The organism is Streptomyces sp. NPDC019224, from assembly GCF_040632605.1.
GTDB lineage: Bacteria > Actinomycetota > Actinomycetes > Streptomycetales > Streptomycetaceae > Streptomyces.
This window is the reverse complement of sequence record NZ_JBEYCF010000011.1, coordinates 1-112,164: the sequence shown is the minus strand read 5'-3', so window position 1 is coordinate 112,164 and position 112,164 is coordinate 1. Positions and strand designations below refer to the sequence as shown.

Genomic DNA, 112,164 nt, shown 5'->3' with positions numbered 1-112,164 from the left:
CAGTTCGTGGGTGACGACGCGGTACGCGGCCCGGCGCACGGTCGCCGTCCAGTAGCCGCCCCGGTCACCGGCCGGGGCGGTGGCCTCGCGGTAGTGGCCCAGCAGCTCGGCGGCGCCCTGCGGGTCGGTGAAGAGACCGTCGATCCGGTACAGCGCGTCGTATCCGGTCGTCCCTGCCACGGCCCAGCCGGCCGGCAGCTGCTCGGAGCCGGTGAGGATCTTCTCCACCACCGTCCACACCCCGCCGCTCGCCTCGGCGAGCCGTTCCAGATAGCCGGCCGGGTCGGCGAGGCCGTCCGGGTGGTCGATCCGCAGACCGTCCACGACGCCGTCCCGGACCAGTTCGAGGATCTTGCCGTGGGTGGCGGCGAACACCTCCGGGTCCTCCACCCGCACCCCGATCAGGTCCGAGATGGTGAAGAACCGCCGGTAGTTCAGTTCGGTGCGGGCCAGCCGCCACCAGCCGAGCCGGTAGTGCTGGGCGTCCAGCAGCTCCGGCAGTGGCAGGTGGGCGGTGCCGTCCCGGAGCGGGAACTCCTGCTCGCCGTAGCGCAGCACCTCCCCGTCGACCCGCATCCGTGCCGTCTCGTCGCCGATCCGGCCGGCCAGCACGGGCAGCAGCATCCGTCCGTCGCCCGCCGCCCAGTCGATGTCGAACCAGCGGGCGTACGGGGATCCGGGCCCTTCGCGCAGCACCTCGCGCAGGGCGTGGTTGTGCCGGGGGGCGGCCGCCATGTGGTTGGGCACGATGTCCACGACCAGGCCGAGCCCGTGCTCCCGCGCGGTGCGCGCCAGCCGCCGCAGCCCCTCCTCGCCGCCCAGCTCGTCACGGACCCGGCTGTGGTCGGTGACGTCGTAGCCGTGCCGGGAGCCCGGCACGGCCTCCAGGACAGGTGACAGATGCAGATGGGAGACGCCGAGCGAGGCGAGATACGGCACGGCGTCCTCGGCGGCCCGGAACGGGAACTCCGGCTGGATCTGCAGCCGGTACGTGGCGGTAGGCGTCATGGGAATCTTCGTACCCACATCCGGGCCGCCTGTGTCACCCCGCCCGGCACAAGACCACGACGGGGTGACACGGTCGGTGCCGCCGGACAGGCCCCCCGTCAGGCGGGCCGTTGCAGCACCACCATGCTCCGCCCCACCAGCGTCACCCGATCGCCCGCCGCCACCTTCGGCCCCGCCCCGGTCAGCACCCCGGCCGGGCGCGCGGTGTCCACCACGGCGTGCCACTGCCGGCCGTGGTTGACGGGCACGGCGAACTCCAGGGTCTCGGCGCTCGCGTTGAACATCAGCAGGAACGAGTCGTCGGAGATCCGCTCCCCGCGCGGGCCGGGTTCCGAGATGGCGTGCCCGTTCAGGAAGACCGTCAGGGCCTTGGCGTGCGCGGCCTGCCAGTCCCGCTGGGTCATCTCCTGGCCCTCGGGGGTGAACCAGGCGATGTCGGACAGCTCGTCGTGCGTACCCTCCACCGGGCGGCCGTGGAAGAACCTGCGGCGGCGGAAGACCGGGTGGTCGCGGCGCAGCCACACCATCGCCCGGGTGAACTCCAGCAGGCTCATGTCCTGCGTCTCACCGTCCGGCTCCCCGTCCTCCTCGTCCTCGCCGTCGGCGCCCACCGCGGCGGCGGGCTCGGGCCAGTGCACCCAGGACAGCTCGTTGTCCTGGCAGTAGGCGTTGTTGTTGCCCTGCTGGGTACGGCCGAACTCGTCGCCGTGACTGAGCATGGGCACGCCCTGCGACAGCATCAGCGTGGCGATGAAGTTGCGCATCTGACGCTCGCGCAGCTCCAGCACCTCGGTCCGGTCCGTCTCGCCCTCGGCGCCGCAGTTCCAGGACCGGTTGTGGCTCTCGCCGTCCCGGTTGCCCTCGCCGTTGGCCTCGTTGTGCTTGTCGTTGTACGAGACCAGGTCGTGCAGGGTGAAGCCGTCGTGGCAGGTGGTGAAGTTGATCGAGGCCAGCGGGCGCCGCCCGTCGTCCTGGTACAGGTCCGACGAGCCGGTCAGCCGCCCGGCGAACTCGGCCAGGGTCCGGGGCTCGCCCCGCCACAGGTCGCGGACCGTGTCCCGGTACTTGCCGTTCCACTCGGTCCACAGCGGCGGGAAGTTCCCCACCTGGTAGCCGCCCTCGCCCACGTCCCACGGCTCGGCGATCAGCTTCACCTGGCTGACCACCGGGTCCTGCTGCACCAGGTCGAAGAACGACGACAGCCGGTCCACCTCGTGGAACTGGCGGGCCAGCGTGGCCGCCAGGTCGAAGCGGAAGCCGTCCACGTGCATCTCGGTCACCCAGTACCGCAGCGAGTCCATGATCATCTGGAGTACGTGCGGCGAGCGCATGAGCAGGGAGTTCCCGGTCCCCGTGGTGTCCATGTAGTAGCGCTGGTCGTCGGTCAGGCGGTAGTACGAGGCGTTGTCCAGCCCCCGGAAGGACAGCGTGGGCCCCAGGTGGTTGCCCTCGGCGGTGTGGTTGTAGACCACGTCGAGGATCACCTCGATGCCCGCCTGGTGCAGGGCGCGCACGGCCTGTTTGAACTCCAGCACCTGCTCGCCCCGGTCGCCCCAGGACGCGTAGGCGTTGTGCGGGGCGAAGAACCCGATCGTGTTGTAACCCCAGTAGTTGGCGAGCCCCGCGTCCGCCAGCCGGTGGTCCTGGACGAACTGGTGCACCGGCATTAATTCGATGGCCGTGACGCCCAGCTCCGTCAGATGGGCGATGATCTCCGGATGCGCCAGACCGGCGTACGTGCCGCGCAGCTCCTTCGGCAGCCCCGGATGGAGCATCGTCAGGCCCTTCACATGGGCCTCGTAGATCACCGTGCGGTGGTAGTCCGTACGGGGGCGCCGGTCGTCGCCCCAGTCGAAGTAGGGATTGACCACGACCGAGGTCATGGTGTGCGGGGCGGAGTCGAGGTCGTTGCGCGCGTCCGGCTTCCCGAAGGGGTAGCCGTACACTTCCTCCCCCCACTTGATCTGCCCGGACACCGCCCGCGCGTACGGGTCGAGGAGCAGCTTGGCGGAGTTGCACCGGATGCCCCGCTGGGGTTCGTACGGGCCGTGCACCCGGAATCCGTAGCGCTGCCCGGGCATCACCCCGGGCAGATACGCGTGACGGACAAAGGCATCGGTCTCTCTCAGTTCCACCGCCGTCTCGGAACCGTCGTCGTGCAGCAGGCACAACTCGATTCGGTGGGCGGCCTCCGAGAAGACCGCGAAGTTGGTCCCGGCACCGTCGTACGTGGCACCGAGCGGGTACGCCTGTCCCGGCCACACCTGCATGGATTCGACTCTTCCAGTTCTGCCGCGGTCGCCTGGGGAATGCGGCCACCTGGGCCAGATCTTCCCCGAAAGAGCGTCCCTTACCTAGGACGTCGGCCGGTCGGTCAACATCGCGCCTCTCCGTGTCGCCCGGAACCGGCCTTTGTCCGGCCCCTCGCCGGTTCTGTCCGGTTCGCGGTCCTTACTGGGGTGTTTAATCACTATGAATCCGCTCACTCCCGTCGAACTCGCCGACCGGAACAGGTTTGATTCCATGGGGAGTTGGTAAAGGAGCCTGCGCATCCGGCTGCACCGGCTCCCGCTCCCGGAGTACTCTTCCTTGATCGTTGGTGGGGGAGTGGAAGGCGGTGCGTGGGTGAGCTCGGGAGGGTTCGAGCTGCCCCCGGGTGACGCGGGTCACGAGGGGGATGTGGCCGAGGTCCCGCCCGGGGCGGTCTCGCTGGCGCAGCCGCTGGAGATCGGCGCGGAACTGGACTGGGGCGCCGACGCCTGGAGCGAGGTGCGCACCCGCGCCCAGCGGGCCGGGCGCGCCTACATCTGGCTGAATCTCGTCGAACAGCGGCTGCGGGCCGTGGTCGCGGCGGTGCTCCGGCCGATCTACGAACCCGTCCACGGCGAGGACTGGGTGGTGGCCGCCGCCGGGCCCGCCGGGCAGGAGTGGGTGCAGCGCGCCGTCGCCGTGCGCGAGGTCTCCCGCCGCAAGGGCTATCTGCTCGACCCGGCCGACGACAACGTTCTGAGCTTCCTCACGCTGCCCCAGCTGCGCGAGCTGATGGTCCAGCACTGGCCCTGCTTCGAGCCGTACTTCGACGACCGCCGCGACGTCGAACTGGCACTCGACGAGCTGGAGGTCGCCCGCAACGTCGTCTCCCGCAACCGCGCGCTCAACGAGGCGGTGCTCGCCCAGGCGGAGAGGGCCTCCGCCCGGCTCCTGGAGATGCTGGGCAGCGGCGCGGCCGTGCCCTCCGCCGACCGGCTGCCGGTCGACGCCGTCGAGGAACTGGTCGGCGACCGGTACGCGGACGTGGTCTCCGTCCACTCCGACCGGGTGCGCCTCCAGCGCCAGCTGCCCGCCGAGGACCTGTTCGGCGGTGCGCGCCGGCTGGACGCGATCGGGATAGGGCTCAACCTGCTGGTGCAGAACTTCTCCGGGCGCCGGCTCATCCGGCTCGCCGAGTCGGGCTGCCGGATCCGGCTGCTCTTCATCAACCCGGCCAGCAGCGCGGTCAAGCGCCGGGAGCGGGAGCTCGGCCTCAAGAAGGGCGAGCTGAGCCGGTCCGTGGAGATGAACATCCTGCACATGCGGCGGGTGCGCGCCAAGCTCCGCGACCCGGGCGCCTTCGAGATCCACGTCTTCGACGAGACCCCGCGCTTCACGGCCTACCTGGTGGACGGCGACGGGGCCGACGCGGTGGGCGTCGTGCAGACCTATCTGCGCCGGGCGCGCGGCATGGAGGCGCCGGTCCTGGTGCTGCGCGGCGGCGGGCGTGCCGTGGTGCGGGCGGGGCAGGGGTACGAGCACGGGCTGTTCGAGACCTATCGCGAGGAATTCGAGTCGGTGTGGACGGACTCCCGGCCGGTCTCCTGAGCGGCGTTGTCAGTGGCCCGTGCGAGGGTGGTCGTCATCCGGGGGAGCACCACGAAGGAGGTACGGGATGAGCTGGCACCGGCACGGGCTGGTCGGCTTCGATCTGGAGACGACGGGGACGGACCCGCTGGAGGCCCGGATCGTGACGGCCGCGGTGATCGCCGTGGACGACCGGGACGGCGAGCCGGCGGCCCGCCACGGCTGGCTGGCCGACCCGGGCATCCGCATCCCCGCCCAGGCCTCCGCGATCCACGGCATCAGCAGCGAGCGGGCGGCGGCGGAGGGCCGGCCGGCCCGCGAGGTGGCCGACGAGATCGCCGACACGCTGGCCGGCTACTGGCGCCGGGGCGTCCCCGTCGTGGCGTACAACGCCGCCTTCGACCTGACGCTGCTCACGGCCGAGTTGCACCGCCACGGGCTGCCCTCGCTCGGTGACCGGCTCGACGGTGCCCCCCTCGGCCCCGTCATCGACCCGTACACCATCGACCGGGCCGTCGACCGCTACCGCAAGGGCAAGCGCAACCTGGAGGCGGTCTGCGTCGAGTACGGCGTGGTCCACGGCGGAGCGCACGACGCGGCGGCGGACGCGCTGGCCGCGGTCCGGGTGGCGTACGCGATAGCCGACCGCCACCGCGCGGTGGCCGAACTGCCGGCGGAGCAACTGCACGAGCGCCAGATCGCGTGGTACGCGGAGTGGGCCGCGGACTTCCAGCAGTTCCTGCGCCGCAAGGGCACGGCGGACGCGGTGGTGGACGGCCGGTGGCCGGTGAGAGAGCCGGTGCGTACGACCGCCTGAAAGTGGGCGTCACGCCCGTCGGTGTGTGTCCTCATCGCCGGACGGGCTTGATTTTGCCGCCGGCCGTGTTCTCCCCGCAGTCGGGATCGGGGCGGAAATTCAAGCCCGGCCCATTCAAGCCCGTCCGGCGATTGAGGACGAACGCTGGACCGGCGCGCCGGTCCACCTCGCCGACTCAGAACGGATACCAACGCACTGAGGGATCACCATCCCGCAGCGACGCCACCCGGCGCCGGAACTCCGCAAGAGCCCGCCCGTTCACGGGCGCGTGCTGCGCCACCCACGCACAGCTCGCCGTCTCCCGCGCCCCGCGCAGCACCCCGCACCCGTCCCACTCGCGCACGTCCCAGCCGTACGCCTCGGTGAACGCGTCATAGGCGCCGGCCGCCAGGCCGTACCGGTCGCGGGACAGGGCGAGGACCACCAGATCGTGCTCCCGCAGGTCCGAGGAGAAGGTCTCCAGGTCGACCAGGACCGGCCCGTCCGGGCCGACATGGACGTTGCGGGCCAGGGCGTCGCCGTGGATCGGACCCGGGGGCAGCTGCGGGACCAGCGCCGCCGCCACCGCGAAGCCGTCGCGGCGCTCGCGCAGATAAGCGGCGTCGGCGGGGTCGATCGCGTCGCCCGCCAGGCGCAGCCACCGCTCGACGCCGCCCAGCAGCTCCCGGCGCGGCAGCGCGAAGCCCTCCGGCGCGGGCAGCGCGTGCACGGCGGTCAGCAGCGGGGCCAGATCGCGCGGCTCGGCGGGGCGCACCGCGTCGGGCAGCCGGTGCCACACGGTCACCGGATGACCCTCGACCAGCCGGGCCCCGTCCTCGGCCGCCCGCACGGCGGGGACACCGGCCGCGGCGAGCCACCGGGCGACGGCCACCTCGCGTCCGGCCCGCTCCAGCAGCTCCGGGTGGCGCACGGCGTCCCGGCCGACCTTGACCACGAGGCCGTCGGCCGTGAACACCGCGTTCTCGCCGAGCGCGAGCAGCTCCGCGTCCCCGGGGAACCCGGCGGCGGTCAGCACCTCGCGCGCTTCCATCTCGTTCATGGGCCGATTTTCGCATCCGTGCAGGCTGCCTTGACGAACCAGTGGCCCGTCAGCACGATGACGGAGGCCACCTGAGCGGCCAGAACGGCAAGGAGCCTGCCGAAAGGCGCAAAGGGGGCCTACCTATGACATTGGCGAATGCAACCGTGCGGTCCGGGCGGCACGGGCCGCCCGGACCGTCCCGCACCGGCGGACGGCCCGACCGGGGCGCCGGCACCTGGTTCCTGGTGCTGCCCGCCCTCATCCCGATCCTGGTCCTGAGCGTCGGCCCGCTGCTCTACGGCATCGCGCTGGCCTTCACCGACGCCCAGTCCGGCCGCACCCGCGCCACCCAGTGGATCGGCACGCTGAACTTCCAGGACCTGCTGCACGACGGACTGTTCTGGGAGTCGTTCCGGATCGGCCTGGTGTGGGCGGTCGGCGTCACCGTCCCGCAGTTCGTGCTGGCGCTCGGCCTGGCGCTGCTGCTCAACGAGAACCTGCGGATGCGCTGGCTGGCCCGGGCCCTGGCGATCATCCCGTGGGCGATGCCCGAGGTCGTCGTCGGCATCATGTGGCGGCTCGTCTACAACCCGGACGCCGGCATCCTCAACGAGACCATCCGCGACCTGGGGCTCGGGGACGGCCGGGACTGGCTGACCGGGCTCGCCACCGCGCTGCCCGCGGTGATCGTCGTCGGCGTCTGGTCCGGGATGCCGCAGACCACGGTCGCCCTGCTGGCCGGCCTGCAGAACACCCCGCACGAACTCCACGAGGCCGCCGCCCTGGACGGCGCCGGGGCCTGGCGCCGGTTCAGGACGGTGACCTGGCCCGCCATCAGACCGGTCGCCCTGTCCATCACCGCGCTCAACTTCATCTGGAACTTCAACTCCTTCGCGCTGGTCTACGTCCTGACCAGCGGCGGCCCCGGCGGCCGCACCCGGCTGCCGATGCTCTTCGCGTACGAGGAGGCCTTCCGCTACGGCCAGTTCGGCTACGCGGCCGCGATGGGCTGTGCGATGGTCGCGGTGATCTCCGTGCTCCTCGCCGTGTATCTCGCCGGGCGGCTCAGGGGAGGCGAGGACCGATGAGCATGCGCACCAGAAGGTCCGTGCGTGCCGGGCAGTACGTGGCGCTGCTGTGCTACCTGGTCTTCCTGGCGTTCCCGTTCCTGTGGCTGATCTCCACCGCGTTCAAGCCCGCGCCCGAGCTGGGTTCCCTGCACCCGACCTGGATTCCCCAGCATCCGACGCTGGACAACTTCCGGCAGGCGTTCGACGAGCAGCCGCTGCTGCGGGCCACCGCCAACTCGCTGATCGCGGCGCTCTCGGCCGGTGCCGTCGCCGTCCTGATCGCGACCCCGATGGCCTATGTGATGGCCCGCCACCGCACCCGGCTCGCCACCGCCGCGACCGGCTGGGTCGTGGTCAGCCAGGCGTTCCCCTTCGTGCTGCTGATCATTCCGCTCTTCCTGGTTCTGAAGAACCTGCACCTGATCAACACCCTCTGGGGGCTGATCCTGGTCTACGTGGTGTGGGCGCTGCCCTTCGCGCTGTGGATGCTCGTCGGCTACGTACGGGCCGTGCCGCGCGAGCTGGAGGAAGCGGCGGCGGTCGACGGCGCGGGCCGGCTGCGGACGCTGGTCTCGGTCACGGCGCCGTTGCTGGCCCCGGGGATCGTCGCCACGGCCCTCTTCGCGTTCATCACCGCGTGGAACGAGTTCTTCTTCGCCCTCGTCCTCCTCAAGACCCCGGAGAAGCAGACCTTGCCGGTCGTACTGACGCATTTCCTCGGCGCGGAGGGCGCCAGCGACCTCGGGCCGCTCGCCGCCGCCGCGTTCCTCGCCACCCTCCCCTCGCTCGTCCTGTTCACCGTGATCCAGCGGCGGATCACCGGCGGCATGCTGGCCGGGGCGGTGAAGAGCTGATGCGCGCCCTGGTACGCACGGCGGCCGCGGCGGCCACCGCACTGGCCCTGCTGCTCACCGGCTGCGGCGGGGGCGGCGACGGCGGGACGGATGGGAGGATCACGCTCCGCTTCCAGTCGCTGGCCTGGCAGAAGGAGTCCGTCGACATCAACAAGCAACTGGTGAAGGAGTGGAACGAGGCCCACCCCGACATCCGGGTCGAATACGTCCAGGGCAGCTGGGACAGCGTCCACGACCAGCTGCTCACCTCCTTCGAGGGCGGCGAGGCGCCCGACATCATCCACGACGCCTCCGACGACCTCGCCGACTTCGCGTACGGGGGCTACCTCGCCGACCTGCGCACCCTCCTCCCGGACCGGCTGACCGCCGGCATCCCCGACAACAGCTGGGAGACGGCCACCTTCGACGGCGGCGTCTACGGCGTGCCCTTCCTCCAGGAGCCCCGGGTCCTGATCGCCAACACCAAGATCCTCAAGGAGTCCGGGGTCCGCATCCCGACCCCCGAGAAGCCCTGGAGCTGGGCGGAGTTCCGGGAGGTGACCAAGGAGCTGACCGGCGAGGGCCGCTACGGGATCGCCTGGCCGCTCAAGGAGCCGGTCTCCGTCACCCTCAACCTCGGCCTCTCGGCGGGCGGCGCGCTCTTCCATCGGGGCGCCGACGGCAAGGTGACCGTCGCGATGGGGGAGGGCGACCAGGTCGTCCCGGGCACCATCCACGACCAGGTCAACACCGACCACAGCGCTGCCCGCACCGCGCTCGGCATGGGCGGCGGCGACACCCTGCCCGGCTTCTTCGGCGGCAAGTACGCGATGGTGCCGCTCGGGTTCTCGTACCGCCAGCAGGTCGTCGAGCAGGCCCCGAAGGGGTTCGAGTGGACGGTGCTGCCCGCCCCGGCGGGCCGGGACGGGCTGGCCCAGGGGGTGAGCCCGCAGACCCTGTCCGTCGCCGAGGACAGCCCGCACAAGAAGGAGGCCGTCCGGTTCATCGACTTCCTGCTGCGGCCCGCCAACATGGTGCGCCTGGCCAAGGGGGACTGGATGCTGCCCACCGGCACCGAGGCGCTGGCCGACCCCTCGCTCCACACCGCGGACCGGGGCTGGGCGACCGGCGCCGCGCTCGCCGGGGCGCTGCGTTCCGCCCCGGCCCAGTCCGTGCGCGGCTACCCCGAGTGGAAGGACAAGGTGGCGACGCCCGCGCTCCAGGAGTACTACAGCGGGGCGATCGACGCGGCCGAGCTGAGGAAGCGGCTGGTGACCGACGGAAACCGGGTCCTGGCCCGCTACCAGCGCTGAACACGTACGCGCTCCTCCCGGCTCTCCGGGAGGAGCGCGTACGTACGGCAGGGATCGGACGCCGACCCGCTCCGCCGCCTCGCCGCCGTACACCTGGCCGGGCACCGGACCCCATCGGCGACCAAGCCGCTGAAGACCGTCGAGCACCAGCGCCGGCCACCGCGCCCTCCCCACGGGGCGCGGCGGCCGGCGGTGCGCCAAGCCCGTCCTGGAGGTCAGGGACGGGGTGTCCGCCGGGCGCGGGCCGTCCACCGGCCGTCCGTCCGGCTGATGTGCACGGGGTGCCCGAAGCACTCGCTGACCAGGCCGGTGGTCAGCACCTCATCGGCCTCGCCCGAGGCCAGGCACCGCCCGCCGCGCAGCAGCATCGCGTGCGTGGTGGAGGCGGGCAGCTCCTCCAGATGATGGGTGACCAGCACCGTCGCCAGCTCCGGATGCTCCTCGCGCAACGCGTCCAGGCTGTCCAGCAGCTGCTCCCGGGCGGCCAGGTCGAGCCCGGTCGCCGGCTCGTCGAGCAGCAGCAGCCGGGGCTGCGGCATCAGGGCGCGGGCGATCAGCGTACGGCCGCGCTCACCCTGCGACAGGGCCGGCCAGCGCGAGCCCGCCTTGCCGCCCATCCCCAGCATCGTCAGCAGCCGCTCCGCCCGCTCCCGCTGCCCCGGTCCGGGCGACCAGCGCGGTACCGGCTCGACCGAGTTCGTCAACCCGGTCAGCACCACCTGGCCCACCGTCAGCGGGGAGCGCAGCGGATGGCGCGGATCGACATGGCCCAGCAGCGTCCGCAGCTCCCGCAGATCCACCCGCCCCAGCGTGCGGCCCAGCACCTCGACCGAACCCCGCGTGGGATGGGTGACCGCGCCGAGCAGCCCGAGCAGCGTGCTCTTGCCCGCCCCGTTGGCCCCGAGCAGCGCCCAGTGCTCCCCGCCCCGCACGGTGAGCGAGACCGCGTCGAGCAGGACGTTCCCGTCGCGTACGAGGGAGACCTCGTCGGCGCGGATCACCGGCACCGGGGCCATGGCGACGGTGGGGGACAGGGGTGCGGTGGTGGTCACGTGCGGCTGCTCCTTCGTACGGGCGCGAGCGCCTTCCTGCGCCCGGAAAGCCTATCCATGCCCCATACACCTTCCTCGTCCGCCTCCTGCGTCCCGGCCGACGTGGAGAGGACCGCAGCGGTCCACCGCCCGTACGAGGGCCTCACCGACGAGGTGGAAGCCCCGGGGCCACCGGATTCACCCGATCCCTGACCCCGAGCGGGCGCGACCCGCAGGGGAGCGCCGGCTGAGAACGGTCCGGGCGGGCGGATGCCGAAGGCCAGGGGGAGTGCGCCACCGGCCGGCCGGGCCCGCCCTCATGACCACCCACCGCTCAGGCGCTCACCGCGACCGGTCGCGCCGCCCGCGCGCGGGCCTCGTCGTAACGTTCCAGCAGCAGCCGGGCCAGCTCCGGGGCCGGTCCCAGCACCCCGGCCAGCACCTCCGCGCCGGCCGCGGCCGCCCCCGCCGCGATGCGGTCCGGGAGGCGGCCGGGCGCGATCACATACGGGGCGACCGCCACCCGGCGCACACCGTCGGCCCGCAGGGCCCGTACCGCGTCCTCGGTACGGGGTCGAGATGCGGAGGCGAACGCAGGCCGCACGGAACACCAACCGGTGTGCCGCAGCTCCCGCGCGATTTCAGCGATCACTGCGATCGCCTCCGGGTCTGTGGAGCCCGCCGAGGCCAGGACGAGCCCGGTCGAGCTTCGGTCGCCGGGGCGGACCCCGGCCTCGTACAGCCGCCGTTCCAGCGCGGCGTTCAGCAGCGGTGACGGACCGAGCACCGCGGCCTGCCGCACCCGCAGCCGGGGCAGCGCCGCACGGGCCTCGCGCAGCACCGCCGGGATGTCCGACTTGGCGTGGAACGCCCGGGTGAGCAGCAGCGGCAGCGCCACCACCTCGTCCGCCCCCTCGGCCGCCAGCCGTTCCAGGACCCGCGGTACCGAGGGTGCGTTGAAGTCCAGGAACCCCGTCTCCACGCGCAGCCCCGGCCGCAGCGCCCGTACCCGCACGGTCAGCGCGTGCACGGTCGCGGCGTGCCGCGGGTCACGGCTGCCGTGGGCGATGACGAGGAGGACCGGAGAGGACATGGGAACTCAGTTCTTGACGAGGAGACCGCGGCTGCGCAGCACCCACCGCTCCAGCGGACTGAAGATGAGCAGGTCGATGGCGATACCGACGATCAGGATCAGGAAGATGGCGAGGAAGACCATGGACATGCTGCTGGTCTCCCGCCCCTGTTCGAGCAACTGCCCGAGACCCACGCCCAGGTCGGGTGAGGAGGCGATGATCTCGGCGGCCATCAGGGAGCGCCAGGAGAAGGCCCAGCCCTGCTTGAGACCCGCCAGGTAGCCGGGCAGCGAGGCGGGCAGCACGATGTGCCAGGTGCCGCGCAGCCCGGTCGCACCGAGCGTCTTGCCCGCCCGCAGATGCAGCGGCGGGATCTGGTCGACCCCGGCGACGAGACCGTTGGCGATCGAGGGCACGGCGCCCAGCAGGATCACCGCGTACATCATCCTGTCGTCCAGGCCCAGCCAGATGACCGCCGGCGGCACCCACGCCACCGAGGGCAGCGACTGGAGACCGGAGAGCACCGGACCGATCGCCGCGCGTACCACCTTCACCCGGGACACCAGCAGCCCCAGCGGGGTGCCGATGACCAGGGCGAGCAGGAAGCCGAGCAGACCGCGCGACACGCTGGTCCAGATGTAGCCGAGCAGGGTGCCCCGGGCCCAGGCGTCCGACGCCTCGTCCCACACCAGGGCCGGTGACGGCAGCTTGTAGTCGTCGGTCACCTTCGCCCAGATCAGGATCTGCCAGACGACGAGGACGAGGGCGACCGCCACGACCGGGGGCAGCACCTTCTGCACCAGCACCTGGCGGACCGGCGTCCGGCTCACCCGTACCGCGTCGAGCGCGTCGAGCCCCGCCTCCAGACCGGCCAGGTCCTGGGCGTCGTCCTTCGGCGCCCGGGCCCCGCCGGCATCCTCGGCGGTGGTCTCAGTGCTGGCCATGTCGGCGGATCTCCCCACGCAGTTGTTCGGTGATCTCGACGGACAGTTCCGCGACGGCGGTGTCCTCGATACGGCGCGGCTGCTCGATGTCGACCGTCCACTCACGGGCGATCCGGCCGGGACGGGACGAGAGCAGCACCACGCGTTCCGCGAGGCGCACCGCCTCGCGGACGTTGTGCGTGACGAAGAGGACCGAGACGTTCGTCTCGCGCCAGATCCGGGTCAGTTCGTCGTGCAGCACATCGCGGGTGATGGCGTCGAGAGCGGCGAACGGCTCGTCCATCAGCAGCAGTTGGCTGTCCTGGGCGAGTGCGCGGGCCATCGCCACGCGCTGCCGCATACCGCCCGAGAGCTCGTGCACCCGCTTGCCGTACGCCCCGCCCAGGCGTACCAGTTCGAGCAGCCGCTCCGCTTCGGCGCGGCGGTCCGCGCGGGGCACGCCGCGCAGCCGCAGGGCCAGTTCGATGTTCTTGCCCGCGGTCAGCCACGGGAAGAGGGCGTGCTCCTGGAACATCAGGGCCGGCCGTCCGCCCGGGGTCTCGATGGCCCCCGAGGACGGGCGGTCGAGCCCCGCCACCAGGTTCAGCAGCGTCGATTTGCCGCACCCGGAAGCTCCCAGGAGGGTGACGAACTCGCCCGGAGCGACATCGAGCGTGATGTCGTCCAGGACGAGCTGCCGCCCCTGCGGTCCGCCGAAGGACTTCGAGACGTGGTCGATCCGGGCGGCGTGCCCGACCGCCGTACGGTCCTCGGCCTTGGTGAGCGTGGTCGTCGCCATGGTCGTCACCTCCTGGGAGATCCTGGAACGGTCGGTGTTACTCGACGCCGAGGCCGGCGTCGTCGACCTCGGGCTTGCCCGCGGCCTTGAGGACCTTGTTGAGCGGCCTCAGGTCGTAGATGCCGCTCAGGTCGGTCTCGTCCAGCAGGCCCGCCTTCACGGCGTGCTTGGCCTCCGTGTCGAGCGTGGATGCCAGCGGGTCGTCGATGAACTCGATCGACTCCCACGCCGGGTCGATGACCTCGGCCGGAAGCTCCTTGCCGGACAGCTTCTTGAGCGCCGCGTTCGCGGACGCCTTCGCCTTGTCCGGGTTGGCCTTGATCCAGGCGTTGGTGTTGACCGAACCCCGGAGCACGGCCTCGACCACATCCGGGTGCTCGGCGAGGAACTTCTGCGAAACGATGATGTTCGTGATCACGAACTTCTCGTCCGGCCACAGCTTCCGCTCGTCGAGGAGCACCTTGGCCCCCTGCGCGACCAGCTTGGACGCGGTCGGCTCGGGCGCCCAGGCACCGTCGATGGAACCGGACCGGTAGGCGTCCGGGGTCACCTTGTTGTCCGTGCGGACGACGGAGACGTCGCCCTTGCCGCTCTGCGCGTCGACCTTCCAGCCCTTCTCGGAGACCCAGTTGAGGAACGCCACGTCCTGGGTGTTGCCGAGCTGCGGGGTGGCGATCTTCTTGCCCTTGAGGTCGTCCAGGGTCTTGATCTTCTTCGGGTCGACGACCAGCTTCACCCCGCCGGACGCCGCGCCGCCGATGATGCGCAGGCTCTTGCCCTTGGACTTAGAGAAGCCGTTGATGGAGGGGGAGGGGCCGATGAAGCCGATGTCGATCGAGCCCGCGTTGAGCGCCTCGATCTCGGACGGGCCGGCGTTGAACGTCGAGGACTTGACCGTCGTGCCCCCGAGTTCCTTGGCGATGATGCCTTCCTGGATGCCGACCACGGCCGTGGCGTGCGTGAGGTTGGGGAAGTATCCGATCTTCACGGTCTCCGCCGAGAGCTTCTTCCCGCCGGAGGACGTGTTCGCCGTCTTGGCTTCGTCGTCCTCCGCCTCGGAGCCGTAGCCGCAGGCGGTCAGGGCCACGGCCAGCAGGGGCAGGGCGGCGACGGCGGCGAGGGAGCGGCGCAGCGTGGTACGGGGGGCAGGCACGGGAGGTCTTCCTCTCGGAGGCCCGGTGCTCACGCCCCTCGTGCGTGCGGGGGCGCGGCCGGGAAGTCGGCAGGTCTTCGTCTGAACAGGCGGTGCGTGCGGTGCTGTTGGTGCTGCCGGGCGCGCAGGCGGTGCGCGTACGTCATCGCGCACATCGCCCGACACCGCCCTGCCCACTGCCCAGCGCGCCGCTGCCGACGCGGCCGCCCTCCTTCGCGAAGGTCGAGAAGAAGTCGGTGTGCATCAGAAGTCCCACCCCGCGTCGTCGTCCGCGGCCGGCTCCTCCGCGGCGGCGAACGAGGCGCCCGCCATGCCCGCCGACAGCGTGGTGCCGTCCGCCGGGTCGATCAGCAGGAAGGAACCGGTGCGGCGCGAGTCGGCGTACGCGTCGAGCGCGAGCGGTTCGGCGGTACGGACGACGACCCGGCCGATGTCGTTGGCGACGAGCTGTCCCGGGGCCGGGTGCTGCGAGAGGTCGTCCAGGGTCAGCCGCGAGGGGATGTCCTTGACGATCGCCTTGACCGTGCGGGTGGTGTGCTTGAGCAGCACCCGCCGGCCCACGGTCAGCGGTTCGTCCGCGACGTGGCAGACGGTCGCCTCGACGTCCTGGGTGACGGCCGGGGCGTCGCCCGCCGGGGCGATGAGGTCGCCGCGCGAGACGTCGAGGTCGTCCGTCAGGCGCAGGGTCACCGACTGGGGCGCCCAGGCGATGTCCACGGCGTCCCCGAGCAGGTCGATGCCCGCGATCGTGGAGGTGCGGCCCGAGGGCAGTACGGTGACGGGCTCGCCGACCCGGAACACGCCGGCGGCGATCTGACCCGCGTACCCCCGGTAGTCGGGGTGCTCGGCGGTCTGCGGCCGGATCACGTACTGGACGGGGAAGCGGGCGTGGCAGCCGGTCAGGTCGTGGCTGACCGGGACCGTCTCCAGGTGCTCCAGAACGGTCGGGCCGCCGTACCAGTCCATGTGCGCGGACGGTTCCACGACGTTGTCGCCGGCCAGCGCGGAGATCGGGATCGCGGTGATCTCGGGCACGCCCAGGGAGGCGGCGTAGGCGGTGAACTCCTCGGCTATCGCGGCGAACACCGGCTCCGCGTACTCCACCAGGTCCATCTTGTTGACGGCCAGCACCACGTGCGGCACGCGCAGCAGGGCGGCGACCGCGGCGTGCCGGCGGGTCTGCTCGACGACCCCGTTGCGGGCGTCGACCAGGACCACGGCCAGCTCGGCGGTGGAGGCGCCGGTGACCATGTTGCGGGTGTACTGCACATGGCCCGGGGTGTCGGCGAGGATGAACCGGCGCCGGGCCGTGGCGAAGTAGCGGTAGGCGACGTCGATGGTGATGCCCTGCTCGCGCTCGGCGCGCAGCCCGTCGGTCAGCAGGGCCAGGTCCGGCGTCTCCTGGCCCCGGTTGCGCGAGGCGTGCTCGACGGCCTCCAGCTGGTCGGTGAGGACCGACTTGGAGTCGTGCAGCAGCCGTCCCACGAGGGTGGACTTGCCGTCGTCGACCGACCCCGCGGTGGCGAACCGCAGCAGGGTGGTGGCGGAGAGCAGCTCGGCCGACTGGGTGGACGTGGTCATGTTAGAAGTACCCCTCGCGCTTGCGGTCTTCCATCGCGGCCTCGGACATCTTGTCGTCGGCGCGGGTGGCACCCCGTTCGGTGAGCCGGGAGGCGGCGATCTCGGTGATCACCGCGTCCAGCGTGGTGGCGTCCGAGTCGACGGCACCGGTGCAGGACATGTCGCCGACCGTGCGGTAGCGCACCTGACGGGTCTCGGTCCTCTCGTGCTCCTTGGGCCCGCCCCAGTCGCCCGCGGTCAGCCACATGCCGGAGCGGTTGAAGACCTCGCGCTCGTGGGCGAAGTAGATCGACGGGAGCTCGATGCCCTCGCGCTGGATGTACTGCCAGACGTCGAGCTCGGTCCAGTTGGAGATCGGGAAGACCCGCACGTGCTCGCCGGGGGCGTGCCGGCCGTTGTACAGCTGCCACAGCTCGGGGCGCTGGCGGCGCGGGTCCCACTGGGAGAACTCGTCGCGCAGCGAGAAGACCCGTTCCTTGGCGCGCGCCTTCTCCTCGTCGCGCCGCCCGCCGCCGAACACGGCGTCGAAGCGGTGCTGCTGGATGGCCTCGGTCAGCGGCACGGTCTGCAGCGGGTTGCGGGTGCCGTCCGGCCGCTCGCGGAGCTTGCCGGCGTCGATGTACTCCTGCACGGAGGCCACGTGCAGCCGCAGCCCGTGCTCGGCGACCGTGCGGTCGCGGTACTCGAGGACCTCGGGGAAGTTGTGCCCGGTGTCCACGTGCAGCAGGGCGAACGGCACCGGCGCGGGCGCGAACGCCTTGAGCGCCAGGTGCAGCATCAGGATCGAGTCCTTGCCGCCGGAGAACAGGATCACCGGCCGCTCGAACTCGCCCGCCACCTCGCGGAAGATGTGCACCGCCTCGGACTCCAGCGAGTCCAGGTGGCTCAGCGCGTACGGATTGGCGGTGCCTTCTTGCACAGTCGCGACGGTCGTCACGCCGCACCCCTCTCGCTCAGCAGCGCGTACAGCTCCGCCGCGGACTCCTGCACGGTCTGGCGGTGCGACTCGATGCGCAGATCGGGCGCCTCGGGCGCCTCGTAGGGGTCGTCCACCCCGGTGAGCCCGCTGATCTCGCCCGCCGCCTGCTTGGCGTACAGCCCCTTCACGTCGCGCTCCGAGCACACCTCGACCGGAGTGGCGACGTGCACCTCCAGATACGCGGTGCCCTCGGCCCGGTGGCGCTTGCGGACGGCGTCCCTGCTGTCCGCGTACGGGGCGATGACCGGGACCAGTACCTTGACGCCGTTGGCCGCCAGCAGTTCGGCGACGAAGCCGATCCGCTGGACGTTGGTGTGCCGGTCCTCGCGGGAGAAGCCCAGGCCCGCCGAGAGGAACTCGCGGATCTCGTCACCGTCGAGCACCTCCACCCGGTGGCCCTCGGAGCGCAGCCGCCCGGCGAGTTCATAGGCGATGGTGGTCTTGCCGGCGCTCGGCAGACCGGTCAGCCAGACGGTGGCTCCCGTCTCCGTCACGCTCATCGAAGTCTCCTGATCAGTCGTCATCAGCCGTGCAGCCCGCACTCGGTCTTGCCGCGCCCGGCCCAGCGGCCGGCCCGGGCGTCCTCGCCCTCCAGCACCCGCCGGGTGCAGGGCGCGCAGCCCACGGAGGCGTAACCGTCCATCAGCAGCGGGTTGGTGAGCACCCCGTGCTCGGCGACGTAGGCGTCGACGTCGTCCTGGGTCCAGCGGGCGATCGGCGAGACCTTCACCTTCCGCCGCTTCTCGTCCCAGCCGACCACGGGGGTGTTCGCCCGGGTCGGGGACTCGTCGCGGCGCAGCCCGGTCGCCCAGGCGGCATACGCGGTCAGGCCCTCTTCCAGGGGCTTGACCTTGCGCAGCTTGCAGCAGAGGTCGGGGTCGCGGTCGTGCAGCTTCGGCCCGTACGCGGCGTCCTGCTCGGCGACCGTCTGGCGCGGGGTGAGCGTGATGACGTTGACGTCCATCACGGCGTCCACCGCGTCCCGGGTCCCGATGGTCTCCTCGAAGTGGTAGCCGGTGTCGAGGAACACCACGTCCACGCCGGGCATGGCCCGGGAGGCGAGGTGGGCGACGACCGCGTCCTCCATGGAGGAGGTGACGCAGAACCGGGGGCCGAAGGTCTCGGCGGCCCACCTGAGGATGTCGGGGGCGGAGGCGTCCTCCAGCTCGCGCCCGGCCTGCTCGGCGAGCTCCCTCAGGCCCTCGTCGGTGAGCGTCTCGATGTTCTGAGTGGCCGTCATATGCTGTTCCCTCCAACGTCGTTGGGCTTCAGTCCCCGGCTCAGCAGCCCCAGGAACTTCAGCTGGAACGCACGATTGCAGGAGGCGCATTCCCACGCTCCGTGCCCGGCCTCGTGCGGGCGCAGGTCCTCGTCGCCGCAGTAGGGGCAGTGGAACGGTGCGGCGCGCTCGCTCATGACAGCGACTCCGCACCGGCGCGGGCCGCCCAGGTCGCGAAGCGCTCGTCGTCCTCGCGCTCCTCCAGGTAGCGGCCGAGGACGCGCTCGACGTAGTCGGGCAGTTCGGCCGACGTGACCTTCAGGCCGCGCACCTTGCGGCCGAACCCGGCCTCCAGGCCGAGGGCGCCGCCCAGGTGGACCTGGTAGCCCTCCACCTGCTCGCCGTTCCCGTCCAGCACCAACTGGCCCTTGAGGCCGATGTCGGCGGTCTGGATGCGGGCGCAGGCGTTCGGGCAGCCGTTGATGTTGATGGTGAGCGGTTCGTCGAAGTCGGGGAGCCTGCGCTCCAGTTCCTCGATGAGCGAGGCGCCGCGCGCCTTCGTCTCGACGATCGCCAGCTTGCAGTACTCGATGCCGGTGCAGGCCATCGTGCCGCGCCGGAAGGTGGACGGCTTCACCTGGAAGCCGAGCGCCTCCAGGCCGGCGGACAGGGACTCGACCCGGTCCTGCTCGACGTCGAGGATGATCATCTTCTGCTCGACGGTGGTCCGGACCCGGCCGGAGCCGTGCTCCTCGGCCAGCTCGGCGATCTTGGCGAGGGTGGAGCCGTCGACCCGGCCCACCCGGGGGGCGAAGCCGACGTAGAAACGGCCGTCCTGCTGCTGGTGCACGCCGATGTGGTCGCGCCACCGGCTGCTGGGCTCCGCCGGGGCGGGCCCGTCCAGCAGCGGGCGCTTGAGGTACTCGTCCTCCAGCACCTGGCGGAACCTGGCGACGCCCCAGTCGGCGACCAGGAACTTCAGCCGGGCCCGGTTGCGCAGCCGACGGTAGCCGTAGTCCCGGAAGATGCCCACCACGCCGGCCCAGACGTCCGCGACCTCGTCCAACGGCACCCAGGCGCCGAGGCGTTCGGCCAGCCGGGGATTGGTGGACAGGCCGCCGCCGACCCACAGGTCGAAGCCCGGTCCGTGCTCGGGGTGTTCGACGCCCACGAAGGCGATGTCGTTGATCTCGTGGACCACGTCCTGCACCGGCGAGCCGGAGATCGCGGTCTTGAACTTGCGGGGGAGGTTGGAGAATTCGGGGCTGCCGATGTACCGGGCGTGGATCTCCTCCAGCGCCGGGGTGCCGTCGATGATCTCGTCGGCGGCGATGCCCGCCACCGGGGAGCCGATCATCGTGCGGGGGCAGTCGCCGCACGCCTCGGTGGTGGAGAGCCCCACGGCCTCCAGCTTCTGCCAGATCGCCGGGACGTCCTCGATGCGGATCCAGTGCATCTGGACGTTCTGCCGGTCGGTGATGTCCGCGCTGCCGCGCGCGTACTCCTGCGAGATCTCACCGATGACGCGCAGCTGCCGGGTGGTCAGCCTCCCGCCGTCGATGCGCACCCGCATCATGAAGTACTTGTCCTCCAGCTCCTCGGGCTCCAGCACCGCGGTCTTGCCGCCGTCGATGCCGGCCTTGCGCTGGGTGTACAGCCCCCACCAACGCATGCGGCCCCGGAGGTCGTTGGGGTCGATCGAGTCGAAACCGCGCTTGGAGTAGATCGTCTCAATGCGTGTCCGCACGTTGAGACTGTCGTCGTCCTTCTTGAACTGCTCATTGCCGTTGAGTGGGGTGTAGTGCCCCAGGGCCCACTGCCCTTCGCCGCGGTGTCGTCCCGCCTTGCGGCGGGGCGCGGCGGGCGCAGGCTGTTCCGGGGTAGCGGCCATGACAGTACGTCCTTCGGGACTGCGGGAGGGCGGCTCTGAACTGCACACTCGCGTGAGGCGCGGCGGTGCGCGGGGTTTGCAGAGAAAAGGGGGATCGCGGCGGTGCTGGGACTCTCAGCCCGCCGGACAGATGGCGCTGGACATGCGGCCGAGGTCGACGTGACGTCGACTCACCAAGGCAACTCCAGTTCCGGACATGACGGAAGCGTGTCATGGGGATCTCGCGGCAGTCCACCACTATCCATGATGTGGACGGGACTGTCCCGCTAGGTGAGACGATGTGGCGCCCGTCACGCGGGTGACGGGCGCCGGGGTGGAGCGTAAAACCGGACAAGCGAGGGAATTTGCTACGGAAGCAGCTCCCGGCCGGAGCCCGGCCAGGGGCCGGGGGTCGTCACCGGCTCCTCCAGTTCCGTGCGGGTGTCGAACAGGCGGAAGCCGCGCCGCAGGTAGTTGTCCATCGCGTGCGGTCCGTCCTTGGAGCAGGTGTGCACCCACACCCGCTTCGTCGCCGGCCGCTTGGGCCACCGCTCGGCCAGGTCCCAGGCGCGGGCCGTGCCGTACGACAGCAGATGCCCGCCGATCCGGCGCCCCCGGAAGGCCGGGAGCAGCCCGAAGTACATGATCTCGACGACACCGTCGTCCTGCGGGTCCAGCTCGATGTAGCCGGCCGGGGTGCCGTTCGCGTACGCCACCCAGGTCTCCGCGCCCGGCCGGTCCAGGACCTCCTGCCACTGCGCGTACGTCATCCCCAGCCGGTCCGTCCACCGGACGTCACCACCGACCGCCGTGTACAGGAAACGGCTGAACTCGGGCAGCGGCACCTCGGACCGCACGATCCGGACGTCCCCGTCCGGTACGGCGGAGGGCCGCAGATCGTCGGGGGAGGTCTGCTCCAGGGACCAGACGGTCACCTCTTCGGGGGCCGGTGCTTCAGGACGTACGGGGTCGCTCATGACTGCCAGACAACCATGCGCCGCGCTTCCGGCCCCACCCGCCCCTCGTCACGGCGGCTTCCGGCCCCCCGCCCCTCGTCACGGCGAACCCGGTGCCTCCTGCTCACGGGCCCCGCGCGCCGCCACCACCACCGGCGCCTCCGAACGCGGCAGCAGATCGCCCGGGTGCTCCGGGTGGACCACCTCCACCTCCACGCCCTCGCCGAAGCGGTACGGGCGGTGCGCCAGCACCTCGGCGAGATGGCGCCGCAGCCGCGATATCTCGGCCCGTACCGTCACCGTCCTGGTCGCGTCACCGAACAGGTCCTGCGCCAGCTCGGACGCCGTACGCCCCTCCCGGTGCAGCGCCAGCGCGTACAGCAGCTCGGCGTGGCGCGGGGAGAGCCGCTGGGCCGAGGTGCCCACCGGACCCACCACGTTCACCGCGAGCGCGTGCGACCGGCTCAGATCGAGCACCACCCGGCGCGGCGGACTGTCCAGCGGCCCGTCCGCCACCTGGACCAGCCAACCGCCCGGCAGCGGCTCCACCCGGCACATCCCCAGCGACGGCAGCCACACCCGGCCGGGCCCCAGCGACTTCGGCAGCGGCAGCCGGTCCACCGGGGGCATCCCCGTCACCGCCGCCGTCCAGCCGTGGCCGTCCACCGCCAGGGCCCGGCCGCCCAGCCGGCCCAGGACCGGCGCGGCCACCGCGCGCAGCCGGTCGACCGCCTCCAGATGCCGCACCCGGATCTCGCTCTCCGCCAGCCGGGCCACCGACCGCACCAGGGCCAGCGTCGTCGGATGGAACGTGGACGCGGGCCCGCTGATGTCGACGATCCCCATCAGCCGGCCGTCCCGGGGGTCGCGCACCGGCGCCGCCGCACACGTCCAGCCGTGCAGAGTGCGCAGGAAGTGCTCCGCCGAGTGCACCTGCACCGGGGCGCGCGAGGCCAGCGCCGTACCGATCGCGTTGGTGCCGGTGATCTCCTCGGACCACGCCGCGCCCTCCGCGAGACAGATGTCGTCGGCCCTGCGCAGCACCCCCGTGTTGCCCTCGCGCCACAGCACCCGGCCCTCGACGTCGGTGACCACCATGATCTGCTGCGAGGCGTCCGCGATGCTCGTCAGACCGTCGCTGAGCAGCGCCATCACTTCACCCAGCGCGGAGCTGCGGCGCCGGTGCTCGATCTCGTCCGCCTCCAGCAGCGTGCTGTGCGTCGTCTGTCCGGGATCGATGCCGCTGCGCAGCACCCGGTTCCAGGAGGCGCCGATCTCCGCCCGGGGCGCCGCCGGCATGCGGTCGCCCGCCATCCACGCCTCCCGGGCCCGGTGCACCAGGCGTCTGGCCTGCCCGGTCTCCTGGACGGCCGGCCGCATCACGTCGACCGGAGTCGTCTCCACGCAGGTTCCCCCTCACCCCAGTGCCCGGCCCGGTCCGCGGGCCGCGCCCCATCCTGCCGCCGCGAGGCCCCCGATACCGCAACTCCACACAATGGTTGCAACCCTCTGCAACTCTGGCGAGGGCCCCGGGCCCGTACAAGAGTGGCGGTACACCGCACCGCGGGGCCCCGGCCCTCACGTCCGGTGGGTACAGCATGGGGGGTGGTGCCGTGTCGGCGCAGCACCACCCCCCGTCGCTGCCGTCCCCCTGCCGCCTCGGGCGGAAGACCGCGTTCCACGGCTTCGCCGAGCCCTCGCTCCGCGCCGAGGACGCCACGCCCGGACAGGGCGGGACCCCGGTCGGACACGGTTCGGGTGGCGGCTGCCATGCCGATACGGTAAGGACGTGCAGGCAGCAAATGAAACACCCGAGCGGCCGCCGGGCCGGCTCCACCGGGCCCGAGTGCTCTACCGCAACGTCTCCAAGCGGCAGCTCGCCTGGCAGCTGCTCAAGGACACGGTCAACTCGTGCATGGAGTACCGCATCCTGGGACTCGCCGCCGAGGCGGCGTTCTTCACCCTGCTGTCCCTGCCCCCGCTGCTCCTCGGCCTGATCGGGCTGCTCGGTTACGTCGACGAGTGGACCAGCACCACCACGGTCGCCTCCATCGAGCGCAACATCCTCAGCGCGGCCCACACCGTGCTCTCCGAGCGCGGCGTCAACGAGTTCGCCAAACCGCTCCTGGCCGACGTCACGACCGGCGCCCGGCCCGACGTGATCTCCATCGGCTTCGCGATCGCCCTGTGGTCCGGCTCCCGCGCGGTCAACGTCTTCATCGACACGATCACCGTGATGTACGGGCTCGACGGCCAGCGCGGCATAGTCAGGACCCGGATACTCGCCTTCCTGCTGTACGTGGTGGCGCTGCTGCTCGGCGCGGTGGTGCTGCCGCTTCTCGTGGTGGGCCCGGACCGGGTCGTGGAGTTCATACCGTGGGGCACCGAGCTCCTGAGCGTCCTGTACTGGCCGCTCGTGATCGTGCTCTCGGTCGCCTTCCTGACCACCCTCTACCACGTGTCCGTGCCGGTCCGCTCGCCGTGGATCGAGGACATGCCGGGCGCCCTGGTGGCACTGGCGATGTGGGTACTGGGCAGCTTCCTGCTCCGGATCTACCTGACCAGTACGGTCGAGGGGCCCACGATCTACGGATCGCTGGCCGCCCCGATCGCGGTGCTGCTGTGGATCGGCATCTCCGCGTTCGCGGTGCTGGTGGGCGCCGCCGTCAACGCGGCCCTCGACCGGGTCTGGCCCTCGGTGGCCACGGCCGCCGCGCGGGCCGCCAACGACCGGGTGCGCGCCGCCCAGGCCGCCGAGTTCGTGGCCCGCACCCAGGCGGAGAGCTGGCACGGCGGCCCGGTGGACGACGAGGACGAGGACGACGACGAGGACGAGGGCGACGAGGGCGACAGCCCGTACATGCCCTCCGAGTTCCCCGAGCGCTGGTCGCGGTTCCTGCCCCCCGACGATGTGAAGTCCCGTCTCCAGCCCGGCCGCGAGAAGGACCCCGACCGGCCCCACCCGTACGACGAGTAGCTCAGCCGGCCGCGGGCGCGCCCGGGAGGCCGGTCCCGCGACCCCGGCCACCAGGACGGCTTCACCGGCGGATCGCCCTCCGGCGCGACCGGACGGGGCGAACCCGCGCTACCGGGCCCCGAGCACGTCCCCCGGCGACGTCCCCGGGTCCGTCAGCGCCAGGCCCAGCGCGGCGCGCTCCGTGACCCAGCGGGTCGGGCGGTGGCGCGGGTCGCCGGTCGTGGCGTGCAGCGCCCGGTGCAGCTCCAGCATGCGGGCCGCGCCGACCCGGTCTCCCCAGGCCAGCGGGCCCACCGGGTAGCCGAGCCCGGTCGTGACGGCCACGTCGATGTCGGCCGGGGCGGCGAGCGCGCGCTCCGCGATGGACGCGGCGACCGACACGATCGAGGCGAGCAGCCGCTGCGCGACCGAGCCCGCCGTGTCCCGGACCACCGAGACCGCGAACGGCCCCTCGCCCTCCGCCGCCCGGGCCAGCACCGCGCGGGCGTCCCGCGCCGCCGCCGGATCCGCCGCCGGCGTCACCGCGAGGACGCGCCGGCGGCCGGCCGCCGGCAGCGGGTCCACGCCGAAGGTGCGCCCGGCGGGCAGCCCGTGCGCGGCCACCGCCGACGCGACCGTCGTCCCCCACCCCGGGACCAGGACCACCGCGTCGCCCGACGGCCGCTCCCCGCTCCGCACGGCGGCGCCCGCCGAGGCCAGCGCCTCGCGGAGCACGGCCGCGTCGGCCTCCCGCGCGGGGTCCGGGGCGAAGACGTGCACCGGCCGGTCCGCGTCCCCGGTGACCGCGGGCTCCGGCGCGGGCCCCGCCGCCCCGGGGCCGTACGCGTACCAGCCGTGTCCGGTCTTGCGGCCGTGCAGCCCGGCCGCCACCCGGTTCGGGGTCAGGTAGGAGGGGCGGAGCCGGTCCTCGTAACGGAAGCCCTCCCAGATCGAGTCGATGACGGCGGCGGTCACATCGAGCCCGGTGAGGTCCATCAGCTCGAACGGGCCCATCCGCAGCCCCAGCACGTCCCGCGCGATCCGGTCGATGTCCGCGGGCTCGCCCACGCTCTCCTCCAGCAGCGCCAGCGCCTCCGTCACCAGGCCGCGCCCGGCGTGGTTGACCAGGAAGCCGGGGGTGTCCGCGACCGTCACCGCGCGGTGGCCGCAGCCCTCCACGAGCGAGGTCAGCAGCGGCGGGATCTCCGGCCGGGTCGCGGCGCCGGGCACCACCTCCACGATCCGCATCAGCGGCACCGGGTTGAAGAAGTGCAGCCCGGCCAGGCGCGCCGGGTCCTTCAGCGCGGCGGCGATCCGGGTCACCGACAGGGAGGAGGTGTTGGTGGCGAACACGGCGGAGGCGGGCAGCACCTGCTCCAGGCGGCCGAACACCTCGGTCTTGGTCGCCAGATCCTCGCGCACCGCCTCGATGACCAGGCCGACGTCCGGGCCCGCCGCCCACGGGTCGTCCAGCGGAACCAGCCGCTCCACCGCCGACTCCGCGTCCGCCGCGGACATCCGCCCCTTGGCCACGGCCCGCTCCAGCATGGAACGTACGAAGGCGACCGCGTCCGCCACCGCCTCGGCCCGTACGTCGCACAGCTCGACGGTGTGTCCGGCCGAGGCGGCCCACTGGGCGATGCCACGGCCCATGGCTCCGGCGCCGACGATCCTGATACGCATGCGGGTCACGGTCCTCTCGATGGGGGCGCGGGCCGGATGCCCGCGCTGCCGACGCTGTCAGCGGCCTTTGATCGCCGTCCAATACCGAATTAGGCTCAGACCGAGACGCCGGACGAATCAATGATGCGGGCGGACCCGGGGGAGGGGACGGCATGGAGCTGCGCCACCTCTCCGCGTTCCTCGCCGTGGCCGAGGAACTGCACTTCGGCCGCGCCGCCAGACGGCTCCAGATGGCACAGCCGCCCCTGAGCCAGCAGATCCGCCGCCTGGAGAAGGAACTCGGCGTCCAGCTCTTCGAACGCAACACCCGCTCGGTGCGGCTCACCAGCGCGGGGGAGTCCTTCCTCCAGCCGGTGCGGACCGTGCTCGACGACCTGGACACGGCGGTACGGGCCGCGCGGGCGGCCGGACAGGGCGCGTACGGGAGGGTCCGCATCGGCTTCGCGGGCGCCTCCAGCCACGAGACGCTGCCGCTGCTCACCCGGGCGGTGCGGGCCGCCCACCCGGGCATCGAACTGGTCATGACCGGCCAGACCTACGCCGACGTGGCGCTCGCCCGGGTCGCGGACGGCTCGCTCGACCTCGGGTTCGTCCGGCTGCCGGTGACGCAGCCGGGCGTGAGCTGCCGGGTGATCGACGAGGAGGAGCTGGTGTGCGCGCTCCCCCTCGACCACCCGCTCGCCGCGCGCCCGGAGATCCCGCTCGACACGCTGGCCGGGGAACCGTTCGTCGCCTTCCCCGCCAACACCGGGTCCACCGTGCGCGACGCGATGACCGAGGCGTGCGAGGCGGCCGGGTTCAGCCCGCGCGTGGTGCAGGAGGCGCCGGACTCGTATACCATCCTGGCGCTGGTCGCGGCGGGCGTCGGGGTCACGCTGACCGTCACCTCCGTCCAGCACATCCGGCTCAGCGGTCTCGTCTACCGCCCGCTCGCCGGGCCGCCGATCAGACGGCAGCCGGCGCTCGCCTGGCGGACGGACAATCCGTCGGCCGCCCTGCGCGCGGTGCTCGCCGTCGCGGAGACGGCGCTGCCCACCCCCGTCCCCCGAGTCACCCGCCCCGGCCCACCCCGAGGAAGGCGAGCAGACTGACCGGCGCCGGGCGCGCCTCGCCCGTGGCGGCCCGGTGCAGGTCCCGTACGGTCCGCACCACCGCCCGGGTCACCACGTCGACTCCGGCCTTGCGTTCGAACCAGTGCCAGTCGCCGTGGGCGTTCATCTCCAGGAACACCGGTTCACCCCCGGCCCACAGGAAGTCGAACGCCCCGTAGCCGGTACCGCTCTCCGCGGCGAGAGCGCGCGCCGCCGCGGCCACGGCGGCCGGGGGCCGCACCTGCCGCACCACCACCTCGTCGGGGCGGGCCCAGACGTCCTCCGGGTCCTCCTTGGCCACCTCGAAGGCGTGCAGCTCGTCCCCGGCGAGGTAGACCCGGTACTCGGCGTCGTGCTCCACGTACTCCTGGAGCATCACCGGCGTCCCGGGCGGCAGGCCCGGTACACCGGCGAGCCGGGCGCGGTCCAGCACCCTGGGCAGGAACCAGTCGAGCCGGCCCGGTTCCGGCTCCACGTAATGCCGGTCGAGGACCTTGAGCACGTACCGCTCGGCCGGAAGCAGCCCGGCCACGTACACCGGGTCGGTGGTGACCAGCCCACGCGGGACGCGCACACCGAGCGCCCGCGCCCGGTCCCGCTGCACCAGCTGCCCCGGGTCGTCGGCGCCGATGGCGGCCGGGGACGCGGCGGCCAGCTGCCGGGCCAGCGCGGTCCACGCGTCCCGGTACACCATCCGCCCGCCGGGCGTACCGGCCAGAGGCGCGGCGCGCGTCGAGAAGTGGCGCTGCCAGGTCACCGTGGGGGCGAACCGTTGCCCGTCCAGGGCCAGTACGCCGTCCGGGCCCAGGACGGCCCGGACGTGTGCCAGGCCGTCCGCGTCGAGCCGGTGCACGGGCACGCCGATCCGGCGCAGCAGGGCGGCTGCCCCGGTCGCCTCGCCGTCGCCCCGCCTGGTCAGGAGCAGGACGCACCGTTCAGCCATGGGACGGGGCCAGCAGCGATTCCGCCATCTCCAGGAGCCGGAGCGCCTTGTCGGACCGGTTGCCGGGATCGGCGGCGCGCAGCCGGGTGAGGAGTTCGAGGCCGATGGCGGCCTGGTCGGCCAGCAGCCCCAGGAGTTCGACGTCGGCCATCTCCCGTACGCCGTCGGTGCCCCGGTCCAGTACCTCCAGGACGCCGACGCACTCGTCGTCGCTGAACAGCGGGGCCGCCATGATGCTGTCGGGGACGTACCCGGTGGAGGCGGCGGCCTCGCCCGAGAAGTGCCGCGACTCGCGCAGGTCGTCCACGAGCATCGACTGCCCGGAGGCGGCGACCCAGCCCGCGATGCCGGTACCCGCCGGGAAGCGCGTGCCGACCAGTTGGCCGTCGCCCTCCCCTGCCACGGCCTCGAAGACCAGGTCGCCGGAGCCGGGATCGACGAGGAAGATCGAGGAGGCCGCCGCACCGAACACATGGCGCGCGACCTCCACGATGGACTGCAGCAGGCGGCGCTCCGTGGGCGTCGCGGTGTCAACGGGTTTCATCATGCGCACCTCCAAGTCGACCGGCGGTGTTCCCGGCGCAGAGGAACAGCACCGTCTTGAGCTGGAACGGTGTGAGCCAGGGGTGCTTGCCGAGGATCAGCGCGCACAGGCCCGCGATGTGCGGCGCGGCGAAACTGTTCCCGGTCGAGCGGATGGTGCCCCCGCCGGGCCACGCCACGGGAACGCGCACCCCGCGCGCGTGGAACTCCACGGGCGGTGCGGGGTTGTAGTAGTACGTCATCGGATCGTCCTCGTCGTGGCTCGCGACGGAGATCACCGAGGAGAACGACCAGGGGTAGCTGGGCACCGGCCGGTTGTGCGCGGAGACGACGAGCGCGCAGCGGCGGAAGTACGCCCGGTCGACGAGCTCGTGGAGCCGCGCGGTCAGGGCCGGCCGGGTCGTCGCCAGGCTCAGGTTGATGACGTCGAAGTCCTGCTCGACGGCCCAGGAAAGCCCCGCGATCAGGGCCGGTCCGCTGCCCGTCTTGCCGTCGGTCAGCACCTGGGCGGACGAGACCGAGACTCCTGGCGCGACGGACCGGATCACCCCGGCGCAGGCGGTGCCGTGCCCGGCGCGGTCGGTGGCCTCGCACGGCACCATGTCCACCCCGCCGTCCTCGTCCGGGACGGCCGTCACCGCCAGATCGACCGCCCCGACCATCGGGTGGCCGCCCTCCACCCCGCTGTCCACGACGCACACCCGGACCCCGGAACCGTCCGCCCCGCCCCACGCCCACTCCGGGCAGACCGACTCCATCGGGACGGCCGCGAACTCCTCGCGCGTCTGCTCCCGCGTCGCACCCCAGGCCGGCACACCCGGCGTGTAGGCCCGAGGAGGCCGTCTCCAGGGGGGATCGCTCATCGGTTCTCCTCCAGTCCGGTCAGCCACGCCCGTACGGTCCGGGCGGGGAGTACGGCCTCCTTCGCCGTCAGCGCGGCCAGCGCCCGGGCGGCCGCCTGCCGGGCGCGCCCCGGTTCTCCGGCGGCGTCCAGCACCCGAGCCGCCTCGAACCACACATCAGCGATGAGACAGGGGTCGTCGGTCCCCTCCAGGGTGGCGACGGCCCGCTCGGCGTCCCCGACCGCCTCCGCGTATGTGCCGGCCCGCGCCCGCACCCGCGCCCGCAACGCCAGCCGCACGGCCCGCGTACGGGTCTCCTCGGGCGGCCCGGCGGACGGCTCGGCGAGCACGGCCGTGTCCGGATCGGCCCCGGCGCACAGCCGCTCCCGCGCCGCGTACAGGCGCAGGGTGATCGCGGTTCGGCTCTGTTCCAGCCCGTCGAGCCCGTCCGCCGCCGCCGTGTAGTGGCCGGCCGCCGGCGGGTGCGCGCCGGCCAGCGACTCCACGAACCCCGCCGTCTGGTCGGCGGCCAGGGCGCCGAGGGCCAGTTGGAGGTCGTCGCAGTGCCTGCGGACCAGCGCGATGTCCTCGCGGGCCGCGTCCACCCGGTCCGACAGGGCCAGGTGCCGGGCCCGCGTCAGCAACACCGGCACGAGCAGGCTCCGGTCGCCGTCGAAGCGCCGGACCAGCTCCTCGCAGAGCGGAAGGGCCTGCGAGAGGGGCGTCGGCGACCACTGCGTCAGCTCGCAGATCGAGGCGAGGATGCGGTTGCCCTCATAGGTGTCGCCCAGCCCGTGCGCACGGGCCAGCGCGTCGCGCATGGCGCCCTCGGCGGCACCGATCCGGCCCTCGGCGAAGCTCCGCAGCGAGGACAGCTGGTGCAGCCGGCACCAGCTCAGATCGTCGGCGGGACCGGGCGCGGAAGGCCCGGCGCCCAGGGAGTACGGGGCGCCGGCCGGCTCGGGTCCGCCCGAGCGCAGTGCGATCAGCTGTCGCAGGATGGCGCAGGTGTCCCGCGTCGGGGCGTCCGCCGGGCTCCTGCGCTCCGCGTCGGCCACGGCCCGTCGGGCACTGTCCCAGCGGCCCAGCGCGGCGTACGCGTCGGTGATCCGGGCGGCCAGCACCCGGTGCTGCGGGTCGCCGTCCGGGGTGAGGTCGCGGCCCCGTTCCATCAGCGAGACGGCGGCCGGCAGATCGCGGCGGCGCAGGGCCAGGTACCCGGCGGCCACCAGCGCGCGGGCGGCGCGCCCGGTCAGCGCGGGCAGTCCGGGGTCCCCCGGGTCGGCCTCGGACAGCAGCCGGCACGCGGACTCCAGATGGGGGGCGAGGTCCCCCTCCGCCGCAGGACCCGGTACGGCGGCGCCCGGCGCCCGGCGCTCGATCCGGTCCGCGAGCACGGTATGCCAGGCCGCCCGCCGGGCCTTGGAGGTCATCTCGTACACGGTCTCCCGAGCCAGTGCGCGGGTGAACCGGTACGTGCCGGGCGGACCGTACGGATGGATCACCCCGGAGCGCAGCAGCCTGCCCAGCGCGTCGTCCAGGACCCCGCGGGCCGGCGTCGGTTCGTCCCCGGCGAGCGCGCGCACGTCCTCGGCGGTGAACGATCCGCCCGCCACCGCCGCGCGTTCCAGCACGGCCCGGTCGGTGGCCGGCAGCCGGTCCAGCCAGGCGGTCAGCAGGACCCGGATCGAGGTGGGGACGCCCCGGTCCACAGACCGGTGGCCGGCCAGGTCCTCCAGCAGCAGTTCGGCGAAGAGCGGATTGCCATCGCATTCCCGGACGACCCGGTCGAGCTCGCCGGCGGTGGCGACCGCCTCCTGCGCGGCGACCTCCGCCCGGTCCGCGAGGAGGGCCACCAGCCGCTCGGTCCCGGCGCGGGGCAGCGCGCCGAGCCGCAGCGCGCGGCCCGTGCCGGTCGGTGCCGCCGGCTCGGCGCGGGCCACGCACAGGACCAGCAGGGCGGTGTCGCGGGTGGCGTCGCCCAGGTCCGCGACCATGTCGGTGAGGGTCGGCTGCGCCCACTGGAAGTCCTCCAGGACCAGAACGACCGGGGCGCCCCGGACCTGGCCCAGGGCCTCCAGCAGCCGCCGGAACGCCCACCCGATCTCGTCCACGCTCACCGGGAGCCCGCTCTCGGTGCGCAGGCCCAGGGCCACGGCGAGCGCGGTGACGGCGCGGTCCGCGCTCGGGCGCAGCGTCTCCAGCGCACCCTTCGCCTCCTCCCAGCCGCCGGGCAGCGTCCAGACCGCCTCGGCCAGCGGGCGGTGGGCGAGCCCCGCACCGTACGCCTGGCAGGCGGCCCGCAGCACGACGGACCCTCCGTCCGCGCCGTGCCCGGCCAGGAACTCCCGCACCAGGCGGGACTTCCCGACGCCCGGTGCACCGCTGACCGTGACGACCCGGCTGCGCCGCTCCCGGCGCGCCGCCCGGAACTCGCTTCCCAGGGCGTCCAGTTCGGCGTCCCGCCCGACGAGCGGCACCAGGTCCTGACGGTTCGCGCCGTCGAGGACCGCGAGGACCCGCCGGGCAGGGACCGGGTCGCGCTTGCCCTTCACCCGCAGCGGTGCGAGGACCTCCATGCGGACACGGGCGCCGACCAGACGGGCCGTCTCGTCGCTGACCAGGATCTCGTGCGGCGCGGCGTGGGACTGGAGCCGGGCGGCGGTGTGCACGACATCGCCGACCACACGGGCCGCACCGCCGAGTGCCCCCGCCACCACGGCCTCGCCCGTGGCGATCCCGCAGTGGGTGTCCAGGCGCACCCCGGCGGATCCCGCGACCCCGGTACCGAGGGCCGTCACCGCCTCCCGCACGGCGCACGCCGCCCGGATCGCGTGCAGGGCGTCGTCCTCATGTGTGACGAACGCCCCGAAGACCGCCATCACCGCGTCGCCGATGAACTTCTCGACCACACCGCCGTGTTCGGCGACGGCCGTCGTGCACGCCGTGTAGTAGCGGTCCATCGTGCGCCGCAGTGCCTCGGGGTCCAGGGTCTCGGCGAGCACGGTGGAGCCGACGAGGTCGATGAAGACCGCAGTGACGATTCTGCGGCTGTCCGACGACGGCGTCCCGGCCACGAGCGGGGTGCCGCACTCCGGGCAGAACCGTGCTCCGGCCGGCACGGCGGCACGGCAGCCGCCGCACCGCGCGGTGCCGTTCACAGGAGCTTGAGGTCCTGTCCCTCCACCTCTCCGGAGACCGCTTCGAGCCGTTCCTTGACGGAGTTGAGTACCTGGACCTCGTGCTCGCTGAGCGCCGAGAGGACCGAGCGCTGCTCGACCGCCAGCAGATCCACCGGGTGGCCCGCCTCACGTAGGGCGTGCAGTGCGTCGAAGGTCATGACTACCGGTACCTCGTTCCCGTAGTGCGGCCAGTCGAGCGTGACGCCGGCCGGTCCGATCGAGCACTCCGCGACCGCTGCCGCCGCAAGGGCGCCGATGGTTTCGGGAGCCTCCTGCCCCTTCCGCTCGCCGGCGGGCAGTGGGGGCCAGATTCCCTGGACCAGAACGCCTTGTGCGTACAGTCGCGCAATCATTTCCGTACGGTTCGACGCGCCCGTTCTCCGCAGCATGTTGCATAAGTGAGCCGCCACCGTGTGCGGGCTGATGCAGAGCGCTTCAGCGATATCCCGGTTCGAGGAGCCGGCAGCCACCAGCGAAGCGATCAGAATCTCACGCCTGGTCAAACCCTTTACCCTCATTTCGGTGAATGGAGCGTGGGCCGGCGGAGGGAATTCCTCACTCCCGGAGGTCAGAGTAGCTGCGGGTCATGTTCCGGACAAGAACGCCCCGAGCGGGACCGGCCGGCCGCGGATCCATAGTCGATTGAGGGATGCGGAGAGGCCGGACGCCGGAGCAACCTTGCCGTTGCACCAGCCCGTGACCCTCTCCATGAAGGAGTGACCCATGTCGCAAGCACCCCTCGAGGCCCTGCGCAGCGCCGGCACCCCGGTCGACCTGCTGTCGGAGTCCGAGCGCGAGGTCTTCAACGGCCTGAGCCCGGACGAGGTCGCGGTCCTGGGATCGATCCAGACCCGGCTGAACGCCGTGTCGGCCGCGGTCGAGGGCCAGCAGGCGGACTCCAACACCAACGTCGTCTGCTGATTCCAGCCCCGGCGCACCCGGCCGGTCCGGCGGCTCCGGCCGCCGGACCGGCCGCGGAAACGCCCGCCGGACCGTCGTCTGCCCGGACACACAGTGGGAGCGTGGGGATGGACCAAGTCAGCAGATACCTGGTGATGAGCGACCGCGCGTACGCCGACGCCACGGGCGTACGGGTACGGCTCGCCTACAGCACCCGCACCGCGAGCACCGTGGCGGTCGACCTCGCCACCGCCCGGGCGCTGGAGGCCGGCGACCCTTCCGCCCTCACCCCGGCCTGGGCCGGCGCACTGCGCACGGCCGAGGTCCTCGTACCCTCCGGCGAGGACGAGCTGTCCGCCGTACTCGACCGCAACCGGCGCGCCTCGGCGGACCGTTCGGCCGTGCACATCGCCCTGCTGCCGACCTCGTACTGCAATATGGGCTGCGCCTACTGCGGACAGGAGCACACGCGCGGCGGCCTGTCCCACACCCACCGCAGCCGGGTCCACGACCGTGTCCTGCGCGCCGTGACCGCCCCGCAGACGCGCAGCGCCCGGATCGACTGGTTCGGGGCCGAGCCGATGATGGGCTACGCGGTCATCCGCGACCTGGCCCCCCGGTTCGTCCGCGCGGCGGCCGAGCACGGGGTCTCCTACTCCTCCGTGATCGTCACGAACGGCTCCCTGCTCACCCCCAAGAAAATCGACACCCTCATACGCTCGTGCGGCGTCACCCATTTCGAGATCACGATCGACGGGCCGCCGGAGATTCACAATGAACACCGGCCACTGAAAAGCGGTCGGGGATCTTTCTGGACCATCGTGCGCGCCGTGCGTTCGGTGCTCGACGAACCGAATCCGAGCGCAGCCCATTTCACGTTCCGCACGAACGTGGACGCCCACAACCAGGACGACGTTCCCCGCTATATCGAGCTGATGGCAGAGCTCGGTTTCAGTCACTCCCAGGTGTCCTTCTCGATTGTTCCGGTCCACTCGTGGGGAAACGACGTCTCCGCGATCGAGGTGTCCAAGCAGGAGTTCGCCGGACGGGAGGCGGGCTGGCTCCGGCTGCTGTCGGAGCACGGCCTGCACGCGCAGCTGCTGCCGAGCACCGCGAAGAAGGTCCTCTGCCCCGCCACGACCACCTCGTCGGAGATCATCAGCAGCACGGGCAACATCTTCTCGTGCAGCGAGTACCCCCTCGTCCCCGAGGCCGAGCGGACTCTCGCGCTGACGCACATCGACCGGGCGGGACCCGAGCCCGTACGGCCGACGGGCCCCTTCGACGGATGGAACGACGAGATGGAGAAGGGCACGACCTGGTGCAAGGGCTGCGTGTTCATGCCGACCTGCGGCGGGTCCTGCCCCAAGGCCTGGCAGGAGGGACATCCGCCCTGCCCCGGCTACAAGTTCAACGTCCAGGACCGGCTGGATCTCATCGCCTCCCAGTGCGGTCTGCGTGACGCCGCCGGTGAGCCCTCCGGGGTCCGGTGACGACCGGGGGCGCCGGGGACGGCACCCCGCGCCGCCTGCTCCTCGGCGTGTGCGGTTCGGGCAACGTGCTCGCGCTTCCCCAGTACCTCATGGCCCTGCGCACCGGCCTCGGCCCCGGCGTCGAGATCCGCATGGCCATGACGCGCTCCGCCGCCGCGCTCGTCCCGGCCGCGACCATGCGGCTGCTGTGCCCGGAGGTCCACTGCGACGGCGAGGACGAACTGACGACAGGTCATGTCGGCCCGGCCGTCTGGGCGGAGCGGTTCGTCGTCCTTCCCGCCACGGCGAACATGCTCGGCCAGGCGGCGAACGGGCTCGCCTCCGGGCTGCTCAGCTCGGCGCTGCTGGCCCATGAGCGCCCGGTTCTGTTCTTCCCCAGTATGAACAGCCTGATGTGGGAGCGGCCCGCGGTGCGCCGCAACGTGGACCGCCTGCGGGCGGACGGACACGCCGTCGTGGACCCGGTGCCGGCCCCCGCCTGGCAGGTCGCCGCGGCAGACGTACGCAAGAACCTCGGCCTGCCCCCGCCCGCGACCGTCACCGCGGTGATCGGCGAGTTCCTGGACATGCCCGTCGGCCCGCTCGGCGGCTGAGCGCCCGTACCAGCAGGAGGAGAAGACGTGGCACCAGCCGCACAGAGACTCCGTACGGCACTGGCGAGCGGACCGATGTCGGTGCGCGGCTTCCGACTGCTGCTCGCCGGGCAGCTCTCCTCGACGGTCGGCGACTACTGCTACGCCGTCGCGCTGCCGTGGCTGATCCTTTCCGGCGACGGCGGCCCGGTCCTGCTCGGCACGGTACTGGCCTGCTACGGCATCCCCCGCGTCGTCACCATTCCGCTGGGCGGGGTGGTGGCCGACCGGATCGGTGGCCGACGGGTCATGCTCGTGGCCGACCTGGTCCGTGCCGCGGCCGTCGGCATCCTCGCGGTGCTCGCCCTGGCCGGGACGCCGACGCCGGCCCAGCTCGCGCCCATAGCGGTCGTCCTGGGCGCCTGCTCCGGGGTCTTCATCCCCGCCTCGTACACCCTCCTGCCCGCCCTGCTGCCCAAGGAGGACCTGGGCCGGGGCAACGCGCTGTCCACCATGGTCAACCAGGTGGGCGGGCTCCTCGGGCCGACGGCGGGCGGCGCCCTGGTGGCCGCCTTCGGGGCGGGCCCGGCGCTCACGGTCGACGCCGTGTCCTTCCTCGTGTCGGCGGTGGTGCTCGCCCGGATCCGCAGCGGCTCGGACGCGGCGGCCACGGACGCGACGGAGCAGGACGGCCCCGGCGCCGACGAGACCCCGGCCCGCACGACGTCCTTCGTCGAACTGCTCCGCCATGGAAGGCTGTTGCACGTCGTCCTCGTGGTGGCCCTCGTCTGCAACCTCGCCTTCAACGGCACGATCGAGGTCGCGCTGCCCGAACTGGCCCACCAGGGCATGGGCGCCACCGGCTACGGCGTCCTGCTGACCTGTCTGAGCCTGGGCGGTCTGGCCGGCTCCCTGGCCGCCGCCCGCAGCCGGCCGGCGGACTCGCCCGCCTATCTCTTCGCGGCGCTCGCGGTGGTCATGGGAATCGCCCTGGGCGCCGTCCCCTACGCCGGTGGCCTGGCCGGCGCCGCGGTGTGCGTGTGCGTCTACGCGCTGGCCAGCGGCTGGCAGAACATCGTCGTCGTGACGATGCTCCAGGTCTGGGCCCCATCCGCGCTGATCGGCCGGGTCATGAGCCTGGTCATGCTGGCCGTGATGGGCACCTTCCCGATCTCCGTCGCGGTGGCCGGCTTCGGGGTGCGCCATATGGGGGCCGCGCCGTTCTTCCCGGTGGCGGGCGCGGCCATCGCCCTGTCCGTGCTGGGAGCGCTCACCCAGCGGGCGTTCCGCGACCACCGCGCGGGCACCGAGTACGCCCCACCGGCCCCCCTACCGGCCCGGTCCCCCGCGTCCGGTGTGCCGGCCGCCCGCTCCAAGCATCCACGGCAGGACAACAGTCAGGAGTCACAGCGATGAGCGTGTTCGTCCCGTTGGGCATGCCGCGGTTCGAGGGCGAACCCGACCCCGGCCCGCGGCCGGGCCGGGGCACCGACAACACCGCGTACCTGCTGATCAACCCGCCGGTGACCGACCCGACGACCGCCTACCACTCGATCCCGTACCTCGTGGGCGCCGCCAGGGCGGCCGGCCACACCGAGTACGCCTGCGTGGACGCCAATCTCGACGCCTTCACCTATCTCGCCGACCCCGTACGCTTCGGCGCGGCGCTCACGGCCGCCCGCAGCCTGCGCGCCGAGATCGAGGCCAGGTCCGGTGCCCCCCGCCGGCACGACGAGATCCGCTACCGGCAGGCGTTGGCCGCCGAGGGCCTGACCGCCACATCGGCGCGCGACGCGATCGGCGTGTTCCAGAACCCCGAGCACTTCTACCACCCCCCGACCTACGCCCAGGCGGTCGCGGTGATGAGCCGGTGGTGGGAGCTGATCGCCCTGGAGATGCCGCCCGGGACGGCGGACGGTTTCTCGATGCGGGTGAAGTCCGCCGTCAACCTGTGCAGCACGGCGGACCTGTCCGACCCCGAGGTCCCGGCGGCCGTGGCCCGCCCCTTCGAGGGCTACTTCGCCGACGAGTTCGTCCCGAAGCTGCGCGAACGCCCCTGGGCGGTGGTGGGTCTGTCCGTCAACTACACCAGCCAACTGCCCGTCGCGCTGCGGATGGCCCGCCTGATCCGGACCGTGATCCCGGACACGGTGATCGTCTTCGGCGGCACCGAGGTCGGCGACGTCGTCAAGTACGCCCCGGACCCGGCAGCCCCCTGGCGGGTCTTCCGGGACGCCGACCTGATCGTTCCCGGCGAGGGGGAGACGGCCCTCATCGGCATCCTCGACGCGGTCGGGAACGGCGCGGTCAGGGGCGGCGACGCCTTCGAGGGCATCGGCGGGGTGATGACCCGGTCCCGGCCGACTCCCGACATCGCGTACGGCAGCGTGGCGACGCTCGACTCCCCGGCGTACGACGTGTGGGACTGGGACCGGTACTGGGCACCCGAGCCGGTGCTCCTCTACAGCCCGACCCGGGGCTGCTACTGGAACAAGTGCACCTTCTGCGACTACGGCCTGAACACCGACCGGCCGACCTCGCCCTCGCGTGAACGTCCCGTCGCCGCCGTCCTCGAGGACCTGCGGGAGGCGAGCCGCTACGGCAGGACCCTCTACTTCGCGGTGGACGCCATGTCCCCCCGCTATCTGCGCGCCCTCGCCGCCGCCCTCGCCGAATCCTCCCTGGACCTGCGGTGGGCCGCCGAGCTGCGGCTGGAGCGGACCTTCCCCGAGCGTGCCGTCGGGGAACTCCTCGCGGCCTCCGGCTGCGTCGCGGTCTCCTTCGGCTACGAGTCCGGCACCCAGCGGGTCCTGGACCTGATCGACAAGGGCGTCAAGATCGACCTGGTGCCGGACGTCCTGGCGGAGCTGGCACGCAACGGCATCGCCGCCCAGATGATGGGCTTCACCGGCTTTCCCACCGAGACCCGGGCCGAGGCGCTGGCGACCTACGAGTTCCTGCAGAACCACGAGAAGCTGTGGACGACGTCGGGCATCGGGGTCTTCTCGCTGACACCCGGGTCCATCGTGGCCAAGGACCCCGGCAGGTTCGGCATCGAGGTGATGCCGCTGTCCGCGTCCGACGACATCCGGCGCTACCTGCCCTGGCGGGACCGGCAGTCGGGGCAGGTGCACTGGCCGGTGCCGGAGGACCCCCGCATTCCGCGCGAGTACATCACGAGCAACCGCCGGGTCAGCTTCGACCGGCCGTTCGTCGGCGGCATCGACTCCGCGCACAGCCTGCTGTACTACGCGCGCTTCGGCCGGGGGCTGCTGCCCGATACCCCTGCCGAGGGGACCCGGCGCGAGGAGGAGCCGCGGGTCCGGCTGGTCGGGGAGCCGGTGGTGAGCATCCCGTTCGCCTCGGTCGAGGAACTGACCGGCGTCGACGACCTGATGGCGGAGGTGGGCCGCAGGAGCCGGGCGCACCTGGACACCACGTCCGGTGCGTACGGGGACTGGCTGGACGGGGCGGGCGCGGCCCGCCCCGGTTCCTGCGGGGTGCTCGTCCTCGCTCACGGGGACCTCGTCGAGGTGCCCGCCGGGGTGGACTTCGGCGCGGACAACGCGATGACCCGCGCCCTGCGCCTGATGCTCGCGACCCAGGCCCGCGTATGACACCGTCCGGGGCGGCAGGGCCGGCCGATTGAGACGCCGCGCGTCTCGATTCCAGGAGAACCGGGTATTGGACCGGCCCGGTCACCGGGTGCGAGGGTCGTGTCAGACCCTTGTCCTCCGTCCCCGGAAGGTCCCGCCGTGCCCGACCCCCTCGATGTCGTGATCTGCGAACCCCTGCGCACCCCCATCGGCCGCTTCGGCGGGGTGTTCGCCGGGGAGAAGCCGGCCGCCCTCGCCGCCCGCGTCATCGCCGAGGTCGTCGCCCGGACCGGAATCGACCCGGACCGGGTCGACGAGGTGATCCTCGGTCACTCCTACCCCTCGGCCGAGGCCCCCGCCATCGGCCGGGTCGCCGCCCTGGACGCCGGACTCCCGCAATCGGTCACCGGCCTCCAGACCGACCGCCGCTGCGGCTCCGGGCTCCAGGCGGTCCTGGACGCGGCCATGCAGGTCCGGGCCGGGTTCAGCGAGGTCGTCATCGCGGGCGGCGTCGACGTGATGAGCGGCGCCCCGTACTACACGCACGACGGGCGCTGGGGCATCAAGGGCCCCGGCCTCCAGCTCCACGACGCGCTCGCCCGGGGCCGGGTCACCGCCGGCGGCCTCCACCACCCCGTCCCCGGCGGCATGATCGAGACCGCCGAGAACCTGCGCCGCGCGTACGGGATCAGCCGGGAGGACCAGGACGCGCTGGCCCTGCGCTCGCAGCGGCGGGCCGGCCGGGCGGCGGCCGAGGGCCGGTACGAGGCCGAGACCGTCCCCGTCACCGTCAAGGGACGCAAGGGCGAGACGGTCGTCACCGCCGACGAGCACCCCCGCCCCGGCACCACCGCCGAACAGCTCGCCGCGCTCCGCCCGGTCATGCTGAAGTCCGACCCGGAGGCCACCGTCACCGCGGGCAACGCCAGCGGCCAGAACGACGCGGCGGCCGCCTGCCTGGTGACGAGCGCCGCCACCGCCGAACGGCTCGGCCTCATCCCGCTGGTCCGGCTGGTCTCCTTCGCCCGGGCCGGGGTGCCCGCCGCCACCATGGGCCTCGGCCCCGTCCCCGCGACCCACGCCGCGCTCGGCCGCGCCGGGCTCACGCTCGACGACCTCGACCTGATCGAGCTGAACGAGGCGTTCGCCGCCCAGGTCCTGGCCTGCACCCGCGAACTGGGCCTCGGCGAGAAGGACCACGAGGAGCGGATCAACGTGAACGGCTCCGGTGTCTCGCTGGGCCACCCGGTCGGCGCCACCGGCGCCCGTATCCTCGCCACCCTCACCCGGGAGCTGCACCGCCGCGAGGCCCGCTACGGCCTGGAGACCATGTGCATCGGCGGCGGCCAGGGTCTCGCGGCGGTCTTCGAGCGCGTCGCGCCCTGACGGCCTGGTTCACCCGTCCCCGTCGAGCCCCTGCCAACCGTTTTCGAGAAGGGCGAAGGCGCGAGTGATCGCCGTGCGCGGATCGTCGTGACCGCGGGCCGTGCGGGGAGCCTCCAGGGCGAAATGCGCCAGGGCGGCGCAGGCGGGGTCATCGGCCGGCCGGCCGCTCTCCTCGGCGATCACGGCGGCCAAGGCGTCGGTGTGCCGCAGCCACATCGCGTGCGCGTAGTCACGCAGGGCCGGCGTGCTGTTCACCAGCTGGGAGAACGCGACGAAACGGGCATCGCCGCCGGGTGCGGTCATGCGGTGGCCCAGTGCGTGCTCCCGCAGTGCCGCCGGGATCGAGCGGCCGTCCGGGCGCTCGCGCACGGCCGCGAGCAGCCGGGCCTCCTGGTCCGTGTCCTCGTCGAAGACGAGCGCTTCCTTGACGGGGAAATGCTTGAAGAGCGTGGTGGTGGACACGTCGGCGGCGTCCGCGATCTCGCGGATGCCGACGGCCTCGTAACCGCGCTCGAGGAACAGGCGGAGTGCCGCGTCGGCGATGGCCCGGCGGGTGGCGGCCTTCTTGCGCTCGCGGCGTCCCATCGGCGCGGATCCGGTCTCGGTGTGGGTCATGCCCAGAGGGTACCGCTGGGTTGGTCGACTTCAAAAGGTTAGTCGTTGCACTTAATGAGTCGTTGTGCTTTTCTGGGGTGGTCCTCGGCGCTCTGCTCGCCGGAGCCGGAGCCGGAGCCGGACCCGTGCCCCTCTTCCCGCCCGGCCGCCGTCGACGGATGTCGTCGTCACCCCAGGACCTACGACCCGAACGGAACAACGCCATGAGCACGCATACCCCTCGTATCGCCGTCATCGGTGCCGGGCCCGGCGGGCTGACCTGCGCGCGCATCCTGCAGCGCTACGGCATCCCCGTCACCGTCCACGATCGCGAGAGCGGCCCCTGGTCCCGCGACCAGGGCGGCACCCTCGACCTGGACGAGGACAACGGCCAGAAGGCCCTGCGTGAAGCCGGTCTGCTCGACGACTTCTTCCGCCTCTCGAGACCCGAGGGGCAGGAGATGCGTCAGCTGGACACCTCCGGCAGGGTCCTCTTCCACCACGTCCCCGGTGCGGGGGAACGCTTCAAGCCCGAGATCGACCGGGGCACCCTGCGCCGCCTCCTGCTCGACTCACTGGAGCCCGGCACCGTGCGCTGGAGCCGCACCCTGCGCTCCGTCGAAGGACCTGCGGGCGGCCCCCGCCGACTGCGCTTCGCCGATGGCACCGTCGTGGAGGCCGACCTCGTCATCGGCGCCGACGGGGCCTGGTCCACGGTCCGCCGCGCCCTCTCCGACGCCACCCCCGAGTACACAGGGACCAGCTTCCTCGAAGCCTGGTTCCACGACGTGGAGAACGAGCACCCCGCCGTCGCCGCACTCGTCGGCCCGGGCAGCGCCGCCGCGGCCGACGGCGAGCGCGGGCTGTTCGCCCAGCGCAACAGCGACGACCACATCCGCGTGTACGTCATCCAGCGCGTCCCGGCGGACTGGATCACCGCGGCCGGTCTGGCCGTCGAGGACACCGCCGCCATCCGCTCCCTGCTGCTGGAGCGCTACCGCGACTGGGCACCGGACCTGCGCCGGCTGTTCACCGACAACGACGGCCGCTACGTGGACCGCCCCATCCACGCCCTCCCCGTCCCTCACACCTGGGATCACGACCCCGCGGTGACGCTGCTGGGTGACGCCGCCCACCTGATGCCGCCGCTCGGCGTCGGCGTCAACCTCGCCATGCTGGACGCCTTCGAACTCGCCCTCGCCCTCGCGCGGCACGACACCGTCGGTGAGGCCGTCCGTGCTTACGAGGGGACGATGCTGCCCCGTTCCGCCCGGATGCAGCACCTCCTCGATCACGGCGCCGAGGAACTGGTCTCCGACGAGCTGCCGGACTTCGCGCAGGAGGGTATGGCCGCGCGCTGAGAGGGAGAATCCGCGGCGCACCGGCGCTACCGCTTCCCGGGCACGACCGCGGCCGCCCCGGTCACCGGCGCCGCCCGTGCCGCACACAAAAGGTCCGGCCGGACAGCGACGGGCTGTCGGGCCGGACCTCTTCGTGCTCGGGGAGTGTCAGCTCACTTCTTCGCGGCGCGGGCGCGGCGCATCAGCAGGCCGCCACCGAGCACCAGCGCGGCGCTGGCCCCACCGGCGATGCCCAGGTTCTCGTTGGCACCGGTGTGCGCCATCTGCGGCGGCTTGTGGTGATTGGCGGGGGTGTGGTGCCAGGTGTGGGTCGGCGGGTTGTGCGTCTGCGGCTCGTGGTGCACGGGCGGGGTCTGCGGCTCGTGGTGCACGGGCGGGGCCGGCGGCTCGTGGTGGTGTCCCGGAGGGCAGTCGTCGTCGTGCGTCGGCGGCTTGTGCGTCGGCGGCTTGTGGTGGTGTCCCGGAGGGCAATCGTCGTCGTGCGTCGGGGGCTTGTGCGTCGGCGGCTTGTGGTGGTGTCCCGGAGGGCAGTCGCCGTCGTGCGGCGGGTGCTCCGTCGGCGGCTCCTCCGTGGGCGGTTCCTCCGTGGGCGGTTCCTCGGTCGGCGGCTCCTCCGTGGGCGGCTCCTCGGTCGGCGGGTTGCCCTCGCCGTCGCCGTTCTCGCACTCGTTGCCGGCGGCCGGGTTCAGCAGGCCGACCACGTTGATGGTGTTGCCGCAGACGTTCACCGGGACGTCGACCGGCGCCTGGATCAGGTTGCCCGAGAGTACGCCGGGGGAGCCGGCGGCCAGCCCGTCGGCGTCCGCGCCCTGCGCGTCACCGGCTTCCGCGTCGCCGCCCTCGTTCTCGCACTCGTTGCCGAAGGCGGGGTTCAGCGCGCCGATCACGTTGATCGTGTTGCCGCACAGATTGACGGGGACATGCACCGGGACCTGTACGGCGTTGCCCGAAGCGACGCCGGGCGAGCCGACGGCGGCGCCGTCGGCCGAGGCATCGGCGAAGGCATAGCCGCCGGAGGCGGTCAGGATGCCTGACGCCGCCGCCATGACGAGCATGCTTTTACTCAAGGCTTTTCGCATTGGTGCCCTTCCTTGGGACATTTCTTGCGGACGCGCGGACCGCAGTTCGTTCATCAGGCGGTGCAGCAGCCGTTGGGCCTTCCGGGGTGCGGGAGGGGCCTGCGGGCAGAGCGGCTTGACGACACCCATAACGACGCCTGCGTGCGCGAGAAACGTGAAGCCGGTGAATTTCTTGTGAGCGCGCTGCCAGGCCGTGAGGGAACGTTTCCTCTCTCGATTTCCGTCAGTATGTCTCGATCACTTTCGTACGGATGTCCGTGTCTTCCCAGCATTCGAGTGAATGGCGATAACCAAACGCCGGGCGGTGAGTTGGGCAGGGCGCTCCGCTTCGGGGCGTCCAGTACGAGAAGGGTTCATCGTGATCAAGAAGGTCCTGGCTACGGGTGCCGTAGCCGCCTCCATCCTCGGGGTCGGCGCCACGCAGGCGATGGCCATCGGCAACGACGGCGGCACGACCTCGGTCAACGGCAACGGGGCCTCGCAGTCGTTCGGCAACGCCGAGACGCGCGGCGACGGCAGCCCGCAGTTCGGCCTGGTCCAGGGCTCGCTGAACAAGCCCTGCGTGGGCCTGCCGCTCAAGGCGAACCTCGGTTCGCTCATCGGCCTCGTCCCGATTACGGTCCAGGACGTCAACGTCCTGTCCTCGCCGCAGAACCAGCAGTGCACCGAGAACTCCACCCAGGCCAAGGGCGACGAGCCGCTGTCGCACATCCTGGACGGCATCCCGGTCCTCTCGGGCAACGGCGCCGGCAACAGCTGATCCGGCCCCCTCGGGCCCGGACCGCCGGCGTTCCTCCTCCGAGCGGTCCGGGCCCTCTGTCGCCCTCCGTGCGCGCCTGCCCGGATCTCGCACGGTTCGGGATGAAACGCGGTCGGATGACCGGAAACTGCATCATTCGGGGGGTATTCGAGGAATCTGCTCACTGAGCAGTTTCGTCCACCGTCCGGAATCGTTACGAATGACAGCGGCGGAGTTACGAGCGATCAGGTCCGCGCTCGTGCGGCACGAAAGCCGTGGCCGCTCCGGACTCCGCCGAAGAAAGGGTTTGAAGTGAAGTACACCAAGATCGCCGCCGTCGCCGCCGGTACGCTCATGGCCGTGGGTGCCGCTACCCCCGCGTTCGCCGACGCGGGTGCCGAGGGTGCCTCCGCCCACTCGCCGGGCGTCATCTCCGGCAACACCATCCAGGTGCCGATTTCCATCCCGATCAACGTCTGCGGCAACAGCATCAGCGTCGTCGGCCTGCTGAACCCGGCCTTCGGGAACGTCTGCGTCAACGACTGATTCGGGCCTGCCGAATTCTCTCGGCTCGAAAGCCCCGGACCGCACTCCAAGCGGCCCGGGGCTTTTCCGTTGCCGCCCGTCGTTCCCGGCGGCGGGAATCCGGAGCCGCCCCGGAATCGAAGAAAGGCGGGTGCCTCCAGTTGCCCTGCCGTGACCGCGTCGTTAGGCAGGGGGAAAGCGGCGGAAGTCACGGCCAAGGAGGGCTCGTGCGGCGCGGGGACGCGACCGGATAATCCGCCGCCGCAGAAGGGAAACCGAAAGTGAAGTACGCGAAGTCCGCCGCACTCGTCGCCGGTTCCGTGGTCGCGTTCGGCACGGCTGCCCCCGCCTTCGCCGTCGCCACCCCCACGGCCCCCAGCTTCAGCCTCGACGGAGGCGTCAACCAGGTGGTGGCGGCCGCCCCGCAGGCGGTCGACCCGGTCGTCGGCACCGTCAGCGACGCCGCCGACACCCTGCACGAGAACGGAACCGTCACCGAGGTCGCCGGCCGGGCCACCGGAGCGGTGAAGGGCGCGGCCCCCCTCCTCGGCGGCCTGCCGCTCGCCCGCTGATCCACGGCCGCAGCACCAGGACGCGAGCGCACATGTTCGACCGCGTGCGACTTCCGGTGGCGCGCGCACCTTTCGAGTGACGCGCCACAACCATTACCGCGACGCCGAGTTGATCAGTGCGCTCGGCACCGGCGGGCAACCAGAGAAGAACCAGAAGGGCAGTTCAATGATCAAGAAGATGATGGCCTCGGCAGCGGTCGCCGCATCGATCGTCGGCGTCTCCGCCGCGGTCGCCCCGCAGGCCATGGCCATCGGCAATGACCAGGGCACCACCTCCGTCAACGGCAACGGTGCCATGCAGGCGTACGGCAACTCCGCCACCCACGGCGACTGGAGCCCGCAGTTCGCCCTCATCCAGGGCTCGCTCAACAAGCCCTGCATCGCCCTGCCGGCCAAGGCCAACGTCGGTTCGCTGCTCGGTGCCATCCCGATCTCGGTCCAGGACGTCAATGTCCTGTCCTCGCCGCAGAACCAGCAGTGCACCGAGAACTCCACCCAGGCCAAGGGTGACGAGGCGCTGTCGCACATCCTGAGCGACATCCCGATCCTCTCGGGCAACGGGGCCGCCAACGACTGACGGCCCATGACGCACGGGTGGTTCACCGACTGCCCAACCCTTCCTGACGCACCCGTGGGGCCGGTACGTCCGGGCAGCCGCACACCGGCCGCCGCGGACCCGCCGGCCCCATGTGCGTGCCCGCACCCGCCCGGCCCGGCGGTCGTCCGTACGGGCGGCCCGCTGGGCCGCTTGCCGTAGCGGGGCGGCCGGTCCCCGCCGCAACGGGTAGGGCCTCCTCATGGACCAGCACGACAGCCGGAACCCGCACAGCACCACCCCGATCTACGACCGGCTCCTCGCCGAGTGGCGGGCCGCACGGACCGAACCCGCCCCGACGCGGCCCGCGACAGCCGGCCCCGCCCGCGTGGGCGGCCTCGTGCCCGCCGCGCGGACCCCGGACGAGGCGGGCGGCCGGGACTGACGCCGGCCCGTCGAACTCATGCCGGAGGCGACCCGTATGGGTGGATCGGCGGAACCGAACCCTTCGCGCGGGGTTGATCAGTACGTTCCAGAACGGAACGCTCCGAAAGGTGAAGCGTGATGAAGAAGATGATGGCCGGCGCGGCAGTGGCCGTGTCCCTGGTCGGCCTCTCGGCCGCCGCGGCCCCCTCGGCCATGGCGATCGGTAACGACGGGGGCACCACCTCGGTCAACGGCAACGGTGCCAGCAGCACGTTCGGCAACAGCGTGACCCGGGGCGACGGCAGCCCGCAGGCCCAGCTCATCCAGGGCTCGCTGAACAAGCTCTGCGTGGGTGCTCCGGTCAAGGTGAACGCGGGCTCGCTCGTGGGTCTGCTCGTTCCCGTCACGGCCCAGGACATCGACGTCCTGTCCAACCCGCAGAACCAGCAGTGCGCCGAGAACTCCACCCAGGCCAAGGGCGACGAGCCCCTCTCGCACCTGGTGGAGGACATCCCGGTCCTCTCCGGGAACGGCGTCGGCAACAACTGATTCCGTACCCCGCCCACGGAGGGCGGCCCGCCGCGCGTCGTCCGTCCTGTGCGACGTGTGCGCGTACGGCATGACGGAGGCCCACCACCCTCGCCGGGTGGTGGGCCTCTTCCGTGGGACCGGTCAGCCGAGGCTGCGCACCGGGAGCACGCAGTGCGCCGAGGACGCGATGACCTCCGCGTCACCGGCGAAGGCGCGCAGCTCCGCCTCGCCGACCGGGAGACCGGGCGCGCCCTGCGGCCACGGGCGGGTGGCGAACATCGCGTGCACCTCGCCCTGGTCGGTCGCCGCCGCCAGCCACTCGGGCGGCACCGGGTACTGCGCGGTGAAGTGGGGCAGGGTCAGGACGGCCTGACCGGCCTGGACGAGGAGCTTCACGGGAAGTCCCGGCGTCTCGTCGGCACGCACCGGGGCACCGCCGACGGTGAGTCCGCTGCGCTGCAACGCCAGCCGCATGGCGTGCTCGCCCGCCGCCGGGCCGTCCGATCCGTCGCCCAGCGAGTAGGCGAGCAGAAAGGCGGCGTCGCGCCCGCTCTGCCGGTACTCGCCGCTCCAGCCGATCAGGATGAGGGTGCCCAACTGGGCCTGGGTGAACGTGCCGGTGGCTGTCCGGGGGGAGGTCATGTGCGGCACCCTAACCGTCCGCGACCGGTCCAACTCCATGCGTATCACCCGATCGGGGGATGACTGCCGACAACCGGCCCGCGCGGAATAATCCGTTGAACCGCCGGTGCCCCGGGGGCTACCGTGTGCGGAGAGACGGACGGCGGATGGCCGCTGGTTCCGGACCTGGACGAATGCGGAGGTGAGGACCTTGACGACGGTCGTTGCGGTGGGCGCTGCCCACAAGTCGAAGTTCCTCGTTCCCACCTCCGTGGCCACCGGCTGACCTCTTCAGACCTCCGCGCCGTCGCGCGCACCGCCGGGGCCACCCTGTGAAGGGTTTCCCTTGTCTTTCCCGTCTTTCTCCTCTTCCCTCTCCACCGCTTCCCACCCGCTGGCCGCCTACGGCTGGGACGACGACTGGGCGGCCGAGTTCGCCCCGTACGCCGCCCAGGGGCTGGTCCCCGGACGCGTGGTGCGAGTGGACCGCGGGCGCTGCGACATCGTCACGCCCGAGGGCACGGTCTGGGCGGACACCGCCTTCGTCGTGCCGCGCGACCCGATGCGGATCATCTGCACGGGCGACTGGGCCGCCGTCGACCCGGACGGCGACCCGAGGTTCGTCCGTACGCTGCTGCCGCGGCGCACCGCCTTCGTCCGCTCCACCTCGTCCAAGCGCTCCGAGGGCCAGGTCCTCGCCACCAACGTCGACCACATCGCCATCTGCGTCTCGCTGGCCGTGGAACTGGACCTGGGGCGGGTCGAGCGGTTCCTCGCCCTGGCCATGTCCAGCGCCGGTGGCGACGCCCTGCTCGGCGACGCCTCCGGGGACGGGGAGCGGACCGCCGAACCGATCGTCGTCCTCACCAAGGCCGACCTGGTCCCCGACGCGCTCACCCTCTCCCATCTCGTCGAGGACGTCGAGCGCGTCGCACCCGGCGTCCAGGTCCTCCCGGTCAGCTCCACGACCGGCGAGGGCGTCGACGTGTTCTCGGCGATCGTCTCCGGCGGTACGAGCGTGCTCCTCGGGGTCTCCGGCGCCGGCAAGTCCACCCTCGCCAACACACTGCTCGGCCAGGACGTGATGGAGGTCCAGGCCGCCCGGGACGTGGACGGCAAGGGCCGGCACACCACCACCACCCGAAACCTGCTCGTCCTGCCCTCGGGCGGGGTCCTCATCGACACCCCCGGACTGCGCGGGGTCGGCCTCTGGGACGCCGGGGTCGGCGTCGGCCAGGTCTTCTCCGAGATCGAGGAACTGGCCGAGGAGTGCCGGTTCCACGACTGCGCCCACGAGGCGGAGCCCGGCTGCGCCGTGCGGGCCGCGATCGAGGACGGCGCCCTGTCCGAGCGCCGCTTCGACAGCTACCGCAAGCTCCAGCGTGAGAACCAGCGCATCGTCGCCAAGACCGATGCCCGCGTCCGGGCCGAGATCCGGCGCGACTGGAAGCGCAAGCACGCCGAGGGCCGGGCCGCGATCGAGGTCAAGCGCGGCCGGGTCCGCTAGCCGGACCATCCCTGGCCGACGTCCGAAAACCGCGAGTGAGGGGCCCCGGCGGGGCGCACACTGGACGGCGTGAGGGACGAAGAGACCAGGTACGAGGCGGTGAGCAGCCGCGACGCCCGTTTCGACGGCGAGTTCTTCTTCGCCGTCGAGACGACCGGCATCTACTGCCGGCCGAGCTGCCCCGCCGTCACCCCGAAGCGGAAGAACGTCCGCTTCTACCCGACCGCGGCGGCCGCCCAGGGCAACGGCTTCCGGGCGTGCCGCCGCTGCCGCCCGGACGCCGTCCCCGGCTCCGCCGAGTGGAACGTCCGGGCCGATCTCGTCGGGCGCGCCGTGCGGATGATCGGCGACGGTGTGGTGGACCGGGAAGGCGTCCCGGGGCTCGCCCACCGGCTCGGCTACAGCTCCCGCCAGGTGCAGCGCCAGCTCAACGCCGAACTGGGCGCCGGACCCGTCGCCCTGGCCCGCGCCCAGCGCGCGCACACCGCCCGGCTCCTGCTGCAGACCACCGCCCTGCCCGTCACCGAGATCGCCTTCGCGGCCGGGTTCGGCAGTCTGAGGCAGTTCAACGACACCGTCCGGCAGATCTACGGCCGCACCCCGAGCGCCCTGCGCGCCGAAGCCGGTACGGGCCTCGGCGCTGCGGTCCGGGAGGCCCGCACCACCGGCATCCCGCTCCGGCTCGCCCACCGGGGACCGTACGCGGCCCGTGACGTCTTCGACCTGCTCGCCGCCACTTCGCTCACCCGCGTCGAGGAGGTCGGCGGGGAGCCCGGCCGTCGTACGTACCGGCGCACGCTGCGCCTCCCGTACGGCAGCGGCGTCGCCGCCGTGGACGAGCGGTCCGCCGGGAGCTGGCTGGAGGCCCGCGTCCACCTCACCGATCTGCGCGACCTGACCACGGCGGTGCAGCGGTTGCGCCGGCTCTTCGACCTGGACGCCGACCCGTACGCCGTCGACGAGCTGCTGGCCGCCGATCCGCGGCTCGCCCCGGACGTCGCGGCCCGGCCGGGGGTGCGCTCGCCGGGCGCGGCGGACGCCGAGGAGTTCGCCGTACGGGCGCTGGTGGGCGACGCGGCGGCCGAGGACCTCGTCGCGGAGCACGGCACGGCGCTGGACGTGCCGTTCGGCGGGCTGACCCATGTCTTCCCCGAACCGGCCGTGCTCGCCGAGGCGGTCGGGGACCCGGTCCTGCGGGCGCTCGCGACCGCGCTCGCCGACGGCACCGTACGGCTGGACGCGGGCGCCGACCGGGACGGGGCCGAACAGGCGCTGCGGCGGCTGCCCGGCGTCGGCCCCGCCACGGCCGCGCTGATCCGGATGCGGGCGCTGGGCGACCCGGACGTGGACCCGCACGGAACGCCGGGCGCGTCCCGCTGGCGACCCTGGCGCTCGTACGGGGTGCGCCGGGCGCGGCGGAACGGTCAGCCCCAGACCAGCGCGCCCAGCCAGGCGCCCGTCACCAGCAGGCACGCGAACAGTTCGACGAGCACCGAGTAACCGGTCGCCCGCATCACGGAGCGGACCGACGCCCAGCCCGCGCCCCGGCTGCCGAGGCGCAGCCGCTCCGCCCCGTAGATCACCCCGACATAACCGGGGACCGCCCCCACGACGGGCAGCACGAAGAAGCCGGCGATCGCGCCGAGCCCGCCCAGCAGCAGCGTCCGGCGCGGCGCCCCCGACTCACGGGGCCGGCGCGGCGGCAGGAGCGGTTTGAGCGCCTGGTTCAGCAGGAGCAGCGCCGTGGCCCCGATCAGCACGCCCCAGGCGACGGGTGTCACGTCGGTGAGCGCCCACCACAGGAGGGCCGCCCAGACGATCGCCTGCCCCGGCACACCCGGCAGCAGGACACCGACCAGGCCGAGCAGCATCACCAGTCCGACGGCGACGAGCTGCCACACACTCATCTGACCAGCCTGCCGGAGTCCGGCGGGTCCCGCCCGTCCGCGCCCCCGTCCCGGCGGCCGTCGGCGCAGCTCAGAGACTGTTATGGCAGCGGGCGCGGGCGGGGATCGCGGGCCACCCAGCCCCGTTCGCAGGCGTGCCAGCCGAGCTGGAGCCGGGTCGAGACCCCGGTGAGATCCATCAGGCCCTTGACCCGGCGCTGTACGGTCCGCAGCCCCAGGTCCAGATGCTTGGCCACGCTCGCGTCGGTCAGCCCGGCCAGCAGCAGCGACAGGATCTCCAGATCCGTCGGGTCCGGGCCGCCCGGCGCCTCCAGGACCGTGCCGCTCTCACCGAGCCGCAACGGCATGGCCTCGCGCCACACCGCCTCGAAGAGCCCCGTCAGCGACTCCAGCAGGCCCGAGGCGTGCACCACCAGCGCGGCGGGCTCCGCGCCCCGGCCGGTCAGCGGCACCATGGCCAGCGCCCCGTCGGCGATCACCAGCCTGGTGGGGACCCGCCGGACGACCCGGCACTGCTCGTCGCGGCCGAGCGCCGCCGACAGCTCCAGGATTCCGGACTCCAGGCCCAGCACCTCGCGCTCGACGACCCTCCGGAACGACACCCCGCGCGTGGCCTCCTCCTCCGGCTCGCCGACCGCGATCGGTTCGCCGGTGACCAGCGCGCACACCTCGCTCGTCGCTCCCAGCCGGAGCTGGTGGAAGCGGTGGGCGACCGCGCTCGCCCCGGTGACCACCTCGACCAGGTCGTGGACGGCGGGTTCGGAGGCGTCCGTCCGGTACTCCTCGGCCAGCAGCACCGCAGCCAGCTCCGCCTGCTCCAGCTGATGGCGCTGCCGGGTGAGCAGGGCTCCCAGCGCGACCCCGGGGGGAGCCGCGACCCACCGGCCCGTGCGGGCGGAGGACCGGGCGGCCAGGCCGCGCTGCTCCAGCCGGCGCAGCGCCCGCTCCGTGTCCTGTTCGGGAAGCGCCAGCCGGTGCGAGAGATCGGAGACCTCGGCGGCCCCCAGCGCCACCAGTGCGCGATAGGCCGACTCCTGCCTCTCGTCGAGACCTATGGCTCCCAGCATCCCCGACCCCTCCCCCAAGCAGTGTGTACGCCTGTCGGCGCATCCGCGTGGCGAAAAGTCGCCACGGCGTGGTTTCGCCACGGCACATCATCGCCGTACCGCCCGTCACTCTGCCAATGTGGCGGCACAGCGGCACCGGTCATCACCGGTACGCGGGGTTGCGTACACGCCTCACCCGGCTCCGGCCGGGGAGGCGGTACGTGAGACTCGACGCCGCCGCTCACGCCGGATGCCGAAGCCGGCTCAACCGACCGGTCCGCCGGGCGCCCTTCCCGTGGGGGGTGGGGGCGCCCGGCCGGCCCATTTTCCGGATGCCCGTTTTCGTACGGCCCCGGCGGTCGACAATAAGGACATGAGTCAGCAGGGGGAGAAACCGGCGGCCCGCGAGGACGACTGGTGGCGCAGGCTGTACGACGAATCCGCCCCGGACACCGGGGCGAGCCGGGCGGGCGACAGTCTCGACGAGCGCTTCGACTCCGCGTCCGGCACGGTGGCGTCCGAGGAAGGCGCGGCCTACGGGACCCCGGAGGCGGTACCGGAGCCGGGGGAGCCGCCGCGGCCCGAAGCGCCCTCCGCCGTCACCCGGACGGCGGACGCCGCGCCGGGCGCCGTGGCGCGCGACCCGTGGGAGCCGCCGACGGGCGCGGGCGCACGCGCGCCGTGGGAAGCGCCGGCCGGCGCGGGCGCACGCGCGCCGTGGGAGCCGCTGACGGGCCCCGCGCAGCCGCGCACCTTTCCGGGACCGGCCCCTCAGCCCCCGCCACCGGCCCCCGATCCGGAGCCGCCCGCCTTCGCCGACCCCCGGGTCGACGGCGGGCTCCCGGACGCGGAGAGCGCGGCGTCCCCGCCGCCCGGGCAGCCCATCGCCGACGGGCAGGCCGCGGACGTGCGGGCCGCCGACGAGTCCGGCGCGACCTCCGCCGACGAACGGCGGGCGGAGGAGGGGCCCGCCGCGCCCCCTCCCCCGGCCGCCCATGTGGGCGTCAGGCCACCCACCTACGACGCCGAGCCCACGGCCCTGCCCGCCACCGACCCGTCCGAGCTCGACCGCCTCGTCCCGGACACGGTGCTGGACGGCGCCACCTACGGGACGTACACCCTGCGCGCCGCGTCGGTGCGCGGGGACTCCGCCCGGTTCCGGGGCGAGCCGCGCCGCGACGCGCTGCTGACGGCACGCTTCGGCAGCGGGGAGAACGCCCTGGTCCTCGTCGCCGTCGCAGGCGCGTCCCGGGGCGCGGAGGGGGCGCAGACGGCATCGGCGGACGCCTGCCGCTGGATCGGTGAAGCGGTCGGACGCAGCCACGTCCGGCTCTCCGACGACATAAGGGCGGGCCGCCGCGCCGACCTCAAGTCCGGGCTGCACCGGCTCACCGACCGGGCCTTCGGCAAGCTGCGCGCCCGCGCCGCCGAACTCGGCCTCGAACCGGACGCGTACACCGCGAGCCTGCGCTGCCTGCTGCTGTCCGCCGATCCCGGCTGTCGCACCCGGGTCTTCTTCGGCATCGGCGGCGGCGGTCTCTTCCGGCTGCGGGACGGCAACTGGCACGACCTCGAACCGGCGCTGCCCCCGCCCGCCGCGCTGAGCGGGGAGCCCGTGGTCGGCTTCGGCTCCGCCGCGTCCGGGAGCGGGCCCGCCGGCGACCGGCTGACCATGGATCTCGGTATCGCCACCGGCCCCGCGCCGTACGTCGAGGACCCGCTCCCGCCGCCTGCCGAACCGTTCCGCTTCCGCGCCTCCGTCGCCCGGCCGGGGGACACCCTGCTGCTGTGCGGCGCGGGTCTCGCCGAGCCGCTGCGCGAGGAGCCCGAGCTCGCCGGTGAACTCGCGGCACGCTGGTCGCCGGTGGCGGCGCCGGGCCTCGGGGCGTTCCTCGCGGACACCCAGATCCGGGTGAAGGGGTACGCAGAGGACCGGACGGCGGTCGGCGTCTGGGAGGCGTAACGGCGCACACCATGGGTTGATGGACTCCGGATATCCGCCCGGGCCGGGGTTTGGCGCCCCGCGTCCCGGACAGCCGAACGTGCACGGAGCACAGGCAGAGGGAGTGCGTCACCCATGGCCAAGCAGAACGTGTCGGAGCAGTTCGTCGACATCCTCGCCCGGGCAGGCGTCAAGCGCCTGTACGGCGTCGTCGGGGACAGCCTCAACCCGGTCGTCGACGCCGTGCGGCGGCACGCGGAGATCGACTGGATCCAGGTCAGGCACGAGGAGACGGCGGCGTTCGCGGCCGGCGCCGAGGCACAGATCACCGGGACCCTGGCGGCCTGCGCCGGGTCGTGCGGCCCCGGCAACCTGCACCTCATCAACGGCCTGTACGACGCCCACCGCTCCATGGCGCCCGTGCTCGCCCTCGCCTCGCACATCCCGTCGAGCGAGATCGGCCTCAACTACTTCCAGGCGACCCACCCCGAGCTGCTCTTCCAGGAGTGCAGCCACTACAACGAGATGATCTCCAACCCGCAGCAGATGCCCCGGCTGCTCCAGACCGCCATCCAGCACGCGGTCGGCCAGGGCGGGGTCAGCGTCGTCTCGATGCCCGGCGACGTCGCCGGGCAGCCCGCCCCGGAGCGCTCCGCCGAACACGCCCTGGTCACCTCGCGGCCCACCGTGCGGCCGGGCGACGGCGAGATCGAGAAGCTCTGCCGGATGGTCGACGAGGCCAAACGGGTGACGCTGTTCTGCGGCAGCGGGACGGCGGGCGCGCACGCCGAGGTCATGGAGTTCGCCGAGCGGGTCAAGGCCCCGGTCGGGCACGCTCTGCGCGGCAAGGAATGGATCCAGTACGACAACCCGTTCGACGTCGGCATGAGCGGGCTGCTCGGCTACGGCGCCGCCTACGAGGCCACCCACGAGTGCGATCTGCTGATCCTGCTCGGCACGGACTTCCCGTACAACGCCTTCCTGCCCGACGACGTGAAGATCGTGCAGGTCGATGTGCGGCCCGAACACCTCGGCCGGCGCACCAAGCTGGACCTGGCCGTCTGGGGCGACGTCCGCGAGACCCTGCGCTGTCTGACCCCCCGGGTCAGGGCGAAGAGCGACCGCAAGTTCCTCGACCGGATGCTCAAGAAACACGCCGACGCCCTGGAGGGCGTGGTCAAGGCGTACACCCGCAAGGTCGAGAAGCACGTGCCGATCCATCCCGAGTACGTGGCCTCGGTGCTGGACGAACTCGCGGACGACGATGCCGTGTTCACCGTCGACACCGGCATGTGCAACGTCTGGGCGGCCCGTTACCTGACGCCCAACGGCAAGCGGCGGGTGATCGGTTCGTTCAGCCACGGCTCGATGGCCAACGCGCTGCCGCAGGCCATCGGCGCGCAGTTCACCGACCGGGGCCGGCAGGTCGTCTCGATGTCGGGCGACGGCGGCTTCACCATGCTGATGGGCGACTTCCTGACCCTCGTCCAGTACAACCTGCCGGTCAAGGTCGTGCTCTTCAACAACTCCTCGCTGGGCATGGTCGAGTTGGAGATGCTGGTGGGCGGGCTGCCGTCCTTCGGCACGACCAACAAGAACCCGGACTTCGCCGCCGTGGCGCGCGCGGCGGGGGCGTACGGCGTCCGTGTCGAGAAGCCCAAGGAGCTGACGAGCGCCCTCAAGGACGCCTTCAAGCACAAGGGGCCGGCGCTCGTCGATGTCGTCACCGATCCCAACGCGCTCTCCATCCCGCCGAAGATCAGCGCGGACATGGTGACCGGCTTCGCCCTGTCCGCCAGCAAGATCGTGCTCGACGGCGGAGTGGGCCGGATGCTCCAGATGGCCCGCTCCAACCTGCGTAACGTGCCCCGTCCCTGACCGGCGGGGCGGGGTCGGGACAGTCTGTGGCGTCGTGGTTCACCCGGCGACCCCATGAACCGCAGGTGCGGCGCTGCGGCGACCCGCGTCACGGCCGGCCCGCCTCAGAGCAGTCGCAGAGTGTCCGGTCCCGTCCGCTCCCGGATGATCGCCACCAGCCGGTCGAAGAGGGTCGGGCCGAGTCCGGCCGCAGCCCGTGAGCTCTCCTCGCGCAGACGGCCGCGGTTGCTCTCGTGGGCGCGGGCGGCCAGACGCTCCAGATAGCGGGCGGTCTCCGCGTGTCCCAGCGCCCTGGCCGACAGCGCGTGATCGCGCCACTCGATGACGAAGTCGCCGTCGTCCGGCGTGCCCATGCCGCCGCTCAGGCAGTCCGCGAAGGCGTCGAGATTCCGTCCGAAGTAGCCACCGGGCCCGTTCACCGCCTCGCCGACCACGGTCCAGAAGCTGTCCGGGCCGGTGATCCGGGAGCCCTCGATCACATAGGTCACGGTCATGGGGTGAGCCTACGGGCGTGGACCCGCGCCCGTAGGTGGAGGACCGCGGCGCGGACCGGACCGGGGGAGCGGGTCAGCAGTCGTGGTCGACCAGGTCGAACGTCTCGTAGTGGTCGGCGGTGTAGTAGTCCTCCCGGTACTCCTCACCCGTGACGATGCGCCGCGCGCCACGCGTGGGGGAGCCGGGGGTGATGACGGTGTACTCGTGGTAGTAGCCGGTGCCCTGCGCGGGCAGCACGCCCTCGCGGTTCTGGAAGACGGTGCCGTCCTGGTCGTACGGGAACGGGCCGCCGGCGTCGATGAGGTCCAGGGTGTCATGGGCCTGGGACGGCAGGTCCGAGTAGCAGACGCTGCCGACCGACGTGGTCGTCGCCGAGGCGGTCGCCGTGACGGGGCCGCCGACGAGGAGAGCGGACAGAAGGGTGGCCGCGCCGCCGAGCGTGGTGATCCGTGGGGGGATTCGCATGCTCCATGATGACGCGCGTAGACAGCGGCGCGTCAACGCCAACTCGGGTGAATTCTTCGCGAGTTAACCGTGGAGAGGGAACGCATGCCACCCCGGCGGCCGCCTGGGTGCCACGGGCGTGCATAAGTCGAACGGAGGTCCGACACCTGCTCAGGACCTGACGGGGCGCCAGATGCGATACGGCGGCGTACGGGCCGCCTCCTCGATGTCGACGTCCCCGACGGAGAGTCGGCGGCGCACGATGCCCGTCACCGGCCCCAGGGTCAGCGATTCCAGGACGGGCGGGGGAGTGCGACGAGCTCGCCCGACTCCTGGTGCGCGTGGAGCCGGGCGGCGAGCGGGGCGAGCCGGTCCTCCTGGTGGTCGTGGCCTCTTCGCGCTGTTGCGTGGGGCTCGTCGACGCGGCCCCCGCTTCCGGAATCTCTGGCTCCTCATGGCACCGCCAAAACGGCGTGGAAGAGTGTTCCGGAATTGTTTCCGGAAGTTGTTCCACTTGACTCCCGCTTTGCTTCACACTGAACGTTTGTCCGCCAAGTCGCGGACGGGCATGGGGATTTCAGGTGACGGCGGCGGTCCCGGGGGCCGCTGTCCGGGACATACGGGGAGCGCTCGGACATGAGCGGCGTGAACAACGGCGACCACGCGGACAACGAGGACTACCTCGACGGAGGCATCAAACCGCTGACACCGACGGACCCGGCGCGTATCGGGCCCTATCTGCTGCTGGGCCGGCTCGGTGCGGGCGGCATGGGCCGGGTGTACCTCGCCCGGGCCGACGGCGGCCGCACGGTCGCGGTCAAGGTGGTGCACGCGGAGCACGTCGCGGACCCGCAGTTCAGAGCCCGCTTCCGGCGCGAGGTGGACGCGGCCCGGCGTGTGGGCGAGCGCTACACCGCACCCGTCCTGGACGCGGCGCCGGACGCCGAATTCCCCTGGGTGGCCACGGGTTACGTCCCCGGGCTCTCCCTGGAACAGGTCGTCCGGGGTCACGGCGCGCTGCCCGCCGCCTCCGTGCAGGCCCTCGCCACCGGCCTCCTGCACGCGCTGAAGGACATCCATGCGGCGGGCATCGTGCACCGCGACCTCAAGCCCTCCAACGTGATGCTCACGATGGAGGGCCCCAAGGTCATCGACTTCGGCATCGCCCGCGCCGTCGGGACCACCGTCGAGTCCCTGCTCACCAGCACCGGCATGATGATCGGCTCGCCCGGCTTCATGGCTCCGGAGCAGGTCCGCGGGGAGAGCGCGGTACCCAAGAGCGACGTCTTCACCCTCGGCTGCGTGCTGACGTACGCGGCGACCGGCACGCTCCCGTTCGGGCACGGGGCGAGCAACCAGCACGCGATCATGTACAAGATCGCCGAGGCCGAGCCCGAGCTCAAGCGGGTCCGGGACGAGGACCTGAAGGCGCTGATCACCCGGCTCCTGGCCAAGCCGGTCGACGAGCGGCCCTCCGTGGACGAGCTGCTTGCCGAGCCGGGGCGCGAGGCCGGCCCGGTGGCCTCCTCGTGGCTGCCCGCCGCCGTCGTGAGCCATCTGGCCCGTCAGTCGGCGCAGTTGCTCGACGCGGAGGCGGAGCCGCTGCGGCAGGAGGGCGACCGCGCGACGCTCGACCTCGGGGCGGCGCCCGAGGTGGCGGCGGAGCCGGAAAGCAGGAAGGCGGCGGAGAAGCCGAAGCGCCGCCGCCCCTGGGTGGTCGCCGTACCGCTGGTGGTCGTGCTCGGCGGCGGGGGCGGCACGCTGGTCGTGCTCCAGCCGTTCGGTCACGACGGCGGGGCGCACGCGGCGCCGCCCGCCGCCTCGGCGACGAGCCGGACCCCCGCGCCGGAGCCCTCGGCGGCCGGCAGCGCTTCCCCCACCGGCAGCAAGAGCCCGAAGGCGTCCCCCAGCAAGAAGAAGGACGACGCCGGCAAGGACGGAAGGGACGGCGGGGACGGGGAGCCGGGCGAGGACGGCCGGGACGCGGGGGACGCGGGCGGCGGCTCGGGCGGCTCCTCCGGCGGCGGCTCGTCCTCGGGCGGCAGCGGTACCAGCGGAGGGAGCTCGGGCGGCGGGAGTTCGAGCGGCGGGAGTTCGAGCGGTGGCTCCACCACCACCGGCGGCGGGAGTTCGGGCGGCAGCACCTCGGGCGGCTCCACGAGCACGTCCGGAGGCGGCGGTTCGACCAGCACGTCCGGCGGCTCCACCGGTGGTTCGGGCGGCGGCACGGTGCCGTCGGGGTTCGTGGGCACCTGGAAATACGGCGAGTCCGTGAACATCAACCAGCCGGAAACCGTCAGCATCTCCGGGACGGGCATCGTGCACATGTCCGGCGTCCCGTACATGCCCTGCACCTACCAGGCCACCGTGACGTCCAAGACGAACGGCAGCAGTCGCATCAACATCAGCGCCGCCACTCCGGTCGGCAAGAAGGACTTCCGGTGCTTCGCCACGCTGGAGGCATCCTTCTTCACCCTCAACGCCGGCGGAATCCAGCACAACGTGGGCGCCGCCGCAGGCGACGGCTACTACTACAAGCGGGCCTGAGCCCCGCACGATTCACCCCTGCCCGCAGGGCCCCGCAAGCGTGACAGCCCGTAGGCGGGGCATGCATTGCGTGAGCACCTTCGAGACAGGGGGCGAATGACCGTGTGGGCGGGGGAGACGATGGAGCGTCACGAGGTGGCCCGGATGCACCGCAGAGTGGACCGGGCCGACCTGGCAGCCGTGGGAGAAGTGCGCGGGGCCGTAAGGGAGTTACTGCGCTACCGGTGGAAGGAGGAGCCGGCCCGGGTCGCCGAACTGCTGCTCAGCGAGCTGGTGACCAACGCCCTGGTGCACACGGACGACGGCGCGGTCGTCGCCGTCAGCGTCGCACCCCGCCGACTGCGCGTGGAGGTACGGGACTTCGTCACCGGAATGCCGCCCGAGCCGCACCTGCCGCCCGCCGACGACGATACGCACGGCCGGGGGCTGATCCTGGTGGAGAGCCTCGCCGACTCCTGGGGGATCAGCCCCCGGTCCCTGGGCAAGGTGGTGTGGTTCGAACTGGACGGCGAACGGCCCTGACGGTCCGGAAGGACCGTCAGGGCCGTTCGTACGCGACCGCCGTCCCGCGTCTCAGCCGAACTGCTGCTCCAGGTCCTTCAGTTTCTGCTCCAGCGAATCGAGCCGGGGCAGGGCCTGGGTGTCGTCCTCGGCGGTGAGATCGACCGCGGCCGATTCGCTCGCGCCCAGTTCAGGGACGCTCGCCGAGTTCGAGTGGTTCACGGCTTGCAGGGATGGCCGGGGTCGTAGGGGCAGCTGACCCGGCTCGGATATGGCGGGATCCGCGACGGACTGCGTGGAGCCCGCCGCCGGGGGGAGTGCGGCCACGTCGACCGGGGGGCCGCCCCGGCCGAGCCGCCCCCAGGCCCGGTTCTGCCGGTTCAGGGCCTTGATGTGGGCCCGGTCCAGCTTCTCCTGGTCCTTCCTGCGGAGACGGTTCTGCTCCTTCTCCCGGCGGTCCTCGCGTACCTCGTCGACCGCCTCGTCCAGCGTGCGTACGCCTTCGAGCAGCATCAGCGACCAGGCGCCGAAGGTCTCGCGGGGCGCGCGCAGCCAGCGCACGATCCGGATCTGCGGCAGTGGCCGGGGCACGAGGCCCTGCTCGCGCAGGGCGGCCCGGCGGGTCTGCTTCAGCGCCCGGTCGAACAGCACGGCGGCCGAGAGGGACATCCCCGCGAAGAAGTGCGGAGCGCCCGCGTGGTCGATGCCGCGCGGCGCGTGCACCCAGTTGAACCAGGCGGCGGCACCGGCGAAGGTCCACACCAACAGCCGGGAGCCGAGCGCCGCGTCCCCGTGGCTGGCCTCCCGCACGGCGAGGACCGAGCAGAACATCGCCGCCCCGTCCAGGCCGAAGGGCACCAGGTACTCCCAGCCGTCGGAGAGGCCGAGGTTCTGCTGGCCGAAGCCGACGAGCCCGTGGAAGGAGAGCGCGGCGGCGACCGCCGCACAGCAGAACAGCAGCACGTACGAAGCGGTGGCGTACAGCGCTTCCTTGCGTCTGCGCCGCTCCTCGCTGCGCTCCCAGCTGTCGTCGGCCGCGGCTGTGTCAGAGGCGCGCTTGCCGCGCGCGACCACCGCCACCGCCGCCATGACCCCCACGAGCAGCACGGCGCCCGGAAGCAGCCAGTCAAGCGATATGTCGGTCAGTCTCATGCGCGGTCCCTTGCGTCACGTAGGGCGTTTCGGGCGCCATCGTGGCGGAGATTCCCTCACCGCCAGGCGGTTTCGGGGCAAGAGAACGCCAATGGGGTGCCGGAGACCGTCGATATGGACGTTCTGGTCGAACACTCCCCAGGGGCCTGCGCATGGTGTTCGAATTGATGCCACCCGTCCGGGCGGTGTGGATCGACGGAGTGGATCAGGGGGCGGGCGCCAGCTTGCGGACGCGCTCCGCGTCGCACGTGCGCGGGCAGGTGACGCAGGTGTCCTCGGGCCGCAGCGTGTAGAAGAGGCAGCAGCTCGCCCGGTCCCGGGTGGGCAGCGACTCCCCGTCCGGGCCTGTCAGCTCACGGAAGCCCGCCGTGCCGACGTACGGCTTCGTGGTGCCCGGCAGCAGCGTCTCCAGCTCCGTCATGGCGCGCCGCTCCTCGCCCAGCAGATGCGCGATGTACCAGAGGCCCTCGACGATCTCGTCGGTCGCCATCCCCCACAGGGCCCGCTTGCCGCGCCGCATGCGCGGCCGGAAGCCTTCGAGCACCGGTCCCAGGTGTTCGGCCACCGCGTCCAGCACCTCGGCCCGCAGCGCGGCCTCGTCGGCCACCACCCGGGCTCCCGGCAGCGCGGCCGCCGGGTCGCCGGGCAGGCAGGCGAACTCCCGCACCCGCAGCGTCAGATGGCCCAGCGCCCGCTGGAACGAGACGTCCTCGACCGGGATGCGGGGCACCCGGCGGTGCAGGAACCACGGCACCGTCACCAGCAGACAGGCCGGCCAGGCGTAGCGGTGCAGCCCGAAGCTGGCGATCACGTCGGGCCGGCCCTGCTGTCCGTAGTCCCGCCGGACCTGTTCGTCGTCGAAGGCGAGGAAGGCGTCCAGGGCGGCGCCGCCCGCCGCCAGCTCGTGCGCGCCCACCCAGCCGGGGCCGCCGGGGGCGCTCTCGCCCTCGGCGAGGATCTCGGCACGCAGCCCGGGGAAGACCTCGGTCAGGCGCGCGTACGCGTCGGCCAAGGGCGAGGCCGTCACTGCGGGGAGCAGGGCGGGCAGGGTCATACGGGGACCACCGATTCACGATCGTCAGCAGGTAAGCCTTACCTTACCCTGCCGGATCGATGTTTGAACTGGGGGCCCTTGCGCCTATCGTGCACCCAGGGCGCCCCACGCGTGAGCCGCGCCCGCGACCGGCCGAGGAGGTATCCGTGGAGCAGGGCAGAGCGCGCGAGGAGGTGCGGCCCCCGTACGGGGTGGCCGCCGCCGTGCCCGCCCCGGCCGCGCGGGTACCCGAACAGGCCCGCGGCGAACACACCCACGGCGAGCACCCGCACGGGCAGCCGTCCGCCGCTCCCCGCGTCCAGGTGCACCGGCACTCGGTGCGCGGCCAGATCCTGGACGCCCTGCGCGCCGCCCTCGTCGACGGCGAGCTGGTCCCCGGACAGGTCTACTCCGCGCCCGCGCTCGGCGCCCGCTTCGGCGTGTCCGCCACCCCCGTGCGCGAGGCGATGCAGCAGCTGGCCGCCGAGGGGGCCGTGGAGGTCGTGCCGAACCGTGGCTTCCGGGTCGCCGAGCGCGGACCGCGCGAGCTGGCGGAGCTGGCCGAGGTGCGGGCCCTGATCGAGGTCCCCGTGATGCTGCGGCTCGCCCGCACCGTCCCGCCCGCCCGCTGGTGCGCGCTGCGTCCGCTGGCCGACGCCACCGTGGCCGCGGCGGCGGTCGGCGACCGGGCGGGTTACGCGGAGGCGGACCGGGCCTTCCACGGCGCGGTGCTCGCCCTCGCCGGGAACCGCAGCCTGGTGGCGGTCGCCGACGACCTGCACCGCCGCGCCCAGTGGCCCCTGGTGGACAACCCCGTCAGCCGGCGCGCCGATCTGCTGGCCGACGCCTCCGAGCACACCGCGCTGCTCGACGCGCTGATCGCCCAGGACGCGGCGGTCGTCCAGTCCCTCGTACGCGCACACTTCACGGTCGCCGACGGCTGACCCCGTACGCGGTCCTTCGTACGGGGTCAGCCTGCGGCGCACCTTCGCGGCGCACCTCTACGGCGCGGCCCCGGCCTCAGTTCGCCTCGGCCGTCTCCGGCGGGGGCGGGTCCAGGTGGGGGCCCAGCCAGGTCGGGACGCCGCCCAGCAGCCGGAAGAGCCGGCCCGCCTCGGCCCGCAGCCGGGTCGCCGCCTCCGGTTCGGACTCGGTGTCGGCCAGCGCGATGAGCGCCGGTGCCGTGCCCACCAGGTAGCCCAGCTCCTCCCTTATCCGCAGGGACTCCGCGAAGCCGTGCCGGGCCTCCGCCAGTTCCCCCTCGCGCAGGGCGATCAGCGCGAGGTGGCGCCAGGTGGAGGAGAGCAGCAGCGCGTCGCCCTGCGCGGTGGCGCCGGCGTGGGCCCTGCGGTAGGCGGCCCGGGCCGCCTGCGGGGAGTCCGCGATGTTCTGCGCGATCAGGCCGCGCCGGAAGTCGAGCAGCGGCCGGCCCCGGGCGGCGGGGGAGAGCAGGGCGGCGGCCCGGCCCAGCGCCACCCGGGCCTCGTCGGCCCGGTCCCGTACCCCGAGCAGGGTCGAGGCGTACGCGAGGTAGCCGCGTTCGCAGGCGGCCGCGCCGCGCTCCTCGTCGTCGTGGGCCATGGCCTCGGCGGTGCGCAGGGCGTCATCGGCGTCCGTCCAGCCCTGCCCGGTGTACAGGCACCGCTCGGTCAGCAGGGCCGTCCGCTGGAGGGCCGCGGCCGGGTCGGTGGCGGCATCGTGTTCCAGCAGGGCCGCGGCGTCCGTCCAGCAGCCGCGCGAGCGCAGCCGCCATACCGCGGTCTGGAGCGGAGGATCGTCATCTGCTGTCGTTCCGGAACCAGACATGGCGGTATGCGCCACATTGCCCTCCCCGAGCGCGCCTTCGAGCTGTGGTGAGCGTCCGGCCGTCGACCGGACGCTCGTGGGTACGGGCCGCATCACAGCACGGAATGGCACGCCGGGCCAAGAGGTCGAAGCAATGTCAGGTGAAAGTTTTCACAATCGGCGGGACGGGGTACAGCCCTTGCGGGGCCCGGGAATTCAGCTCATCCGCAGGGCGAGGAAGAAATCGAGCTTGTCCTCCAGGCGCGCCAGGTCGCGCCCCGTCAACTGCTCGATTCGCCCGACCCGGTAGCGCAGCGTGTTGACGTGCAGGTGCAGCCGGGCCGCGCAGCGGGTCCAGGAACCGTCGCAGTCCAGGAAGGCCTCCAGGGTCGGGATCAGCTCCGCGCGGTGACGCCGGTCGTACTCGCGCAGCGGGTCCAGCAGCCGCGCGGTGAACGCCCGGCGCACGTCGTCGGGGACGAACGGCAGCAGCAGGACGTGCGAGGCCAGCTCGTGGTGGCCGGCCGCACAGACCCGCCCGGGCCGGGCCGCCGCCACCCGGCGCGCGTGCCGGGCCTCCTCCAGGGCGCCGCGCAGCCCCTCGGCCGAGTGCACCGAGGCGCTGACACCCAGTGTCAGCCGGCCGTCGTCGGCGAGGCCCGCGGAGAGCGGGGCGCGCACGGCGGCGAGCAGGGCGTCGGCGTGCAGGGCGGCGCCGTCGTCCTCCGCATCGCCCTCCGCCCCGCTCCCGGTGGCGTCGGCGGCCGCACCGTCCGGCCGGGCCGGGGCGGCGGGCAGCGGCACCAGGGCGATGGCCTCGTCACCCGTGTGGGCGACGGCGATCCGGTCCGCCGAGTCGGGCCCGGTCACGGAGGGGTCGACCAGGATCTCCTCCAGCAGCGCCTGGGCGACCGGGCCGCCCGCGACCCCGGAGGCGGGCGCGCCGTCCTGGTCCCACTCGACGCGGGCCACCACCACCTGCCAGTGCGGCGCGATGCCGAGGCCGGGGAGCAGGACCGGGGTGGCCACGCGCAGCCGGGCGGCGATCTCGGCGGGCGCGGCGCCCGCCTGGACCAGCTCAAGGACCTCCTGGGCGAGCCGGCGGCGCACCGTGCGGGCCGCGTCGCGCCGGTCGCGTTCGACCGCGATCAGCTGGGTGACGCCCTGGAGGAGGTCGAGCCGCGCCGCCGGCCAGTCGCTCGCGTCGGCCTCCACGGCCAGCAGCCAGTCGGAGAGCACCGACTCCCGCACGTCGCGGGAGGCCGGCGCCGCGTCGCCCCGGCCGTGGTTCCGGATCGGGAAGAGCGAATACGTCGTACCGCCGAGGGCGGCCCGGTGCGGGGCGCGGCGGCCGGAGCGGACGGCGGCCAGATGCAGCCCGGCCAGCTCGGCCCCGGCGGCGGCCGACAGCGGGGCGCCCGCGCCCGCGATCTGCCGGCCGGTGGGGGAGAGCACCCAGGCACGGAGGTCCAGGTCGGAGCCGAGGAGATCCAGGACCACCTCCGGCCCGCCACCGGCCGGGCCCGACGTCATCAGCCTGCGGTGCCGGTCCACCACCGCCGCCAGGTCGCCGGCCCGCTCACCGGACACCTGACGGACCACGTACTCGGTGATCGTCGCGAACGCGACCGTCTCGTGGACGGCGAACAGCGGCAGCCGGTGCCGGCGGCACGCCTCGACGAGATCGTCCGGGATGTCGCCCAGCTCCGCCTCGCCCGCCGCGAGACCTGCCACCCCGGCGCCCGACAGGATGCGCACGAACGGCTCAGAGTCCGCCGCGTCCCGGCGCCAGGCCAGACCGGTCAGGACCAGCTCGCCCCCCGTGAGGTAGCGGCTCGGGTCGCGGAGGTCCGTCGTCATCACACCCCGGACCGACCGGTCCAGCTCCTCGTCGCCGCCGAGCAGCCGCAGGCCCAGCGCGTCGTTCTCCAGCAGTGCGCGCAGCCGCATCTCGTCGCCGCCGATCTCTTTCGTTGGTACGGGTGAAGTCCGGGTGTTGCGGTGAGGCTGTTGAGCCCCGCCATTCGTTCGAATCTACAAGACATGAGCGGAGACCAGCCAACTCCTTCATGGCTTCGGTGACTGCACCAGGTGGAGCAGGGCTTGTGTACTGGGTCACACAACGCGTGAAGAAGACATGAACAGAGTCGAGGGCGGGCCGTCCCCCAGCCCGGCGTGAAGACCCGATCGAGAAGAGAGCCACCATGGACTTCCTTCGCCCCGCCAGCTGGGAGGAGGCGCTCGCCGCCAAGGCCGAGCACCCGACGGCTGTGCCCATCGCCGGGGGCACCGATGTGATGGTCGAGATCAACTTCGACCACCGGCGGCCCGAGTACCTCATGGACCTGAACCGCATCGGCGAGCTCACCGACTGGGAGGTGGGCCAGGAGAACGTACGGCTCGGCGCCTCGGTCCCGTACAGCCGGATCATGGAGCACCTGCGCGCCGAACTGCCCGGTCTCGCGCTCGCCTCGCACACCGTCGCCTCGCCGCAGATCCGCAACCGGGGCGGCGTCGGCGGCAACCTGGGCACCGCGTCCCCGGCCGGTGACGCCCACCCCGCCCTGCTCGCCGCGGGCGCCGAGGTGGAGGCCGAGTCCGTACGCGGCACCCGGATGATCCCCATCGACGCCTTCTACACCGGCGTCAAGCGCAACGCCCTCGAACCGGACGAACTGATCCGGGCCGTGCACATCAAGAAGGCCGACGGGCCCCAGCAGTACTCCAAGGTCGGCACCCGCAACGCCATGGTCATCGCCGTCTGCGCCTTCGGCCTGGCCCTGCACCCCGAGACCCGCACCGTCCGCACCGGCATCGGATCGGCCGCCCCGACACCCGTACGGGCGAAGGAGGCCGAGGAATTCCTGAACGCCGCACTGGAGGAGGGCGGGTTCTGGGAGAGCCGCACGATCATCACCCCGTCCGTCGCCCAGCAGTTCGCCACGCTCGCCGCGGGCGCCTGCAACCCGATCGACGACGTGCGCGGCACCGCGGGCTACCGCCGGCACGCGGTCGGGATCATGGCCCGCCGCACCCTCGGCTGGGCCTGGGAGTCATACCGCGGCAACGGCCGCAGCACCGAAGGAGCCGCCTGATCATGCGCGTCAATTTCACGGTCAACGGCCGCCGCCACGAGGCCGACGACGTCTGGGAGGGCGAGTCCCTCCTCTACGTCCTGCGCGAGCGCATGGGCCTGCCCGGCTCGAAGAACGCCTGCGAGCAGGGCGAGTGCGGCTCCTGCACGGTCCGTCTCGACGGGGTGCCCGTCTGCTCCTGCCTGGTCGCCGCCGGACAGGCCGAGGGCCGCGACGTCGTCACCGTCGAGGGCCTGGCCGACTTCGCCGCCCACCGCGCCGAGGCCCACCCCGGCACCGGCTGCGCCTCCGGCGCCTGCGGCACCTCCCTCGACCGGGCCAAGCGCTGGAAGGCCGAGCCGGCCGCGGGCGAGGAGACCCGCGACACCGGAGAGCTCTCCCCGATCCAGCAGGCGTTCATCGACGCCGGAGCCGTCCAGTGCGGCTTCTGCACCCCAGGCCTCCTGGTCGCGGCCGACGAGCTCCTGGAGCGCACCCCGCAGCCGTCCGACGCGGACATCCGCGAGGCGCTCTCCGGCAACCTCTGCCGCTGCACCGGCTACGAGAAGATCCTCGACGCGGTCCGCCTCGCGGCCGCCCGCGCGGAAGGAACGGTCTAGACGATGCGCGTCACCGGTTCCCCCACCAGCATCAACCAGGGCAGCCGCACCAAGGGCGGCGTCGGCGAGTCCACGCTGCGCCCCGACGGCATCCTGAAGGTCACCGGCGAGTTCGCGTACTCCTCGGACATGTGGCACGAGGACATGCTCTGGGGCCACACCCTGCGCTCCACCGTCGCGCACGCCGAGATCGTCTCCATCGACGTCTCCGAGGCGCTGGCCACCTCCGGCGTCTACGCGGTGCTCACCTACGACGACCTGCCGGCCGCGATGAAGAACTACGGCCTGGAGATCCAGGACACCCCCGTCCTCGCCCACGGCCGGGTCCGCCACCACGGCGAGCCCGTCGCGCTCGTCGCCGCCGACCACCCGGAGACGGCCCGCCGCGCCGCCGCGAAGATCCGGATCGACTACCGCGAGCTGCCCGTCGTCACCGACGAGGCGTCCGCCACCGCCCCCGGCGCCCCCCTCGTCCACGAGAACCGCGACGACCACCACATCGGCCACGTCCCGCACCCCAACATCGTCCACCGCCAGCCGATCGTCCGCGGCGACGTGGCGGCGGCCGAGGCCCGGGCCGACGTGATCGTCAAGGGCGACTACTACTTCGGCATGCAGGACCAGGCGTTCCTCGGCCCCGAGTCCGGCCTGGCCGTACCCGCCGAGGACGGCGGCGTCGACCTGTACGTGGCCACCCAGTGGCTCCACTCCGACCTGCGCCAGATCGCGCCCGTGCTCGGCCTGCCCGAGGACAAGGTCCGCATGACGCTCTCCGGCGTCGGCGGCGCCTTCGGCGGGCGCGAGGACCTGTCGATGCAGATCCACGCCTGCCTGCTCGCGCTGCGCACCAACAAGCCCGTGAAGATCGTCTACAACCGGTTCGAGTCCTTCTTCGGGCACGTCCACCGCCACCCCGCCCGGCTCCACTACGAGCACGGCGCCACCCGCGACGGCAAGCTCACGCACATGAAGTGCCGCATCGTCCTCGACGGCGGCGCCTACGCCTCCGCCTCCCCGGCCGTCGTCGGCAACGCCTCCTCGCTCTCCGTCGGCCCGTACGTCATCGACCACGTCGACATCGAGGCGCTCGCCCTCTACACCAACAACCCCCCGTGCGGCGCCATGCGCGGCTTCGGCGCCGTCCAGGCGTGCTTCGCCTACGAGGCCCAGATGGACAAGCTCGCCGCCGAACTGGACATGGACCCCGTCGAGTTCCGGCAGCTCAACGCCATGGAACAGGGCACCCTGCTGCCCACCGGACAGCAGGTCGACTCGCCCGCCCCGGTCGCCGAACTGCTGCGCCGCGTCAAGGCCATGCCGATGCCGCCCGAGCGCCAGTGGGAGAGCGCCGGCGAGCACCCCGACGTACGGGCCCTGCCCGGCGGCCTGTCCAACACCACCCACGGCGAGGGCGTCGTCCGCGGCGTCGGCTACGCGGTCGGCCTGAAGAACGTCGGCTTCTCCGAGGGCTTCGACGACTACTCCACCGCCCGGGTCCGCATGGAGGTCATCGGCGGCGAACCCGTCGCGACCGTGCACACCGCCATGGCCGAGGTCGGACAGGGCGGCGTCACCGTGCACGCCCAGATCGCCCGTACCGAACTCGGCGTCGCCCAGGTCACCATCCACCCCGCCGACACCAGGGTCGGCTCCGCCGGATCGACCTCCGCCTCCCGCCAGACGTACGTCACCGGCGGCGCGGTCAAGAACTCCTGCGAGGCCGTCCGCGAACGGGTCCTGGAGATGGGCCGCCGCAAGTTCGGCACCTACCACCCCGCCTGGGCCACCGCCGAACTCCTCCTGGAGGGAGGCAAGGTCGTCACCGACGGCGGCGAGGCGCTGGCCGACATCGCGGACGTCCTGGAGGACGAGGCCGTCGACATCGAGCTGGAGTGGCGCCACCGGCCCACCGAGCCCTTCGACCTGCGCACCGGACAGGGCAACGGCCACGTCCAGTACTCCTTCGCCGCACACCGCGCGGTCGTCGAGGTCGACACCGAACTCGGCCTGGTCAAGGTCGTCGAACTGGCCTGCGCCCAGGACGTCGGCAAGGCGCTCAACCCGCTGTCGGTCGTCGGCCAGATCCAGGGCGGCACCATCCAGGGGATGGGCATCGCCGTCATGGAGGAGATCGTCGTCGACCCGGTGACCGCGAAGGTGCGCAACCCCTCCTTCACGGACTACCTCCTCCCCACCATCCTCGACACGCCGACCCTCCCGGTCGACGTGCTCGAACTCGCCGACGACCACGCCCCGTACGGGCTGCGCGGCGTCGGCGAGGCCCCGACCCTGTCGTCCACCCCGGCCGTCCTCGCGGCGATCCGGAACGCGACGGGTCTGGAGCTCAACCGGACGCCCGTGCGGCCCGAACACCTCACCGGCGTCTGACCGGGGCTCCGCCCCAGCCCTCCGGGCGGTGCGCGCCACCGGTGAACGTCACACGTCCCGGCCCGCACCGCCCGGAGACCCAGGGTCCCGCCCCGCTCGCGGGCCCGCTCCCGCACGGGAACAGCACCACCCGCTCCGTTCCCTCCTGCATGAACAGTTCGTCTCGGGCCGTCCCCCGGGTCGTGCCGCCAGCGCAGTCATCCCAAATCCCGCATTTCGATTCCTCATCGCGGGTGCCCCTGTGAACCTTGGGAGTCAGGCATCATGACCCAGCAGTCAGTGCGGCCGAAGACCGGTGCAAAGGACGCGGACCCCGGCTCGCGCGTCCCCGCCGGCAGATCGTGGCCCGACCGGTACTTCCACATATCCGACCGCGGTTCGACCGTGGCCCGGGAAGTGCGCGGCGGCGTCACGACCTTCATGGCCATGGCGTACATCCTTCTGCTCAACCCGCTGATCCTCGGCGGCAAGGACGTCGACGGCAACCTGCTCAGCCAGCCGGCGCTGATCACCGCCACCGCGCTCGCGGCGGCGGTGACCACCCTGCTCATGGGGTTCGTCGGCAAGGTCCCGCTCGCGCTCGCCGCGGGCCTCAGCGTCTCCGGCGTCCTGTCCTCGCAGGTCGCCCCCGAAATGACCTGGCCGCAGGCCATGGGCATGTGCGTGATGTACGGCCTGGTGATCTGCCTCCTGGTGGTCACCGGTCTGCGCGAGCTGATCATGAACGCGATCCCGCTCCCGCTGAAGCACGGCATCACGATGGGCATCGGCCTGTTCATCGCCCTGATCGGGCTCTACAAGGCCGGCTTCGTCGGCAAGGGCGCCGCGACCCCGGTGACCCTCGGCCCGGCCGGTGAACTCGCCGGCTGGCCCGTTCTCGTCTTCGCGGTCACCCTGCTGCTGATCTTCATGCTCCAGGCCCGCGACATCCCCGGCGCGATCCTCATCGGCATCGTCGTCGGCACCGTGGTCGCCGTCGTGATCAACGAGGTCGCCGACGTCGACCCGAAGACCTGGAGCAGCGGCCCGCCGGAGCTGGGGGGCTCCGCGGTCTCCTCGCCGGACTTCTCGCTCTTCGGTGACGTCTCGTTCGTCGGCTGGGGCGACGTCGGCGCGATGACCGTCGGCTTCATCGTCTTCACCCTGGTGCTCGCCGGTTTCTTCGACGCGATGGCCACCATCATCGGCGTCGGTACGGAGGCAGGGCTCGCCGACGACAAGGGCCGGATGCCCGGTCTGTCCAAGGCGCTGTTCATCGACGGCGCGGGCGGGGCGATCGGCGGTGTCGCCGGCGGTTCCGGGCAGACGGTCTTCGTGGAGTCCGCGACCGGCGTCGGCGAGGGGGCCAGGACCGGCCTCGCCTCCGTCGTCACCGGCCTGTTCTTCGCCGCCTGCCTCTTCTTCACCCCGCTCACCGCGATCGTGCCCGCCGAAGTGGCGTCCGCCGCCCTCGTCGTCATCGGCGCCATGATGATGCAGAACGCCCGGCACGTGGACTGGGGCGACCGCTCCGTGGCCATCCCGGTGTTCCTGACGGTGGTCCTGATGCCGTTCACGTACACCATCACCACCGGTGTGGCGGCGGGCGTCATCTCCTACGTCGCCATCAAGGCCGCCCAGGGCCGCGCCCGCGAGGTCGGCGCCTTCATGTGGGGTCTGACGGCGGTCTTCCTCGTCTACTTCGCCCTGCACCCCATCGAGAGCTGGCTCGGCGTCAGCTGACCCGCCCCCATCCGCCAAGGAGACCGAGATGCTGGACCTCGCCGAAGAGCTCGACCGCTGGGCCGGGCAGGGACGCGATTTCGCCGTGGCCACCGTCGTCGCCGTCAGCGGCAGCGCCCCCCGCCCGCCGGGGGCCGCGCTGGCCGTCGACCGGGACGGCACGGCGATCGGCTCGGTCTCCGGCGGGTGCGTGGAGGGCGCGGTGTACGAGCTGTGCCGACAGGCGCTCGACGACGGCCTCACCCGCCTCGAACGCTTCGGCTACAGCGACGAGGACGCCTTCGCGGTCGGCCTGACCTGCGGCGGCGCCATCGACATCCTGGTGACCCCGGTCCGTGCGGACGACCCCGCCCGGCCGGTGTTCGCCGTCGCCCTCGCCGCCGCCGCGCGGGGCGAGGCGGCGGCCGTCGCCCGCATCACCGAGGGCCCCGCCGAGCTCCTCGGCCGCCCCCTGCTCGTACGCCCCGACGGCGGCTACGAGGGCGGGCTCGGCGGACACCCCGAGCTGGACCGCACCGCCGTCGCCGAGACCCGGGCCCTGCTGGACCAGGGCCGCACCGGCCCCCTCACCATCGGCGCCGACGGCTCGCGCTGCGGACGGCCCCTCACGCTGCTCGTCGAGTCCAGCGTCCCGCCTCCCCGGATGATCGTGTTCGGGGCCATCGACTTCGCCGCGGCCCTGGTCCGGGCCGGCAAGTTCCTCGGCTACCACGTCACGGTGTGCGACGCGCGGCCCGTCTTCGCGACGAGGGCCCGCTTCCCGGACGCGGACGAGCTGGTCGTGGACTGGCCGCACCGCTATCTGGCCGGGACCACGGTGGACGCCCGCACGGTCCTGTGCGTCCTCACACACGACGCCAGGTTCGACGTGCCCCTGCTGGAGGCGGCGCTCAGGCTGCCCGTCGCGTACGTCGGCGCGATGGGCTCGCGCCGCACCCACCTCCAGCGCAACGAACGGCTGCGCGAGGCCGGGCTCACCGAGCTGGAGCTGGCCCGCCTGCACTCGCCGATCGGCCTCGACCTCGGAGCCCGTACGCCCGAGGAGACGGCCCTGTCGATCGCCGCCGAGATCGTCGCCGTCCGGCGCGGCGGCAGCGGCGCCCCGCTGACCGGCGCGCACACCCCGATCCACCCCCCGGGAGGGCTGCCCCCGGCCGGGCACATCGGCTCCGTGGCCTGACACGACCCCCGCCCGGAGCCCTCGGGCGCCCGGCCGCCCCGGCACACGCGCGCCGGCCACGGACCGTCCCACGAAGGCCGGTCCACCGGCGGACCGGGCGCGCCCCGGAGGAGACCGAGAACCGCCGGCCGCGCGGCGACATGGTGCGCACCGCATCGGCGTGGTCGTCCGTCCCGGGCGTCAACGGCCTGGAGGGCCCCTAGCCGACGATCCCCGGGTTGGCCGCCAGGATCTCCTCCGTGACCGTCCACAGCCGGGGCACGAAGCGCAGCACCTCGTCGCGCCGGGCGAGCAGGTCCTCGGTGCGGGTGATGCCGGTGAGGTCGGCGACCGCCTCCCGGAACGCCGGCAGCCTGGCGGTGTGCAGTGCGGGCGCGTCCACGGCTAGGACCGTGTGGCAGCGTGCGAAGGTCGCGAGGACCCAGAACACCGCCTCCCGGTGGTCGCCCCGGTCGGTCAGGTCCCGGCTGCCGTCGACGGCAAGGGGCCGCGCCCGCTCGGTGAGGTCGCTGCTGAAGAAGAACGGCGTGCGCGCGACGGGGACCGTGGCGTCGAACGTCCGCGTCAGCTCGGCCAGATGGTGCCGCACCAGCGGCGCGGGGACCTCCGCGCAGCCCAGGAGCGCCAGCAGCTCCGGATACAGCGCCTCCTGCCCGTACGCGGTGAGCGCGTCCCGTACGGCGGGGTAGCGCAGCCGGACCGTCGGGTTGCGCAGGGCGGCCACCAGCGGGACGTGGGTGGTGACCCCGGTGGGGAACAGCCACGCCATCACCCGGGTGGCGAAGGGCTGTTCGGTGTCCAGGGCGGCGAGCCGGCTCTCGACGCGGTGGCGGGCGTCCAGGCACCGCCGGCGCACGTGCTCCCGCCGGGCGAAGCGCGGTGCGACGTACGCGTGCAGCGCGCTCAGCCGCCCCGTGGGGTCGTCGATGACGGTGTCGCGGCGGAAGCCGCCCGCCAGGTGGTACGCGCCCAGCACCGCTTCCGGGTCGGCCAGCGCGGACCACGGCTCGTAGGTGATCTCCAGGAGAGCGCCCTCGTGGAGCAGCTTGCCGGGTTTGGCCGGCGCCTCGACCCCCTCCGTCACCACGACCACGTCCACGTCCGAGGAGACCGGCAGCTCCGCGTCGTCCGGCCGCCCGACCGTGGACCCGCTGAAGTGGGCCCCCAGGTAGTCCGGCGCGGGGCGGGCGTGCGCGGCCACCCAGTGCGCGGCCGCGGCACGGGCCTCTCCGACTCTCATGCCCGACACCTACGCGCCGGTCCGGCTCGGCGTCAAGCGCGGGCGGCACGCCGCCCGGTAACGTCGGCGGCGTTTCCCCGCCCCGTCCCCGCCCACGCCCGGTGAGGTGCGCCATGAGCAAGATCGTCTACTGGATGTCGATGTCCCTCGACGGCTTCATCGAGGGCCCCCACCGGAACATCGACTGGCATGTCGTCGATGACGAACTGCACCGCTACTTCAACGACCAACTGGCCGGAATGGGCGCCATGCTGGACGGCCGCGTCACCCATCAGCTGATGGCCGGCTTCTGGCCCACCGCCGACCAGGACCCGGCCGACGCCGGCCCGACGGCCGAGTTCGCCCCCCTCTGGCGCGACACCCCGAAGTACGTCTACTCGCGGACGCTGGAGCACGCCGACTGGAACACCACGATCGTCCGCGACGTCGTCCCCGAGGAGGTCAGGGCCCTCAAGGAGCGGACCGACGGCGACCTGGCGCTCGGCGGGGCGGACCTCGCCGCGTCCTTCGCCGCGCTCGACCTCATCGACGAGTACCGCGTCTACGTCCAGCCGGTCCTCATCGGCCGGGGCAAGCCGATGTTCCCGACGGAGGAGACCCGGACCGCCCTGCGCCTCCTCGGGACCCGGGCCTTCGGCAACGGGGTCGTGGAACTGCGGTACGAGCCCGCCGGGCGGTGACGCCCCGGGACCGGCCCGGAGCGCCACCGGTCCGTCAGCGGCCCGCCTGGAGCGCCACCGGTCCGTCAGCGGCCCGCCTGGAGCGCCGCCCAGGTGGCGGTCCCCACGATCCCGTCGGCCGTCAGCTCCCGGCTCGTCTGGTAGGAGCGCACCGCGCTCGCGGTCGCAGGGCCGAAGCCGCCGTCCGCGTCCACCGTGGAGCCGAGCGCCGCCGTCAGCGCGCGCTGGAGCCGCTTCACGTCCTCGCCCGTCGCGCCCTCGGCGAGCACCGGCGTCGTCCCGGCCGACAGCAGCGCCGTCCACGTCCTGGCCCCCACGACCCCGTCGGCGTCGAGGCCGTGCGCCGCCTGGAAGGACGTCACCGCGCCCGCCGTGGCCGGCCCGAAGCTGCCGTCCGCCGCGCCCGCCGCGTAGCCCTGCTCGTTCAGCAGCCTCTGGAGGGCCGTGACCTGAGGGCCCGTCGAGCCGCTGCGCTGGGTCGTGTACGTGGTGAAGCTCAGCCCGTCCCGCGTCCCGCCGCCCGTCCCGGTGCCGGTCACCAGCTCCATGTAGCGGTTCCAGTCCCAGTACGGGCCCGGGTCCGTGTGGTCGTTGCCCGGGGCCTCGCTGTGTCCGATGATGTGCGCCCGGTCCTTCGGGATGCCGTACCTGTCGCACAGGGAGGCGGTCAGGGCGGCCGACGAACGGTACATCGCGTCCGTGAACCAGGTCGGGTCGTCGATGAAGCCCTCGTGCTCGATGCCCAGCGACGAGGCGTTGGCGCTGCGCGCGTGGTACGCGGTGTCGGCGTCGCGCACCATCTGGGTGATCCGGCCGTCAGAGGAGCGCACCACGTAGTGCGCGCTCACCTCGGACACCGGGTCCTGGAACCAGCTGATCGAGCCGGCGTACGAGCCCTGCGTGACGTGGACGACGATCTTGTCGATCTTCGCGGTACGGCCGTCGGCGTAGTTGTTCGGGTCGGCCGGGACCCAGAGCGCGGCCGGGTAGTCGGTGCTCGGGACGCCCGCGTCCGCGGCGGTGAGCCCCTCCTTGCGCGGGGAGACCGGCCGGCCGGTCACCGTGATCCGCTCGCCGTCCGGGGTGAGCGCGTCGAGGCCGTCCGCCAGGAAGGTGTAGACCGTGTCGGCGTAGAGGGCGGCGGCCGGCCCCTTTGTACCGCTGTAGCGGGCGACGGCCGGGTACCAGGCGTCGAGGTCGTCGCGGTCCCGTGCGTCGAGGCCGAGCTTGTCCGCGTAACCGCGCAGCACCGCCGCGCCGCCCAGGATGTTGGCGGCGGTGTCGGAGCGCAGGGCGGCGAGCGGTTCGCCGGTGAGGGCGGCGGCCCGTTCCAGGGTGTGGTGGGCGGGGTTGTCGACCAGGTGCATCACGCCGTAGCCACCCGCCTGGCTGGGGTGTCCCTCGTGGCCGTCGAGACGGGTCTCGCCGTACCCGACGGCGGCGAGCAGATCACGCGGTACGTCGAACTCCTCGGCGGCCCGTTCGAACGCCCGCCCCGTCGGGTGCCCGGTGTCCGCCGCGGCGAGGGCGAGGTTGCCGGTCGCGGCCAGGACGGTGGCGGTGAGAGTCGCCAGGAGGGTGGTGCGGGCGGCGGCGCGTGGGGGCATACCTGCTCCTGCTCTGTGGGGAGGGGAACGGCCCCGGGCCCCGGAGGAGAGGAACGGGACGGCTGCGAAGCCTGCTCACGATAGAGAGCCATCAGAGGTATGACAATCATGCCGCGCACGTGTCGAATCGCCTTTCACCCCGACGGAGTTGGCGACCGGCGAGCAGACATGCGCCCCCCGGATTCGTACACCTGGACAGCATCCCACCGCACGGGGGAACGCGGGCCGGAGCCGTCGCCGGCAGGGCGTATAACAGAGAACTCCGGACCGGCCGGCGTCCCCGATGGCACTCACATCTCACGCGGCAAGGCGTCACCGCGTACGACAGCGGAGAAGTGCCCGATGAGCATGAGCACGGCAGACCAGATCAGCACCTTGCTGACGGCGAACTTCGGAACCGACCCCGGGGCGATCCGCCCCGATGTGCCGCTCAGGCAGCTCCGCCTGGACTCCCTGGCGCTGGAGGAGTTGCGGCTCCTCATCGAGGACCGGCTCGACGTCGACCTCGACGACGTCCAGCTCACCTCCCGCGACACCGTCGGCCACCTGGTCGACGTCGTGCACCGCAAGGCCGCCGCGTGACGGCCCCCTACCGCCTGCCGCCGTTCGCCGCCGCCGTCACCGGCATCGGCCTGGTCACCTCCGCGGGCGTCGGCGCCGACGCCACCTGGCGCGCGCTGAACGACCCCGCGACCGCGCCCTGCGTACCGCACCGGCCCGAACTGGCCGGTCTGCCCTGCGACTTCATGTACAGCGTCACCGACCTCGACACCCGGGCCGTGCTCGGCGTCGCCGCCCACCGGCTGATGGACCGCTTCTCGCACCTCGCCGTCATCGCCGCCCGCGAAGCCGTCGCCGACGCGGGCCTCGACCCCGCCGTCTGGGACAGCGGCCGGGTCGCCGTCGTCATCGGCTCCGCCCACGGCGGCCTGCCCTTCTACGACGAACAGCACACCGCCCTCACCGAACGCGGCGCCCGCCGCGTCTCGCCCAAGCTCGCCCCCCTCGCCGTCGTCAACGGCGCAGCCAGCAGCGTCGCCACCGACCTCGGCGCACGCGGCCCCAGCCAGGCCGTCTCCACCGCCTGCTCGTCCGGCACCGTCGCCATCGGCACCGCCCACCAGATGCTGCGCACCGGCGCCTGCGACATCGTCGTCGCCGGCGGCGCCGAATCGGTCTGCTCCCGGCTCCTGATCGCCAGCGCCTGCCGGCTGAAGGCCGTCTCCACCCGCCGCCACGACCCGCAGGCCGCCTGCCGCCCCTTCGACACCCACCGCGACGGCTTCGTCGTCGGCGAGGGCGCCGGACTCCTCGTCATGGAACGCCCCGAGCACGCCCGCGCCCGGGGCGCCGCCGTCCGCGCCCACATCGCCGGCTACGGCGCCTCCAGCGACGCCTACTCCACCGTCGCCCCCGACCCCGAAGGACTCGGCATCGAACGGGCCCTGCGCACCGCCCTCGCGGACGCCGGCGCCGACGCCGCCGACATCGGCCACGTCAACGCGCACGGCACCTCCACCGTCGCCAACGACCTGATCGAGACGGTCATGCTCCGCCGGGTCCTGGGCGAGCACCCCCTCGTCACCTCCACCAAGGCGATGACCGGCCACACCCTCGGCGCCGCCGGCGGCATCGAGACCGCGCTCACCGTCCTCGCCCTCCAGCACCAGCTGGTACCGCCCACCGCCAACCTCGACGCCCCCGACCCGGACATCCCGGTCGACGTGGTGAGCAAGGAGGCCAGGCCCGCGGCGTTCGACGCGGCCGTCAAGACCTCGCTCGGCTTCGGGGGCCACAACGCCGCCCTCGTCCTCACCAGGTGACCGGGGCTCAAGGACCATGACCGAAGAGATCATCCGGACCCTCACCGTCGACGGACTGCGCTACCGCTACCGGGTCCTGCCGCAGCACGCGCCCCGCACCGAACCGGTCGTCGTCCTCGGCGGCGCGCTCCAGGGCCTCCACGGCTGGCCCCAGATGGACGACCACCTCGGCCCGCACGCGTCCGTCGTCACCCTCGACCTGCCCGGTATGGGCGGCGCCGACCCGCTGCCGCCCGGAACCCGGGACGACCTCCTGTGCGCCGCCGTCACCGGCGTCATGGACGACCTGGGCGCCGACCGGGTCAACCTGTTCGGCTTCTCCTACGGCACGTCCATCGCCTTCGGCTGCGCCCGGAGCGACCCCGGCCGGATCGCCCGCCTGGTCCTCGGCGGCGTACCGTCGCACATCAGCGAAGCCCAGCGCGAGGGATGGGGCCGGGCCGTCGGGCGGCTGGAGGCCGGGGACGCGGAAGGACTGGCCCGGCTGGCCGCCGAGGTGCTGATGTGCCTGGACCCGGAGCGCCCCGTCCACCGCCGGGACCTCGCCCTGCGCTATGTGCGCCGCTCCTTCGTGTACGCCCTCACCCACTCGCCGCACGCGGAGCGGTCGCTGCGCCGGTCGCTGGACCACCGCCCGGACTTCTCCGGCGGGCTGAGCGGGGTGCCCGCGCTCGTCTTCGCGGGCGAGCACGACACCGTGACCTCGCCGGAGCGGCAGCGCGCCTTCGCGGCGACGATCGAGGGCAGCCGCTTCCTGACCATCGGTGAGGCGGACCACTGGGTCGTCCTGGAACGCCCCGACGACGTCGCGGACCTGGTGGCCCGCTTCCTCACCGACCGGCCGCTGGAGTCCGCCCCCGCGCTGCTGCCGCTCGCCGCGCTGCCGCGCCCGCGTGCGGGGGCCGCGGGTGCCGCCCTGCCGCGGTCGGGCGGCTGAACCGCCCGACCGCGTGCCGGGTCAGTGGTGGCTGTGGCCGTGGTCCGGGGCGTTGACCTCGATCCGCACGATCTGCGGGTCGTGGTCACTCGCCTGGTCCGCGAACTCCGCGTTGATGTGCACCACGTCGTAGTCGAAGCGGCGCACCGCCGGGCTGGTCAGGATGTGGTCGAGGGTCTGCGAGTTGCCCTCGTACACATAGCTGTACTGCTCGTCCCGAGGCAGCGTGGTGATCAGCGGCTTGAGGACCTTGCCGTCGGTCAGCGCGCCCACGGTGGGCGAGAACGCGAAGTCGTTGAGGTCGCCGAGGACCACGACCCGCGCCGACCTGTCCGCCGCGAGCAGCGACTTGACGAAGGTGTTGACCTCCTCCGCCTGCCGCACGCGCTTGGTCTCCGAGCCGCGCACCGGTTCCTGGTAGCGCCCGTGCAGGGGCTGGTCGCCGCCCTTGGACGCGAAGTGGTTGCCGACGACGAAGACGGACTTCCCGTGGAAGCGGAACTCGCCGACGAGCGGCTTGCGGCTGTCGTCCCAGGCGTCACTGGCGGGGGAGATCCGGCCGGGCGACACCGACAGGGCGACACCCTTCCTCGTCCTCACGGCCGCGACCGGGGTCGTGGCGTCACCGCCCGGCCGGTCCACGAAGTCGACCCGCTCGGGGTTGAAGAGGAACACGTTGCGGATGTTGCCGCCGGGCTCGCCGCCGTCCTTCCCGTCCTGCGGGGTGACATACCGCCAGGAGTAGCGGGGGCCGCCCGCCGCGACGATCGCGTCCGTGAACCGCGTCAGCGTCGCCTCGGAGCCGACCGTGCCGTCGCCGACCGCGCCGTTGTCGTCCTGGATCTCCTCCAGGGACACGATGTCGGGCGAGGAGAGGTTGACCGCGACGCCCTCGGCCAGGGTGTCGAACTTCGCCTGGTCGTCGAGCGCGTCGAGGTTCTCCACGTTGTACGTGGCGACCGCGAGCTCCCTGCCCTTCTGCTCGCGCGTGACCTCGCGCCGCAGGTGGTGGTCGGTGATCTCGCCGAGCGCGGTGGCCTGGAGGTTGTAGCCGCCGTACGAGTCGTAGTCCAGGACGCCCGAGGTGGGGCCGGCGAGCACGTCGCCCACGTTCGCGGTGGGCACGGGCGCGGCCGGGTCCAGCGACATGACCTTGATCCGGCCGGCGTTCGGGTCGTCGTACGAGGCGTAGAGCGTGCCGCCGCGCCGGGTCGGGTTCTGCTGCGGATCGACCGTCACCCAGACCTCGTGGTACGCGGTCGTCGCACCCGTCACCCGGGTGTCGGCGATCTCGACCCGGGTGCCCTCCAGGGACTCGTACAGGTCCAGCGCGTACGCCGACGGCTCCAGGGGCAGCGCGTCGATCGAGCCGCCCCCGGCCGAGGGCACGTACGCCGGCGGCACCGCCTTCGCGTCCAGCACCACCGGCGGGGGCAGCGCGTTGCCGGACGAGAGGACCGTGACCCTCGGCGCGGTGATCTCGGTGACCGACTGGGTGGTGGACGAGGGGTAGTACTCGTCCACGGTGCCGCTGACCAGCACCGAGTCGCCCGCCTTCACGGCCGGTGCGGTGGAGCCGGTGTACACGAACACGCCCTCGCCGGTGCGCGGGTCGGCGTCCGGGGCGGTGTCCTGGACCCAGAAGCCGCGCGAACCCGAGGTGCGCACCGCCGTGACGACGCCGGGCACCCCGGTGACCGCCTTGCCGTCCAGCGGGGAGACCCGGGTGGTGCCCTGGAGGTCGTGGATCCGCACGGTGCCGGGCTCGGTGGGGTTCCCCGGGTCGCCCGGATCCTCGCCGCCGCCCGAGGTCTCACCGGCCGCGTTGACCGGGGAGGGGGCCGCGGCGGTGAGGTCCGCGGCGTTGTCGTCGGTGTCCGCGAGCGAGGCCCCGCGCGCCACGGAGGCGGTGGCCGAGGCGCCCTTCGCCGGTCCGCCGCCCTCCCGGACGACGGCGGTGCCGTAGCCGACCAGGTCCACGATCCGGGTGTCGGCGGCGCAGTCCGCGGCCGTCTTGCAGGTCAGCGGGGTCGTCCCGGAGACCAGGGCGACGGTGCCGCTCGTGGCGGACATGGCCACGCTGCCGGTCGCGTCGGGCGCCGGGAGGGGGACCGTGCCGCCGGCGCCCGCCGCCTGCGCGACGAGATAGCGGCCGCCGGGCGCCACGGAGCCGGTCAGCGCGGACACCTGCCACAGCGAGCCCGCCGACGGGGCGCCGGGCAGGTACTGGACGCTGAGCCCGTCGAGGTCGTACGCGGCGGAGCCGGCGTTGGCCAGCTCGACGAAGTCCCGGGTGAGCGTCGCACCGGAGTTCCCGCCGCCCCCGTACACCTCGGAGATCACGGCGGTCGCGGACGGGGCGGCGAAGGCGGCCGGCAGCGCGGTCGCCGAGAGCGTCACGGCTACCGCGCCGGCCAGCAGGGCGGAACGGGTGGTGGATATGCGCACGGAGAAGGCCCCTCGGAGTGTGGTGAGGGAGCACAAGCTATGCGCGTAGAATGGGTCATGACAAGGCATCAGAGGTGAATTCCGGAAAACGTTCGGTGACGCACGGAGCTGTCCAGGATGCGGCGATCGTTTGACCGGGTCGAGCCGGTCCGGCTACGTTGCGCGGCATGCAGCGATCCGCACACCTGACGACGCGGGGTCACATCGACCTCAAGCGGGTGTGCTCCGCCGTGTGTCACCGCGCCTGAGGCACCGCGCCCGCGCCGCCCTCTCCCGCTCCCCGAGGACCCGCGCCCCGGCCCCGTGCCGCGCCGACACCGCGCCCATCGCCGCCCCGAGGCCGGGAAGACACAGGTATCGGGAGGAGACTCCTTTGAGGGGGCCGACCAGTTTGGACAGCTGGACCTTCGGTGGGTAGTGCACCAGGAGGTGGATGTGGTCGTCTTCGCCGTTGAACCCGCGCAGCTCTGCCTCGAAGGACCGGACATTTCACTCGTGCGAGTGAGGCGAGTCGGTTCCCATCGGGCTGCATTTTGCTGACGACGGTACGTTGGTTTGCGGAGGCCGAAGGGGGTGGGCTGGTTGATTCGTGCGTACAAGTTTCTTCTGCGGCCCACGGTGGGGCAGGCGATCGCGCTCGGAGAGATGCTGCGTGATCACTGCTCGCTCTACAACGGTGCGTTGCAGGAACGCCGTGACGCCTACCGCCACCCTTCGAAGACGAGCATCAACTACGGGATGCAGTCCGGGCAGCTCAAGGACATCCGGGCCTTCGACCCCGAGCGGCAGGGCCGGTGGTGGTTCAGCTCGCAGCAGGCGACGCTCCGCCGGATCAAGGCCGGAGACAAGCCCGGATACCCGCGCTTTCGCGGGGTGAACTGGTTCGACACGGTGGACTTCCCCCGGGACGGGGACGGCTGCCGCTGGGACTCCACCCCGCACACCCCGGTCACCCGGGTCCGTCTCCAGGGGGTCGGGCACGTCAGGGTCAACCAGCACCGCCCCGTGCTGGGCGCGGTCAGGACCGTCAGCGTGAAACGCGAGGGCCGTAAATGGTTCGTTGTGCTCACCACGGACCAGGCCCTGCCCGAACCGCTGCCCGCGACCGGCTCCCACGTTGGGATCGACCTCGGGATCGCCTCGTTCCTCACCGACTCCAACGGCACCCACATCCCCAACCCGCGCCACGCCAGCAAGGCCGCCTGCAAGCTGCAGGCCGCGCAGCGGGCACTGTCCCGGTTCCCGCGGTGCAGGGTCAAGGACCGTACCCGTAACCATCAGCGGGCGGTGGAGAAGGTCGCGGCCCTGCACGGCAAGGTGCGGCGACAGCGGCTCGACCACGCACATAAGACCGCACTTGCCCTGGTCCGTGAGCACGACTTCATCGCGCACGAAGACCTCAAGATCCGCAACATGAGCAAGGCCCCCGCACCGAAACCCGACCCCGATGCACCGGGCGTGTTTTTGCCCAACGGGGCAGCGGCCAAGGCCGGGTTGAACCGTTCGATCGCTGATGCCGGTTGGGGGGTGTTCCTGACGATCCTGAACGCAAAGGCTGAGAGTGCCGGGCGGGAAGTGATGGCCGTGGACCCCCGCAACACCTCCCGCACGTGTCCCGCATGCGGACACACCGCCAAGGAGAACCGGCCCACACAGGAGAAGTTCCACTGCGTCGACTGCGGCCACCAGGCACACGCCGACGAGGTCGGGGCACGCAACGTTCTACGGGCCGGGCTGGTCCGTCGCCACGCCGACACGGCATAGCGAGAAGTCCTGCCCTTCAGGGCAGGGAGGAGTCACCGGGCACTGGCACGACAGCGGGGCCGCCGACGGCTTCAACATCATGCCCGCCGTGCTCCCGTCCGGCCTGGAGCTCTTCGTGGACCGGGTCGTGCCGATCCTCCAGGAGCGCGGGCTGTTCCGCACCGAGTACACCGCCCGCACCCTGCGCGGGCACTACGGGCTGCCGCGCCCCGCCAACCGCCTCTTCGACGCCCCGGCGCGCGGGACCGGCGGCTACGGCATCGGGCCGGCGCACACCGGCTGACGGGGCCGGTACGGGGACGGGCGGCGGCGCTCGTCCCCGTACCGGCCCCTCACACGGCGGGCACCCGGTCCAGGAAGCCGCTGACCGAGGCGATCCGGCCGTCCTCGGCGAGCGCGGCCACGTCGAAGCCGGCGACGGGCGCCGAGCCGTCGGGAGTGACCAGCTCCCAGCCGAAGCGGACCGGCGTGTGGTGCCCGTCCACCGCACCGAGGAGGCGGAAGGCGAAGCCGGGGAACTGCCGCCGCGCCCCGGTGATGACGGCCGCCGGCTGCTCGCGGCCCCGGACGTCTGCCAGCGGGTCGGTGTACGTGGCGTCGCCGGTGAACGCCGCGGCGACGGCCTTCTCCAGCTCCTGCGGGCCGGCCGCGTTCCAGGCGGCGAAGCAGCGCTGCACGGCGTCGTCGTACGAGGTCATCGCGGGTCCCTCCGGTAGGGCTCCGGCCGTGGGCCGGGAGCGCTGTGCTCGTGAGGAACACGATGTCCGAGGGCGCGCGGGGCGTCGATCACCCGCCGGGTAAGGCGGAAGGGCGGGGGCGGGGGCCGTCTGCGTCCGGGCCCGTTCACGCCAGGTCCTGGACGTCCGCGATGACGTGCACCGCGGCCTCCTCGGCGGAGGCCGCCGCACCGTCGATGCCGACGTCCTCGCCCGCCGTGCTGTCCGGCTCGTCGATGTCCAGGTCCCGGGTGAGCCGCCCGGCGCGTACGGTGCCGACCTCGCCGTCCCACGGCTCCCCGTCCCCGTCGACGACATCGCCCACCCCGTCCCCGGACGGGGCGCCGTCCTCCGGCACCTCGCGCGCCAGCCGGCTCTCCAGGGTCTCGCCCCGGCGCTGCTCGGCCGCGGTGGTGCCCAGGTCGTCCACCGCGTAGGGGCGCTCGGGCGGCGAGTAGCCCCGGTCCAGGACGTCTCCGACGTCCGGGTCGTCGAGGGTGTCCTCCGTATCGAGCTGCTCGATCGGGTCGGAGGCCTGCGACTGCTGCTGGGGCTGGTAGACGTCGTCGCCCTGGTCGGTTCCATCCATGGCGCTTCCCTTCCCGCGGCGGGGCTCTCCTTCAGGATAGGCAGCCGCTGCCCGGCCCCGCAGGGCGCGCACGCGCGGCCTGCGTCCGGGACGGGTGTGCGCGACCATGGACAGTGCAGGCCGGGCACGCCCCGAGGAACCGGCCCGGAGAGGTCGTCTGGAGAGCCCGTCATGGATTACCCGGAGAGCTACCAGCTCGTGTTCCAGTCGTCGGCCGTCGAGGACGACACCGTCACCGTCCACCGGACGGCACAGAGCGGAGCGGGCGGACACCCCGTCTACGAGGACGAGACGGGCATCGTCCGTGCCGAGATCAGCGACCACGAGGAGGTGCGGATGCTCGCCACCGGTGGCCACCAGCGCCTGGGCACGCCGTTGGCGGTGCGCGAGGAAGCCGCCTGAGAGGGCGCTGACAACCGACGCCCGCCGGGGCGCGGACGGCTCGATCCCGAGCGTCCGCGCCCCGGCCTGGCATGCGCGGGCCCTGCTCCTACCACGGGGTACGTATACGTACATCGGGCCGAGGCAGGACAATCCGGTCCCGCACGTCAAACGCTTGGTCGAAATTTTGCCCCTGATGAGGGGTTGCGGGAGGACACCAGGCAGACTCACCCTGTAGGAATCTCGCCACGAAGAGGATCACGCATGATCACGTTGAAGAAGGAAGACGGCCCGGCGGACCTGGACGGGGTGACCCACCTCTCCATCGGCGTCTCCTGGGACCCCACCGTCGGCAGCAGTGGCGGGCTGATGGGGAAGCTCCGGCAGAAGAAGGGCACCGACCTCGACCTGATCGCCATCGCGATGCAGGGCGCGGACCCGGTGCGGCTGGCCGGCCTGGACTCCCTGGACCCGCTGGGCAACGGCTCGCTGGTGCACAGCGGTGACAACCAGAGCGGGCGCGGCGAGGGCGACGACGAGACGGTGACCGTCGACTTCGCCAAGGTGCCGGCGAACGTCACGGCGGTCGTCTTCGTCGCCGCCGCGTACAAGAAGGGCAGCTCCTTCCAGAGCGCCCGCAACGTCAGCATCAAGGTGTACGACGCCACGGGCGGCAGCAGCCAGCAGGTCGCCGACATCTGGCCGAGCCTGCTCAGCAGCGACAACGGCTGCGCCGTCGCGAAGGCCATGCGGGTCGGCGCCGGCTGGAAGCTCCAGGTGATCAACGAGACCGGCAAGATCAAGCAGGGCGACGAGCACGCCCTGATGCGCTTCGCGATCAGCAAGTAGTACGGCCTGCCGCCGGCCCCGGTCCGCGCGCGCCCGGTCGGTCGACCCGGTGCGCGGGCCGGGGCCATCAGGTCTCCGCCCGCCTCGCCGAGCCGGACCGGGCCTCCTCCACCAGCGCGGCGGTGAGTACGCCGAACAGGACGGAATCCGGCCTGCTGGCCGCGTAGCGTGCCGTCATGGCCGTGAAGAAGAAGACCTCCGCCGGTGCCCCGCCCGCCCCCGTCCTCTCGCCGAGGGCCCTCGGCCGGGCGACGCTGGAGCGCCAGCTCCTGCTGCGCCGGACCGCGATGAGCGCGAAGGACACCGTCGCCCACCTCGTCGGCCTCCAGGCCCAGAACACCAAGCCGCCGTACTACCAGCTCCTGGCCCGGCTCCAGGGGTTTTGGCCGGCCGAACTGGCCGCGCTGATGGAGTCCCGCGAGGTCGTCCGCCTCCCGACCCTCCGCTCCACGATCCACACCCACACCGCCGACGACGCCCTGCACCTGCGCCTCCTGGTGCAGCCGGCCCTCGACCGGGAACTCGCCTCCTTCCGCAAACGGCTCCCCGGCGTGGACCTGGACCGCCTGCGCGAACTGACCCGGGCACACGTCGAGGAGGCGCCGCGCACCCCGAAGCAGATCCGCGAGCGGCTGCTCACCGAATGGCCCGACGCGGACCCGCTCGCCCTGACCCTCGCCGCCCGCTGCGTGCTGCCGCTGGTCCAGGTCACCCCGCGCGGGGTCTGGGGCCGCAGCGGCGCCGTCACACTGACCACCGCCGAGCACTGGCTCGGCCGCGCGGCCGAAGCGGCACCCGACCTCGAAGCCACCGTGCTGCGCTACCTCGGCGCGTTCGGCCCGGCATCGGTGAAGGACATGCAGACCTGGGCAGGGCTGACCCGGCTGAGGGAGGTCTTCGAGCGGCTACGGCCCCGGCTCGTCACCTTCCGCGACGAGCACGGCGCCGAACTCTTCGACCTGCCCGACGCCCCGCGCCCCGCCGAGGACACCCCCGCCCCGCCCCGCTTCCTGCCCGAGTTCGACAACGTCCTGCTCGGCCACGCCGACCGCACCCGGGTCATCCCCCCGCACCTCAAGGGGCTCAACGGGGTGGGCAACCAGACCTACGGCAGCGTGCTGGTGGACGGCTTCCTCGCGGCGGTCTGGCGGCTGGAGACCCCGCGCGAGGCCCCGGCCCTCGTCACCGTGCAGGAACTGCGCCCGCTCACCGCCGCCGAGCGCGACGCGCTCACGGACGAGGCGGTGGACCTGCTCGCGGCGATGACCACGGCGCCCGGCCACGACGTCCGGTTCGCCCCGTTCGTGGACCTGGGCCGCTGAACGAGGACGGGCTACGGCAGCAGCCCCGCGCGCCGGGCCGCGACCACCGCCTCCAGCCGGGTGTGCGCGCCCAGCCGGCGCATCGCGGAGCGCAGATAGCCCTTCACCGTCTCCGGGCGCAGCCCGAGCCGGTCCGCCGCCACCGCGTTGGTGGCGCCCGCCGCCACGCAGGCCAGCACATCGATCTCGCGCGGAGCGAGCCGGACCTCCCGCCCCCCGCCCGCCGGAGTGCCCGTCGCCGCCGCGAGCCGCCCGCACACCGCGAGGAGCTCGTCGCGCAGCGCCGGGTCGAGCACCTTCGGCAGCAGGGCGCGCAGCTCGCGGTGCGCCTCCCGGACGTCCTCCCAGGCCCCCGCCGCCGCCCCGGGACCGGCGGACGGCTCCGGACGGCTTGCGGCCAGCAGCTGCCGCACCTCGTCCCGGACCACCAGCGCCTGCTCCACCTCACGGGCGGCGGCCACCGCCGCGTCGAACGTGCGCTCCCCGAGTGTCAGCGGCTCCCGCAGCGCCCCGTACAGCACGCCCCGCACCTCGCGCCGCACCACGACGGGGACGGCGACCACGGAGCGCAGGCCCTCCGCCGCGACGGCCGTGTCGTACTCGTGGCTGATGTGGCGCGAGGAGTGGTAATCGGTCACCGCGCACGGCCTCGACAGAGCCATGGACTTGCCGCCCAGACCGCTGCCCGACGAGATCACCAGGCCGCGCAGCGCCCCCGTCCGCGCCCCGTTCACCTCGGCGATCCTGGTGTGGCGGCTGTCGGAGAGGAGCCCGCCGAACGCCACCGGCAGCCCGCTCGTCCGGCGCAGCCGCAGCAGCGCCGCCCGCATCTCGACCGCGTCGACGGATTCCGGCACCCTGACGCCTCTCTGCCCGGCCCCCGATGGAATGGCAGCCCCGCGACACCCCCGTTCGGGGGTGGTGAGACCTGGGTCACTGTTTACATCATGTGAGGACCCAAGGGACCGGCCGGGTCGGTAAAGAGGAGGGCACATGCCGGAAACGAGTGCGACGGAGACGTTCCGGGCGGCCCGGGACTTCCTGCTCCGGCACCGCGAGGACTACACAGCCGCCTACGAGGGCTTCCGCTGGCCCCGCAGCGACCACTTCAACTGGGCGCTCGACTGGTTCGACGTCATCGCCCGGGACAACGACCGCACCGCCCTGCACATCGTGGAGGAGGACGGCCGGCGCACCGAGGTGTCGTTCGCCGAGATGTCCGCCCGCTCCGACCGGGCGGCGAACTGGCTGCGTGCCCAGGGGGTGCGCGAGGGCGACCGCGTCCTCGTCATGCTCGGCAACCAGGTCGAGCTCTGGGAGACCGCGCTCGCCGCGATGAAGCTGCGGGCCGTCGTCATCCCCGCCACCCCGCTCCTCGGCCCCGCCGACCTGCGCGACCGGGTCGAGCGCGGCCGGGTCCGTCACATCCTGGTCCGGGACACCGACACCGCCAAGTTCGACGAGGTGCCCGGCGGCTACACCCGGATCTGCGTCGGCGCCCGGACCGAGGGCTGGCTCGACTACGCGGAGGCCGCCGACGCCCCGAGCGCGTACACGCCGGACCGCGAGACCGACGCGGACGAACCGCTGATGCTCTACTTCACCTCCGGCACGACTGCCAGCCCCAAACTCGTCGAGCACACCCATGTCTCCTACCCCGTGGGCCACTTGGCGACGATGTACTGGATCGGGCTCAAGCCCGGCGACGTCCACCTCAACATCTCCTCGCCCGGCTGGGCCAAGCACGCCTGGTCCAACCTCTTCGCCCCGTGGAGCGCCGAGGCGACCGTCTTCATCTTCAACTACACCCGCTTCGACGCCAACCGCCTGATGGCCGAGATGGACCGCTCCGGCATCACCAGCTTCTGCGCCCCGCCCACCGTGTGGCGCATGCTCATCCAGGCCGACCTGTCCCAGCTGAAGACCCCGCCGCGCGAGGTCGTCGCGGCCGGCGAACCCCTCAACCCGGAGGTCATCGAGGCCGTCCGGCGCGCCTGGGGCGTCACCATCCGCGACGGCTTCGGCCAGACGGAGACCGCCGTGCAGGTCGCCAACACCCCCGGACAGGTCCTGAAGCCCGGCTCGATGGGACGGCCCAGCCCCGGCTTCGACGTGGTCCTGCTCGACCCGGTGAGCGGGGAGCCCGGAGCGGTCGAGGGCGAGATCTCCCTCGACCTGTCGGCACGCCCGGTGGGCCTGATGACCGGCTACCACGGCGACCCCGAACGCACCGCGGAGGCGATGGCCGGCGGCTACTACCGCACCGGTGACATCGGCTCCCGCGACGAGGACGGCTACATCACGTACATCGGGCGCCGCGACGACGTCTTCAAGTCCTCCGACTACAAGGTGTCCCCCTTCGAGCTGGAGAGCGCCCTGCTGGAGCACGAGGCGGTCGTCGAAGCCGCCGTCGTCCCGGCACCCGACCCGGTACGCCTCTCCGTCCCGAAGGCGTACGTGGTGCTCGCCGAGGGCTGGGAGCCCGGACCCGACACCGCCAAGGTGATCTTCGCCCACTCCCGGTCCGTGCTCGCCCCGTACAAGCGCGTGCGGCGGCTGGAGTTCGCCGAGCTGCCCAAGACCGTCTCCGGCAAGATCCGCCGGATCGAACTGCGCGAGCGCACCGCCCAGGGCGGCGGCACCGAGTACGCCGAGGGGGACCTGGCATGACCGGGCTCTCGTACGCGCACGGCACGGGCACCACCGCCCTGCTCGGCGACACCATCGGACGCAACCTCGACCGGGCGGTCGCCGCCCGGCCGGATCGCGAGGCGCTGGTCGACGTACCGTCCGGGCGGCGCTGGACGTACGCGGAGTTCGGTGCGGCCGTCGACGAGCTGGCCCGGGCGCTGATGGCATCGGGCGTGGCCAAGGGGGACCGGGTCGGGATCTGGGCGGTCAACTGCCCCGAGTGGGTGCTCGTCCAGTACGCCACCGCCCGCATCGGCGCGGTCATGGTCAACATCAACCCCGCCTACCGGGCGCACGAGCTGGAGTACGTGCTGAAGCAGGCCGGGATCTCCCTGCTGGCCGCCTCGCTCGCGCACCGCACCAGCGACTACCGGGCACTGGTCGACGAGGTCCGCGCCAACTGCCCCGACCTGCGAGCCGTCCACTACATCGGCGACCGCTCCTGGGACGAACTCGTCTCCGGGGCAGCGCTGGTGACGTCTGATCAGCTTGCCGCGCGCGAGGCGGAGTTGTCCTGCGACGACCCGATCAACATCCAGTACACCTCCGGCACCACCGGCTTCCCCAAGGGTGCGACGCTCTCCCACCACAACATCCTCAACAACGGTTACTTTGTCGGGGAGTTGGTCGCCTACACCGAGCATGACCGGGTCTGCCTGCCGGTCCCGTTCTATCATTGTTTCGGCATGGTGATGGGAAACCTCGGCATCACCTCGCACGGCGCCTGCATCGTGATCCCCGGCCCCGCGTTCGAGCCGGCCGCCGTGCTGAGCGCCGTGCAGCAGGAGCGCTGCACCTCGCTGTACGGGGTGCCCACGATGTTCATCGCCGAGCTGAACCTGCCGGACTTCGCCTCGTACGACCTGTCCTCGCTGCGCACCGGGATCATGGCCGGATCGCCGTGCCCGGTCGAGGTGATGAAGCGGGTGGTGGCCGAGATGCACATGGCGGAGGTGTCCATCTGCTACGGCATGACGGAGACCTCCCCGGTCTCCACCCAGACCCGCCGCGACGACGACCTGGAGCGCCGCACCGGAACGGTCGGCCGCGTCATGCCGCACATCGAGGTCAAGGTGATCGACCCGGTGACCGGGGTGACGCTGGAGCGCGGGCGGTCGGGCGAGCTGTGCACCCGGGGCTACAGCGTGATGCTCGGCTACTGGGACCAGCCCGACCGGACCGCCGAGGCGATCGACGCGGGGCGCTGGATGCACACCGGGGACCTCGCGGTGATGCGCGAGGACGGCTACGTACAGATCGTCGGCCGGATCAAGGACGTGATCATCCGGGGCGGCGAGAACGTCTACCCGCGCGAGATCGAGGAGTTCCTGTACAGCCACCCCAAGATCGCCGATGTGCAGGTGGTGGGCGTGCCCGACGAGCGTTACGGCGAGGAGGTGCTGGCCTGCGTCATCCCCGCCGACCCGGCCGACCCGCCGGCCCTGGAGGACGTACGGGCCTTCTGCGAGGGGAAGCTGGCGCACTACAAGGTGCCGCGCCTGCTGCAGATCCTGGAGACCTTCCCGATGACGGTGAGCGGCAAGGTCCGCAAGATCGAACTGCGGGAGAACTACGAGAGGTAGCGCTCAGGCCGCCTCGATGACGTCCCCCGTGGCACCTCGCGTCGCCGCCGCCCACTCGATGAGCAGTACCTCGTACGCGGCGGCCTCCACGGGGGACCAGTCCTGGCCCGCCCGGGCGTCCACGAGCGCGCGGATCGCCTCGTTGGCCTCCAGGGCGGAGCGCCTCGGGAGCGCGGGGGCGTGCGCGGGCGTGTCCGAGGGTGGTGAAGTCCGTGGAGTTAAGACCATGCGCTCCACTGTAGGGGCCGCCACTGACAACGAACCGCACATCGGAGGCCGTTGGCCAGAACGTGACGGATCACACGCAGTGTGGCCGGGCGATTCCTGTGAGGTACGGCACTTCGCCCGGCTCCGGTGTCCGAAAGTGAGGGGTGCGCCGTCAGGCGCCGGTGCTGACGAGTTCGTCCGCCGCGCCGTTCACCGGCTGCGGGGAGCCGGTGAGGTCCATGACGAACAGCGGGACGCACAGCGCGTCCGCGCGCTCCCGGGCCTCCGGTGCGTAGCCCGCGAGCGAGAACAGCACCCCGCGCACCGAGCCGTTGAGCGCGTTGAGCCACAGGCACTCGACGTCGCGCAGGGCGGTCGGCCGGGTGCTGGAGTCGACCTGCGCGATCAGCCCGGCCGCCCGCAGGTCGATCCGGGACGCGGGGCGGTTCGCCGGGTGCGTGACGTCGCGGAAGCCCAGCCAGGACAGATAGAGCGCCGCCGCCGCGACCGCGTCGCGCGCGGTGCGGATCGTCAGCGGGCGGAACGCCGGCCGCGGGGCCGCCGCCGTGCGCGGCAGCGGTATGGGGGCGGGGCGGGCCGCCCCGGCGGACGCCACCGGTCGCACCGGCACCCGCAGCACCGCCCCGCACGGGCAGCACAGCTCGGGCTGCGGCCACTGGTCGTACCGCCCGCAGCCCCGGCAGCGCACGGTCACCCAGTCGTCGTTCCAGGTGCGGTGGGTGATCGGGGTGGCGGGAGCGCCGCGCAGCAGCGGCGGGGCCGTCGGCTCCCCGCACGGACACGGGTAGACGGGTGTCACGTACGCGTGATCGCGGCGGCAGGCCGGGCACCGTACCGGCACTGACTCCACCCGGGGCTCCTTTCCGGCGCTTTCCGGTCCGCGCGGCGACGGCCGCGCCCGTGGGCCGGGCCGGCTTCGTTCCGTATCCCCATGCTCCACCAAGAGTTCGCCGCCGGGGCGGGAATCGCGGCACTTGGTGCCCCTCGTCGCCCGGGGTCCGCTTCCCTTGACGGCCGTCCGGGCGCACCTTAGATTTGCTTCCACATAACAGAATAAACTTTCCGTAATGCGGAATTGGTGCTCTCAGGTGGCGCGACAGAGCCCGACTCCACCCAGGGACGAGCAGGAGCACTCAATGCCTCGTATGACCGCTGCCCGCGCGGCAGTCGAGATCCTCAAGCGCGAAGGCGTCAGCAACGCGTTCGGTGTGCCGGGCGCCGCGATCAACCCCTTCTACGCGGCCCTCAAGGCCGCCGGCGGCATCCACCACACGCTCGCCCGCCACGTCGAGGGCGCCTCCCACATGGCGGAGGGCTACACCAGGGCCCGCCCGGGCAACATCGGCGTCTGCGTCGGCACGTCGGGACCGGCCGGCACCGACATGATCACCGGCCTGTACTCCGCGATCGCGGACTCCGTCCCGATCCTGTGCGTCACCGGCCAGGCCCCGACCGCCGTCCTGCACAAGGAGGACTTCCAGGCCGTCGACATCGCCTCGATCGCCGCCCCGGTCACCAAGGCCGCCACCACCGTCCTGGAGGCCGCGCAGGTCCCTGGCGTCTTCCAGCAGGCGTTCCACCTCATGCGTACGGGCCGCCCCGGCCCGGTCCTCATCGACCTGCCGATCGACGTGCAGCTCACCGAGATCGAGTTCGACCCCGACCTGTACGAGCCGCTGCCGGTGCACAAGCCCGCCGCGTCCCGCAAGCAGATCGAGCGCGCGCTCGATCTGCTGAACGCCGCCGAACGCCCGCTGCTCGTCGCGGGCGGCGGCATCATCAACGCCGACGCTGCGGAACTCCTCGTCGAGTTCGCCGAGTTGACCGGCGTCCCCGTCGTCCCGACCCTGATGGGCTGGGGCATCGTCCCCGACGACCACGAGCTGAACGCCGGCATGGTCGGCCTCCAGACCTCGCACCGCTACGGCAACGCGAACTTCCTGGAGTCCGACTTCGTCCTCGGCATCGGCAACCGCTGGGCCAACCGCCACACGGGCAAGCTGGACGTCTACACGGCGGGCCGCACGTTCGTCCACGTCGACATCGAACCCACCCAGATCGGCAAGATCTTCGCCCCTGACCTCGGCATCGTCTCCGACGCGAAGGCGGCGCTCCAGCTGTTCGTGGAGGCCGCCCGCGAACTGAAGGCGGCGGGCCGGCTGAAGGACCGCTCGGCCTGGGCCGCGTCCACCCAGGAGCGCCGCGCCACCCTGCAGCGCCGTACGCACTTCGACAACGTGCCGCTGAAGCCGCAGCGGGTGTACGAGGAGATGAACCGGGCGTTCGGCCCGGAGACCCGGTACGTCACCACGATCGGCCTCTCCCAGATCGCGGGCGCCCAGATGCTCCACGTCTACCACCCGCGCCACTGGATCAACTGCGGCCAGGCGGGCCCGCTCGGCTGGACGATCCCGGCCGCGCTGGGCGTCGCGACCGCCGACCCCGAGGGCTCGGTCGTCGCGCTCTCCGGCGACTACGACTTCCAGTTCATGCTGGAGGAGCTGGCGGTGGGCGCCCAGCACCGCATCCCGTACGTGCACGTCCTGGTCAACAACTCCTACCTCGGCCTGATCCGCCAGGCCCAGCGCAACTTCGACATCGACTTCCAGGTCAGCCTGGAGTTCGAGAACCTCAACTCCCCGGAACTGGGCGTCTACGGCGTCGACCACGTCAAGGTCGTCGAGGGCCTGGGCTGCAAGGCGATCCGCGTCACCGAACCGGACGCCCTCCTCCCGGCGTTCGAGGAGGCCAAGAAGCTGGCGGCGGAGCACCGCGTCCCGGTGGTGGTCGAGGCGATCCTGGAACGCGTCACGAACATCTCGATGAGCGGCTCGGACATCGCCTCGGTCAACGAGTTCGAGGACGTGGCGACGGACCCGGCCCACGCGCCTACGGCGATCAGGCCGTACGTGGGGGTGTGATCCCGTAGAGCCCGAGGCCCCCCGGAGAGCGCCCACGGAGGCCGTGGGTACTCTCCGGCTGCGCCGATACGGCCTTCACCGAGGGGCTGGTGCCGGAGAAGCCGCGGTTCTCGCCGCGATCGTCTTCGTCGCCCCGTCGGGGTGCCTGTCCGTGAGCTCGCGGGGAGACCCGAATCGCGCCAGGTAGTGCCACACTCGCTTGACCGCCTGGGGGCCGTGGAGACCGGCGCGTGCGGCGTCTCCGACGATCCGAGGATCGAGAAGGCCGTCGATCGCGATCCGCGTGCCCAGGTCCACGTACTCCTGACCGCGGTAGTCGGGGTGACGTCGGAGTTCTTCGACCTCGAGGCGGAAGCCGGGGTGCCACTCCACCGGGCAGCCGAGACGCAGAGCCGCGGCCTCCACCGTCGTGCCCCGGTAACAGGGGTCGAGGACCAGCGCCTCCACATCGCGTCCCAGCTCGACCGGCCCGTGCACCTGCGCCTCGATGTAGTCGTCGAGCTCGTCCTGACGATCGGCGCAGGCGAGCTCGATCAGCCCCATGCGGGCCGCGACACCGAAATCCGACGGTTCGAGGAAACTGTCCGGGTAGCAGAACGTGCTCCGCGCCGGCGTCCGGTGCGTCAGCCGGAAGTGGGCCGAGCCGAACCGGGGCGCCCCGCCGACCGGCTTGTGGCGGAAGTTCAACGCCCCGTAGACCGGCCGCTCATGAGCGGCCGCTTCGTCGTACGCTCCGCCGAAGATACGGCTCTCCCAGAGCCATCGGTCGCCGCCCGGATGCGCGGTCAGTCCGCCGTTCCTGGTTCCCGTGACGAACCGCGAGTGGTAGACGCCGTCTTCGGCCATGGCGTCCAGGATCGGCTTGCCGTTCAGCATTCGGAATGTGGCTCGACCACTCCGCGAATGCGCCGGCCCCGCTGGGGGACGGGGCGGCGCCGTGTGCGTTACGGGCGCGGCAGCTCGGTGGTGACCTGGTCGTACCGGACGAGACGGGGGGTGAAGGAATACGAGGGATGTCTCGCCCGGAGACGTGCCGTCGCATCGTCGAGATACGCCCACATGTCGGCGGGGTCCGCGCCGACGCCGAACGTCGCGTCGTTCAGCACCTCCATGTCGGGACTCGATATGTACGCCACGTACTTGAGAGTCTGACTGCCACTGGCCATGAGTGTCCCGGCCTCCTTCGAGCTGCTGTGTGGTGTGTGCCCGTCCTCGCCGCCCGCGGTATCGGCGGCCTGAGCTGTTCCGGTCGTCGTGAGAAGTGCCGTCGCGGCTGCTGCGCCGGTGGCGCCCATGAGCGCTCGCCGGGAAATGTCTGACACAGTCCTCCCCCTACTCCGATGACCCTTCCTACGAGGGCGCGCCGCTGACGTTACAGCCACGCCTTCGCCGTCGAAGGGCCATTGCGGTGAATCGGATCCCGGCGCCGGAAGCCCGCCGGCGGCAACAGAGGCGGCCACTGGGCGATCGCTTCCGTCGGCCGCCTGCGGTCGGCCTGGTGCAACCCGCGGTGCCCACCAACGCTGACTGCGGCAGGGGCAGCAGTACCAGTGGGGCGCCGAGCCGGGCGGCGGCTGTCACTCCGGACGCTGCCCGGCGTCCCCCGGGTTTCGGCCGGATGTCTCAGCATGCCGCGGTGTCCTCGTAGAGCGTCTCCCAGCGCAGGTTGGCGCCGTCGCGGCCGGCCCAGGACACGGTGCGCCGTGCGGCGTCGCGCAGTTCCGCAGGCCAGGTCGGGTCCGTGAGCAGTCTGTGCAGTTCGGCGGAGATGTCCGTCACCGTCTGGCCCGCGACTTCCAGAAGGTGTCGGGTGAGTTGGTGGTCGCGGGGCCCGTACTCGATGAGCAGGTCGTACAGCCGGGAGCGTTCGCCGACGAGGAGGCGCAGGTAGGGGCGCCAGGGGTTCCATCCGGCGTGCCGCCAGCGGGCAGAGGGACCGGACACCTCGGTCGCCACGGTGACCGCGCGCTCCAACAGCCGCTCGGCGTGCTGTCGATGTCCGGCCTCGTGGAGGTCGACGCACAGGCGGGGCAGGGCGTCGAAGCGGCGCGGCCACACGTTGCCCGGCCGCGTCAGGCTGTGACCGGGCGGCAGGCAGAGATCCGCGGGGAGGAAGACCAGGGCCTCGACCTGCCGCAGGCCGAGATCCCCGGCGCCTTCCGCCACCTTCGTCCGGGCGTCGAGGACGGCCAGCCGGGCCCGCAGCAGCTGCGCCTCGTACCCGGCCAGCATGTACGCCTCGTGGCCGATCCCCGGATCGGTGACCGTGGCAGCCATGGTCACGGCCCGGTCGACGAGGGCGTCCAGGCGGGGATTCAGGATCCTGCACGCGCCGGGAAGGTCCCACGCCCCGGGATCCGCGGTGATCGCCCGGGTGACCGCCTTGAGCAGCTCGGTCTGCGCCGTGGCGCTCGTGTTCAGCGAGTTCACCTGCTGCACGAAGTCCTCGGGACTTCCCAGGGGTGCCATGCCGCAGCTGATCATGCGTGCGCTCAGCCGGTGCCCGGCGGCGACTGCCGCGCGGTCGTCCTGTGCCGCCAGGTGGGCGGTGATGGCGCCCAGTTCCTCGGGGTGCCCGGCGGGCAGTCGCTCGCTCGCCCGGACGAAGCCGATGAGGGTGTCGGCGTCCTTCCGCTGCTCGGCGTCGCGCAGGAGCCAGGGCAGGAGCAGCCCCGGTGCTTCCGGCACGCGGGCGATGACCTCCTCCCGGGGCGGTGCCAGGCGCCTGCGGGGCTGTTTGCCACGTCGGCGGCTCTTGCCCGTGGCGGAGGCGTCCTCAGCCTGCCCGGGCCCGGGCGGCACCGCTTCGGATCGCGCCGGTGCCGCCGCTTCGAGGGCTGTGTGCTCCGTCCCTTCGGCGAGGAGGGCGAGCGCGTGTGCGGCGAGGTGGTGCCCGCCGGCCGCGGCGGCGACGGTCAGCTCGGCGTCCCACGGGGCGCTGATCCACGGGAGGAGCGTCGCGGGGCGCGGGCGGGCCGAACGGGCGTCGTCGGGGAGGTACGCGGCCACCACGGCCCCGGGCAGGCGACGGCCTCCGAGGACGCCCAGGGCGGTCAGGGCCAGCGCGGTGCCGGGAGACGGCGGGTCCTGACCGGCCTTCCGGTGGCCGGCCTGTTCCTGGCACCACTTGCGTGCGGCGAGTCCGGCGGGCGCGTGCCCGGCGAGGAGCAACGGGCGCAGGAAGTAGCGGGCCACGGTCTTGCGGACGCCGTCGTCGACGGCGAGGGCCGCGGCACCGGACAGGGCGGAGCGCAGGAGTCGCGGGTCCGGGTGGGCGTCGGGGCGGCACAGGGCGGTCGCCACGCCGTGCAGAACGACGTGCAGGCTTCCGGCGGGCGGGCTGCCGGCCGCCATCTCGTCGAGGCAGCCCTGCAATGCCTTGAGGGTGTCGGCGGTGCGTTCGTGGCCGTGGGCGGCGGCCCAGCAGGCCGCGGCCGAGGCGATGATCGTGTCGGCGTCCTTGGAGATCTTGTCAGCCAGCGCCAGGCGCCGGGGCAGTCCGTCACACAGGCCGCCGTACCGGTCCGGCCGGCGGGTGGTCAGGTCGGCGAGCGTGGTCAGTGCGCGTTCCAGCGGCGCGCCGCGTTGGACGAACACCTCGTCGAGCATGTCCCGCATGGTCGTGAGGGCGGTGCGCTCGGGGTTTTCGGTGCCGTCCGCGGAGACGTCCAGGGCGTTGTCCACGTCGTGTGCGTGCGCACGGAGCATCAGGTCGGCCAGATGCGCGGCGGGGGTGTGCCTGGCCAGGTCGCCGGGCGGAAGGCCGTAGAGGAAGAGTGTGGCGGCGGCACGCTGTTCCAGGACGAGGGTCGTGACCGCGCGCATGACGTCGTCGCGGAGCGGGGCACCGACCACGTCCCAGATCGTCCGCAACACCGTCGGCCAGATGTCCTCGTCGGGCCTGACGGTCGCGCAGAGGGCGTCCAGGTAGTGCTCGGCGTGCAGCGCGCCGGTCTCCGGTTCCCCGATCACGGCGGCGGCGTCGGCGGCGGCGCTGGACGGGGCGTGGCGCAGGCCGGCGACGATGCGCAGGAAGGTGTCGCGCGCGACCGGGGCGGCGGCCCGGGACAGCACAGCCAGGTGCGGGTACCACCGCCGGGGCTCGTGGGCGTGGGCCCGGTCGGTGTAGTGGAACGCGTGCCGGGCCGCCTCGGCGAGGTAGAGGTCCTGGGGGTGCTCGGCGACGCGGCGGGAGGTGGCGGGCAGACCGGCGCGGGCGTCGGCGAGTCCCCGGCCCGCGGCGTACTCGCCGATGACCTGGTGGTGGAAGCGCACCCGGCCGGCGACGCCCTCGCTGAGCACGCCCCGGCGGAGCAGCAGCCCGATCCAGGCGGCCGCGGTGTCCGCCGGGACAGCGCACCGGGAGGCGAGGAGGTCGCGGGCGTGCTCCCGGTGGAACTCGATGGTTCCCCGGAACAGCGTGACCAGGCCGAGTTCGGCCGCCGCTCGTCCCAGCCGCCGTGCCTCCTCACCCGGGACCGCGTCGAGGCCCGTCACCGAATCGCGCAGGTCACGCTCGACTCGCCGGTTCCAGTAGTCGCGGAACAGGGCGGCGACGTCGAGCTCGGCCACGTTCGGGCCGTGGGGGCTGTACAGGTCGAAGACCATGCGAAGGTACAGCGGGTGGCGGATCAGCCGGCTCAGCGGGAGCCCGCGAGCGGCCGCGTCAGCCAGCGACTGCTCCATCCTCGGCAAGGAGCCGTCCTCCTCCCTCCGGGCCGGTGCGTACATCCGCCCGTAGGCGGCGATCGCCCGGCCGAGTTCGGAGTCCGGAGTCCAGCCGTGCTCCGTGCGCTCCTTCTTCCCGGTCCCGTAGAGGCCGAGCGGGATGTTGGAGAGGAGCGACATGTCGACGCCCTCGCCTTCCTCGCCGTCCCCGTTCTGCTTGAGCAGGCTCGCCTCGCCGGACCGGCAGGCCAGGGCCACGGCGATGTTCCTGGACCGCAGGACGGTGATCAGCTCGGTGAAGTCGTGCGCGGTCCGCGTCTCGTGCAGCAGCAGATCGGCGGTGTCCAGCAGCAGGACGATCGGGCGTTGCCCGGGCGCCGCGGCACGTCCTCTGACGGCGGGGGCGGCTGGGGCGACGGCCGGCCGGCCGCGGTGCGCCTCCAGCAGCTTGGGCAGTTCGTGCGGGTACAGGTCCGGCTCGCCATCCGCGCCGGCCAGCAGGGACGTCGCGGACAGCAGGACGAGGCAGAGCTCAGGTCGCCTGGACAGGGCCTCATACACACCCCACAGGGAGCAGCTCTTCCCGACGCCGGGCTCGCCGAGCAGGGCTGCGGCCTGTCCGGGCGCCTTGCCGGCCAGCTGCCGGTCGATGTGCCTGAGTACGTCCCTCTCGGCCGCGCGCTCGACCCGGACCTGCTGGAGAGTCACCTGGTCCAGTTTCGAGCCGTAGGGGTTGACGGTGACGGTCTGCAGGGCCTGCCGCACGGCCTTCTGTGCCTTCTCCAGTGCGGAGAGCCTGCAGGCGGCATCCTTCAGGGGACGGTCGTAGGCGGCGAGCAGCGGACGGGGCCTGTTCGAACGGCGTTGTGCGTCGCGGTTCCTGGCCTTGAGCTCCTGGGCGGCGTGCTTGTAGCGGGTTTCCAGGACACTCCGGTCACCGAACCCGCGCTCACAGTCGGGTGGGCATGCGGATCGCTCCTGGGCCAAGCGGCAGAATTCCAGGCCCCTCGCCGCCACGCCGCCGTTGTTGATCCAGTTGCTGATCGTCGAGGCACTGGGGACCTTGGCACACCAGTTGGCCAGCTGCTGCCCCTGCATGCGGTGCCCCTCGTACCCGTGGTGCCAGGTCCAGTGCATCAAGGCGTCCAGGAGCCAGAGGCGGTGCTCGCCCCAGCCCTCGGTGTCGGTGGGCCACTTCCATTGCCGGTTCGCGTCGGCAGGGAGCCACTTCGGTTCTTCACCGGTCACTTCTTCAACCCCCGGAGCATCTGAAGAACAACCACGCACGGTCATCGCGCCAGGCCGGCAGCGTATGCGTGGTGCGCCGGTGGCGGGCGGCCACTGCGGCAGTTCTGCACAACTCTCCTACCCAGGAGCCTCGTTCGTGTCGGAGTGACCCACACGATCAGGAGGATGAGATGTACCTCGACGAGCTGCTCGACCAGGCCGGGAACTGGGCCGAGACTCTCACCCCGTGGACGGGCGTCAGCCTCGGTCTGCGACTCGGGCGGGACGTCGTCCGCTACGGCACCCTGCTGTGGATGACCCGCGGCTGCACGCCACGCGAGCGCGCCATCGCCTTCGCCACGATGCACCGGGCGGGCCCGGGCGGTCGCCGAAGGAGGTGACGCCCGCAAGCCGGAGTGGGCCAGGACCGACGGTCCCGGCCCACTCCGGCGTCTCCACCGGCTTACCGCCATCCGGCATCACCGACTGTCCTTCGCCGACTTCGCGGCCCTGAGCGGTCAGCCAGCCGCGGAAGCAGTCGAAGCCGTCGTCAGAGCATCCCCCGTCGGCGTTCGGCGAGGCCCGAGCGCGCCCTTGTCAGGACCTTCTGCGGCTTGTCACCCGGGCCGGGCGGCGGCGGTTGTCTCGCTCGCGGCCATCGCCGGGGCCGGCACGGCGTGTGGGGCCGTTGATGTCAGTCGTGCTTGGGGGTGATGCTCACCGCGCGGTAGTCGTAGCCGTCCTGCTGGAAGCCGGGTGCTTCCCAGACGAGATCGACCTGTTGCCCCGGTGACAGCGTGCGGAAGCCGGGCGCCTGAATGTCGGCGTAGTGCCCGAAGCAGCCACCGGGAGTCTCGGGTGAGTCGAGGACGCCCCACCCCTCCTCATCGTTCCACTCACGCACAGTCGCGGTCACGACTGCTGTCCCCTTGCGGAGCCTTCCGCGACGACCCATGTGCCGCTCCCTTCGCGTACAGCCGCAGGAGTCGGCCACCGGGTGATCATTCCAAACCTCCTGGCGTCGCGGGTCCCATTTCCTCGGCCCAGCGTCGACTCCAGGCGTCCAGCGGGCTCAGCGCCTCGACGAGATCGCGGCCGAGCCGGGTGAGGCGGTAGCCGTCGCCATCCAGGACGAGCAGGCGAGCGACGGACAGCTCCTCGAGCCGGGTGCTGAGCACGCTGGAGGACATGCGCTCGCATCGGCGCTGCAATTCGCGGAAGCCGGCCGGGGCTTGACTCAGCTCCCAGAGGATCCGCATCGTCCAACGCCGTCCGAGCAGGTCGAGTGCGGCCATCACCGGACGACCCGATGCGGACCCCCGCACCGGCTCACCCGGACGTGGTGCTCTGGCTTCCATGACCGCTCCTTGCGCTTCGGTTCTCGAAGCATCATAGTGATTCGAAAATCGAAGCAGGAGGTGCCGCCGAGATGCCCCGCATCGAACCGCTCACCCCGCCCTACGCCGCCGACGTCTACCGGGCGCTCCGGCGATGGATGCCGCCGGGTGTACCGCACGAGCCACTCGCGCTGTTCCGCGTACTGCATCGCAACCCGGAGCTGGCCTCACGCATGTTCGCCCTTGGCGCCGGACTGCTGGGCCATGGACTCCTCCCCGCTTCGGACCGGGAGATCGTCATCGCCCGCGTGACCGCGCGATCCGGCTGCGCCTACGAGTGGGGTGTGCACGCCGCGACTCTGGCGCCGCAGGCCGGACTCGGCCCGGCCCTGCTCCGGGCGACTGTCCAACCCGACGCGGCAGCCAGTGCTGCATGGTCGCCACGTCACACGGCACTGCTCCGCGCGGTCGACGAACTCGACGACACGACCCGGCTCACGCAGTCCGCCTGGGACGCCCTGCGCCTGTACTACGAGGAGGCTCAACTACTCGAACTGCTCGTACTGATCGGCTGGTACCGGACTATCAGCCTTCTGGCCAACGGACTTCTCCTGGAAGAGGAGCCCTGGGGTGCTCGTCTCCCCGAGGCCACCCCGTAAGTCGGACGCACTCATCACCACACACCGGAGGTTCCATGCCCAAGGGCTACTGGGTCAGCGTCTACCGCACCATTTCGGACCCCGAGAAGCTGGCCGCCTACAACGAGCTGGCCCCTTTGGCCGTCAAAGCCGGGGGCGGCCGGGTCCTCTCCCGCGGCAGTCGGGTCGAGGCGTACGAGGCCGGAATGGCCGAGCGCACCGTCCTGGTCGAGTTCGACAGCTTCGAGCAGGCCGTCGCGGCGCGCGAGAGCCTGGCCTACCAGGAGGCGCTGGCCGCCCTCTCCGGCGGGGTCGAGCGCGACTTCCGCGTCATCGAAGGCATCGACTGACCCGGGTCCACCGGGTTCGCGCCGAAATTCCTCACGGGGCATCCAGGTCCAGGATCATGTCGAGCGACCGGGCGCCGTCCGCCCCGGTGAAGGAGCCGGCGGAGCGGAAGCCGTTCTTCTCGTAGTAGCGGATGGCGCGGGGGTTGTCGGCGAGGACGCCACCCCAGAGGATGATCCGCTGCTTGCCGAAGCGCCGTGCGATGTCCGTGACGAGCGGGAAGATGTGCGTTCCCACCCCTCGTCCCTGGTAGTCGTCGGCCAGCGTGAGGCCGAACCGGCAATCGGTTGTCGAAAGGTGGATGCCGGTCCCGCGATAGCGGGCCACGTCCGCGGGGTGGAGGTCGAGGCTGAACTCGAACAGGCCGACGATCCTGCCGGACGGCACTTCCTCAAGAACGAGCCTGAGCTTGTCGTAGCGCGCGATCGCGTCGCACAGCTCCTGCGCGGTGGCGAGGCCGTACCCGTCGAACGTACTCAGCCGCCTTGTTCCGGGCGACAAGCCCGCAAGGAAACCTGCCAGACGGTTCGCGTCGGTGTGGACGAGAGGACGGAACACCGAGTCCGGAGCGTCGTTCAGTGCGAGGTGGTGTGTCAGGGGCAGCGGATCGTCGACGACATCTCTCAGGGTGAGCACACCAGCATCCCCTCACTGATTCGGATGGATCGGACTTCGCCGGCACGAGCCCAGCGCTGCGGCAGCAACGACCCACCCGGGACGAACCCGGAAGGGCGTGGAGTACGGGACCGTATCCGTACTCCACGCCCTGGTCCAGGGGGAACAGGGGCCGCGGCGGAAGCGCGAAGGGGGGCTGCACGGGCCTTCGGGTCTGGTGACCGGGCCGCCCGCCCCTGTACCACCGCACTGGTATCGCACCGCCGCCGCGGCCTCGTCCTGCCCGCGCCGGGCGACTACCCCTCATCCGGGTGGGCGCGTCGGCGCGGGCAGGGCTCGGGGGAGGTCAGTCCTCGCGGAGGGCGCGGACCGCCTCCTCCACGCGCTTGCCGTACTCGGGGTCGGCCGCGTGGAAGTGGGCGAGGTTCTTCTCGACGACGTCGTCCCGGGAGACCTGGGAGAGGCCGCCCGCGATGTTCGCGATCAGGCGGTCCTTCTCGTCGGCCGACATCAGCCGGTACAGCTCGCCCGCCTGGAAGAAGTCGTCGTCCTTGGTGTGGGCGGGCGCCTCGTGGGTGCCGGTCCAGCCCTGGACGGGGAGCGGGGCGGAGAGCGCCGCGTCCGTCTGGGCGGGGCCCGCGTACGAGTTGGGCTCGTAGTTCTTGTCGTGGCGCGAGCCGTAGCGGGTGGCGTGGAGGCCGTCGCGGCCGTAGTTGTCGGCGGTCGTCGCGCGCGGGGCGTTCACCGGGAGCTGGGTGTGGTTGATGCCCAGGCGGTAGCGCTGCGCGTCCGCGTAGGCGAACAGGCGGCCCTGGAGCATCTTGTCCGGGGACGGGCCGATGCCGGGCACGAAGTTGTTCGGCGAGAACGCCGCCTGCTCGACCTCGGCGAAGACGTTGTCCGGGTTGCGGTCGAGCACCAGCCGGCCGACCCGCTGGAGCGGGTAGTCCACGTGCGGCCACACCTTCGTCACGTCGAACGGGTTGAAGCGGTAGTCCGCGGCTTCGGCGGCCGGCATGAGCTGCACGTACAGCGTCCAGGACGGGTTCATGCCGCGCTCGATGGCCTGCAGCAGGTCCGTCTGGTGCGAGTCGGCGTCCTTGCCGACGAGCTCGGCGGCCTGCTCGGCGGAGAGCGACCGCACGCCCTGGTTCGTCTTGAAGTGGTACTTCACGAAGTGCGCGTCACCCGCGGCGTTCGTCCACTGGTACGTGTGCGAGCCGAAACCGTTCATGTGGCGGTACGAGGCCGGGATGCCCCGGTCGCCCATCAGCCAGGTCACCTGGTGCGTGGCCTCGGGGGAGTTCGCCCAGAAGTCCCAGACGTTGTCCGGCTCCTGACGGCCCGTGAACGGATCGCGCTTCTGCGAGTGGATGAAGTCGGGGAACTTGATCGGGTCCTTGATGAAGAACACCGGGGTGTTGTTCCCGACGAGGTCGTAATTTCCCTCGTTCGTATAGAACTTGACGGCGAAACCGCGCGGGTCGCGCACCGCGTCCGCGCCGCCCAGCGAGTCGGCGACGGTGGAGAAGCGCAGGAACGTCTCGGTGCGGCGGCCCACCTCGGAGAGGAAGTCGGCGCGGGTGTAAGCCGTGACGTCGTCGGTCACCTCGAAGTAGCCGTACGCGCCGGAGCCCCGGGCGTGCACCACGCGCTCCGGGATGCGCTCCCGGTTGAAGCGGGCGAGCTTCTCCAGGAGGTGGCCGTCCTGGAGGAGGATCGGGCCTCCGGCGCCCGCGGTGGCGGAGTTCTGGTTGTCGGCGACCGGGGCGCCGGACTCGGTCGTAAGCACACGCTGCGTCATGGTGTCGGAGCGACCTTCCGTACGGGAGCTGCTGAACTGCGACGGCTCGGGGCTCCAGGAGCGTAGGTACGCTCCGAACCAGACGTCAACAGTTTGTTGAAATTCGTGGTGGGAGGGTGTTCCGGACGGCGCCGGCGCCTGGGCGCGACAGGACAGGTGTCAGCGCCGGCACCGTCCGGAAGTCTGGAGGGAAAGGGGGAGCGGCCGGGCTCAGTCCTGGACGGGCTGACCGGACAGCCGCTCGACCGAGCGCAGCAGCGCCGAGTGGTCCAGGCCGCCGTCGCCCTGCGCGCGCAGCGAGGCGACGAGCTGGGCGACCACGCCGCCGACGGGCAGCGCGGCACCGACGTTGCGGGCGGCGTCCGTGACGATGCCCATGTCCTTGTGGTGCAGGTCGATCCGGAAGCCCGGGGCGAAGTCCCGGTTGAGGAAGTTGTCCTTCTTGCGGGTCAGCACCGTCGAGCCGGCCAGGCCGCCGTTCAGTACGTCCAGCGCGGCGCCGAGGTCGACCCCGGACTTCTCCAGGAAGACCACGGCCTCCGCGCACGCCTGGATGTTCACCGCGACGATCAGCTGGTTGGCGGCCTTCACGGTCTGGCCGGAGCCGTGCGGGCCGCACAGCACGATGGTCCTGCCGAGCGCTTCGAGCAGCGGCTTCGCCGCGTCGAAGTCGGCCTGCTCGCCGCCCACCATGATGGACAGCACGGCCTCGATGGCGCCGGCCTCGCCGCCGGAGACGGGGGCGTCCAGGGCCCGGATGCCCTTCTCCGCGGCGTTCTTCGCGAGGTCCACGGAGGTCTGTGGGGTGATCGAGGACATGTCGATCAGCAGCGCCCCGCGCTTCGCGTTCTCCAGGATGCCCCCGGGTCCGTACGCCACCGCCTCCACCTGCGGGGACGCGGGCACCATCGTGATGATCACGTCCGCGTCCCTCACCGCCTCGGCGATCGATGAGGCGCCGGTGCCGCCGGCCGCGGCCAGCCGGTCCACCTTGTCCTGCTCCAGGGTGTAACCGGTGACGTCGTAACCGGCCTTGACCAGGTTCTCCGACATGGGTGAACCCATGATGCCGAGACCGATCCACGCGACCTTGGGGAGGTTGTCGCTCATGAGGGTGTCTTCCGATCTACGTGGGGAGATCTACGTGGGGAGGGGCTCTCGCCGCGCTCAGCGGGCGGGCCGCGCCGCGGCCGGGAGCCAGTCGAAGGCGTCGGCGCTCGGGCGGTCGCCGGGCTTGTACTCCAGCCCGACCCAGCCCTCGTAACCGGCCTTCGTCAGCTCGTCGAGGAGCTGCTCCAGGGGGAGTGAGCCGGTGCCGGGCGCGCCGCGGCCCGGGTTGTCGGCGATCTGGACGTGACCGGTCCGGTCGGCGTACGCGGCGATGGCCTGGCTCAGGTCCTCGCCGTTCATCGACAGGTGGTACAGGTCCAGCAGGAACTTCGCGTTGCCGAGGCCGGTCGCGGCGTTGACCCGGTCCACGACCTCGATGCCGGCCGGCGCGCTCACCAGCGGATAGCGCGGCGACTCCGGCGCGTTCAGGGTCTCGATCAGCAGCACCGCGCCGATCCGGTCGGCGGCGCGGGCGGCCAGGACCAGGTTCTCCAGGGCCAGTTCGTCCTGGGCGGCCGGGTCGACGCCGTCGACCCGGTTGCCGTAGAGCGCGTTGAGCGCCCTGCAGCCGGCCGAGGCGGCGAAGTCGGCCGCCACCTCGATGTTGGCCCGGAAGCGGTCCGACTCCGCGCCGGGCACGGAGAGCGCGCCGCGGTCGGGGCCGGGGAGCTGTCCGGCGTAGAAGTTCAGACCCACCAGTTGGGTGCCGGCGTCGTCGAGCGCCTTCTTGAGGGCGTCGAGCTCGGCCCGGTCGGGAGTGGGGGTCTCGGTCCAGGGCCACCACAGCTCGACCGCCGTGAAGCCGGCCGCGGCGGCTGCCGCGGGCCGCTCCAGGAGCGGGAGTTCCGTGAAGAGGATCGAGAGGTTCACATCGAAGCGCTGGTCCGGGTAGCCCATGAGGGTTTCGGCGCTCCTTCCGTATCGCGGAAGTTTGTTTCTGCTCAACGGAAGATTGCCCGGAGGGTGGCGAGGCTGTCAAGGGGGTGCCCGGAATGCGGGCCGGTCGGGAGGGCCCCGCCCGCCCCTCGCCGGGCACACGAAAGGCGGGGCGGAGGCCCGTCGGCCGCCCGCCCCGCCCGGTTCCCCGGCTACCGGATCAACTGGCCAAAACCGTGTCCTGGAACGTCGTCCCGCCCGCGCGGTACGCGGCGACCCTCGCGTTCACCTGCGCGGGCGCCGCGACGTGCACGTCCACGAAGCGGTCCAGGCGATCGAGCCGACCGTGGTGACCCGGGCCGAGGCCCGCCTCCTGGACGTGCCGGAACTCTCCCCGGCCCTGCTCTTCGAGCGGCTGACCTCGGACACCGCCGGCCGCCCCGTCGAGTACGTGCACTCGCTCTACCGGGGCGACCGCTACCGGATCGTCTCCAGGCCGGCACCCGGCCCGGCCGCCGCCGTGCGGCCCGTCGAGGGCGGCCACCACCCGGGCATCCCTCCGGGCGACTTCGCCCAGCGCGAGCCGATCACGTCCTCGACGCGCGGCGACATCCAGCCGGGCGGCTGACGGGGCGGTGGCGCGGCGGGGCGGGGCGGGCCCCGGTCGGCTCGGCGGGGCTGCCCGGTGGGGCCGGCGGGACCACCCGGTCGGCACGGCCCACCGGGGCCCCGGGGCGGCCCGGTGTTGCATCTGTGCAACGACCGGTGCACCTCTTGCGGCGCCTCGAAGGGGGCCACTGCGGCCGGCGCATCCCACGCGACCGCCCCCAGGAGGTGCCTCGCGTGACGTTCCCCGCCGGCCCCCGCACCCTGCTCGGAGCTCTCCCGGCGGGCGGCACCCCCTCGCGGCCCCCGGCCGCGGTCCGTGTGCCGCCGGTGCGGGAGCCCGGCGGGCGGGCGTTAGGGTCGTGCCCGAGCCGCGAGTCGCCCCGGAGGCGGTGCGACGTACCAGGGAGGCACCCATGCGCTTGAGAGTGGAGTTCACCACCGAGCCCTTCGACCTCGACGAGGCGCCCGCGCACGCGGTCGTGGCGCGCGAGGTCATCCAGGGGGCCGAACTGGAGGCCGTGGACGTCGGCCCGTTCGGCAACACGGCGGAGGGGAGCGCCGACCGGGTGCTCACCGCGGTGGACAGCCTGCTGCGGCAGGCGCTGGCATCGGGTGCCACCCGGGTCTCGCTCCAGGTCAACGTCATCGGAGAGGACCCGAAGTGACCGGACCGGTGGACCACCCCCTCGTCACCGCCGTGAAGCCGCTCGCCGACGCCATGGGCGCCGAGCTCCTCGGACCCGGGGACGCGGCCCCCGACGACGTGGTGCTGGCCTGGGAGGGCGAGGACGTCGTGGCGGTCCGGCTGCCGCAGCTCTCGGAGTCGCTGGACCACATCCTGGCCGCGATGGAGCGCCGGCACGGCGTACCGCTGGCCGAGCTGGACCGCAAGGCCAAGCAGGAGGCCGTCCGCTTGCTGGAGGCGCGCGGTGCCTTCTCCGTACGACACGGGGTCGAGACCGTGGCGGGGGCGCTGGGTGTCTCCCGGTTCACCGTTTACAACTACATCAATTCCCAAGAGGAGAGGCGGGCCGACAAGCGCCGTGAGGGCGCATGAGAAGCGGCCCCTCACCTGCGGAAACGACTGAGCTGCTAGCCAAGATGGCCGATGCCTTACCCCAGGAGGACAAGGCCAGGTTGGTGGAGTACCTAGAGGACTTGGACGGCATCAACCGAACCGTGTCCCAGGCGCGGAAAGCTCCTGCTCCCGGGCCTGGCGGGCCCTACCGAACAAGGAGGGTGCTTCTTCCAAAGAGAGGATGAGAGCAAAGGACCCCCGGCCCCAGCCGCCGGCGTGAGCCGGTAGCCCAAGAGTGGGAACCGAGGGTCCTTCAGCCTCATGAATTCAGCTGTGTCCGTCACCTGACGCCCTGACAGGAGAAGGGTGCCTCTCACCTGCAATGATCTGGATTGTCTAGATCAAAAACATCGCAAGGAAGAGACACCCAACAGGTGCAGACTACCGAATGGGATCACCGGCTCGACGTGCGGGCCGACGGCAAGCGTCTTGTCGGGCACGCGGGGATCGTGCTGCTGCGTCGTGTCGCGGACCGGGTGGGCCTGACCGCCGCGCGGAGCGCGGTGTTGCCGCGGGGCACCGGACCGGGGTGGCGGGACCGGGGCATGGCGCTGGTCCAGCTCGCCTGCGCGATCGCGCCCGGCGCCACGAGCGTTCTGGAGACCGAGCAACTCCAACACCACTGGCGGGCGTTGTTTTTGAGGCCGGTCTCGGACAACACCCTGCGAAGGGTCCTGGAGGAGGTCGACGGCCCGGTGGCGGCGCGTATCGAGCGGGTCCGCGCCGTGACACGACGACTCGTGTGGACCTGGCTGGCCCTGCGACCTGCCGGTTTCCCCTGGATATCGGTGTGCGGCCAAAAACTCACCGGCTGGTACGTCCTCGACCTGGACGCCACCGTCGTGACCTGTGCCAGCAGGAAGGAAGGGGCGGCGGGGACGTTCAAGGGCACCTGGGGCACCATCCGCTCGGTGCCTGGGTGGCCAACACCCGTGAGTGCGCGGCCATGCTGCTGCAGCCCGGGAACGCGGCCGCCAACGACGTCGCCGACCACAAGACGGTTCTGGCCGCCGCGCTGCGGCAGCTCGCGCTGCCGCTGTGGTCGAAGCTGCTGATCAGGATCGACGGTGCTGCCTTCAGCCACGACATCCTGGACCATCTCCAGCATCTGACCACGAGCCGCAGGAGGATGCGGTGGGTGACCGGCTGGGCGATCCACACCGCTGACGAGGCGGCGATCGCGCTGCTGCCCGAGGAGGTGTGGACACCCGCGCTGCGGCAGGACGGCGAGGTCCACGAGATCACGGGCCCCGACGGCGGGACGGTCTCCTACCAAGTCGCCGAGCTCACGGGCCTGCGTGACCTGACCGGGTGGCCGGCAGGGATGCGGCTGATCGTGCGCCGGGTCAAGCCCTCACGGCGGGATCTGAAGAAGCTGACCGCCTTCGAGCAGGCCACCGGCCGGCGCTACCAGATCGTCGCCACGAACATCCCCGACCACCGCGGGCTGTCCGGCGTCCCGGCTTCCGGACAGGTGTGGTTCGTCGACGCCCTCTACCGCGACCACGCCGAAGTGGAGGACCGCGTCAAAGCGATCAAACGGGTCGGGCTCGGACTGCTGCCCTCGAAGTCCTGGCAGATCAACACCGCCTGGGTTCTGGCCGCCACGATTGCCGCCGACCTCGACGCCTGGACGCGGCTCCTCCTGCACGACGAACCCGAACTCGCCAAGGCCGAACCCGAGACAATCCGCAGGAAGCTCTACCACCTGCCCGCCCGCCTCACCACCCACGCCCGACGCCACACCCTCCACCTCGACCAAGCATGGCCATGGGCGTCGACGTTCACCACCGCGTGGCAACGGGCCACCGAGTTCCCGGCCCTCACCTGACGGCCGGCCACCACCCCAACGACACCGGAGAGGAGAGCACCGCACCACCCTCGGGCCCGTGGAACCCGACGCCCCGCAGCGTCACGCGACGGCCAGTCCCGACACGGCGCGGGACATAACGGGCAGCCAGCCGCTCACGGAGACGACATCACCCCTCGGAAGAATCGAGGTCAGAGCCCAACCGACTGCTAGGGCCTGTATCAAGTCGTGATCTACCTGACCCCCGGTCCGTTGCGGTTCCGGGTGGTCGGGTAGAACAGCAGGATGTCTCGCCCTCAACTGACTGATGAAGCATGGGAGTTCATAGAGTCGTTCCTGCCGATCGGTGAGTACGGGCCGTACCCCTCTCACCTGCGAGAACAGTTCGAAGGGGTGGTCTGGCGGTTCCGGAACGGGGCGAAGTGGCGGGAGCTTCCCGAACGCTTCGGACCCTGGTCCACGGTCTACGGCCGGTTCCGGAAGTGGCGGGACGCCGGGGTGTTCACCGCGATCTTCCAGGGCGCGATCGCCGAGGCCGCGAAACGGGGCCTGGTCGACTTGTCGCTGGTCAGCGTGGACTCGACCACGGCCCGCGCCCACCACGACGCCGCGGGCCTGGTCCTCGACGCCGAGACCCTCGATGCCCTGGAGAAGACCCTGGCCGAAAAAGGGGACGCCCCGAGGGACAAGCCGGACAAGAAGATCCGGAACCCGACTCCGGGCGGGCCGAGCGACGGCTGCTGAAACGTCGCCACAAGGCCCGCCTTGCAGCTGCCGCCCTGGGACGATCCCGCGGCGGACTGACCACGAAGACGCACCTGTCCTGCACCCGGGACTGTCTCCCGCTCTCCTTCGTGATCACCGCCGGGCAGGCCGGGGACAGCCCGCAATTCATCCCCGTCCTCCAAGGCATCCGAGTACCCGGCCCGGTCGGCCGACCCCGCACCCGCCCGGATGCCGTTGCCGGTGACAAGGCTTACTCCTCCCGCAGGAATCGCACCCACCTGCGGAAGCGCAGCATCAAGGCAGTGATCCCGGAGAAGAAGGACCAGGCCACGAACCGCAGGAAGAAGGGATGCCGGGGCGGCAGACCCCTCTCCCACGACACCGAGCTGTACAAAGAGCGGAACACCGTCGAGCGCACCATCAACAAGATCAAGGACTGGCGCGGCCTCGCCGTCCGGTACGACAAACGCCCCGACAGCTACCAAGCAGCCCTCGAACTCTGCGGCGCACTCCTCTGGATCCGCCACCTCGGAACAGCCTGATCACGACTTGATACAGGCCCTAGTGTCCTGAGTCGTTAATTCGTGTGCAGTATGCGGCGAGGGTGTCGAGGATGTCGTCGGCGGTCTTGGTCCAGATGAACGGCTTGGGGTTCTTGTTCCACT

At 72.4% G+C, this 112,164-nt stretch carries 100 protein-coding genes and 6 pseudogenes (1 of these 106 only partly in view); 52 read left to right on the top strand and 54 right to left on the bottom strand.

The genetic code is table 11. The annotated features are described in order from the left end of the window. Positions 1–1,008, bottom strand: the beginning of a protein-coding gene (treY, locus tag ABZ564_RS09995; protein WP_360852470.1) for a malto-oligosyltrehalose synthase. Its footprint begins 1,359 nt before the window's first position; the window shows 1,008 of its 2,367 coding nt (coding positions 1–1,008); its start codon is at positions 1,006–1,008; the stop codon falls past the left edge of the window. 98 nt (positions 1,009–1,106) lie between these two features. Next, positions 1,107–3,278: a glycogen debranching protein GlgX gene (gene glgX / locus ABZ564_RS09990; RefSeq protein ID WP_360852467.1), complete on the bottom strand. Its 2,172-nt coding sequence runs from the start codon at positions 3,276–3,278 to the stop codon at positions 1,107–1,109. A 355-nt stretch (positions 3,279–3,633) separates the two neighbouring features. Here glgX and ABZ564_RS09985 point away from each other — a divergent pair, with 355 nt between their 5' ends. Beyond that, on the top strand, positions 3,634–4,866 hold the full coding sequence (locus ABZ564_RS09985; RefSeq protein WP_360852464.1) for an SAV2148 family HEPN domain-containing protein: 1,233 nt from the start codon (positions 3,634–3,636) through the stop codon (positions 4,864–4,866). A gap of 67 nt (positions 4,867–4,933) precedes the next feature. Next, on the top strand, positions 4,934–5,662 hold the full coding sequence (locus ABZ564_RS09980) for a 3'-5' exonuclease (RefSeq protein WP_360852461.1): 729 nt from the start codon (positions 4,934–4,936) through the stop codon (positions 5,660–5,662). Positions 5,663–5,837: 175 nt separating this feature from the next. On the opposite strand, the gene ABZ564_RS09975 is transcribed toward ABZ564_RS09980, so the two are convergent. Further along, positions 5,838–6,701, bottom strand: coding sequence for an aminoglycoside phosphotransferase family protein (locus ABZ564_RS09975; protein ID WP_360852458.1), 864 nt, complete (start codon positions 6,699–6,701; stop codon positions 5,838–5,840). Positions 6,702–6,826: 125 nt separating this feature from the next. Here ABZ564_RS09975 and ABZ564_RS09970 point away from each other — a divergent pair, with 125 nt between their 5' ends. From ABZ564_RS09970 to ABZ564_RS09960, 3 genes are read left to right on the top strand one after another with little or no spacing between them, the layout of a single operon-like run. Next, positions 6,827–7,771, top strand: coding sequence for a sugar ABC transporter permease (locus tag ABZ564_RS09970; protein ID WP_360852455.1), 945 nt, complete (start codon positions 6,827–6,829; stop codon positions 7,769–7,771). Next, the gene (locus ABZ564_RS09965) at positions 7,768–8,607 is read left to right on the top strand and encodes a carbohydrate ABC transporter permease (RefSeq protein ID WP_360852452.1); all 840 of its coding nucleotides are present in this window, start codon (positions 7,768–7,770) and stop codon (positions 8,605–8,607) included. The genes ABZ564_RS09970 and ABZ564_RS09965 overlap by 4 nt, the downstream gene beginning before the upstream one ends. Beyond that, positions 8,607–9,899 (top strand): sugar ABC transporter substrate-binding protein, encoded by a 1,293-nt coding sequence (locus ABZ564_RS09960; protein WP_360852449.1) that lies wholly within the window; start codon positions 8,607–8,609, stop codon positions 9,897–9,899. The genes ABZ564_RS09965 and ABZ564_RS09960 overlap by 1 nt, the downstream gene beginning before the upstream one ends. A gap of 215 nt (positions 9,900–10,114) precedes the next feature. Here ABZ564_RS09960 and ABZ564_RS09955 read toward each other — a convergent pair whose 3' ends face one another. From ABZ564_RS09955 to ABZ564_RS09890, 14 genes are all read right to left on the bottom strand, one after another. Next, positions 10,115–10,951, bottom strand: coding sequence for an ATP-binding cassette domain-containing protein (locus ABZ564_RS09955; protein ID WP_360852446.1), 837 nt, complete (start codon positions 10,949–10,951; stop codon positions 10,115–10,117). Positions 10,952–11,264: 313 nt separating this feature from the next. Then, on the bottom strand, positions 11,265–12,023 hold the full coding sequence (locus ABZ564_RS09950; protein ID WP_360852443.1) for a sirohydrochlorin chelatase: 759 nt from the start codon (positions 12,021–12,023) through the stop codon (positions 11,265–11,267). Positions 12,024–12,029: 6 nt separating this feature from the next. Further along, on the bottom strand, positions 12,030–12,947 hold the full coding sequence (locus ABZ564_RS09945) for an ABC transporter permease (RefSeq protein WP_360852440.1): 918 nt from the start codon (positions 12,945–12,947) through the stop codon (positions 12,030–12,032). Further along, positions 12,934–13,725 carry an ABC transporter ATP-binding protein gene (locus ABZ564_RS09940; protein ID WP_360852437.1) on the bottom strand — a complete coding sequence of 264 codons (792 nt, stop codon included), beginning with the start codon at positions 13,723–13,725 and terminating at the stop codon, positions 12,934–12,936. Before ABZ564_RS09940 ends, ABZ564_RS09945 begins: the two co-directional genes overlap by 14 nt. A gap of 37 nt (positions 13,726–13,762) precedes the next feature. Next, positions 13,763–14,878 carry an aliphatic sulfonate ABC transporter substrate-binding protein gene (locus tag ABZ564_RS09935; protein WP_360852434.1) on the bottom strand — a complete coding sequence of 372 codons (1,116 nt, stop codon included), beginning with the start codon at positions 14,876–14,878 and terminating at the stop codon, positions 13,763–13,765. Between the two features lie 243 nt (positions 14,879–15,121). Beyond that, positions 15,122–16,459, bottom strand: a complete 1,338-nt coding sequence (locus ABZ564_RS09930; protein WP_360852431.1) for a GTP-binding protein — start codon at positions 16,457–16,459, stop codon at positions 15,122–15,124. A gap of 1 nt (position 16,460) precedes the next feature. Further along, complete coding sequence (gene cysD, locus ABZ564_RS09925) at positions 16,461–17,396, bottom strand: sulfate adenylyltransferase subunit CysD (protein ID WP_360852428.1); 936 nt, start codon at positions 17,394–17,396, stop codon at positions 16,461–16,463. After that, entirely contained in the window at positions 17,393–17,962 is a 570-nt protein-coding gene (gene cysC / locus ABZ564_RS09920) for an adenylyl-sulfate kinase (protein ID WP_360852424.1), read from the bottom strand. The genes cysD and cysC overlap by 4 nt, the downstream gene beginning before the upstream one ends. Next, positions 17,962–18,678 carry a phosphoadenylyl-sulfate reductase gene (locus ABZ564_RS09915; protein ID WP_360852420.1) on the bottom strand — a complete coding sequence of 239 codons (717 nt, stop codon included), beginning with the start codon at positions 18,676–18,678 and terminating at the stop codon, positions 17,962–17,964. The genes cysC and ABZ564_RS09915 overlap by 1 nt, the downstream gene beginning before the upstream one ends. Then, complete coding sequence (locus ABZ564_RS09910; RefSeq protein WP_360852418.1) at positions 18,675–18,854, bottom strand: hypothetical protein; 180 nt, start codon at positions 18,852–18,854, stop codon at positions 18,675–18,677. Before ABZ564_RS09910 ends, ABZ564_RS09915 begins: the two co-directional genes overlap by 4 nt. Continuing rightward, positions 18,851–20,548 (bottom strand): nitrite/sulfite reductase, encoded by a 1,698-nt coding sequence (locus tag ABZ564_RS09905; protein ID WP_360852416.1) that lies wholly within the window; start codon positions 20,546–20,548, stop codon positions 18,851–18,853. The genes ABZ564_RS09910 and ABZ564_RS09905 overlap by 4 nt, the downstream gene beginning before the upstream one ends. Before the next feature lie 114 nt (positions 20,549–20,662). Further along, complete coding sequence (locus tag ABZ564_RS09900; RefSeq protein WP_360852596.1) at positions 20,663–20,746, bottom strand: putative leader peptide; 84 nt, start codon at positions 20,744–20,746, stop codon at positions 20,663–20,665. A 149-nt stretch (positions 20,747–20,895) separates the two neighbouring features. Beyond that, complete coding sequence (locus ABZ564_RS09895; protein WP_360852413.1) at positions 20,896–21,504, bottom strand: GNAT family N-acetyltransferase; 609 nt, start codon at positions 21,502–21,504, stop codon at positions 20,896–20,898. 78 nt (positions 21,505–21,582) lie between these two features. Continuing rightward, complete coding sequence (locus tag ABZ564_RS09890) at positions 21,583–22,863, bottom strand: GAF domain-containing protein (protein ID WP_360852593.1); 1,281 nt, start codon at positions 22,861–22,863, stop codon at positions 21,583–21,585. 466 nt (positions 22,864–23,329) lie between these two features. On the opposite strand from ABZ564_RS09890, the gene ABZ564_RS09885 reads away from it, so the two are divergent. After that, positions 23,330–24,460 carry a YihY/virulence factor BrkB family protein gene (locus ABZ564_RS09885; protein ID WP_360852590.1) on the top strand — a complete coding sequence of 377 codons (1,131 nt, stop codon included), beginning with the start codon at positions 23,330–23,332 and terminating at the stop codon, positions 24,458–24,460. A 108-nt stretch (positions 24,461–24,568) separates the two neighbouring features. On the opposite strand, the gene ABZ564_RS09880 is transcribed toward ABZ564_RS09885, so the two are convergent. Next, positions 24,569–26,122: a 3-hydroxyacyl-CoA dehydrogenase gene (locus ABZ564_RS09880; RefSeq protein ID WP_360852410.1), complete on the bottom strand. Its 1,554-nt coding sequence runs from the start codon at positions 26,120–26,122 to the stop codon at positions 24,569–24,571. A 152-nt stretch (positions 26,123–26,274) separates the two neighbouring features. On the opposite strand from ABZ564_RS09880, the gene ABZ564_RS09875 reads away from it, so the two are divergent. Then, positions 26,275–27,213 carry a LysR family transcriptional regulator gene (locus tag ABZ564_RS09875; RefSeq protein WP_360852407.1) on the top strand — a complete coding sequence of 313 codons (939 nt, stop codon included), beginning with the start codon at positions 26,275–26,277 and terminating at the stop codon, positions 27,211–27,213. Here the strand turns inward: ABZ564_RS09875 and ABZ564_RS09870 are convergent. The 6 genes and pseudogenes from ABZ564_RS09870 to ABZ564_RS09845 all read right to left on the bottom strand — a co-directional run. Beyond that, on the bottom strand, positions 27,173–28,156 hold the full coding sequence (locus ABZ564_RS09870) for a hypothetical protein (RefSeq protein ID WP_360852404.1): 984 nt from the start codon (positions 28,154–28,156) through the stop codon (positions 27,173–27,175). The two genes, ABZ564_RS09875 and ABZ564_RS09870, sit on opposite strands and share 41 nt — an antisense overlap. Further along, positions 28,149–28,703 carry a GAF domain-containing protein gene (locus tag ABZ564_RS09865; RefSeq protein ID WP_360852401.1) on the bottom strand — a complete coding sequence of 185 codons (555 nt, stop codon included), beginning with the start codon at positions 28,701–28,703 and terminating at the stop codon, positions 28,149–28,151. The genes ABZ564_RS09870 and ABZ564_RS09865 overlap by 8 nt, the downstream gene beginning before the upstream one ends. Further along, complete coding sequence (locus ABZ564_RS09860; protein ID WP_360852398.1) at positions 28,687–29,562, bottom strand: S8 family serine peptidase; 876 nt, start codon at positions 29,560–29,562, stop codon at positions 28,687–28,689. The genes ABZ564_RS09865 and ABZ564_RS09860 overlap by 17 nt, the downstream gene beginning before the upstream one ends. Next, positions 29,559–32,702: an AAA family ATPase gene (locus ABZ564_RS09855; RefSeq protein WP_360852395.1), complete on the bottom strand. Its 3,144-nt coding sequence runs from the start codon at positions 32,700–32,702 to the stop codon at positions 29,559–29,561. Before ABZ564_RS09855 ends, ABZ564_RS09860 begins: the two co-directional genes overlap by 4 nt. Beyond that, positions 32,699–33,076, bottom strand: a complete 378-nt coding sequence (locus ABZ564_RS09850; RefSeq protein ID WP_360852587.1) for an aroma-sacti cluster domain-containing protein — start codon at positions 33,074–33,076, stop codon at positions 32,699–32,701. The genes ABZ564_RS09855 and ABZ564_RS09850 overlap by 4 nt, the downstream gene beginning before the upstream one ends. Before the next feature lie 3 nt (positions 33,077–33,079). Continuing rightward, positions 33,080–33,241, bottom strand: a pseudogene (locus tag ABZ564_RS09845) (helix-turn-helix transcriptional regulator); the annotation flags it as partial. A 205-nt stretch (positions 33,242–33,446) separates the two neighbouring features. Here ABZ564_RS09845 and ABZ564_RS09840 point away from each other — a divergent pair. From ABZ564_RS09840 to ABZ564_RS09815, 6 genes are all read left to right on the top strand, one after another. Beyond that, positions 33,447–33,644: an aroma-sacti cluster domain-containing protein gene (locus ABZ564_RS09840; RefSeq protein ID WP_360852392.1), complete on the top strand. Its 198-nt coding sequence runs from the start codon at positions 33,447–33,449 to the stop codon at positions 33,642–33,644. 107 nt (positions 33,645–33,751) lie between these two features. Continuing rightward, positions 33,752–35,116 (top strand): radical SAM protein, encoded by a 1,365-nt coding sequence (locus ABZ564_RS09835; protein WP_360852584.1) that lies wholly within the window; start codon positions 33,752–33,754, stop codon positions 35,114–35,116. Then, a complete protein-coding gene (locus tag ABZ564_RS09830) occupies positions 35,113–35,709 on the top strand; it encodes a flavoprotein (RefSeq protein ID WP_360852389.1) in 597 nt (198 codons plus the stop codon). The genes ABZ564_RS09835 and ABZ564_RS09830 overlap by 4 nt, the downstream gene beginning before the upstream one ends. Positions 35,710–35,736: 27 nt before the next feature. Next, positions 35,737–37,104 carry an MFS transporter gene (locus tag ABZ564_RS09825; protein ID WP_360852386.1) on the top strand — a complete coding sequence of 456 codons (1,368 nt, stop codon included), beginning with the start codon at positions 35,737–35,739 and terminating at the stop codon, positions 37,102–37,104. Continuing rightward, complete coding sequence (locus tag ABZ564_RS09820; RefSeq protein ID WP_360852383.1) at positions 37,101–39,305, top strand: radical SAM protein; 2,205 nt, start codon at positions 37,101–37,103, stop codon at positions 39,303–39,305. The genes ABZ564_RS09825 and ABZ564_RS09820 overlap by 4 nt, the downstream gene beginning before the upstream one ends. Before the next feature lie 138 nt (positions 39,306–39,443). Next, positions 39,444–40,670 (top strand): acetyl-CoA C-acetyltransferase, encoded by a 1,227-nt coding sequence (locus tag ABZ564_RS09815; protein WP_360852380.1) that lies wholly within the window; start codon positions 39,444–39,446, stop codon positions 40,668–40,670. Between the two features lie 9 nt (positions 40,671–40,679). Here ABZ564_RS09815 and ABZ564_RS09810 read toward each other — a convergent pair whose 3' ends face one another. Next, positions 40,680–41,285, bottom strand: a complete 606-nt coding sequence (locus tag ABZ564_RS09810) for a TetR family transcriptional regulator (RefSeq protein ID WP_360852378.1) — start codon at positions 41,283–41,285, stop codon at positions 40,680–40,682. A gap of 203 nt (positions 41,286–41,488) precedes the next feature. Between ABZ564_RS09810 and ABZ564_RS09805 the strand changes: the two genes are divergently transcribed. Then, positions 41,489–42,625: an NAD(P)/FAD-dependent oxidoreductase gene (locus ABZ564_RS09805; RefSeq protein WP_360852375.1), complete on the top strand. Its 1,137-nt coding sequence runs from the start codon at positions 41,489–41,491 to the stop codon at positions 42,623–42,625. Between the two features lie 152 nt (positions 42,626–42,777). On the opposite strand, the gene ABZ564_RS09800 is transcribed toward ABZ564_RS09805, so the two are convergent. Next, a complete protein-coding gene (locus ABZ564_RS09800; RefSeq protein WP_360852581.1) occupies positions 42,778–43,680 on the bottom strand; it encodes a chaplin family protein in 903 nt (300 codons plus the stop codon). Between the two features lie 382 nt (positions 43,681–44,062). Between ABZ564_RS09800 and ABZ564_RS09795 the strand changes: the two genes are divergently transcribed. The 6 genes from ABZ564_RS09795 (at position 44,063) to ABZ564_RS09770 (ending at position 47,050) form a co-directional block, all read left to right on the top strand. Continuing rightward, positions 44,063–44,464: a rodlin gene (locus tag ABZ564_RS09795; protein WP_360852372.1), complete on the top strand. Its 402-nt coding sequence runs from the start codon at positions 44,063–44,065 to the stop codon at positions 44,462–44,464. 291 nt (positions 44,465–44,755) lie between these two features. Further along, the gene (locus tag ABZ564_RS09790) at positions 44,756–44,989 is read left to right on the top strand and encodes a chaplin (RefSeq protein WP_360852369.1); all 234 of its coding nucleotides are present in this window, start codon (positions 44,756–44,758) and stop codon (positions 44,987–44,989) included. Positions 44,990–45,249: 260 nt separating this feature from the next. Then, complete coding sequence (locus tag ABZ564_RS09785; RefSeq protein WP_360852366.1) at positions 45,250–45,540, top strand: hypothetical protein; 291 nt, start codon at positions 45,250–45,252, stop codon at positions 45,538–45,540. A gap of 166 nt (positions 45,541–45,706) precedes the next feature. Beyond that, positions 45,707–46,117 carry a rodlin gene (locus tag ABZ564_RS09780; protein WP_360852363.1) on the top strand — a complete coding sequence of 137 codons (411 nt, stop codon included), beginning with the start codon at positions 45,707–45,709 and terminating at the stop codon, positions 46,115–46,117. 220 nt (positions 46,118–46,337) lie between these two features. Further along, positions 46,338–46,520: a hypothetical protein gene (locus ABZ564_RS09775; RefSeq protein WP_360852360.1), complete on the top strand. Its 183-nt coding sequence runs from the start codon at positions 46,338–46,340 to the stop codon at positions 46,518–46,520. A 119-nt stretch (positions 46,521–46,639) separates the two neighbouring features. Then, a complete protein-coding gene (locus ABZ564_RS09770; RefSeq protein WP_360852357.1) occupies positions 46,640–47,050 on the top strand; it encodes a rodlin in 411 nt (136 codons plus the stop codon). Positions 47,051–47,173: 123 nt separating this feature from the next. Here ABZ564_RS09770 and ABZ564_RS09765 read toward each other — a convergent pair whose 3' ends face one another. Beyond that, the gene (locus ABZ564_RS09765) at positions 47,174–47,674 is read right to left on the bottom strand and encodes a DUF5949 family protein (protein WP_360852354.1); all 501 of its coding nucleotides are present in this window, start codon (positions 47,672–47,674) and stop codon (positions 47,174–47,176) included. Positions 47,675–47,999: 325 nt separating this feature from the next. Between ABZ564_RS09765 and rsgA the strand changes: the two genes are divergently transcribed. Both rsgA and ABZ564_RS09755 read left to right on the top strand, forming a co-directional pair. After that, complete coding sequence (gene rsgA, locus ABZ564_RS09760) at positions 48,000–49,160, top strand: ribosome small subunit-dependent GTPase A (protein WP_360852351.1); 1,161 nt, start codon at positions 48,000–48,002, stop codon at positions 49,158–49,160. Positions 49,161–49,229: 69 nt separating this feature from the next. Then, entirely contained in the window at positions 49,230–50,660 is a 1,431-nt protein-coding gene (locus ABZ564_RS09755) for an AlkA N-terminal domain-containing protein (RefSeq protein WP_360852348.1), read from the top strand. Here the strand turns inward: ABZ564_RS09755 and ABZ564_RS09750 are convergent. Then, positions 50,585–51,067: a DUF456 domain-containing protein gene (locus tag ABZ564_RS09750; RefSeq protein ID WP_360852345.1), complete on the bottom strand. Its 483-nt coding sequence runs from the start codon at positions 51,065–51,067 to the stop codon at positions 50,585–50,587. The two genes, ABZ564_RS09755 and ABZ564_RS09750, sit on opposite strands and share 76 nt — an antisense overlap. Before the next feature lie 80 nt (positions 51,068–51,147). Then, positions 51,148–52,134, bottom strand: coding sequence for a helix-turn-helix domain-containing protein (locus ABZ564_RS09745; RefSeq protein WP_360852342.1), 987 nt, complete (start codon positions 52,132–52,134; stop codon positions 51,148–51,150). Between the two features lie 352 nt (positions 52,135–52,486). On the opposite strand from ABZ564_RS09745, the gene ABZ564_RS09740 reads away from it, so the two are divergent. Together ABZ564_RS09740 and ABZ564_RS09735 are read left to right on the top strand one after the other, a co-directional pair. Continuing rightward, positions 52,487–54,076, top strand: coding sequence for a protein phosphatase 2C domain-containing protein (locus ABZ564_RS09740; RefSeq protein ID WP_360852339.1), 1,590 nt, complete (start codon positions 52,487–52,489; stop codon positions 54,074–54,076). Positions 54,077–54,190: 114 nt separating this feature from the next. Next, positions 54,191–55,933 carry a pyruvate dehydrogenase gene (locus ABZ564_RS09735; protein ID WP_360852336.1) on the top strand — a complete coding sequence of 581 codons (1,743 nt, stop codon included), beginning with the start codon at positions 54,191–54,193 and terminating at the stop codon, positions 55,931–55,933. 104 nt (positions 55,934–56,037) lie between these two features. On the opposite strand, the gene ABZ564_RS09730 is transcribed toward ABZ564_RS09735, so the two are convergent. Together ABZ564_RS09730 and ABZ564_RS09725 are read right to left on the bottom strand one after the other, a co-directional pair. Continuing rightward, entirely contained in the window at positions 56,038–56,427 is a 390-nt protein-coding gene (locus ABZ564_RS09730) for a barstar family protein (RefSeq protein WP_360852333.1), read from the bottom strand. A 73-nt stretch (positions 56,428–56,500) separates the two neighbouring features. Continuing rightward, complete coding sequence (locus ABZ564_RS09725) at positions 56,501–56,893, bottom strand: ribonuclease domain-containing protein (protein ID WP_360852331.1); 393 nt, start codon at positions 56,891–56,893, stop codon at positions 56,501–56,503. Between the two features lie 615 nt (positions 56,894–57,508). Between ABZ564_RS09725 and ABZ564_RS09720 the strand changes: the two genes are divergently transcribed. Beyond that, complete coding sequence (locus ABZ564_RS09720) at positions 57,509–59,419, top strand: serine/threonine-protein kinase (RefSeq protein WP_360852327.1); 1,911 nt, start codon at positions 57,509–57,511, stop codon at positions 59,417–59,419. Between the two features lie 156 nt (positions 59,420–59,575). Further along, positions 59,576–59,941, top strand: coding sequence for an ATP-binding protein (locus ABZ564_RS09715; protein WP_360852578.1), 366 nt, complete (start codon positions 59,576–59,578; stop codon positions 59,939–59,941). A gap of 51 nt (positions 59,942–59,992) precedes the next feature. Here ABZ564_RS09715 and ABZ564_RS09710 read toward each other — a convergent pair whose 3' ends face one another. Together ABZ564_RS09710 and ABZ564_RS09705 are read right to left on the bottom strand one after the other, a co-directional pair. Beyond that, positions 59,993–61,072 carry a DUF2637 domain-containing protein gene (locus ABZ564_RS09710; protein WP_360852324.1) on the bottom strand — a complete coding sequence of 360 codons (1,080 nt, stop codon included), beginning with the start codon at positions 61,070–61,072 and terminating at the stop codon, positions 59,993–59,995. A 205-nt stretch (positions 61,073–61,277) separates the two neighbouring features. Next, positions 61,278–62,126, bottom strand: coding sequence for a (2Fe-2S)-binding protein (locus ABZ564_RS09705; RefSeq protein ID WP_360852321.1), 849 nt, complete (start codon positions 62,124–62,126; stop codon positions 61,278–61,280). Between the two features lie 146 nt (positions 62,127–62,272). On the opposite strand from ABZ564_RS09705, the gene ABZ564_RS09700 reads away from it, so the two are divergent. Continuing rightward, entirely contained in the window at positions 62,273–63,049 is a 777-nt protein-coding gene (locus ABZ564_RS09700) for a GntR family transcriptional regulator (RefSeq protein ID WP_360852318.1), read from the top strand. A 76-nt stretch (positions 63,050–63,125) separates the two neighbouring features. Here the strand turns inward: ABZ564_RS09700 and ABZ564_RS09695 are convergent, their stop codons facing one another. Both ABZ564_RS09695 and ABZ564_RS09690 read right to left on the bottom strand, forming a co-directional pair. Further along, positions 63,126–63,911, bottom strand: coding sequence for a hypothetical protein (locus ABZ564_RS09695; protein ID WP_360852315.1), 786 nt, complete (start codon positions 63,909–63,911; stop codon positions 63,126–63,128). A gap of 195 nt (positions 63,912–64,106) precedes the next feature. Then, complete coding sequence (locus tag ABZ564_RS09690; RefSeq protein ID WP_360852312.1) at positions 64,107–65,840, bottom strand: PucR family transcriptional regulator ligand-binding domain-containing protein; 1,734 nt, start codon at positions 65,838–65,840, stop codon at positions 64,107–64,109. A gap of 254 nt (positions 65,841–66,094) precedes the next feature. Between ABZ564_RS09690 and ABZ564_RS09685 the strand changes: the two genes are divergently transcribed. From ABZ564_RS09685 to ABZ564_RS09665, 5 genes are all read left to right on the top strand, one after another. Next, positions 66,095–66,985 (top strand): xanthine dehydrogenase family protein subunit M, encoded by an 891-nt coding sequence (locus ABZ564_RS09685; RefSeq protein ID WP_360852308.1) that lies wholly within the window; start codon positions 66,095–66,097, stop codon positions 66,983–66,985. Between the two features lie 2 nt (positions 66,986–66,987). After that, entirely contained in the window at positions 66,988–67,584 is a 597-nt protein-coding gene (locus ABZ564_RS09680) for a (2Fe-2S)-binding protein (RefSeq protein ID WP_360852305.1), read from the top strand. 3 nt (positions 67,585–67,587) lie between these two features. Further along, the gene (locus ABZ564_RS09675) at positions 67,588–69,972 is read left to right on the top strand and encodes a molybdopterin cofactor-binding domain-containing protein (RefSeq protein ID WP_360852302.1); all 2,385 of its coding nucleotides are present in this window, start codon (positions 67,588–67,590) and stop codon (positions 69,970–69,972) included. Positions 69,973–70,236: 264 nt separating this feature from the next. Beyond that, positions 70,237–71,694, top strand: a complete 1,458-nt coding sequence (locus ABZ564_RS09670; protein ID WP_360852299.1) for an NCS2 family permease — start codon at positions 70,237–70,239, stop codon at positions 71,692–71,694. A 28-nt stretch (positions 71,695–71,722) separates the two neighbouring features. Next, positions 71,723–72,874: an XdhC/CoxI family protein gene (locus ABZ564_RS09665; protein WP_360852296.1), complete on the top strand. Its 1,152-nt coding sequence runs from the start codon at positions 71,723–71,725 to the stop codon at positions 72,872–72,874. Between the two features lie 199 nt (positions 72,875–73,073). Here the strand turns inward: ABZ564_RS09665 and ABZ564_RS09660 are convergent, their stop codons facing one another. Next, positions 73,074–74,114 (bottom strand): hypothetical protein, encoded by a 1,041-nt coding sequence (locus ABZ564_RS09660; protein ID WP_360852293.1) that lies wholly within the window; start codon positions 74,112–74,114, stop codon positions 73,074–73,076. Positions 74,115–74,227: 113 nt separating this feature from the next. On the opposite strand from ABZ564_RS09660, the gene ABZ564_RS09655 reads away from it, so the two are divergent. Continuing rightward, entirely contained in the window at positions 74,228–74,794 is a 567-nt protein-coding gene (locus tag ABZ564_RS09655; protein ID WP_360852290.1) for a dihydrofolate reductase family protein, read from the top strand. Positions 74,795–74,859: 65 nt separating this feature from the next. Here ABZ564_RS09655 and ABZ564_RS09650 read toward each other — a convergent pair whose 3' ends face one another. Then, on the bottom strand, positions 74,860–76,401 hold the full coding sequence (locus tag ABZ564_RS09650) for a peptidoglycan-binding protein (protein WP_360852287.1): 1,542 nt from the start codon (positions 76,399–76,401) through the stop codon (positions 74,860–74,862). Between the two features lie 348 nt (positions 76,402–76,749). Here ABZ564_RS09650 and ABZ564_RS09645 point away from each other — a divergent pair, with 348 nt between their 5' ends. From ABZ564_RS09645 to ABZ564_RS09635, 3 genes are read left to right on the top strand one after another with little or no spacing between them, the layout of a single operon-like run. Beyond that, positions 76,750–76,983, top strand: a complete 234-nt coding sequence (locus tag ABZ564_RS09645; RefSeq protein WP_360852284.1) for a phosphopantetheine-binding protein — start codon at positions 76,750–76,752, stop codon at positions 76,981–76,983. Further along, the gene (locus ABZ564_RS09640) at positions 76,980–78,224 is read left to right on the top strand and encodes a beta-ketoacyl-[acyl-carrier-protein] synthase family protein (RefSeq protein WP_360852281.1); all 1,245 of its coding nucleotides are present in this window, start codon (positions 76,980–76,982) and stop codon (positions 78,222–78,224) included. The genes ABZ564_RS09645 and ABZ564_RS09640 overlap by 4 nt, the downstream gene beginning before the upstream one ends. A gap of 16 nt (positions 78,225–78,240) precedes the next feature. Then, positions 78,241–79,161: an alpha/beta hydrolase gene (locus ABZ564_RS09635; protein ID WP_360852278.1), complete on the top strand. Its 921-nt coding sequence runs from the start codon at positions 78,241–78,243 to the stop codon at positions 79,159–79,161. Positions 79,162–79,182: 21 nt separating this feature from the next. Here the strand turns inward: ABZ564_RS09635 and ABZ564_RS09630 are convergent, their stop codons facing one another. Together ABZ564_RS09630 and ABZ564_RS09625 are read right to left on the bottom strand one after the other, a co-directional pair. Beyond that, positions 79,183–81,609 (bottom strand): endonuclease/exonuclease/phosphatase family protein, encoded by a 2,427-nt coding sequence (locus ABZ564_RS09630; RefSeq protein ID WP_360852275.1) that lies wholly within the window; start codon positions 81,607–81,609, stop codon positions 79,183–79,185. A gap of 357 nt (positions 81,610–81,966) precedes the next feature. After that, positions 81,967–82,080 (bottom strand): annotated as a pseudogene (locus tag ABZ564_RS09625) (transposase); the annotation flags it as partial. A gap of 111 nt (positions 82,081–82,191) precedes the next feature. On the opposite strand from ABZ564_RS09625, the gene ABZ564_RS09620 reads away from it, so the two are divergent. Then, positions 82,192–83,373 (top strand): transposase, encoded by a 1,182-nt coding sequence (locus tag ABZ564_RS09620; protein ID WP_360852272.1) that lies wholly within the window; start codon positions 82,192–82,194, stop codon positions 83,371–83,373. 40 nt (positions 83,374–83,413) lie between these two features. Further along, positions 83,414–83,656: pseudogene (locus ABZ564_RS09615) on the top strand (LLM class flavin-dependent oxidoreductase); the annotation flags it as partial. A 49-nt stretch (positions 83,657–83,705) separates the two neighbouring features. On the opposite strand, the gene ABZ564_RS09610 reads toward ABZ564_RS09615, so the two are convergent. Beyond that, the gene (locus ABZ564_RS09610) at positions 83,706–84,071 is read right to left on the bottom strand and encodes a nuclear transport factor 2 family protein (RefSeq protein WP_360852269.1); all 366 of its coding nucleotides are present in this window, start codon (positions 84,069–84,071) and stop codon (positions 83,706–83,708) included. Between the two features lie 145 nt (positions 84,072–84,216). After that, positions 84,217–84,678: a DUF5709 domain-containing protein gene (locus ABZ564_RS09605; protein WP_360852267.1), complete on the bottom strand. Its 462-nt coding sequence runs from the start codon at positions 84,676–84,678 to the stop codon at positions 84,217–84,219. Positions 84,679–84,849: 171 nt separating this feature from the next. Here ABZ564_RS09605 and ABZ564_RS09600 point away from each other — a divergent pair, with 171 nt between their 5' ends. The 3 genes from ABZ564_RS09600 to ABZ564_RS09590 all read left to right on the top strand — a co-directional run bounded on the left by ABZ564_RS09600 (position 84,850) and on the right by ABZ564_RS09590 (position 87,230). Then, positions 84,850–85,080 carry a DUF6296 family protein gene (locus ABZ564_RS09600; protein WP_360852264.1) on the top strand — a complete coding sequence of 77 codons (231 nt, stop codon included), beginning with the start codon at positions 84,850–84,852 and terminating at the stop codon, positions 85,078–85,080. A 243-nt stretch (positions 85,081–85,323) separates the two neighbouring features. After that, the gene (locus ABZ564_RS09595; protein ID WP_360852260.1) at positions 85,324–85,908 is read left to right on the top strand and encodes a TerD family protein; all 585 of its coding nucleotides are present in this window, start codon (positions 85,324–85,326) and stop codon (positions 85,906–85,908) included. A gap of 176 nt (positions 85,909–86,084) precedes the next feature. Continuing rightward, a complete protein-coding gene (locus ABZ564_RS09590; RefSeq protein ID WP_360852257.1) occupies positions 86,085–87,230 on the top strand; it encodes a winged helix DNA-binding domain-containing protein in 1,146 nt (381 codons plus the stop codon). 11 nt (positions 87,231–87,241) lie between these two features. Here ABZ564_RS09590 and ABZ564_RS09585 read toward each other — a convergent pair whose 3' ends face one another. Next, the gene (locus tag ABZ564_RS09585) at positions 87,242–88,087 is read right to left on the bottom strand and encodes a helix-turn-helix transcriptional regulator (protein WP_360852254.1); all 846 of its coding nucleotides are present in this window, start codon (positions 88,085–88,087) and stop codon (positions 87,242–87,244) included. 136 nt (positions 88,088–88,223) lie between these two features. Here ABZ564_RS09585 and ABZ564_RS09580 point away from each other — a divergent pair, with 136 nt between their 5' ends. Both ABZ564_RS09580 and ABZ564_RS09575 read left to right on the top strand, forming a co-directional pair. Continuing rightward, a complete protein-coding gene (locus tag ABZ564_RS09580) occupies positions 88,224–89,900 on the top strand; it encodes an AMP-binding protein (RefSeq protein ID WP_360852251.1) in 1,677 nt (558 codons plus the stop codon). Continuing rightward, entirely contained in the window at positions 89,897–91,504 is a 1,608-nt protein-coding gene (locus ABZ564_RS09575) for an AMP-binding protein (protein ID WP_360852248.1), read from the top strand. Before ABZ564_RS09580 ends, ABZ564_RS09575 begins: the two co-directional genes overlap by 4 nt. 3 nt (positions 91,505–91,507) lie before the next feature. On the opposite strand, the gene ABZ564_RS09570 is transcribed toward ABZ564_RS09575, so the two are convergent. Together ABZ564_RS09570 and ABZ564_RS09565 are read right to left on the bottom strand one after the other, a co-directional pair. Continuing rightward, positions 91,508–91,732 carry a hypothetical protein gene (locus ABZ564_RS09570; RefSeq protein ID WP_360852245.1) on the bottom strand — a complete coding sequence of 75 codons (225 nt, stop codon included), beginning with the start codon at positions 91,730–91,732 and terminating at the stop codon, positions 91,508–91,510. 151 nt (positions 91,733–91,883) lie between these two features. Continuing rightward, positions 91,884–92,582, bottom strand: a complete 699-nt coding sequence (locus ABZ564_RS09565; RefSeq protein ID WP_360852242.1) for a hypothetical protein — start codon at positions 92,580–92,582, stop codon at positions 91,884–91,886. A 295-nt stretch (positions 92,583–92,877) separates the two neighbouring features. Between ABZ564_RS09565 and gcl the strand changes: the two genes are divergently transcribed. Continuing rightward, positions 92,878–94,653 carry a glyoxylate carboligase gene (gcl, locus tag ABZ564_RS09560; RefSeq protein ID WP_360852239.1) on the top strand — a complete coding sequence of 592 codons (1,776 nt, stop codon included), beginning with the start codon at positions 92,878–92,880 and terminating at the stop codon, positions 94,651–94,653. Positions 94,654–94,728: 75 nt separating this feature from the next. On the opposite strand, the gene ABZ564_RS09555 is transcribed toward gcl, so the two are convergent. The 3 genes from ABZ564_RS09555 to ABZ564_RS09545 form a co-directional block, all read right to left on the bottom strand. After that, entirely contained in the window at positions 94,729–95,529 is an 801-nt protein-coding gene (locus tag ABZ564_RS09555; protein ID WP_360852236.1) for a DUF3626 domain-containing protein, read from the bottom strand. 68 nt (positions 95,530–95,597) lie between these two features. After that, positions 95,598–95,819, bottom strand: coding sequence for a hypothetical protein (locus ABZ564_RS09550; protein ID WP_360852233.1), 222 nt, complete (start codon positions 95,817–95,819; stop codon positions 95,598–95,600). Between the two features lie 457 nt (positions 95,820–96,276). Next, positions 96,277–100,569, bottom strand: coding sequence for a hypothetical protein (locus ABZ564_RS09545; protein ID WP_360852229.1), 4,293 nt, complete (start codon positions 100,567–100,569; stop codon positions 96,277–96,279). Between the two features lie 170 nt (positions 100,570–100,739). Here ABZ564_RS09545 and ABZ564_RS09540 point away from each other — a divergent pair, with 170 nt between their 5' ends. Continuing rightward, complete coding sequence (locus tag ABZ564_RS09540; RefSeq protein ID WP_360852226.1) at positions 100,740–100,949, top strand: hypothetical protein; 210 nt, start codon at positions 100,740–100,742, stop codon at positions 100,947–100,949. Positions 100,950–101,052: 103 nt separating this feature from the next. Here ABZ564_RS09540 and ABZ564_RS09535 read toward each other — a convergent pair. From ABZ564_RS09535 to ABZ564_RS09525, 3 genes and pseudogenes are all read right to left on the bottom strand, one after another. Next, positions 101,053–101,118, bottom strand: a pseudogene (locus ABZ564_RS09535) (DUF4240 domain-containing protein); the annotation flags it as partial. A 124-nt stretch (positions 101,119–101,242) separates the two neighbouring features. After that, positions 101,243–101,503: a cold shock domain-containing protein gene (locus ABZ564_RS09530; protein ID WP_360852223.1), complete on the bottom strand. Its 261-nt coding sequence runs from the start codon at positions 101,501–101,503 to the stop codon at positions 101,243–101,245. Positions 101,504–101,549: 46 nt separating this feature from the next. Further along, entirely contained in the window at positions 101,550–101,906 is a 357-nt protein-coding gene (locus ABZ564_RS09525; RefSeq protein ID WP_360852220.1) for a helix-turn-helix domain-containing protein, read from the bottom strand. Between the two features lie 71 nt (positions 101,907–101,977). On the opposite strand from ABZ564_RS09525, the gene ABZ564_RS09520 reads away from it, so the two are divergent. Next, entirely contained in the window at positions 101,978–102,544 is a 567-nt protein-coding gene (locus ABZ564_RS09520) for a carboxymuconolactone decarboxylase family protein (protein WP_360852217.1), read from the top strand. Positions 102,545–102,579: 35 nt separating this feature from the next. Further along, complete coding sequence (locus tag ABZ564_RS09515; RefSeq protein ID WP_360852214.1) at positions 102,580–102,873, top strand: DUF1330 domain-containing protein; 294 nt, start codon at positions 102,580–102,582, stop codon at positions 102,871–102,873. A 31-nt stretch (positions 102,874–102,904) separates the two neighbouring features. Here ABZ564_RS09515 and ABZ564_RS09510 read toward each other — a convergent pair whose 3' ends face one another. The 4 genes from ABZ564_RS09510 to ABZ564_RS09495 all read right to left on the bottom strand — a co-directional run bounded on the left by ABZ564_RS09510 (position 102,905) and on the right by ABZ564_RS09495 (position 107,297). After that, positions 102,905–103,507: a GNAT family N-acetyltransferase gene (locus tag ABZ564_RS09510; RefSeq protein ID WP_360852211.1), complete on the bottom strand. Its 603-nt coding sequence runs from the start codon at positions 103,505–103,507 to the stop codon at positions 102,905–102,907. Between the two features lie 325 nt (positions 103,508–103,832). Next, positions 103,833–105,290: a catalase gene (locus tag ABZ564_RS09505; RefSeq protein WP_360852208.1), complete on the bottom strand. Its 1,458-nt coding sequence runs from the start codon at positions 105,288–105,290 to the stop codon at positions 103,833–103,835. 210 nt (positions 105,291–105,500) lie between these two features. Further along, the gene (locus tag ABZ564_RS09500; RefSeq protein ID WP_360852205.1) at positions 105,501–106,400 is read right to left on the bottom strand and encodes a 2-hydroxy-3-oxopropionate reductase; all 900 of its coding nucleotides are present in this window, start codon (positions 106,398–106,400) and stop codon (positions 105,501–105,503) included. 57 nt (positions 106,401–106,457) lie between these two features. Continuing rightward, on the bottom strand, positions 106,458–107,297 hold the full coding sequence (locus ABZ564_RS09495; RefSeq protein WP_360852202.1) for a TIM barrel protein: 840 nt from the start codon (positions 107,295–107,297) through the stop codon (positions 106,458–106,460). Positions 107,298–107,562: 265 nt separating this feature from the next. On the opposite strand from ABZ564_RS09495, the pseudogene ABZ564_RS09490 reads away from it, so the two are divergent. The 5 genes and pseudogenes from ABZ564_RS09490 to ABZ564_RS09470 form a co-directional block, all read left to right on the top strand. Beyond that, positions 107,563–107,904, top strand: a pseudogene (locus ABZ564_RS09490) (UTRA domain-containing protein); the annotation flags it as partial. Positions 107,905–108,298: 394 nt separating this feature from the next. After that, on the top strand, positions 108,299–108,550 hold the full coding sequence (locus ABZ564_RS09485) for a hypothetical protein (protein WP_360852199.1): 252 nt from the start codon (positions 108,299–108,301) through the stop codon (positions 108,548–108,550). Then, the gene (locus ABZ564_RS09480) at positions 108,547–108,942 is read left to right on the top strand and encodes a helix-turn-helix domain-containing protein (RefSeq protein ID WP_360852196.1); all 396 of its coding nucleotides are present in this window, start codon (positions 108,547–108,549) and stop codon (positions 108,940–108,942) included. The genes ABZ564_RS09485 and ABZ564_RS09480 overlap by 4 nt, the downstream gene beginning before the upstream one ends. A gap of 940 nt (positions 108,943–109,882) precedes the next feature. Then, positions 109,883–110,794 carry a transposase gene (locus ABZ564_RS09475; protein ID WP_360852193.1) on the top strand — a complete coding sequence of 304 codons (912 nt, stop codon included), beginning with the start codon at positions 109,883–109,885 and terminating at the stop codon, positions 110,792–110,794. A 264-nt stretch (positions 110,795–111,058) separates the two neighbouring features. After that, positions 111,059–112,041: pseudogene (locus ABZ564_RS09470) on the top strand (IS5 family transposase). The last annotated feature ends 123 nt before the right edge of the window (positions 112,042–112,164 follow it).

Bases quoted from the DNA above. Each gene is read 5' to 3' on its own strand.
- ABZ564_RS09580 (WP_360852251.1), top strand. From the start codon at position 88,224: ATGCCGGAAACGAGTGCGACGGAGACGTTCCGGGCGGCCCGGGACTTC.
- ABZ564_RS09965 (WP_360852452.1), top strand. From the start codon at position 7,768: ATGAGCATGCGCACCAGAAGGTCCGTGCGTGCCGGGCAGTACGTGGCG.
- ABZ564_RS09655 (WP_360852290.1), top strand. From the start codon at position 74,228: ATGAGCAAGATCGTCTACTGGATGTCGATGTCCCTCGACGGCTTCATC.
- ABZ564_RS09800 (WP_360852581.1), bottom strand. From the start codon at position 43,680: ATGCTCGTCATGGCGGCGGCGTCAGGCATCCTGACCGCCTCCGGCGGC.
- ABZ564_RS09710 (WP_360852324.1), bottom strand. From the start codon at position 61,072: ATGAGACTGACCGACATATCGCTTGACTGGCTGCTTCCGGGCGCCGTG.
- ABZ564_RS09650 (WP_360852287.1), bottom strand. From the start codon at position 76,401: ATGCCCCCACGCGCCGCCGCCCGCACCACCCTCCTGGCGACTCTCACC.
- ABZ564_RS09635 (WP_360852278.1), top strand. From the start codon at position 78,241: ATGACCGAAGAGATCATCCGGACCCTCACCGTCGACGGACTGCGCTAC.
- ABZ564_RS09515 (WP_360852214.1), top strand. From the start codon at position 102,580: ATGCCCAAGGGCTACTGGGTCAGCGTCTACCGCACCATTTCGGACCCC.
- ABZ564_RS09890 (WP_360852593.1), bottom strand. From the start codon at position 22,863: ATGCGGCCGGCCGTCCAGGAGACCGGGCAGGCCAGACGCCTGGTGCAC.
- ABZ564_RS09840 (WP_360852392.1), top strand. From the start codon at position 33,447: ATGTCGCAAGCACCCCTCGAGGCCCTGCGCAGCGCCGGCACCCCGGTC.
- ABZ564_RS09520 (WP_360852217.1), top strand. From the start codon at position 101,978: ATGCCCCGCATCGAACCGCTCACCCCGCCCTACGCCGCCGACGTCTAC.
- ABZ564_RS09930 (WP_360852431.1), bottom strand. From the start codon at position 16,459: ATGACCACGTCCACCCAGTCGGCCGAGCTGCTCTCCGCCACCACCCTG.
- ABZ564_RS09945 (WP_360852440.1), bottom strand. From the start codon at position 12,947: ATGGCCAGCACTGAGACCACCGCCGAGGATGCCGGCGGGGCCCGGGCG.
- ABZ564_RS09745 (WP_360852342.1), bottom strand. From the start codon at position 52,134: ATGCTGGGAGCCATAGGTCTCGACGAGAGGCAGGAGTCGGCCTATCGC.
- ABZ564_RS09730 (WP_360852333.1), bottom strand. From the start codon at position 56,427: ATGACCGTGACCTATGTGATCGAGGGCTCCCGGATCACCGGCCCGGAC.
- ABZ564_RS09850 (WP_360852587.1), bottom strand. From the start codon at position 33,076: ATGATTGCGCGACTGTACGCACAAGGCGTTCTGGTCCAGGGAATCTGG.
- ABZ564_RS09525 (WP_360852220.1), bottom strand. From the start codon at position 101,906: ATGGAAGCCAGAGCACCACGTCCGGGTGAGCCGGTGCGGGGGTCCGCA.
- ABZ564_RS09970 (WP_360852455.1), top strand. From the start codon at position 6,827: ATGACATTGGCGAATGCAACCGTGCGGTCCGGGCGGCACGGGCCGCCC.
- ABZ564_RS09690 (WP_360852312.1), bottom strand. From the start codon at position 65,840: ATGCGGCTGCGCGCACTGCTGGAGAACGACGCGCTGGGCCTGCGGCTG.
- glgX (WP_360852467.1), bottom strand. From the start codon at position 3,278: ATGCAGGTGTGGCCGGGACAGGCGTACCCGCTCGGTGCCACGTACGAC.
- ABZ564_RS09865 (WP_360852401.1), bottom strand. From the start codon at position 28,703: ATGATGAAACCCGTTGACACCGCGACGCCCACGGAGCGCCGCCTGCTG.
- gcl (WP_360852239.1), top strand. From the start codon at position 92,878: ATGACCGCTGCCCGCGCGGCAGTCGAGATCCTCAAGCGCGAAGGCGTC.
- ABZ564_RS09600 (WP_360852264.1), top strand. From the start codon at position 84,850: ATGGATTACCCGGAGAGCTACCAGCTCGTGTTCCAGTCGTCGGCCGTC.
- ABZ564_RS09605 (WP_360852267.1), bottom strand. From the start codon at position 84,678: ATGGATGGAACCGACCAGGGCGACGACGTCTACCAGCCCCAGCAGCAG.
- ABZ564_RS09750 (WP_360852345.1), bottom strand. From the start codon at position 51,067: ATGAGTGTGTGGCAGCTCGTCGCCGTCGGACTGGTGATGCTGCTCGGC.
- ABZ564_RS09960 (WP_360852449.1), top strand. From the start codon at position 8,607: ATGCGCGCCCTGGTACGCACGGCGGCCGCGGCGGCCACCGCACTGGCC.
- ABZ564_RS09810 (WP_360852378.1), bottom strand. From the start codon at position 41,285: ATGACCCACACCGAGACCGGATCCGCGCCGATGGGACGCCGCGAGCGC.
- ABZ564_RS09975 (WP_360852458.1), bottom strand. From the start codon at position 6,701: ATGAACGAGATGGAAGCGCGCGAGGTGCTGACCGCCGCCGGGTTCCCC.
- ABZ564_RS09555 (WP_360852236.1), bottom strand. From the start codon at position 95,529: ATGCTGAACGGCAAGCCGATCCTGGACGCCATGGCCGAAGACGGCGTC.
- ABZ564_RS09820 (WP_360852383.1), top strand. From the start codon at position 37,101: ATGAGCGTGTTCGTCCCGTTGGGCATGCCGCGGTTCGAGGGCGAACCC.
- ABZ564_RS09675 (WP_360852302.1), top strand. From the start codon at position 67,588: ATGCGCGTCACCGGTTCCCCCACCAGCATCAACCAGGGCAGCCGCACC.
- ABZ564_RS09485 (WP_360852199.1), top strand. From the start codon at position 108,299: ATGCGCTTGAGAGTGGAGTTCACCACCGAGCCCTTCGACCTCGACGAG.
- ABZ564_RS09570 (WP_360852245.1), bottom strand. From the start codon at position 91,732: ATGGTCTTAACTCCACGGACTTCACCACCCTCGGACACGCCCGCGCAC.
- ABZ564_RS09590 (WP_360852257.1), top strand. From the start codon at position 86,085: ATGGCCGTGAAGAAGAAGACCTCCGCCGGTGCCCCGCCCGCCCCCGTC.
- ABZ564_RS09980 (WP_360852461.1), top strand. From the start codon at position 4,934: ATGAGCTGGCACCGGCACGGGCTGGTCGGCTTCGATCTGGAGACGACG.
- ABZ564_RS09505 (WP_360852208.1), bottom strand. From the start codon at position 105,290: ATGACGCAGCGTGTGCTTACGACCGAGTCCGGCGCCCCGGTCGCCGAC.
- ABZ564_RS09645 (WP_360852284.1), top strand. From the start codon at position 76,750: ATGAGCACGGCAGACCAGATCAGCACCTTGCTGACGGCGAACTTCGGA.
- ABZ564_RS09870 (WP_360852404.1), bottom strand. From the start codon at position 28,156: ATGGCTGAACGGTGCGTCCTGCTCCTGACCAGGCGGGGCGACGGCGAG.
- ABZ564_RS09680 (WP_360852305.1), top strand. From the start codon at position 66,988: ATGCGCGTCAATTTCACGGTCAACGGCCGCCGCCACGAGGCCGACGAC.
- ABZ564_RS09575 (WP_360852248.1), top strand. From the start codon at position 89,897: ATGACCGGGCTCTCGTACGCGCACGGCACGGGCACCACCGCCCTGCTC.
- ABZ564_RS09860 (WP_360852398.1), bottom strand. From the start codon at position 29,562: ATGAGCGATCCCCCCTGGAGACGGCCTCCTCGGGCCTACACGCCGGGT.
- ABZ564_RS09530 (WP_360852223.1), bottom strand. From the start codon at position 101,503: ATGGGTCGTCGCGGAAGGCTCCGCAAGGGGACAGCAGTCGTGACCGCG.
- ABZ564_RS09720 (WP_360852327.1), top strand. From the start codon at position 57,509: ATGAGCGGCGTGAACAACGGCGACCACGCGGACAACGAGGACTACCTC.
- ABZ564_RS09875 (WP_360852407.1), top strand. From the start codon at position 26,275: ATGGAGCTGCGCCACCTCTCCGCGTTCCTCGCCGTGGCCGAGGAACTG.
- ABZ564_RS09915 (WP_360852420.1), bottom strand. From the start codon at position 18,678: ATGACGGCCACTCAGAACATCGAGACGCTCACCGACGAGGGCCTGAGG.
- ABZ564_RS09660 (WP_360852293.1), bottom strand. From the start codon at position 74,114: ATGAGAGTCGGAGAGGCCCGTGCCGCGGCCGCGCACTGGGTGGCCGCG.
- cysC (WP_360852424.1), bottom strand. From the start codon at position 17,962: ATGACGACTGATCAGGAGACTTCGATGAGCGTGACGGAGACGGGAGCC.
- ABZ564_RS09740 (WP_360852339.1), top strand. From the start codon at position 52,487: ATGAGTCAGCAGGGGGAGAAACCGGCGGCCCGCGAGGACGACTGGTGG.
- ABZ564_RS09765 (WP_360852354.1), bottom strand. From the start codon at position 47,674: ATGACCTCCCCCCGGACAGCCACCGGCACGTTCACCCAGGCCCAGTTG.
- ABZ564_RS09880 (WP_360852410.1), bottom strand. From the start codon at position 26,122: ATGCGTATCAGGATCGTCGGCGCCGGAGCCATGGGCCGTGGCATCGCC.
- ABZ564_RS09950 (WP_360852443.1), bottom strand. From the start codon at position 12,023: ATGTCCTCTCCGGTCCTCCTCGTCATCGCCCACGGCAGCCGTGACCCG.
- ABZ564_RS09500 (WP_360852205.1), bottom strand. From the start codon at position 106,400: ATGAGCGACAACCTCCCCAAGGTCGCGTGGATCGGTCTCGGCATCATG.
- ABZ564_RS09895 (WP_360852413.1), bottom strand. From the start codon at position 21,504: ATGAGCGACCCCGTACGTCCTGAAGCACCGGCCCCCGAAGAGGTGACC.
- ABZ564_RS09805 (WP_360852375.1), top strand. From the start codon at position 41,489: ATGAGCACGCATACCCCTCGTATCGCCGTCATCGGTGCCGGGCCCGGC.
- ABZ564_RS09685 (WP_360852308.1), top strand. From the start codon at position 66,095: ATGGACTTCCTTCGCCCCGCCAGCTGGGAGGAGGCGCTCGCCGCCAAG.
- ABZ564_RS09910 (WP_360852418.1), bottom strand. From the start codon at position 18,854: ATGAGCGAGCGCGCCGCACCGTTCCACTGCCCCTACTGCGGCGACGAG.
- ABZ564_RS09775 (WP_360852360.1), top strand. From the start codon at position 46,338: ATGGACCAGCACGACAGCCGGAACCCGCACAGCACCACCCCGATCTAC.
- ABZ564_RS09725 (WP_360852331.1), bottom strand. From the start codon at position 56,893: ATGCGAATCCCCCCACGGATCACCACGCTCGGCGGCGCGGCCACCCTT.
- ABZ564_RS09550 (WP_360852233.1), bottom strand. From the start codon at position 95,819: ATGGCCAGTGGCAGTCAGACTCTCAAGTACGTGGCGTACATATCGAGT.
- ABZ564_RS09900 (WP_360852596.1), bottom strand. From the start codon at position 20,746: ATGTCCGGAACTGGAGTTGCCTTGGTGAGTCGACGTCACGTCGACCTC.
- ABZ564_RS09495 (WP_360852202.1), bottom strand. From the start codon at position 107,297: ATGGGCTACCCGGACCAGCGCTTCGATGTGAACCTCTCGATCCTCTTC.
- ABZ564_RS09940 (WP_360852437.1), bottom strand. From the start codon at position 13,725: ATGGCGACGACCACGCTCACCAAGGCCGAGGACCGTACGGCGGTCGGG.
- ABZ564_RS09835 (WP_360852584.1), top strand. From the start codon at position 33,752: ATGGACCAAGTCAGCAGATACCTGGTGATGAGCGACCGCGCGTACGCC.
- ABZ564_RS09670 (WP_360852299.1), top strand. From the start codon at position 70,237: ATGACCCAGCAGTCAGTGCGGCCGAAGACCGGTGCAAAGGACGCGGAC.
- ABZ564_RS09665 (WP_360852296.1), top strand. From the start codon at position 71,723: ATGCTGGACCTCGCCGAAGAGCTCGACCGCTGGGCCGGGCAGGGACGC.
- ABZ564_RS09780 (WP_360852363.1), top strand. From the start codon at position 45,707: ATGATCAAGAAGATGATGGCCTCGGCAGCGGTCGCCGCATCGATCGTC.
- ABZ564_RS09610 (WP_360852269.1), bottom strand. From the start codon at position 84,071: ATGACCTCGTACGACGACGCCGTGCAGCGCTGCTTCGCCGCCTGGAAC.
- ABZ564_RS09770 (WP_360852357.1), top strand. From the start codon at position 46,640: ATGAAGAAGATGATGGCCGGCGCGGCAGTGGCCGTGTCCCTGGTCGGC.
- ABZ564_RS09735 (WP_360852336.1), top strand. From the start codon at position 54,191: ATGGCCAAGCAGAACGTGTCGGAGCAGTTCGTCGACATCCTCGCCCGG.
- ABZ564_RS09695 (WP_360852315.1), bottom strand. From the start codon at position 63,911: ATGTCTGGTTCCGGAACGACAGCAGATGACGATCCTCCGCTCCAGACC.
- ABZ564_RS09540 (WP_360852226.1), top strand. From the start codon at position 100,740: ATGTACCTCGACGAGCTGCTCGACCAGGCCGGGAACTGGGCCGAGACT.
- ABZ564_RS09595 (WP_360852260.1), top strand. From the start codon at position 85,324: ATGATCACGTTGAAGAAGGAAGACGGCCCGGCGGACCTGGACGGGGTG.
- ABZ564_RS09705 (WP_360852321.1), bottom strand. From the start codon at position 62,126: ATGACCCTGCCCGCCCTGCTCCCCGCAGTGACGGCCTCGCCCTTGGCC.
- ABZ564_RS09905 (WP_360852416.1), bottom strand. From the start codon at position 20,548: ATGGCCGCTACCCCGGAACAGCCTGCGCCCGCCGCGCCCCGCCGCAAG.